This is a genomic window from Desulfurobacterium pacificum (genome assembly GCF_900182835.1).
GTDB classification, from domain to species: domain Bacteria; phylum Aquificota; class Aquificia; order Desulfurobacteriales; family Desulfurobacteriaceae; genus Desulfurobacterium_B; species Desulfurobacterium_B pacificum.
The window spans coordinates 1-110977 of record NZ_FXUB01000003.1; the positions used below are offsets into that span (position 1 = coordinate 1).

Genomic DNA, 110977 nt, shown 5'->3' on the forward strand with positions numbered 1-110977 from the left:
TGTAGCTATAGAAGAAGGGTTAAGATTTGCTATTCGTGAAGGTGGAAGGACGGTAGGTGCTGGAGTAGTTACAGAAATTCTTGATTAATAAGGGGAGACAAAGATGGCTAAGAAAGGACCTCGTGAGATAATACAGCTTGCTTGTACTGAGTGTAAGAGAAGAAACTATTCAACTACAAAGAATAAAAGGAATACACCGGATAGACTTGAGTTAAGAAAGTATTGTCCGTGGTGTAACAAACATACCTTGCATAGAGAGGTGAAATAGTTTATATTTCACCTCGCAGGTAGGCCAGTAGCCCAATTGGCAGGGCACCGGACTCCAAATCCGGCGGTTGGGGGTTCGAGTCCCTCCTGGCCTGCCATTTATTTTTGTTCCTTTTCCTTATAAAATCCCCAAACAATAAATTGATATTTTTGTTATTTGCCCTGTTAAGGGTAAACTGGAGGGAGAATGTCACCTCTGCAATTTTTAAAGGAAGTAAAAGAGGAATTAGACAAGGTCACTTGGCCTTCTAAAGAAGAAGTTGTTGAAGCCACTATAGGTGTTGTCTTTTTCTGTGCAGTAGTAGCTGTTTACTTCTGGATATTGGATTTTATATTTGCTCAGGGGCTTCAACTGATAATCGCTAAATAAGGGAGATAAAGTAATGGGTGATAAGAAGTGGTATTCGCTTCACGTTCAGTCTGGATTTGAACATAGAGTGAAAGCTAACATTATGAAAGCTTTAAAAGAAGAAGGGCTTGACGATAAAGTTGAAGAGATATTCGTACCTGCCGTTGAGAAAGTTGTTTTCAAGGTTAAAGGAAAGGAAAAGGGGGAATTACCGTTAAGGTCTGAAGAGCCTAAGGTTTATGAGTTGGAAGGAGAAGAAGGAAAAAAAGTTGTTTTTAGAATAGAAGGTGGAAAAGTTTGGGTAGAGTCTTGTGAGTGTGAGAAAAAGAAATGCATTCCAGACAAACCCATAGAAAAAGTAGGACAAAAGATAAAATGTCCCGAAAACAAAGTAGAAGCTAAAATAGAGTTAAGAGATAGATTATATCCAGGCTATATCTTCATAAAGGCTGACCTTGATAAAAATCTTCAAAGCGTTATCAGAAGAGTTCCAAGAGTGTTGGGCTTTGTAAGTGCTGCAGGTAAGCCAGTTGTGGTTCCTGAATCAGAAGTGGCAGCAATAAAAGATAGGCTTAAGAAAGGAATTCCTAAGGTCAAGAAGTTTAAGTTTGAAGTCGGTGATAAAGTCAAGATTAAAGAGGGACCGTTTATTGGATTTGAAGGTGCAATTTCTGAGATTGACGCCGAACGCGAAAAGGTTATAGTTTTGGTTAACATTTTTGATAGACAAACTCCAGTTGAATTGGAGTTTGACCAGATTGAAAAAATAAGCTAAAGATACGGCGGAGGATATTATGGCTAAAAAGGTCGTGGCGGAAGTTAAGTTGCAACTTCCTGCTGGTGAAGCAACGCCAGCACCACCTGTTGGTCCTGCTTTAGGTCAGCATGGTGTTAACATTATGGAGTTTGTAAAAGCCTTTAACGCTGCAACAGCAGACAAGAAGGGACTAATTATTCCAGTTATCATTACTATTTATGCTGATAGGTCTTTTACTTTTGTTCTTAAGACCCCACCAGCTTCTGTTCTTATTAAGAAGGCAGCTGGAATTGAGAAAGGTGCTCATCAGCCTAAAAAAGAGTGGGTTGGTCAAATTACGAAGGAACAACTCAGACAGATTGCTGAGCAAAAGATGCAAGACCTGAACTGCTACGATATAGAAGCAGCGATGAGAATTATCGCTGGAACAGCGGAAAACATGGGTGTAAAAGTAGTTGATTAACTTTTATTTTTACCACCTTTTAGGTGGGAGGCAATAAAAAGCCGAAGGAGGAAAAGATGCCGAAGCATGGAAAAAAGTACATGAACGCCCTTGCGTTGGTGGATAGGAACAAGCTCTATCCACTTGATGAAGCCATTTCTCTCGTCAAGAAGATGGCTGATGTAACTAAGAGGAATTTTGACCAGACAGTAGAAATGGCGGTCAGACTGAACGTTGACCCTAAATACCAAGACCAGATGGTTAGGGGAAGCGTTGTTCTACCTCACGGTTTAGGGAAGGAAAGAGTAGTTGCCGTTATTGCTCAAGGAGAGAAGCTGAAGGAAGCTCAAGAAGCTGGTGCAGATTACGTTGGCGGTGACGACCTTATTCAAAAAATTCAGCAGGGCTGGCTTGACTTTGATGTTCTGATTGCTACTCCTGATATGATGAGTAAAGTTGGTAGGTTGGGAAGAATCTTAGGTCCGCGCGGGCTTATGCCTAACCCTAAAACTGGAACAGTTACTTTTGATATAGCGAAAGCTGTAAAAGAAGCAAAAAGTGGTAAGGTTGACTTTAAAGTTGAAAAGGCAGGTATCGTTCACGCTCCTATAGGAAAAGTTTCTTTTGATGAACAAAAACTGCTTGAGAACGCTGTTGCTTTGATGAAAGCGATTTTGGCTGCTAAGCCTTCAGGTGCTAAGGGGCAGTATGTAAAGAGCGTTGCCGTTTCTGCTACTATGGACCCAAGCGTAAAAGTTGATATTTTTGATGCCATTAATAGAGCACAGACTGCTGAGTAAGGTTGACAATTTTTAAATTTTGAATAAGATTAGCGCTGCAGTTTTACGTAAGCGGTCGTAGAGGGTAGGTGCGGAAAGCTTAAATGCCGACAGGCAGCCTACTTGAGACCGGAGAGTCCATCTTTCCGTCCAATCCCTCCCTCTACGTCCCGCCTTAAAACCTTCAGGAGGTAACTCCGTTGAAAACGAGAAAACATAAAGAACAGATAGTTAAGGAATTAAAAGAGAAATTTGAAAAAGCTCCTTTAGTAATCCTTACCAACTTTCAAGGAATGACGGTAGCTGAAAGTAACGCTCTCAGACGCAAACTTAGAGAGGCTGGTGCCGAATATAAGGTTGTAAAGAACACGCTTATGAGGTATGCGTATCCGGGTACTCCTGTTGAACAAATTAAGGATGCCTTTGTAGGTCCTACCGGAATTGTGTTTGCCTTTGAAGACATCGTTGCAGCTGCTAAAGCCTTAAAAGAGTTCATGAGTGGTGATGATTCTAAATTACAGTTTAAAGCTGCCGTTGTAGAGGGTAAAGTTGCTGATTATGAAATGATTAAGCAACTTGCAGAGCTTCCATCAAGAGAAGAGCTTCTTGGTCAACTTGCGTTCACTCTTAAATATCCTGTTAACGCTATTGCTTGGTCTCTTGAGAACCTATTTACAAAACTCGTTACAGTTCTTGAAAACGTTAAGGCTGAGAAAGAAGGAGCTAACGCTTAAAAATTTAGAATTAACCATAGGAGGAGTAAAATGGCTGAAATCACAAAGGAGCAGATTATTGAAGCTATCAAAAACATGACAGTTCTTGAGCTTGTTGACCTCATCAACACAATTAAAGAAGAGTTTGGTGTTTCTGACATGCCTGTTGTAGCTGCTGCTGGTCCTGTAGCTGCTGGTGGTGCCGCTGGAGCTGCTGCTGAGGAGAAAACTGAGTTTGATGTAATCCTTAAAGCTCCAGGTGCTAAGAAAATTAACGTAATTAAGGTAGTTAGAGAAATTACAGGACTTGGACTTAAGGAAGCAAAAGAGCTTGTTGACAATGCTCCAAAGCCTGTTAAGGAAGGAGTTTCAAAAGAGGAAGCTGAGGAAATCAAGAAGAAGCTTGAAGAAGCCGGTGCTGAAGTAGAAATCAAGTAAGCTTGCACTTTACAGCAGACAGGAATATAATTTACCTGCCGGGAGACTGCCTATGGGGGTAGTCTCCCTTCTGCTATTTAGCCCACCAAAAACCTTAAACAAAGACGAGGTCAAGTATGGGAAAAGTTAAAAAAACTGCTCCTTCCAAAGAAAAAATCTCTATAAAATCTTTACCAAGAAAGAGTTTTGCTAAAAGGGAAGAAAAGTTCCCAATTCCTGACTTACTTCAATTCCCTTTTGAATCTTACGAGAGATTCCTGCAACTTAACAAAGCTCCTCATGAAAGGGAAAATGTAGGGTTGGAATCTGCGTTTAGACAGGCATTTCCTATTGTGGATGAGGCGACAGGCGTTGAGATACATTATAAAGGTTATGAAATAGGTGACTGGTACTGTAAGTGTGGAAGATTTCAGGGACTTGGTGGTAAGGGAGTAGTTTGTCCGAAATGTGGAATGGAAGTTGTTTTCCGTCCTAAATATTCTCCCGATGAATGTAAAGAAAGAGGAATAGATTATTCTGCTCCTTTAAGAGTTCTCTTTGAGCTTCACGTATGGCAGAAAGACCCAAAAACCGGTGGGAAGATAGCTCCTATTATTAAAGAAAATAAAATGTACTTTGGTGAGGTTCCCCTTATGACTGAAAGGGGAACTTTTATTATAAATGGTACTGAAAAAGTTGTTGTTAGTCAGCTTCATAGGTCTCCGGGTCTTTTCTTTAAGAATGAAGTTTCTAAAACCACTCAAGTCGCTCGTATTATTGATATTGCGAGTATTATTCCTGCAATGGGTTCATGGCTTGAGTTTGAAATACCCCATAACGAAGTTCTCTACGCCAAGATAGATAGAAAGAGAAGGTTTATTGGAACTTACCTTTTAAGAGCTTTTGGTATCAGAACTGATGAAGAGATTTTAGATATATTCTACGGCGATAAGATAGAAACGTTTAGAGTAGAGAACGGTGAGATAGTAAACGTTGAAACCGGGGAAGTTAAGTCTCAAGAAGAACTTACTGGATATTATTTAGTTTCCGATATTATTGACCCTGAAACGGGAGAAGTTATACAGGAAGCTTATGAAGAACTTTCTACAAGTTCCAGAAAACTTCCGGAAGGAGCAGAGTTTAAGGCTATAAATAAAAAATCCACCCCCTACGGCGCCGTCATTGTCAACACTCTCAGAAAAGAGAAGAGAGACAGAGTTAGAGAGAAGATAGAAGACCCTCTCATTGCTGCCTACGTCGAAATATTTAGAAAGGTAAGACCAGGTGATACGGCAACTGTTGAGGGCGCCAAAAAGCTATTTGAATCCATGTTCTTTAGCACTAAAAACTACGACCTTTCCCGCGTTGGAAGGGCAAAAATCAACGAGAAAGTCTATCCGAAAGAGAAACTTGAAAAAATTACAAAGGAAGACCTCAAAAACATAGATTGGCTACCACCTTTAAGAGTTGCAAAGGATATCTGCAACGAAGAAGGGGATATCGTTGTTCCAGCCGGTACTTTGATAAACGCAGAAACTGCTTTAAAGCTTTCTGCTCTTCCTAACGTAGAAGAAATTCCGGTAGAACCTGACTACGACGATGCCGGAAGGATTCTTCACAAGGCAGATATTGTAGGCGCCATTAAAGCTCTCCTTGAAGTTCACGCAGGTATTAGAGAATACGATGATATAGACCATTTAGGTAACAGAAGGGTTAGAGGCGTTGGCGAACTTGCCGAGATAGCCTTTAAGTCCGGTCTTTTCAAACTTGAAAAGGCTGTTAAGGAAAAGCTTGCCGTTGCAGATATAGATTCTGTAATGCCTCAAGACCTTATCAATCCAAGAACAGCTTTAAATCCGCTAAAAGAATTCTTTACATTAACTTCTCTCTGTCAGTTTATGGACCAAACTAACCCACTGGCAGAAACCACTCATAAAAGACGTCTATCCGCTTTAGGTCCCGGCGGTTTAACGAGGGAAAGGGCTGGATTTGAAGTTCGTGACGTTCACCCGTCCCACTACGGTCGTATCTGTCCTATTGAAACGCCAGAAGGACAGAACATCGGTCTTATCAACTCTTTAACAACTTACGGAAGGATAAACTGGCTCGGATTCCTTGAAACTCCTTACAGGAAAGTTGTTGATGGAAAAGTTACAGATGAAATCGTTTATATGACTGCAGATGAAGAGGAAAACTACGTTATAGCCCAGGCTAACGCGCCTCTTGATGAGAACGGCTACATTGCTGCCGATACAGTAATGGCACGTCATAAGGCAGAGTTTAAACTGGTTCGCAGAGAAGAAGTTCAGTTTATGGACGTTTCACCAAAACAGGTCTTTTCCGTTTCTGCTTCTCTCATTCCGTTCCTTGAACACGACGACGCTAACCGTGCCCTCATGGGTTCAAACATGCAGCGTCAGGCTGTTCCTCTTATAAAGACGGAAGCTCCGTTTATCGGAACGGGAATGGAGGAAGAAGTTGCACTCTACAGCCGTTCTGCAGTTGTAGCTAAAAGGTCTGGCGTTGTTGAAAGCGTAACTGCCGATAAAATCATTGTAAGGGTTGATCCGGAAGAGATAGAAGAAGGCGGAATCTCCGTTGATACAGGGTTTGACGTTTATGAACTTAAGAAATTCCAGAAATCCAACCAGAAAACCTGTATTAACCAGAGACCTATCGTTAGAAAAGGTGATAGAGTTAAGAGAGGACAGATAATTGCTGACGGTCCCTCAATGGATAACGGCGAATTAGCTTTGGGTAAAAACGTTTTAGTTGCCTTTATGCCCTGGAGAGGTTACAACTTTGAGGACGCCATTTTGGTTAGTGAAAGGCTCTTAAAAGACGATGTCTATACTTCTATTCATATACAGGAATTTGAGTGTGAAGCAGTTGAAACTAAGCTTGGTAGGGAAGAGATAACAAGAGACATTCCAAACGTTCCTGAATCTCTTCTCAGAAACCTTGATGAATCTGGAATTGTAAGAATAGGAACGTACGTTAAACCTGGAGACATTTTAGTTGGAAAGGTTACACCGAAAGGAGAACAGGTTCTCACACCTGAAGAGAAACTCCTTCAGGCGATTTTCGGTGAGAAAGCTAAAGGCGTTAAAGATTCCTCCCTTTACGTTCCTCACGGCGTAGAAGGTGTAGTAATTGACGTTAAGATTCTTTCCAGAAAGGGTGAGAAGAAAGACCCAAGAACTCAGCTTATAGAAGCCGAAGAAAAGGCTAAGTTAGAAAGAGAGAAGCAGGAAGAAATCGCTTTAATCAAGAAAGATAGAGACAGAAAGGCTGCAGAAGTCATTTTGGGTAAGAGGGTAAAAGAAGACGTAAGAGATGCTTCCGGTAACCTTCTGATTTCTGCCGGTGAAGAAATCACAGAAGACAACGTTGAACAGCTTGTGTTCTTCGCCCTCAGAAAGCCTTCCATTATAGACGACGACAAAGTTGCAGAAGAACTCAAGAAGATTCGTCTCAAAGCAGTAGATAAGATTGCTTTAATTGAGAACATCTATGAAGAGAAAAAAGCTGCCCTTGAAATGGGACACGACCTTCCTGCCGGCGTTAACAAGAAGGTTAAGGTTTACATAGCTACAAAACGTAAGCTCACTATCGGTGATAAGATGTCCGGTCGTCACGGTAACAAGGGTGTTATCTCTCAGATTAGACCGGTTGAGGATATGCCGTTCCTTGAAGACGGAACACCTGTTGACATAGTTCTTAACCCACTTGGTGTTCCTTCCCGTATGAACGTTGGACAGATTCTTGAAGTTCACCTTGGTCTTGCTGCTAAAGAGCTTGGTAAGAAGATTGAACGTCTTATGAAAGCAGGACTTGACAAGGTAAGAGAGGAGATTAAGGCAATCTACAACGATGAAAGAATCAGTAAGCTTATAGATTCTCTTTCTGATGATGAGTTGAGAGAAGTTGCCAAGAAACTTTCTAAAGGCATTAAGTTTGAGTCTCCAATCTTTAACGGTGCTAAAGAAGAGGAAATTAAAGAGCTCTTGAGAAGAGCTGGACTTCCTGAAACCGGACAGCTTACGGTTTACGACGGTTTAACAGGTGAACCGTTTGACCAGAACGTGACTGTTGGTTACATGTATATGCTTAAACTCATTCACCTTGCTGACGATAAGATTCACGCTCGTTCAACTGGTCCTTACTCTCTCATTACTCAGCAGCCTCTTGGCGGTAAGGCTCAGTTCGGTGGACAGAGATTTGGTGAAATGGAAGTTTGGGCGCTTGAAGCTTACGGTGCTGCTTATACACTTCAGGAAATGCTCACCGTTAAGTCTGACGACGTTGAGGGTCGTTCAAGAGTTTATGAAGCAATCGTTAAAGGTAAATACTCCTTTGAGCCAGGACTTCCGGAGTCGTTCAACGTTCTCGTGAGAGAACTCAAGGCTCTTGCTCTTGACGTAAGGTTCATCAAAGAGATGGAAGAGGAAGAAGGTACTGAAAATTAATTGTAGCGGGTAGGTTTCCTGCCCGCTTTTTAAACCATTATTGATACAGGAGGTTCCTGTGAGCAAAAGAGAAATCGTGTTTTCTGAAGAACCCAAAACCTTTGATTTTGATGCGATTGAAATTGGTCTTGCATCTCCGGAAAAGATTAAGGAATGGTCTTACGGCGAAGTTAAGCTTCCGGAGACGCTTAACTATAGAACTTTAAAGCCTGAAAGGGACGGTCTTTTCTGTGCCAGAATTTTCGGTCCTGTTCGTGACTGGGAGTGTTTGTGCGGTAAGTACAGAGGTTCTAAATATGCCGGCGTTGTTTGTGATAGATGTGGTGTTGAAGTAACGCTTTCTAAAGAGAGACGTAGAAGGTTTGGGCATATAGAGCTTGCTGCTCCGTGTACGCATATCTGGTACGTTAAGTCTGTTCCGAGTAAGATAGGTGCGTTATTAGGACTTTCTGTTAGAGAAGTGGAAAGGGTTGTTTACTTTGAAAGCTATATCGTTTTAGACCCGGGAGATGAAGAAGAAACAGGACTTGAAAGATTCCAGATTCTTACAGAAGAAGAGTACAGGGAAAAAGTAGAAGAGTTGGGCGAAGAAGCTTTTGAAGTAGGTATTGGAGCAGCGGGTATAAAAGAAGCTTTGAAAAGAGTTGACCTTGAGGAGCTTGCAGAAGAGCTCCGCGAAGAAATTAAAATGTACTCCGGTGAGATTTCTTCTATTAACGCTGACCTACAGAAGCGTCTTCCTAACGTTTTTAAGGCTGCTGTAGATACTCTTGCTTATTATACAGGACTTTCTGAAGATACGATTGTTGGAATTGTAAAGAACGTTTTGGTTGTTGTTACTGACCCAGGAGATTCAGGCTTAGATAAAGGACAGATTATTGACTATAACGAATATAAGAAACTCAGAGAAAAGTTCTCAATAGAAGTAGAAAAAGGTGGAAAAGCTTTAGAGTGGTACGTTGACTTCTTGGTTGAGCAGGGCAAGATACAGAGTAAGGAACTTGTAAAGGAAGAAATCAGAAGAGCTACAAGAAAAGATACAACAGAAGCTAAACTTAAAAAACTTGTTAGAAGATTGAAGATTGTTGAAGCTTTCTTGAAATCCAACAACAAACCTGAGTGGATGGTTCTTGAAGTTTTACCCGTTCTTCCACCAGAACTCCGTCCACTTGTTCCACTTGAAGGTGGAAGGTTTGCAACTTCTGACCTTAACGACCTCTATAGGCGCGTAATTAACAGAAACAATAGACTTAAAAGGCTTATAGAGCTTGATGCTCCTGACATTATTATTAGAAACGAAAAGCGTATGCTTCAAGAAGCTGTTGACACTTTGATTGATAACGGAAGAAGAGGAAGACCGGTTAAGTCTTCTAAGGGACATCCTCTAAAGTCCCTTTCTGACGTTTTAAGAGGTAAGCAGGGTAGATTTAGACAGAACTTATTAGGTAAGAGAGTTGACTACTCCGGTCGTGCCGTTATCGTTATTGGTCCTGAACTTCAGATGCACCAGTGCGGTCTTCCAAAGATAATGGCGCTTGAACTCTTCAAGCCGTTTATTTACAGAAGGCTTGAAGAGAAAGGTTACGCCAACACGGTTAAACAAGCCAAGAAAATGGTTGAAAGGCAGGAGCCTGAGGTTTGGGAGTGCCTTGAAGAAGTGATTAAGGAGCATCCAGTTCTTCTCAACCGTGCGCCGACGCTTCACAGGGTTTCCATTCAGGCGTTTGAACCTGTCTTGGTTGAAGGTAAAGCTATTAAGCTTCACCCGCTTGTTTGTACGGCGTTCAACGCAGACTTTGACGGTGACCAGATGGCGGTTCACGTTCCGCTTTCCTTGGAGGCACAGCTTGAAGCCTATACTTTGATGCTTTCTACTCAGAACATTCTCTCACCTGCACACGGTAAGCCGTTAGCTGTTCCATCTCAGGATATGGTTTTAGGTCTCTACTATATGACTCTTGAAAAACCTGGAGCTAAAGGAGAAGGAAAGGTATTCTCTTCTATAGATGAAGTTCTTAAAGCTCTTGATTTGGGCGAAGTTGAGCTTCACGCGCGCATAAAGGTTAAGATACCTGCCGAAAAGAGTGCTTCTGGAAAACCTGAAGTCGTTACTACTACTGTAGGTAGAGTGAAGTTCAATACGTTGCTTCCTGAAAACTATCCTTTCATCAATAAGGTTATGACCAAGAAAGCGGTTGCTGAGCTTATCGCCGACATTCATAAGAAGATGGGTAACGAAGTAACAGTTGATATGCTTGATAGAATCAAAGAAGCTGGATTTATTCAGGCTACTTTAGGTGGACTTTCCATTGGAATAGATGACCTTCACATTCCGCCTTCTAAGAAAGAGCTTATTGAAAGAGCCAAGAAAGAAGTTGCTGAGATTGAGGAAGGATACAGAAAAGGACTTCTTTCTAAAGATGAGCGTTACAACAAGATAGTTGATATATGGACAAGAGTTACTGAACAGCTTACTCGCGATATGATGGATTACATGAAAACCCACGACCTTAACTCCCGTGGAAGATTGCCTAACGACGGTAGGTTTAACCCTGTGTTTATGATGCTTCAGTCTGGTGCTCGTGGTAGCCAGACACAGATTCGTCAGCTTGCCGGTATGAGAGGTCTTATGGCTAAGCCTTCCGGTGAGATTATTGAAACGCCGATTATTTCTAACTTCCGTGAAGGGCTGACAGTTCTTGAGTACTTTATCTCAACTCACGGTGCGAGAAAAGGTCTTGCAGATACTGCTCTTAAAACTGCAGATGCTGGTTACCTTACAAGAAGGTTGGCAGACGTTGCTCAGGATGTAATCGTTACTATGGAAGATTGTGGATGTGATGACGGTATAGAAGTTTCTGCTCTCATGGAAGCTGGTGAAATCGTTATTCCACTTGCCAAGAGGATTGCCGGAAGGTATGCAGCGGAAGATATCGTTGACCCTGTAACTGGCGAAATTTTGGTTAAGAAGGATGAAGAGATTACAGATGAAGTTGCTCAGAGAATAGAGGACTTAGGTATAGATACGGTTAAGATTAGGTCTGTTCTTACCTGCCGTGCTCCGTTTGGTGTTTGTGCTAAATGTTACGGTAGAGACCTTGCGAGAAGAAGACCAGTTCAACTTGGAGAGTCTGTCGGTATTATTGCTGCTCAATCTATCGGTGAACCGGGAACGCAGCTTACGATGCGTACGTTCCACATTGGTGGTATTGCTATGCGCGGTGCTGAAGCATCTGAATACAGAGCCAAGCATGCTGGCGTTGTAAGGATATTTGACGTCAATACAATTACAGATAAAGAAGGCAGAGTAATTGTTATCAACAGAGCAGGTAAGATTGCGGTTGTTGATGAGAAAACAGGTAAACATTTAGAGCGTTATGACCTTCCTTACGCTGCTATTTTGAGAGTTAAAGATGGAGACAAGGTTGAGCCTGGGCAGATTTTAGCTGAGTGGGACCCTCACGCTATTCCTATCTTGGCACTCAGGAAAGGCATTGTTAGATATAAAGACATCATTCCTGGTGTTACTGTTTCTGAAACAGAACCAGTAGTTCTTGAATACAGAACTCTTCCTTACGAACCAACGATAGAACTTGTAGATGAAAATGGTGAAGTAGTTGACTTCTATCCGCTCCCTGTTGGTGCTCGTATAATGGTTAAGGAAGGGCAGAAAGTTGATATCGGTGAACAGCTTGCAAGACTTCCGAGAAAGATTGGCGGAACTAAAGACATTACAGGTGGTCTTCCAAGAGTTGCAGAGCTCTTTGAAGCGAGAAGACCGAAAGATACAGCTATTTTAGCTGAGATTAGCGGTAAGGTTTACATAGAAACGGAAAGAAACAAGAAGATTATTACGATTCTTGACCCTGAAACGGGAGTTAAGAGAGAGTACGAAGTTCCGAAAGGAAAATACATTTACGTTAGAACTGGTGACTACGTTAAGGCTGGAGAACCTCTTACAGACGGGCAACTTAATCCTCACGATATCTTGAACATTTTAGGTGAGCGTGCAGTTGCAAGGTTCTTGCTTGATGAAGTTCAGTCTGTTTACCGCGCTCAGGGTGTTGATATCAACGATAAGCACTTTGAAGTGATTATCAGGAAGATGCTCTCTAAAGTAAGGATTGAGGATACTGGTGATTCCGATTTCTTAGTTGAAGAGGTTGTTGACAGGGAAGAGTTTGAAAGAGTAAGAGAGCAGTTGTTTAAAGAAGGTAAGAGACCGCCTAAGGCGAGACCTGTTCTTACAGGTATTACAAAGGCAGCCCTTTCTACAGATTCCTTTATCTCTGCTGCTTCATTCCAGGAAACTACAAGAGTTCTTTCTGAAGCTGCTATAGCTGGTAAAAGGGATTACTTGAGAGGATTGAAGGAGAACGTAATTATTGGAAGACTTATCCCTGCTGGAACTGGTAGAAAGGAATACAGGAAGGTTACGTGGCAGTACTGTGAAGAAGCTAAAGAGTAGGTTCCTAAAGAATTTGAGTTTTCAAGGGGGAGTTATCTCCCCCTTTTTTTATTGTTATAATGAAATTGTAAAACTGAGTTGGAGGTGGTAGTTGCTTTTTAAAATTTTCGTTCTTTTAGTTGTGGTTGGCGTAATTTTTGGTTGGGATAAAATTATTAACCTTGTAAAAGCTTTCTTTAAAGCCAAGGAGGAGTTTAAGAGAGGTTTGGAAGAGGAAGTGGAGGAGGAGAAAAAGGAAGAGAAACCGGTTATAAAAGTCGTGAAGTAATTACTTTAAAACCTCAAGAGGATTAATGGGATATACCTTGTTCTTATAGACTTTACTTATTTCAAAATATACACCAGGTTTTCCCCAGTCTCCTGAGGTTCCCGCAGTACCTATAACTTCTCCTCTTTTTACAACCTGCTTCGGTTTTACGAAAATCTGGTCAAGGTTGCTGTAGACTGTTCTATAACCTTCCGGGTGCTGAATAATTACGGTTTTTCCGTAGGCTTTAAGGAAATGGTCTTCTTTGCCGGCAAATTTAACTATGCCTGTTTCTGCAGCTCTGACTTTTTGCCCTACTTTTCCAATTATGAATATACCAGGATACCCTTTTTCTCTGACGGTTGGGTCAACCCTTCCATCAAGGGGGAAATGAAACTCTATAGGTCTGTTGAGTTTAATCACGTCTCTGTAGCCTACTAAAATTTTCAATTTTTGTCCCGGTCTGATGATGTAAGGTTTTCTTAGGTGGTTAAGTCTAATAATCATTCTTGGAGATACGCGGAACTTCTTGGCTATTTTAAGGATAGAGTCTCCTCTCCTTACCCGATAATATTTGTAAACTGGAACTTTCATTAAGCCGTTAGGGGAGTACTTTACTTCATTTTTGGATGAAGAAATTTTTTGAGATTTGTAGGTGGGGTGTGGTGTTTTGGTGGGGATTTTTAGTTTTTGCCCTACATAAATGACGTTTTTTTTCAGGTGGTTTATCCTTTTTATTTCGCTTACGGTAGTTCCAAAGCGTTTTGCTAACTTTTTGAGTGAGTCTCCTCTTTTGACCTTGTAGATTATGTATCTCTGTTTGTTTTTTTCACTGCTTGAAGGAATTTTAAGTTTTTGCCCTGGATATATAACGTTGCTTTTCAGGTGATTTATTTTTTTTAACGACGTTACCGTTGTATGGAATCTCTTTGCTATTTTTCCTAACGAGTCGCCTTTTCTGACGGTATAGGTAAGTGCATTAGCAGTTGATACTGTTATTAGAAACGCGCTAATAAAGGATAATAAAGTCCTCATACTGACCTCTTGGTTCTGAAAATGTGTATTCTACGTTCTTAACGTCTGCAAAATAAGGTCCTTCGTAGAGTTTTTCTAAGAGTTCTTTAAGTTTTTCTTCTTCTCCTTCGGCGTAAACTTCAACTCTACTGTCTGGTAGATTCCTTACAAAACCTTTTAAACCTAAGGAACGTGCTACTCTTTTTGTAAAAGCTCTGTATCCAACTCCTTGAACTCTACCTGATACGAATGCGTGTAAAGCTTTTACAGCCATTTTTCAAAACCCTCTATTGCTTTTAGGGTTTTTCTATAGCCTTCGTAGAAAAACTCTTCAACTTTTGAAAAGTCAAACTGTGAGTAATTAAACTTATAAGAAACCATGATATCACAATATCTATGCCTTGATTCTTGATTTTCAAGTATTCCAGCCAAAGACGCTCGCAAAGATACATCTAAAATGGAATTCGGGTTAAATTTTTTGGAAGGAGTGTTAGCGTTGGAACATATGTTCAGAGAGCAACCGTAAGCTTTTGGTGCTTCGGCGGGAAGGCAATTTCTTATACCACCATCAGCGTAAAAATTTTTTCCTATTTTGACAGGAGCAAAGAGAGGGGGAACGCTGCAAGAAGCTACAGTTGGTTTAATGACTTTTCCGTAGTTTATGAATTCAACTTTTAGTGTCTTAAGGTTGATTACTGTAACGGTAAGAGGAATCTTTAGCTCGTTAAAAGTTATGTCACCGATTAGCTCTTTGAGTTTTGCTTCTAATCCGGAAAGCTTGAAAAATCCTCCCCTCAAACACGGCTTTGCTAATTCTCTCCACTTTGTAGTTTTCGCTATTTCAAGAATCTCTTCTGGCGAGAAACCTGCGCAGTACAAAAGACCCACTACTGCACCGGCGCTTGCACCGCTGACTACCGATGGAACAATTCCTTTCTCTTCAAGGGCTTTTAAAAAACCGATGTGGGCGACTCCCTTAACGAAGCCGCCCGATAGAGTAACGCCGATTTTCATTTAAAATTCCAGTTCTTTACCTGGATTGAGGACTAACGATTTAATACCCCTGCTTTCAACTAACTCTTTGAACTTTTCAGGGTCTGCATCAATTATAGGCCAGGTTTTAAAGTGCATTGGAACAGCCACTTCAGGTTTCACCAACTCTGCAGCTATTACTGCATCTCTTATATCCATCGTAAAGTTTCCGCCTATTGGGAGCAAAGCGATAGAAACTTTTTCGTACTTTCCAATAAGTTCCATATCAGCTATAAGACCTGTATCGCCTGCGTGGTAAATGGTTTTTCCTTCCACTTCTATGAGCATTCCGCATGGGCAACCGAGGGTTTTAACTTCTCCGTCCTCTATTACGGAGCTGCCGTGGGCTGCGGGAACTAACTTAACCCTCCCGAACGGAAAAGTATAGCTTCCGCCGATGTGCATTGGGTGAATGTTTTCAACGCCTTTCAGGTTGCAGTACTGACATACTTCAAATATGGAAACTACCGTTGCGCCTGTCCTTTTAGCGATTTCTATCGTATCACCTAAATGGTCTCCGTGGGCGTGGGTAACGAAAATGTAATTTAAGTCGCTGAAATCTTCAGGTTTTGCAATGTTCCAAGGGTTACCGTTTAAAAATGGGTCTATAAGTGCTTTTATACCTTCACCTTCAACATAAAAGGCTGAGTGTCCTAAATACCAGAGCTTTGCCATGGCACCCTCCTTAGTGGTTGGGAAAAAGTTCAGACAAAAGGAACGATTATTGTTCTATAGGACTCAGTGCGTAAAGCATTGCAAAAATTGCGAAGAGAGCTACAATGGTAAATGATGCAAACATCAATATATCCAAGTTCATGTAAGCCTCCTGAATTATACTCCTTCAAGAACCCTCCTACAGCGCTTCAACGATTTCAGGGAGCTTGGAGCGAACCCTGAACCTCACTTTGCCGTAAAGGGCATCCTTTTTAGCTAATACAACTAAGTACGTTTCATTCACCAATTTGTAAGCGAATAAAACGTGATTGGTTGTAAACATAATAAGTTCTTCGAGGTCTTCCTTCTCATCTGAGACGTCCTGAATTAGCTCTATAAGCCTGTTTAGTGGATGAACTAACTGAACGGCTATTTCTTCAGCATCTATGCTGTCGCCCTCTTTTACATAGTTATAAACGATTATGCCCTCTTCATCTATTACTGAGAGGGCGACAATTTCAGGGTTCGCATCCGCAATGTTTTTTAAAAGTTCCTCCATTTTCCCCTCTAAACAAGTCCTTTTTCAACGAGCAGCTCGGCTATTTGAACAGCGTTGAGAGCTGCTCCTTTCCTCAGGTTGTCCCCCACAACCCAGAGGTTGAGTCCGTTTTCTATTGTATCATCTTTCCTTATTCTACCAACTAAAACGTCGTCCTTGCCTGCAACATCTATCGGCGTTGGATACTGCAGGTTTTCAAAGTCATCAATGACTGTTACACCTGGAGCTTTTGAGAGAACCTCTCTTGCTGTTTCAACGGATATCGGAGATTCAAATTCAATATTTATGGCTTCTGAATGACCAATAAATACTGGAACTCTTACACACGTTGGAGAAACTTTTATTTCGTCGTCGTGCATGATTTTCTTCGTTTCGTTTATCATCTTTATCTCTTCTCTCGTGTAGCCGTCAGGGAAGAACTTATCTATATGGGGAACGCAGTTGAACGCTATCTGTTTTGGTATTTTGTTTGGAGGCGGAACGGGTTTTCCTTCAAGAACAGCTCTTGACTGTTCTTTTAATTCTTCAATTGCCTGTGCGCCAGCGCCGGAAACGGCTTGGTAAGTAGCAACAACAACTCTTTTTATTCTTGAAACGTCGTACAGCGGTTTTAAAACTACTACCATTTGGATTGTAGAACAGTTGGGGTTAGCGATTATTCCCTTATGCCACTCAACGTCTTCTGGATTAACTTCAGGAACAACGAGGGGAACGTCAGGCTCCATTCTAAAGGCAGAGCTGTTGTCTATTACTACTGCTCCCCTTTTAACAGCTTCTGGTGCGAACTGCTTGCTCCTGTCACCGCCGGCAGAAAAGAGGGCGATATCTATTCCTTCAAAGCTTTCCGGCTTTAGTTCTTCTACCGTTATTTCTTCTCCTTTAAACTTCAGCTTCTTTCCTGCTGAACGGGCAGACGCTAAAAGCTTTATTTCAGAAACGGGAAAGTTTCTCTGCTCAAGAGTTTTTATCATTTCCTGTCCGACTGCCCCGGTTGCACCGACAACGGCTACTCTGTAACCTTTCATCTTAAACTCCTACATCTTCTTAATTTCTTCAGCTATGAGGTCTCCCATCTCTTCAGTTGATACCAGCTTTGTTCCTTCGGAGTAGATATCTCTTGTTCTGTAGCCTTTTGCTAAAACGTTCTTAACTGCTGTATCTATTGCCTTTTCAACTTCCGGCATGTCAAAGGAATAGGTAAACATCATTCCAACGGAGTTAATTGTGGCTATTGGGTTTGCGATGTTCTGTCCTGCGATGTCTGGCGCTGAACCGTGAATTGGTTCGTAGAGTCCTATCTTGCCGCCGATGGACGCAGAAGGCAGCATTCCTAGCGAACCTGTGAGCATTGCGCAGGCGTCGGAAAGAATGTCGCCGAATATGTTGGTTGTGACGATTACATCAAACTGCTTTGGATATCTGATTATCTGCATTGCTGCGTTGTCAACGTACATGTGCTCAAGTTCAACGTCTTCGTAATCTTTGTGGACTCTTTCAACTACTTCTCTCCAGAGGACTGTTGCCTCTAAAACGTTTGCCTTGTCAACGCTCGTTACTTTTTTGTTTCTCTTTCTTGCAACTTCAAAAGCAACTTTTGCGATTCTTTCAACTTCGTGCTCGTAGTAACGAAGCGTGTTTATTCCAACCTTTTCATCTCCATCGACGAAAATTCCCCTGGGGATGCCGAAGTAAACGCCGCTTGTAAGCTCTCTAACTACCATTATGTCAACGCCTTTTACCACTTCTGGCTTTAGTGTAGAGGCGTCTATCAATTCATCGTAAAGTTTAGCTGGTCTTAGATTAGCAAATGCGTTGAGGAGCTTTCTCATTCCAAGGAGCGCTCTTTCGGGGCGAATCTCAAATGGGAGGTTATCCCACTTCGGTCCTCCTACTGCACCTAAGAGAACGGCGTCGGAAGATAGGATTATCTCTTTTGTTTCTTCGGGAAACGGGATACCTGTTTCATCTATTGCTGCACCGCCGATTAAAGCGTATTCGTATTTGAGCTTTACGCCGAACTTTTCTGAAACGGCGTCCATAACTTTTACTGCCTGCTTGACTATTTCTGGTCCTATCCCATCGCCCGGTAAGACCGCTATTTTGAACTCTTTCAACTTGCCCTCCTTACTTGAGACCTAACTTTTGTTTTGCGTATTCCATAAGTCCGCCTGCTTCCATGATTTTTCTTATGTCCGGCGGAATTGGGTTGGCTTTGAATTCTGTTCCTTTTGTTACGTTTTTGATTACGCCGGTTTCCGGGTTTATTTCAACGATGTCTCCTTCTTCTATTCCTTCTACAGCTTCTGGAGATTCAAATATTGGAAGACCGATGTTGATACAGTTTCTGTAAAAGATTCTTGCAAAGGATTTTGCTATTACTGCAGAAACGCCTGCTGCTTTTATGGCTATTGGAGCGTGCTCTCTTGAAGAACCGCAGCCGAAGTTCTTGCCGGCAACGATGATGTCGCCTTTTTGAACTTTATTGGGAAATTCCGGGTCTGCGTCTTCCATTACGTGTTTTGCTAATTCTTGAGGGTCTGAGGTGTTTAGGTATCTTGCGGGAATGATTTCGTCTGTGTTGATATCGTCACCGAATTTAAATGCTCTTCCTTTTAAGGTTTCGGACATTTGTTCCTCCTGAGATAAACTTGTTAGGGGAATTATAGCTTGTGAAGGAGGGAAGGTAAATGGTGGGGATTTTAGGAGGGGAAAATAAAATGGAGCGGGCGACGGGATTCGAACCCGCGACCCTCAGCTTGGAAGGCTGATGCTCTAGCCAGCTGAGCTACGCCCGCTCATTGGTTGCGGGGGCGGGATTTGAACCCGCGACCTTCGGGTTATGAGCCCGACGAGCTACCGGACTGCTCTACCCCGCGTCAGTGGTGGAGGGGGCAGGATTCGAACCTGCGTAGGCGTAAGCCGGCGGATTTACAGTCCGCTGCCTTTGACCACTCGGCCACCCCTCCACGTATGGTGCCGGCTGAGGGAGTCGAACCCCCGACCTGGTGATTACAAGTCACCCGCTCTAGCCAGCTGAGCTAAGCCGGCACATCGTGGACGCAGAATAATATAGGTTTCAGCTTGTGGCTGTCAAGAGGTCTATTGCCGTTTTTACGGCTAACTGGAAGCTTTCAGGGTTTGCTATGCCTTTGCCTGCTATGTCGTAGGCTGTTCCGTGGTCAACGGAAGTTCTGATTACGGGAAGTCCTAACGTTACGTTTACCGAGTTTCCGAACCCCAAAAGTTTTATTGGAATTAGTCCCTGGTCGTGATACATGCAGAGGACTACGTCAAACTCTCCTTTTACGGCTCTTACAAAGACGGTATCTGAGGAGATGGGTCCTACGGCGTTTATTCCTTCACTTTTTGCCTTTTCTACTGCCGGCGCGATTATTTTTATTTCTTCGTCTCCGAACAGTCCACCTTCGCCTGCGTGGGGGTTGAGAGCTGCAACGGCGATTTTTGGGTTTTTGAGGGTTTTGTGGATGAGGTGGAGGGTGGTGAGGATTTTTTCTTCGGTGATGAGTTTAGGAACGTCTTTTAGAGCTACGTGGGTGGTTACTAAAACGACTTTCAGCTTTTCGTTTGCCAGCATCATTGCAAAGTTTTTTGTGCCAAAGAGGTGAGCTAAAAATTCTGTGTGGCCGGGGAATTTAAATCCGCCCTTTGCTGCGGTTTCTTTGTTTATGGGGAGGGTAACGATTGCGCTTATTTTTCCTTTTTTAGCGTCTTCAACTGCTTTTTTTATGTACTCTATCTGTGCTTTGGCTGCGTCAAAGTCTGGTTTTCCAGGAACTGTTGTTTTAAGCGGATAGGTTTCTATTAAGCTGGCGTTTGGGGGTAGATTGAAAGGAAGATTTAACGCTTTAGCGTAGTATGAAAGGGCGCTTTTAGAGCCGTAGATAAGGAATTTATAGGGAAGGGAGCGAAGGAAGTTTAGAGATTTTAATAGTATTTCGCTCCCTACGCCTGAAGGGTCACCTAACGTTATGCCTATTGCTGTTGGTTGTTGTATTTTTCTACCTCCTGAAGGGTTTCCTCTGCTCTTCTTAAGAATTCAGAAGCTATTTTTTCGCTTAGGTTTTTGAGGTCGTTGCTGAGCTGACGGAGTTTGTATTTTAGCTCTATGTTTTCCTGTTCTAACTCTTCTACTCTGTTTTCAAGGTTTGCGATTTTTTCTTCATACTGCTGGACGAGCCCTGTTACGAAGCTGTTTATGTAGCTGTTAAGTTTTTCAAGTTCGTTTTTAACTTCCTGATTTATGTTTACGTTATCCATTGTTTCCCTCCTTTAGGTTTAATAGGTGTCCTAACTTTTCTTTTTTTGTTTTAAGATAATTTATGTTGTGTTCGCAAATTCCAACTTCTAACGGAACTCTTTCAACGATTTCAAGACCGTAACCTTCAAGCCCGATGAGTTTTTTGGGGTTGTTTGTCATCAGGCGCATCTTTCTGACGCCTAAATCTCTTAATATCTGCGCGCCTATGCCGAAATCTCTCATATCGGCTGGGAAGCCTAACTTTTCATTCGCTTCTACCGTGTCAAAGCCGTGGTCTTGAAGATGGTAAGCTTTGATTTTGTTGACGAGCCCTATGCCCCTGCCTTCCTGCCTTAGGTAAACGATAACGCCTTTGCCTTCTTTTGAAATCATTTCCATTGCCTTGTGAAGCTGGGAGCGGCAGTCGCACTTTAAAGAGCCGAAGACGTCGCCTGTGAGGCATTCAGAGTGGACTCTTACCAAAACGGGTTCGTCCCCTTTTATTTCACCCATTGTAAGGGCTACGTGTTCTTTGCCGTCAACGAGGGAGGTGTAGGCGTGGATTTTCCAGGTGCCGTAAGGTGTTGGGAGGTTCGCTTCAGCTTCTTTCCTTACTAAGCTTTCGCTTTTCATTCTGTATTCTATAAGGTCGGCGATGGAGATGATTTTTAGGTTGTGCTTGCGGGCGTAATCTATCAATTTGGGAAGGCGCATCATAGTGCCGTCTTCATCCATAATTTCGCAGATAACGCCTGCCGGGTAGAGCCCTGCGAGTCTTGCAAGGTCAACGGCTGCTTCTGTATGTCCTGAGCGTTTAAGAACTCCTCCCTTTCTTGCGCGCAAGGGGAAGACGTGACCGGGCTTCACGAAATCTTCTGGTTTGGCGTCTGGAGAAACTGCTCTTTTTATAGTTATTGCTCTATCGTGTGCAGAAATACCGGTAGTAGTTCCAAACTTGGGGTGAGCGTCAACAGAAACACAAAAGGCTGTTTCTTTAGGGTCTGTTGGTTTAGGAGTCATGGGTTCAAAGCCTAATTCGTCACACCTTTCTTCTGGAAGAGCAAGGCAGATTAATCCCCTTCCGAACTTTGCCATAAAGTTTATGGCTTCTGGCGTTACTTTTTCTGCTGCTATTACCAAGTCGCCTTCATTTTCTCTATTAGGGTCATCAACGACTATAACAATATTTCCTTTCCTAATTTCTTCTATTGCTTCTTCCACTCTGTCTAAGGGGAATCTGCCCTTTACCATTTATTCTCCTCTCTTTGTGAGGACTTTGTCTATTATGCCGTATTCTTTTGCTTCTTCAGCGCTCATAAAGAAGTCTCTGTCTGTATCTTTTTCTATTTTTCTCAGGGATTGTCCTGTGTGTTTTGAAAGTATTTCGTTGAGCATTTTCTTAAGTCTTAAGATTTCTTTAGCGTGAATTTCTATGTCTTTTGCCTGTCCTTGAAATCCACCTAATGGCTGGTGAATCATTATGCGGGCGTGAGGCAGAGCAAATCTTTTACCTTTAGCCCCTGCTGCTAAAAGGACTGCACCCATGCTTGCTGCCTGTCCCATGCATATCGTTACAACGTCCGGTTTAATGTATTGCATGGTGTCGTATATGGCGAGTCCTGCAGTTACCACTCCACCGGGGCTGTTTATGTAAAGGTAAATGTCTTTTTCAGGGTCTTCTGCCTCTAAAAAGAGGAGTTGAGCTACTATAAGGTTTGCGATGTGGTCATCTATTGGCGTTCCGAGCATTATGATTCTGTCTTTTAAAAGTCTTGAATAGATATCGTAAGCTCTTTCGCCTCTACCTGTTTGTTCAATAACTATGGGAACGAACTGATTTAAGATTTCTTCCATCTGATTCCTCCAGTGTGCTTTTTGAATTAATAAATCTATGCAAATTTTTAGGTTGTGGTTTCTCTGTAACTTAAAGCTTCTGCTATGTGTTTTAATTCTATCGTGTCGCAGCTATCAAGGTCTGCTATTGTTCGCGATAACTTCAGAATTCTGTTAAAACTTCTTGCAGAAAGTCCGAAGGATTTGACAGCCTGAAGGAGCATATTTTCTGCTTCCTGCGTTAGTTTGCAGAACTGCTTTATCTCTTTTCTTCCCATTTGACTGTTGAATTTGATTTTTGAGTTTTGAAAGCGTTTCTTTTGAATTTCGTGAGCTTTGATTACTCTTTCCCTTATCTTTTCTGATGATTCTCCTTCTCTTTTGTCTTTTAACTCTTCTGGTTTAACTGCTGGAACAGTTATGTGAATGTCTATCCTGTCCATAATAGGACCCGAGATTTTTGACATGTATTTCTTTATTTGATGGGGGGAACAGGTGCATTGGTGGACAGAGTCGGGGAAACCGTAGTATCCGCACGGGCAAGGGTTGGAGGCGCCGACCAGTGAAAAGCGGGCAGGGAAAGTGTAGGTGCCGGAAGCCCTTGAAATTGTGACAAAACCGTCTTCTAACGGTTGTCTTAAGGATTCTAAAGCTGAGCGTTTAAATTCTGCCATTTCGTCTAAAAATAAAACGCCGTTATGTGCAAGGCTCACTTCACCAGGTTTTACAGAGTTACCGCCACCAATCAGAGAAACGTCAGAGCATAGTGCGTGAGGGCTGCGGAAAGGTCTTGAAGCAACGGGGATTTCTGACGTTAACCCTGCCACGCTGTATATTTTACTAGTTTCTACGATTTCTTCTTCTGTCATTGGAGGAAGTATTGTGGGGAGTCTTCTTGCTAACATCGTTTTTCCAGAACCAGGAGGACCCACCATAAATACGTTGTGATGTCCTGCTGCAGCTATTTCCAGAGCCCTTTTAGCCTGATACTGTCCTACAATTTCTGACATATCAACGTTAAAAGAAAAGCGGTTGTATATTTCCTTTTTCTCTGCTGGTGGTATTTGGATGTCGCCGTTTAAGAAGGCAGCAGTTTCTACTAAATTTTTTACGGGGATAATTTCTATTCCTTCAATGAGCAAAGCTTCTTCAACGTTTTCCGGCGGGACGATGAGTCCTTTAAATCCTTCCTTTTTTGCCATTATGGCGGCAGGCAATACGCCTTTGACTCTGTTTACCTCCCCTTTTAAACCCAATTCTCCAGCTATTACGTATTCGTTTAGTTTATCCTGAGAGAGAATGCTGGAGCTGGCAAGAATTGCAAGGGCTATGGGGAGGTCGTACAGCGTTCCTTCTTTCTTTAGGTCTGCCGGTGCGAGGTTAACGACGATTCTTTTTGTGGGGTATGGATAGCCGGAATTTATTATTGCTGCACGGACTCTTTCTCTGCTTTCTTTTACTGCTGAATCTGGTAAGCCCACTACGGTTGTGCCGGGAAGCCCTCTGCTTGCGTCAACTTCAACGGTGACTTTAACGGCTTCAACTCCTAAAGTAGTAAAGCTCCAGGTTTTTGAAACCATTAACGCTCCCTTACGTTGCTCTGGTTGATTTTCCCTTCTTTGATAAATTCCAGCGAGAATGGCGGAGAAAGCTTTATCACGGTGTAGATAACTTCAATGGAATTATCCGGAAACTTTTTTGTGGGAGTAACAATTTGGGAATGCTTTAGTTTTCTTCCCTTATAAACTTTTCCGTCAGGTGTAAAGAAGAAAACTTTAACGTTTTTACTTTTAGTTTTTAGCGTTATGAAAGGGCGGAAGTAGATAATGCCGTTTTTTTGAAATCTTAACCATCCTGTTTCGTTGGCTAATGCGGGCAGTGAGAGTAGTAAAGTTAGTAGAATGAGAAAACTTTTCACATCCCACCTTTGTTTTTATGTTTAAATGGTCGGGGCGACCCGACTTGAACGGGCGACCTCTGGCCCCCCATGCCAGCGCGCTACCAGGCTACGCCACGCCCCGACGCAAGCTATAAATATAGCGTGTTTATATTGTGTTGCAAGTTATTCTATAGTCATTATTGCTTCATCTGGGTTAACGTTGTCACCTACCTGAACGTAGATTGCTTTAACCGTTCCGCTGATTGGAGCGTGAAGTTCGTTCTGCATTTTCATCGCTTCTACAACTGCAACGACGTCACCTTCGTTTACCTTATCTCCTTCTTTTACCTTTATGTCAACTACTTTTGCAGGCATTGGTGATGTTACGTCTCCTTCTTTCGTTGCCCTTGGACGCTTGGAAGAGCTTGTGAGTTCTCCTTTAATTTCAACCTCTTCGCCGGTTGGAACGACTTCAACTAACGGTTCAACCATAACTTCTTCAAGCCTTCCGTCAATCTTAATGAAGTAAGGTTTTTTGCCGTCTTTTCTGTGTCCTACACCTGCAATCTTTACGTGGTAGCTTTCGCCGTGAACGTTGACTATAAACTCTGTTGGAGCAAGCCTTTGAGGACATCTAGATTGTTCTTCTTCTTCCATATCGTGAAGGTCTTCTTCGGAAATTGCCGGGATTTCTCCTTTTTCAACCTTTTCTCTCCATTCAAAGAACTCTTTTGCAACTTTCGGGAACAGGCAGTAGGAAAGAACGTCTTCCTCGCTTCTTGCAAGGTCTTTTATCTCTTCTCTGCACTTATCAAGTTCAGGCTGTAAGAGGTCTGCCGGTCTGCAAGTGATAGGTTCTTCGTCTCCTAACACTTTCTTTATGATTTCTTCTTTTATAGGTGCCGGCGGTCTTCCGTATAAGCCTTTTACGTAGTTTTTGGTTTCTTGAGTAATCATCTTGTAACGTTCGCCTGCTAAGACGTTTAAAACTGCTTGAGTTCCAACTATCTGGCTTGTTGGCGTAACGAGTGGCGGGTATCCTAGGTCTTCTCTTACTCTTGGGACTTCTTCTAAAACTTCTTCTAACTTGTCTAAAGCGCCCTGCTCTTTTAGCTGGTTGACGAGGTTTGAAATCATGCCGCCAGGTATCTGGTGTTCAAGAACGGCTGCATCTATACCTTTAAAGTCTATGTCGTATTTCTTGTATTTCTTGCGGACTTCTTTAAAGTGGGCTGCCATTTTTTTCAGGGCTTCTTTGCTGAGGTCAACGCCGTAGCCGAACTCTTTTAGGACGTAAGCCATAGTTTCTGTTGCTGGATGGGAAGTATCAGAAGCAAGAGGTGAAATGGCAACGTCTATCATATCTGCGCCGGCTTCTATTGCTTTAAGCTGAGCCATTTCTGCCATTCCGCTGGTGCAGTGAGTATGTATGTGAACGGGAAGTCCGACTTCTTTTTTCAGCGCTTTAACCAAAGAGTAAGCCTTTTCGGGTGAAAGAAGTCCTGCCATGTCTTTTATGGCTATGATGTCGGCGCCCATCTCTTTATATTCAAGGGCTAACTCTATGTAAAGGTCTTCGGTGTGGACAGGGCTTATCGTGTAAGAGATTGCACCTTCTACGATTTTGCCCATCTCTTTTGCCGTTTCTACGGCAACTTCTACGTTTCTTAAGTCGTTTAGGGCGTCAAAGATTCTGAAAACGTCTATACCGTTTTCCGCGGCTTTTCTGACGAAAGCTTTTACTACATCATCGGGATAGTGTCTGTAACCAACTAAGTTTTGCCCTCTTAAAAGCATTTGCAGGCGGGAGTTCGGCATGAGTTTTCTTAAAGTTCTCAGCCTTTCCCAGGGGTCTTCTCTTAAAAATCTCAGGCATACATCAAAGGTAGCACCGCCCCAGCATTCAACAGACCAAAAGCCCGCTTTGTCTATTACGGGGGCGATTTCTACCATATCTTTCGTTTTCATTCTCGTTGCAAAGAGCGACTGGTGGGCGTCTCTTAAGGTTACGTCTGTAAATTCTATCTTTCTTCCCATTCTTTCCTCCGTTTAAAGTCCATGGTGGGCAGCGATTGCTGCCGAGATTGCAAGCGCGAGGACTTCTGGGTCTGTTTCTTTGATGAATGTGAAGTCCTTGATTTTTCTATCTATGAATGAAGTGTCAAATTGTCCTTTGACGAATTCTGGGTCATTGAGAATCTTTTTGAAGAACGGTATTGTTGTTGGAACGCCTCTTATTACGAATTCCCCCAATGCTCTGCGGGAACGCCTTATGGTTTCGTCCCAGTTTCTTCCCCAGACTATCAGTTTTGCGACCATTGAGTCGTAGTAGGGGGGAATCTTGTAGCCTTTGTAAACGACGCCGTCTATACGGACGCCGATTCCGCCGGGGGAGTAGTAGGCTGTTATAGTTCCCGGGCATGGGACGAAGTCTCTTGTTGGGTCTTCTGCGTTTATTCTGAACTGCATTGCAAAGCCGTATATGTTAACGTTTTTCTGTGAGAAGGATAGTCCCATTCCGGCGGCGATTCTTATCTGTTCCTGGACGATGTCTATACCTGTTATTTCTTCTGTTATCGTGTGTTCTACCTGAAGTCTTGGGTTTACTTCCATAAAGTAGAAGTTGCCGTATTTGTCCATCAAGAATTCCCACGTTCCTGCGCCGTAGTAACCTATGGCTTTTGCCGCTTCTACGCATATTCTTCCGAGCCTTTCCCTCTGCCTTTTGGTTAGCACGGGAGAAGGTGCTATTTCAAGAACTTTCTGGTGTCTTCTCTGAAGGGAACAATCTCTTTCGCCTAAGTGGACGACGTTTCCGTGCTTGTCGGCTAATATCTGGATTTCGATGTGGCGGGGATTTTCTATGTATTTCTCTATAAATACTTCGCCTTTACCGAAAGCTGCTTCTGCTTCTTTTACGGCTATTGTGAACTGGTTTTCCAACTCCTTTTCGTTTCTTGCAACTCTCAATCCTCTACCGCCGCCGCCGTGCGCAGCTTTTATCATTACCGGGTAGCCTATCTTTTCGGCTATCTTCTTTGCTTCGCTTAAGTTTTCTATCGGCTCTTCGCTTCCTTCTGCAACGGGAACGCCTAATTCTTTCATTAGCTTTTTGGCTTCTATTTTTGAACCAAACATTTCAAGGTGTTTTGCGTCTGGTCCTATAAATTCAACGCCGTGCTTTCTCGCGTAACGGGCAAAGTCTGCCCTTTCTGATAGAAATCCGTATCCGGGGTGGATTGCATCTGCGCCAGCTCTTTTTGCGATATCCACTATTCTGTAATAGTTTAGGTAGGCTTTTATTGGGTCACCGTGAATCAGGTAGGATTCGTCTGCTTTTTTAACGTGGAGAGAGTTTACGTCTGCTTCTGAATAGATTGCTACGGTTTTTATTCCTAATTCCTTGCAGGCTCTTATTATTCTCGTTGCTACTTCGCCTCTGTTGGCTATGAGAACTTTTTTAAACATTAAAGTAGCCCTCCGATTGCTCTTAATATTAGTGCGGCAATAATACCGGCTATTGCGTCGTCTATTGTGATTCCCCATCCGCCTGGGAGTTTTTCAAAGTAGCGGATAGGAGGAGGTTTCATTATATCAATTACTCTGAATAGAATGAGTCCTAAAAAGACGAGTTTAAGGTTGTGGTAGGCGTTAAGCCCTAAAAAGGTTATTTCCATTCCCAAGACTTCGTCTATTACTACTTCGTCCGGGTCTTTGTTGCCTAACTTTTTTGCTAAATAGTCGGAGGAAATTACGCTGAGGATGAACGTTATTGCGATGATTAGAAGTTGTGCTTTCAGGTTTGGAATCCAGAATAAATAAATTAAAATTGCTGCAAATATTGAGCCCCACGTTCCTGGCATTTTGGGAAGTTTGCCTGTAAAGCAGGCAGTTGCAATGAATTCCATTAGCCAGTTCATTAGAACTCCTTTGTGGTAATTAGTTGAAGTATTATACTTTATAGTGTTAGTAAAACATGGAGGGAGGTTTGAAGATGAGGAAACTTTTAACAGTTGCTACATTGTTGGTCTTTTTGGGTTCCTGTGGTGGAGGAGGAAGTAGTGAGAGTTCTGTTAATAGTGCTTCTATAACGGGGGTTGCTGTTGATGGATATTTAGAAAATGCCACAGTTTGTTTTGACTTGAATGATAACAACAAGTGCGATGAGGGCGAGCCTGTAGCGTACACTGATGAAAATGGAAAATTTTTATTAAAGGTTCCAGGTTCAGAAATTGGTAAGCATAGAGTTGTAGTTGAAGCGATAGAAAATGTAACGAAAGACAATGGGACGGCAGTGCTCGGAAATTTTACTTTGCTTTCTTTAACGGGTAACTACACGGTAGTTTCTCCTTTAACTACAGTTGCTGCTTACCTTGAAGAAAATGGAACAGTTTCTGGAGATGTAGCAGGAGAAATACTTCAATCTTTTGCCCCAGGGCTTCTTGGTGATAGTTCTATGGTTGTTGAAGATTACATTAAAACGGGACAAATGCAAGTTGCCGGTCTGGCAAGGAATTTAGCAAGACTTATGATTCAGTTGAGAAAATTGGGGCTTGATGAAAATCAAATTTATGCTTATGCCGTTTTAAAATTTCCGCAGATTGCTGTTTTAAGTGAGAATGATACAGCTTTTGAAAATTGGTTAAATAGCCTTGATAATAAGACGATGATTGAGTCTGAGCTTGAGTTTGCGGAAGAAGCGAAAATGGGGAAAGTTTTTTCTAACGGCACTTTTTATAATTTTGTGGTTGATTGGGATAATAATACCGGTATTAATTTTATTTCTTTAAGGAAGTCTGTTTTTTCAGATTTGAGTAGTGGCAGTGGGGAAGTTGTTTTCTACGGCTCTGATATTGATGGTAATGATACTGAGTATCCTGATATTTTGGTTAATTCAACTTCCGATGTCAGTAACTGGAGCAGAAAATACAGTTTTAGCTTAGAGCTTGATAATGGAAGTTTGGTTTTTGATAACGTAACATCTTTTGATAATGAAGGGCTGGTTTCTGATAACGAAACGTTTAGAGTAGTAGCTGTTTCGAAAATAAACCTTTCCGGGATTACACTGAATTATAAGTATATATTTCCCGACGATAGAGATACAGAGATTTATAGATTAGGGCTTAATGATTTTAAGGTAACTTTTAGTAACGGAACGGCATATTTGCTGTCTCTTGTAAGTGATAGGGGAGTTAAAGATATGTATCTGTTTGATGAGACTGCAGCCAATCAGATTATAAAAGCTTTGAGAAACTGGTATTCGCCTGCTGAGAATCTATATGGAAAAACTTTGTATCATTTTGTTATAGACTGGGATAATTCAACGGGTAATCATTTTGTAAGTCTTAGAAAAGATGTCTTTCAGATTAACATTGACAGTGGTAACGGAACTTACGATGTTTACAGGTTTGATATTGATGACAATGCTACTTCGTATATAGATCTTGTAGTAAATAATGTTGATGATGTGACTAACTATGATTGGTTACCTGACTATGATTTTAACGCCACCATTTACGATGATGGAGAAATCGGGCTTAATGGAACTAACGGGAACTATAAAGTTATAAGCGTGGTTAAACGTAATCTTGAAGGTGAGCAATTGCCTGCTTATGAAATATTTATTGATGAAAAACAAGATTCAGCGGATCTTGAGGATTTAAATCTTCAGAACTGGGGTGCGACGTTTAGCAGAGGGTATGAGTATATTGTATGGATTGATAACGGGACATCTGTGATTCCAAGGTATCTTTTTGACGAGAATGCCACCAATCAGATTATTCAGCAGTTACCTCACCAATAGAATTTTTCTGGGGGGGGTCCCCCTTTCTTTGAGGAATTTTAATGCTTTTGTTTGAAAGGTATTTTCAGGATAAAGAGTTTATCTGGAAGCCTGGGCTGGAGAGGATAAAGCGGGCTGTTAGAGAGATTGGAGGAAAGAGTTATCCATCAATTATCGTTGCGGGGACGAACGGTAAGGGTTCTACCTGTCATTTTATTGCCGAAATCTTGAAAAAGCACGGTTTAAGAGTTGGTTTGTTTACATCGCCTCACCTTTTCAGGTTTAGCGAGAGAATTAAGGTAGATTTAAAGGAAGTTAACGATGAGGCTTTAGATAAAGCTTTTTATGAGGTTAAAGGTGTTGTTGAGAAGCATGAGTTAACTTATTTTGAGGCTTCGCTGATTTTGGCTTTAAGGGTTTTTGAGGAATTTAAGGTTGACTGTGCCGTTTTTGAGGTGGGGCTTGGCGGAAGGCTTGATGCTACTAACGTTTTAGACCATGAAGTTGGAGTTATAACGACTGTGGGATTAGACCATCAAAGTTATTTAGGTGACACTCTTGAGGAGATTTTTGCCGAAAAGCTGGCGGTTTTGAAGCCTGGTATGGTGGGGGTGGTGTCTAGAAACGACTTGGGCGTTTTGAAAAAGTTTTCTGATAGGTTTCCTGAAGAAACTTACTTTTATGGAGCTGATTTCTGGGAAGATGAGGTTTCTGTTTCTCTTTCAGGGACGAGCTTTTATTACATGAGTCAGGTGCCTGTTTCTTTGAAGGTTGTAGGAAAGCATCAGTCTGTTAACGCTGCCTGTGCGCTAAAAGCGTCTCACGTTTTTGTTGAAAGGTTTTTGGAAAGGAAGTTTTTTATACCTCAATCTATTGATGTTACTTTGAATGGAAGGTTTGAGGTTTTGAGGCAAAATCCCCCCCTCCTCTTCGATGTCGCCCACAACGAAGACGCTTTAAAATCCCTCTTTTCTACGCTTAAAGAGCTGAACGTTCGCGCTTCTGTTTTCTACGGCGGGTTAAGGGATAAAAATCAATTAGTCAACTTGCGAGTGGTGAAGGAGTATTTAGACTGGAGCGGCGGAGAGTTTTACGCCGTTTCAATTGACAATGAGAGGGGACTGAAGGCGGAAGAAATCCTTGAAATTGCAAAGAGTTTGGGAATTAAGGGTGAAAAGGTTGAAAGGATTGAGGTGGGGAGGGTGGATTTTCCTGCCGTTGTTACGGGTTCTTTTTACCTTATAGATAAAATTAAGAGTGAACGGGAATTGCAGGAATAGAAAATGAAATACCTTACAGACTTTGAAGCGTTGAACTATCACGGATACGACTGGCACTCTTTTGCTTTTGAAAAAGAGCGGGAATATCCGCAAGAGGTAAGAGAGTGGGCAGGAGACTACGGTATAGAAAAGCGGGGGGAAAGGGAAATAGCATCACCTATCAGAGCCTTCCTTGACCACCTTTTCTATACGATACGGTTTATGAAGTTAGTTCCTACTTACCGAATAGAAGACCTGCTGTTTAGTGATGAAGAAGAGAAAGAGATACTTCAAAAGGTAGAAGAGCTGCTTGAACCGGTCTTGAACGACGAAGAAAGGGAACTTTTGCACAGGTGGAAGAGGTTTAACGCAGGGGGAAATTATGAACCTGTCAATAGATTCCTCTCTCAAAGAGAAGCTTGGAGAAAAAAGTTTAGAAAGAATAGAAGTAATGATGAAGATTTTAGAGAGCGTCTCAGAAAAGCCTTTGGTCTTTAAAGGCGGAAGTGCCTTGATGCTCTTTTATAGACTTGACCGTTTTTCAGAAGACTTGGATTTTGATTCGCCTTACCCTGTAAGTGTAAACAGTCTGGTGAAATTTTTGGAAAAGTTGGGAGAGGTTTCTGTTAAAAAGGATACTTCTACCGTAAAACGCCTGATGTTAAAACCTTTTGGTAAAGATTTTTCTATAAAGGTAGAAGTTTCTTTGAGAGATTACTCTCCTGTAGATAAACCTATAAGAATTGGAAAGGAGCTGTCGGTTTACAGTATTAATGACTTTTTCCTGCAAAAGCTTTCAGCTCTTATTCACAGAAGGAGGGCAAGAGACCTTTACGATTTGGGATTTATCGTGAAAGAATACGGAGAATATTTAAGTCCGCAGAACAAAGAGAAATTCCTGTCTGCCTTTCGGGATAAGATGGAAATTTACGACCTGATACCTTTATTCGTTGAGGAATTTCAAACGGATAGATTTTTATCCGATAGCGACCTTTTGAAATCTGTGGAAAGATTGATGTCTTTTTACGAAAGAGAGCGGGAAAATTTGTGAGCAATTTCTAACAGGGAGAGGGAGACTTGCTGTTTTTGTGGAAAAGAGAAAAACCTGAAGACTTTATAGTAAGAGAGATTTCTGATATACCGCTTGAGGAAAACGGCGGCTTCTACATTTACCTTCTTGCAAAGCGCGGGATTTCAACCAAAGAGCTGGCGAAAGAGCTAAAGTTTTCCTACGCAGGTTTGAAAGATGCCTTTGCCTTAACGTTCCAAAAAGTTTGCTTTGATGCTTATCAGGGGGACTTTGTAAGAAAGGGGCTTGAAGGCGGAAAGTGGTTTATCCTGAAGTTCTTGGGGAAAGCGAAGAGGAAATTGAAAATCGGTCAGCTTAAAGGAAATAAGTTTGCCGTTAACGTTTCAGGCTTTCCTTACGAGCTTAAAACTTCTTTTATCAACTACTACGACGTTCAGAGAATTGCAAACAACCACGATAGAGGGAAAAGGGTAATCCTTGCCGTTTTAGAGGGAAAAAAGAAAAGGCTAAAATGGCTGGAAAACTTTTTAGTTGACGCCTACCTTTCTTACCTGTGGAATAAAAGCCTTGAACTTTGCTTAAAAGAGCTGACTGATGGAATTTATATTGAAGAGAAGGGCGAAAAGTTTTTCATTCCCTCTCAGATTGATGAAGAGAAGCTGCCGAAATTCTGGACAATTTTGGGATACAAGAAGAAATTGCTTCATTCACAACCTTATTACGAGAAAGTTTTGAAAGAAGAAGGTTTTGAGCTGGAAGAGTTTATTTCCATTTTGAGGCTGATGAAAATCAAGGGTGACTATCGGATGACTTACGTCAGGGTGAGAGAGCTTAAAGAGGTGGCGGGGAGGATTTTTTTCTTTCTGCCTAAAGGCGCTTACGGGACGATGTATTTAAAGCACATTCAAGCGGAGATGAGATGAAAGAATTTCTTTCGCCGTGCGTTTTGTGTCCGAGAGAGTGCAGGGCGTTGAGAGATAGAGGGGAAGTTGGTGTTTGCGGGGTTAAAGATAAACCTATGGTTTCTTCTGCCTTCCCTCATTTTGGTGAAGAGCCGGTTTTGGTTGGCTGGGGCGGTTCGGGGACGATTTTCTTTACAGGTTGCAACCTAAAGTGCGTTTTCTGTCAGAACTACGAGATTTCCCACCTTCTTGAAGGTGAATACATAGAGGTTGAAGAGCTTGCTGCGATAATGCTGAAGCTTCAGGAAATGGGATGCCACAATATCAACTTGGTTACGCCTACCCATCAGGTTCCTTCTATATTTGAGGCGGTTGAAATGGCAAAGAGCAGGGGGCTTAAACTACCGATAGTTTATAACTGCGGCGGTTACGAAAGTGTTGAGGTTTTAAAGGAGTTAAGCGGACTGGTTGATATTTACATGCCCGATATAAAGACGTTTAGCGGAGAGTTTGCAACAAAATACCTGAAAGCGCCGGACTATCCAGAAGTTGTCAAAGAAGCCGTTCTTGAAATGTTCAGTCAGGTTGGGCATTTAAAGGTTAACGAATTCGGGCTGGCAGAAAAAGGGTTAATGATAAGACACCTGGTAATGCCCGGCTGGACGGAAGACAGCAAAGAGATTTTGCTCTGGATAAGGGACAATTTGGGCGCTGAAACTTACGTTAACGTTATGGAGCAATACTTTCCAGCCTACAAAGCTTGTGACTATCCGGAAATCTGCAGGCGCGTTACGAAAGAAGAGTTTGAGGAAGTTTACTCTTTTGCCAAGAACCTTGGTTTGAGGTTGGCGGTTTGAAAATAGAGAGAGAAGTTATCCTTGCTCCTATGGCGGGCTACACTCACTCTGCTTTTAGAAGGCTTTGCAGAAGGCTTGGTGCCGACAGGGTTTATTCAGAGCTTATGAACGCAACGGGGATAGTGTTTAAGGGTGAAGAGAAAGAACTTATCTACTTTGTGGATGAGGAAAGACCGATACACCTTCAAATTTACGGCAGGAACGCCGAGGAAATAGCAGAGGCATCTTTCAAGATTGCTGAAAAATATAAGCCGGAAGCGATAGACATTAACTTTGGCTGTTCTGTTAAAAAGGTTTTAAAGGCCAAGGCTGCCGGTTATCTCTTGCAGTTTCCGAAAGTTATGGGGGAAATAGTTAAAGAAACGGTAAAAGCCTTAAAACCTTTAGGTATTCCCGTTACTGCGAAAATCAGGCTGGGCTTTTACGAGGATACGTTAGAGGAGATAGCTGAAGAGCTTTTAAGTGCCGGCGTTTCTGCCATTGCCCTCCATCCAAGGCGTGCCGTTGATGGATTTTCCGGCGTTGCAAACTGGGACAGAGTGAGGGATTTAAAGAGGATTGCCGACAGCGTGCCTGTGATAGGCAGCGGAGATGTAAGGCACTGGCGGGAGATTGACCAGAAGTTTGAAGAAACCGGTTGCAACGGCGTAATGCTTGGCAGGGCTGCCGTTTCTAATCCCTGGATTTTTAAAGAGTATAGAGAGAAAAGGGATTTGGAAGTTGGATTAAAGGAGAGAGTAGAGTTTGTTCTGGAAGAGCTTGAAATGATGTGGGAATACTTTGATAGAGAAAGAGCCTGTAAGGTTATAAAGGCGCAGATAAGCCAGATATTTAAAGGAATAAGAGGAAAGGCGCGCCTTAACGACCTCGTAATGAGGAGCAAAAGCTGTGAGGAGCTTACTTCTCGCCTGAAAGAGATAGCATCTCTTTAATTTTTTCTTTTAACTCGTCAAGCCCTTCCTTCTTTAAAGCAGAGATGCACACAAGCGGTGAATCTTCGGGGATTATTCCTGCCGTCTTTTCTCTTAAAGCTTCTATATCAAAGTTTTTAACCTTGTCTATCTTGTTTGCAACAAAGATTTTGGGCTTGTCCCAGCTATTGAGTTTTTTAAGAACCGCTTTGACGGATTTTAGTTCTTCTTCAATCTTTTCCGATGAGACGTCAAAAACGATTAGAAGGAGGTCTGCTTCTTTTACTTCTGAAAGGGTTGCGTGGAATGAAGCTACAAGTTCGTGGGGCAGGTTTTTTATAAATCCTACCGTGTCTGAGATGAGAACTTTTTCACCGTCTAAAAAGAGTGAGCCGGTTTTAACGTCTAACGTGGCAAAGGGCATGTCTTTTATGAAAACATCTTTGCGGGTGAGGGAGCGGAGGAGGGTGGATTTTCCGGCGTTTGTGTAACCTACGATTGAAACGGTTTTGAACCCTTTACGTTTTCTGCCTTCTCTGACTAGTTCCTGTCTTCTTATCAGGTTGTTTATTTCCTGGCGGAGTTTGTGGATTTTTCTTCTCAGCGCTCTTGCTTCCTTTTCTGTCTGGGTTTCACCGGGTCCTCTCGTTCCAACGCCACCACCGAGTCTTGACATTGCCTTTCCCATTCCTCTTATGTGAGAGAGCTTGTAGTAAGATTTAGCTAACTCTACCTGTAGCTTTGCCTCTTTCGTTTTTGCCCTTCTTGCAAAGATTTCCAGGATAACTTCCGTTCTGTCCATTACAGGAATGCCGGTTATCTCTTCAATGTTCCTTTTTTGCGAATAGGTTAACGGATGGTATGCGACAATTAGCGTGGCGTTCTTATCTACTTCTTCCAATTTTCCTTTGCCTATGTAGGTTGAAGGAGAAAAAGACCTTCTCTTCTGGATGACTGTCTGAATTACTTCTCCGCCTAACGCTTCAATTAAACCTTTCAATTCTTCTGTATCTATTTCTTCACCTTTTCTTTGAACGGCAACTATTGCTACTCTTTCCTTTTCCATTGTATTAACTCCAATTAAAACGTTTAATCATTATTTATAATGGGCTTTTTATAAGAAGCAAGTTGTGATTTATTTACAAATTTTTTACAATTAAGCCAAATCTGACGTTCGGAGGAAAATTTAATGTTTAAAGGTGGAATGGGTAATTTAAACCAATTGATGAAAGTTGCCAAACAACTGCAAGCTCAAGCTGCTAAGATAAAAGAAGAGATTGAGAATAAGGAGTTTGTAGGAACTGCCGGCGGTGGCGCCGTTAAAGTTGTTGCAAAGGGTTCTGGCGATATCGTTTCTGTTGAAATATCTGATGATTTGATAAAGAGCGGTGACAAAGAGATGATTCAAGACCTTATAGTTGTTGCCGCCAATCAGGCTTTGAAGGAAGGTAGAGAAGAGCTTGCAAGAGAGTTAGGCAAAGTAACAGGTGGTCTGGGAATAGATATTGGAGGTCTTTTTTGATATATCCCGAAGCCCTTGAGTATTTGATAAAGTTTTTCTCTGAAGTGCCTGGAATAAGCGAGAGGGCAGCAGAAAGGGCTGTTCTTTACTTGTCTAAGGCTGATGAGGAAAAGAGGAAACTGGTTATAAATGCCTTAAGGGAAGTTGAATCTTTGAGAAGATGTGCTGAGTGTGGTCTTCCAACTACTGACGTTTTATGTGAAGTTTGTAAAGATGAAAGTAGAGATAGAGAAACTGTTTGCGTTGTAGAGCAACCGCGTGATGCAGCTATAATTGAGAAGCAGGTTGGATATAAAGGACTTTATCATGTTTTGGGTGGTGTTATTTCACCTCTTGAAGATATAGGACCAGAAGAACTTAACGTTAATTCTCTGGTCAGGAGGATAAAGGAGAAAGGGATAAAGACGGTAATAATAGCCTTAAATCCAACAGTTGAAGGTGAAGCTACAGCTAAGTTCCTTCTTAATAAGTTGGATGGTCTGGGAGTAAACGTTTACAGGATAGCTTACGGTCTGCCTTATGGTGCAACAATGGATATGGCTGATGAGTTAACCATAAAGAAGGCTTTTGAAGATAGGAAACTATTATGCGGAGGAAAGTAATGATAGAAATCAGATGGCACGCCCGTGGAGGTCAGGGTGCTGTAACTGCTTCTAAGATTCTTGCCAGTGCTGTTATAAGGGAAGGGAAGTATGCTCAGAGTAACCCAGATTACGGAGCTGAGCGTTCAGGTGCTCCTTTGAGAACTTACAACAGAGTTTCTGAAAAGCCAATAACCCTACACTGCATGGTTTTAAATCCTGATATTGTTGTTGTGGTTGACCCAACGTTGCTTAGAAGCGTTCCGATTTTAGAAGGAACCGATGAAAATGCAGTTTTGGTTATAAATACCAACAAATCTCCTTCAGAAATAAGAGAGAAGTTGGGAATTGAGGGAAGGAAAATCTATACGGTTGATGCCACAAAGATTGCTATGGAAGAGCTTAAAAGACCGCTTATGAACATACCTATGCTTGGTGCTCTTGTTAAGGCTTTAAACGGCATTGTTGATATAAAAACGGTTGAGGAAGATATAAAGAAAACTTTCGGAAAGAAGGTTTCAGAAGAAATTCTTAGCGCTAACATCAAAGCACTTTACAGAGCTTATGAGGAGGTAAAGTCAGAATGATTAAAGGATGGAAAGATTTACCTATAGGTGGCGTTCTTCCAGAGCCGGGCACCAGTGAAAAGTACAATACTGGTGAGTGGAGAGCGTGGAGACCGGTTTTTGAAAAAGATAAGTGTGTTAACTGTATGATTTGCTGGGTTTTTTGTCCTGATTCTTGTATTTTAGTGGAAAACGAGCAAATGGTTGGTGTTGATTACGACCACTGTAAAGGATGTGGTATTTGTGCCCATGAATGTCCAACAAAAGCTCTTGAAATGAAACCTGAATATCTCTTCCGTGAGGAGGACTGATTATGAAACCTGAACTTATAAAGGAAGTAACTTATGTTCCATATTCGGGTAACATGGCAGCAGCGGAAGCTATGAGGCAGATAAATCCAGATGTTGTTGCTGCGTATCCTATTACTCCGCAAACCGAACTTATGCAGTTTTTTGCGGATTTTGTAGCTAACGGACTTGTAGATACTGAGTATATACCTGTTGAGAGTGAACACTCGGCTATGTCTGCCTGTGTTGGTGCAGCTGCAGCAGGTAGTAGATCTATGACGGCGACGGCAGGTCCAGGGCTTGCCTACATGTGGGAGATTCTTGGAATAGCTTCTGGTATGAGACTTCCTATTACAATGACTGTTGTTAACAGAGCGCTTTCTGCTCCTATCAACATTCACGGCGACCAGTCTGATATGATGGGAGCAAGAGATCAGGGCTGGATTATGCTTTTCTCTGAAAACGCCGAAGAACAGTATGATAACTTGATTCAGGCAATAAAGATAGCGGAAGACGAAAGGACAAGATTACCGGTTATGGTTGGAATGGATGGTTTCGTTATATCTCACGCTATTGAAAGAGTTAGGCTTTTGCCCGATAAAGCAGTAGAGGAATTTGTGGGTGAACCTAAAGTGATGTATTCCCTTTTGGACGTTGATAATCCTGTAACTCACGGTGCTGTTGCTATGACCGATTCTTATATGGAGTTTAAACGCCAGCAAAGAGATGCTATGGAAAAGGCTTACAAAGTGATAAGAGAAGTTGGAGAAGCTTTTGAAGAAGCGTTTGGAAAGAGGTATGAACATATAGAAACTTACAAGATAGATGATGCCGATTACGTTTTAATTGTTATAGGTTCTGCAGCTGGAACGGCTAAGTTTGTAATAGACAGGATGAGAGAAAAGGGTGATAAGGTGGGGCTTATCAAGATTAGAACCTACCGTCCGTTCCCTTACTATGATGTTATGGATGCAATAGAAAGCTCTAACTGCAAGGCTATTGGCGTTTTTGATAGAGCTGAAACTTTTGGAGCAGTTGGAGGTCCTCTCTTTAGCGATATAGCTGCTGCAATGTACTTGAGAGGAAAGAGCTATCCTATGATTGATTTTATCTACGGTTTAGGTGGAAGGGATACTAACGTTAATCATATAGAGGAAGCTATAGATAAAGTTAAAAAGTTGGCAGCAGGTGAAGAAGTTCCGCTTACTAACTACCTTAACCTAAAAGAGTAATGGAGGAAATAATGGCTCAGGTTAACGCTTCTGAAGTTAAGATACCGCCTTTGAAGAAACTTACAAACTATCCGGAAAAACTTGCTCCGGGTCATAGGCTTTGTGCCGGATGCGGTGCTTCCATAATAATAAGACAGATGTTTATGGTAGCTAACGCTTTAGGCTATGAACTTGTTATAGCTAACGCTACTGGTTGCGTGGAAGTTTGTACAACTATCTATCCTTACACTGCGTGGCGTTCTCCGTGGATACACAACGCTTTTGAGAATGCAGCTTCAACTATTGCGGGAGTTGAGGCTGCCTATAAGGCTTTAAAGAGAAAAGGAAAGCTTCCTACTGATAAGAAAATCAAGTTTGTAGCTTTAGGCGGTGATGGCGGAACGTACGATATCGGTTTCCAGGCTCTTTCCGGAGCTTTAGAGAGAGGGCATGACTTTATCTACGTTTGCTACGACAACGAAGCTTACATGAATACAGGAATTCAGCGTTCTTCAGCTACTCCTAAATACGCCAATACCACGACTCAGCCTGTTGGAAAGTGTAGTTTAGGTAAACCTCAACATAAGAAGTGGATGCCTGAAGTCGCAGCAGCTCACGGCATTCCTTACGTTGCTCAGGTTTCACCTTCTCACTGGAAAGACTTCTTTGAGAAATTTAAGAAAGCTTTGCTGACTGAAGGACCTTCTTACGTTAACGCTTTTTGTGTTTGTCCGAGAGGATGGCGTTCAAAAGAAGAGGAAGGAATGACTATAGCCAAGTTAGCTGTTGAAACTAACTACTGGCCCCTATTTGAAGTTGAGAACGGTAAGTGGAGAATAACTCATAGACCAAGAAATCCAAAACCGGTTGCAGAGTTTTTGAGAAAACAGGGTAGGTTTAAGCACTTGTTCAAGCCGGGAAATGAGGATAGAATAGAGGAAATTCAAAGAGAAGTTGATAAAAGATGGGACTGGCTTAACAAGATGGAAGAACTTACTAATAGGGAAGAGTGATGCTGAGTTTAAAGCCGGAAGAAGATAAAGAATTAAGAGAACTGCTTACGAAGTTGGCGAACGATAGTAAGTCAAAGATAGTGTTTTTTATAGACAAAGCAGGGCAACTTATAAGCCGGAGTGAATCTCCGGCTTTTTCTTCAGATGATATTACGTTTGCATCTTTAACTGCGGGAAACGTTGCTGCTTCGGAAGCGCTTTCTAAGCTTTTGGGTGAAAAGAATTTAAGTCATATGTTTACCGAGACTGAAGATGAAGGTATCTACATGATAGTTGTTAAAGAGAAGTATATTTTAGTTGTTATCTTTGACAAAAACGTCTCCAATTTGGGTATTGTAAGGGTAAAGATTAAGAAATACTATGACAAGATTGCAGAAATTATGGAGAGAGTGGAGCGAAGAATTAAAGAAGAAACTATGGTTTCTGAAACGATAGATGTTGATGACATAGATTTAGATGCTTTATTTGAGTAAGGGGTTAATTAATGCCATTCGTTAATTTTGCCACTAAAGAGATAAACTGCAAAATAGTTTACTACGGTCCTGGTTTGTCCGGAAAGACCACCAATATTAAGTGGATTTACGACCATATAAAGCCTGAAAATAAAGGAGAAATGATTACTCTTGCGACAGAAACGGAAAGAACTCTTTTCTTTGATTTCGTTCCAATAGAAGTTTCTAACGTAAGAGGATTTAAGGTAAGATTTCACCTGTATACTACGCCTGGACAAATTATCTATCAGGCAAGCAGGAAGTTAATTTTAAAGGGCGTTGATGGTATAGTCTTCGTGGCTGATTCTCAGGAAGAAAGGCATGATGCTAATCTTGATACTCTTGACGATATGATAGAAAACTTGAGAGAGTACGATATAGATATAGCTTCAATTCCTTTGGTCTTTCAGTACAATAAGAGAGATTTGCCGAATATACTTCCTGTTGATGTTTTGCGTAGGGATTTGAATAGGTGGGATAGACCCGATTTTGAAGCTATTGCTAACAAGGGTATAGGCGTTTTAGAAACTTTTAAAGAGATAACAAAACAAGTTTTGAAAACCTTGAAGAAGAATACGTAGGTGGAAAGAGATATCATTCTTGACGTTCTAAATGCGTCTAATTTTAGGTTCTGGGAGTTTTTCTTTGCAGCGTTTAATCTTAGAAGGATTTTCTTTAAGGATTTTGTTGAAACGTGTGCCATTCTAAATGCAAAAAGCGGTAGATGTCCTTCTGATTGTAAGTTCTGTGCTCAGTCTGTTAAGTATAACGTTCCTATTAAAACTTATTCTTTACTTTCAAAAGGGGAGCTTGTTGCTCATGCCTTAAAAGTTTTTGAAAAGGGTATAGATAGATTCAGCTTTGTGACGAGTGGTGTTTCTCTGTCGCAAAGAGATATAAAGGTAATTGGTGAAGCGATAGAAGAGATTCTTTCCGTTGTTCCTTCTGCAAAGATATGTGCTTCTTTGGGACAGTTGACAGAGGAGGATTTGAAATTTTTGAAATCGTGTGGTTTGAGACGATACCACCATAATTTAGAAACTTCAAAAGAGTTTTATCCTAAAATTTCTTCCTATCAGAGGTGGGAGGATAGGTTTAGAACTGTTTTGATGGCGAAAGAGGTGGGGCTTGAGGTGTGTTGTGGGGGGATTTTTGGATTGGGAGAGTCTGAAGAAGATGTAGTTTCTTTTGTTAAGAGTTTAAAGGAACTTGAAGTTGATTCTGTACCTGTGAACTTCCTTAAACCTATAAAAGGGACACCTTTGGAAAATGTAAATTTTCTGACGCCTTTGAAGTGTTTAAAAATACTCGTGTCTTTAAGATTGGCGATGCCTTCCACGTCCATCAGAGTTTGCGGTGGAAGGGAATACAACCTTAGAGATTTACAAGCCTTTTCTATTTTAACAGCTGATGCTTTGATGGTGGGCAACTATTTGACAACGAAAGGTAGGAACCTTCAAGATGATGAACTAATGATAAAAGATGTAGGATTGAAAAGCCATTTGAAAGTTTGAGATGGCGGGCCCGGGAGGATTCGAACCTCCGACCTACGGATTAGAAGTCCGTTGCTCTATCCAGCTGAGCTACGGGCCCTTGAGTTGAATGGTCGGGGCAGCCCGATTTGAACGGGCGACCTCGTGCTCCCAAGGCACGCGCTCTAACCAAGCTGAGCTATGCCCCGAATTTGACAGTGCAAAATATAGGAAATTAAAAAAGATTTGGCAAGGGGAATTAGACTTCTAAACTTCTTCCGCTGTTTCTAAATACTTCTACTGGTTTATTGTTTTCATCAACTAAAACAACAGTAGGAGAGAATCCATCTATTTCATCTTCTTCAAGCTCGCAGTAGCTCACAATGATTACTAAATCTCCTTTTTGGACTTTCCGTGCAGCTGCTCCGTTTAAGCATATTTCTCCGCTGTTTGGCGCTCCAGGGATTACGTAAGTGGAGAATCTTTCTCCGTTGTTGATATTGTAAATATCAACCTTTTCATAGGGTAGTATATCTGCTAATTCCAAAAGCTTGCTATCTATTGTTATACTGCCCTCGTAGTTTAAATCTGCGCCTGTTACTGTTGCCCGGTGGATTTTGGATTTGAACATAATTCTTTTCATTCCACCTTCTCCTATCTGGTCTGTTCGCAGCTAAATATATTTCAATGTGTGATTTATGTAAACTGTGGAAGATTATCAATTGGTGCTAAAGGAAGAAAATAGCCTAAATTAAGGAAGTGAAGCTATTAAAAGGGGGAGGATATGGTTAGGTATCCGGCTGTTGCAGGTCAATTTTACCCTGCTGATAGAACGGAACTTGAGCAGTATATGAAAAGTTTCTGTAGGAAGGACGTTCCGAAAGTAAAGGCTAGAGCTATTGTTGTTCCTCATGCTGGTTATATGTACTCGGGAAGGGTCGCCGGTGAGACTTATAGTAGAGTAGAGATACCGCCCGTTAACGTTGTTATGGGACCAAATCATACTGGACTTGGTGCGAGAGTTTCCGTTTATCCTGAAGGTGTTTGGGTGACCCCTTTTGGGGAGGTTCCTGTAAATAGTGGTGTTACTGCTGAGCTTGTAAATTATTACCCTTACACAGCGGATACAGCTGCGCACCTTTATGAGCATTCTCTTGAGGTACAATTGCCTTTCTTGCAATTCTGCTCTGGTTTTAGGGAGGATTTATCCATTGTCCCTATTACTTTTCAGCATATTTCTTATGCAGATTGCGAAAAGGCAGGTGAAGGGTTGGCAAGTGCAGTAAAGGATGAAGATAGTTTGATAGTTATTAGTACAGACTTTTCCCACTACGTATCTCAGGAAGAAGCGAACAAGTTGGATTCCTTTGCTATTGATGCGATATTAAACCTTGACCCTGAAGAGCTTTACAGGAGGGTTGTTACTTATAACATATCTATGTGTGGTTTTGTTCCTGCAACTGTGGGAATTATTGCTGCTAAGTTGTTGGGAGCTACGGAAGCAGAATTGGTTATGTACAGAACGTCCGGTGACGTGACGGGAGATTACTCTTACGTTGTTGGTTATGCTGGAATCATCATATATTAAATATGATAGAATTGCGTAAAAATTCTTTTATAGAATTGGGAGGATAAATTGAGCGATTGTGAAAAGGTGGCGGAGATTTTAAAAGCCTTGGGGCATCCTACGAGAGTGAAAATAATAAAGTATTTAGCCGATGGTGAGAAATGCGTGAAAGAGATATGGCAGGAGCTTGAAATACCTCAGCCTACCGTATCTCAGCATATCAATATTTTGAAAAACGCTGGAATTATCTCTTATAAAAAGGATGGGGTAAAAACTTGTTATAAGATTGAAGATCCAAGAGTTATAGATATTATTAAACTATTATCTGAAGAGGAGGTATAGTTAACATGGCACAGGAAATTAGGACTGTTGAAGAATTTGAAAGAGAAGTTTTGGCTTCCGACATTCCAGTTTTGGTTGATTTTTGGGCTCCTTGGTGTGGACCTTGTAGAATGTTGGCTCCTACAATAGACAAGTTAGCAGAGGAGTATGCAGGTAAAGTGAAGGTTGTTAAGGTGAATACGGATGAACTTCCTATGGTTGCTATGCAGTACGGTATAAGAGGTATTCCAACGGTGATGCTTTTTGTTAATGGAGATGTGGCAGATGTTAAGGTAGGTCTTCAACCAGAGGCTGTATTTAGAGACATGATAGAGAGGGTAATTGGAGAATAGAGATGAAAGTATGGGATACCGTTATAGTTGGTGCCGGTCCTGCGGGGCTGGCAGCTGGTATTTACGCAGGAAGGTCAAGACTTTCTACTTTGATTTTAGACCAGATGATGCCGGGAGGGCAGCTTCTCATAACTGAGCAGATAGAGAACTATCCCGGCTTTTCTGAAGGGATAACGGGTTTTGAACTTTCTGAAAAGATGAGGGTTCATGCTGAAAAGTTTGGAGCAGTTTTTGAAAATGGACAGCCTGTTACTTCTGTTGATTTAGATGGTGATATTTTCGTCATTAGGACTGATTCAGGAGAGATAAAGGGAAGAACGGTTATTTGGGCAGCAGGCTCTGTTCCGAGAAAACTTAACGTTCCTGGAGAAGCTGAATTTGTAGGTAGGGGTGTTTCCTACTGTGCTGTTTGTGATGGTGCGTTTTTCAAGGATAAAGTAGTTGCAGTTGTAGGAGGAGGTGATTCCGCTTTAGAAGAAGCGCTCTACTTGACGAAATTTGCTAAGAAAGTTTATCTGATACACAGGAGAGATGCTTTCAGAGCTGTGAAGATTATTCAGGATAGAGTGTTTAATTGTGAAAAGATAGAACCTCTTTTTGATAGAGTGGTTGAATCTATTAATGGAACGCAATTCGTTGAATCTCTTACTCTAAAGAACGTTAAAACTGGAGAAAAAGAAGAGCTTCCTGTTGATGGTGTGTTTATTTTTATCGGTAATGAACCTAACTCTGCTCCTGTTGCGCACCTTGTAGATACAACGGAACAAGGGTTTATAATTACCGATGAGGAAATGGCGACTAAAACGCCGGGCTTGTTTGCAGCCGGTGATGTTAGACATAAATCTTTAAAACAGGTTGTTACCGCTGCTGCTGATGGTGCTATAGCAGCAATGTCTGCTACCAAATACCTTGAGGAGAAGGAAGGTTAGTATGAAGAGGTTTTTGGCTTTAGCTGTTTTATGTTCTCTTCTTTCTTTTTTTAGCTGTGGAGAAAAGAAAGAAACTCCATCTCATAAGGTAACAGAAAAACAGAAGGAGAACGGTTATAAGGCTTACGACTTTACCTTTACTGATATTAACGGTAAAAAGCATAAACTTTCAGATTTCCGCGGTAAAGTTGTAATTGTTCAGTTTTTTGGAACGTACTGTCCACCGTGTAAAGCAGAGATTCCGGTGCTTGAAAGTATTTATAAGAAGTATGCCGGGAAGGTTGTTGTTATAGGGTTGGCTGTTGATGATGTGGGTGATACGCCTGAAAATCAAAAATTGTTTGTTGAAAAAGCTTTAAAGCCTTTTGTTTCTGAAATGGGGATAACGTATTTAGTTGGTCCTGCTCCTGAAAAAGCTTGGGAGGCTTATGCCTATAAGGTGGTGGGTTTGGATTCTATTCCACAGACTTACATAATAGATAAGCATGGTTATCTCAGGTACTATGAAACTGGATTTATGCCTTCCTATGCTTCCCTTTTTGATGAAGCTGTGAGGAAGCTTCTGCAGGAAAAATGAAGATAAAAAACGTAAAGCTGTATAAAACGGTTTACGTGCCGGAGGACTTACCTCAGACGCCCTACAGAGAAGTTGCTTTTGTGGGGCGTTCTAACGTTGGAAAATCCTCCCTCCTCAACACCTTAGCCAACAACTTCAAATTAGCGAAGGTCAGCTCCGAACCGGGGAAAACCCGCTCCATCAACTTCTTTTTAGTTGACGGCAAGTTCTTTTTGGTTGACCTGCCCGGCTACGGCTTTGCAAAAGTTCCCTTTTCTGAACAAAAGCGCTGGAGAGACCTTATAGAAAGTTATCTAAAGGAGAGGGACACCTTAAAGCGCGTTTTCCTCCTTGTAGATTCAAGGGTCGGTCCTACAGAGAAAGACGTTCAGATGAAAGAATGGCTTGACTTTTACGGCATTCCCTACACGATTGTTGCTACGAAAGTTGATAAACTTAAAAAATCTGAAAGGGTAAAACTGAAGTCAAAAATAGAAAAGGGATTCGGGGATTCTAACGTTACGGTTATTCCCTTTTCTGCAAAGACGAGAGAGGGCAGGCAGGAAGTCCTGAAAGAGATAAAGAAAGCTTTAGAGAGCTGAAATGATAGAGGAACTCCGCCTTGGAAACTTTGCCTCAATAACGGCTGAGCTTGATTTCTCACCGAACTTCAACGTGATAATAGGCGAGACGGGGGCGGGAAAATCCCTCCTTCTAAGCGCTATCTCTTTTTTAAAGGGTGATAAATTATCGTTTCCTGCTGAAGAGTGTTTCGTTGAAGCCGTTTTCTCAACCCCTGAAGGTGAAGTGTTCGCCCGCAGGGAGATAAAGGCAGGACGTTCAAGGTGCTTTTTAGACGGCATGAGAGTTCCCCAAAAGCTACTTGCAGAGAGAGTTTCCCCTTTAATCGTTTTTCAGTCGCAAAGGCAGTCAATAGAGCTTTTAAAACCTTCCGTTCAGCTTGAGATTCTTGACAGGCTTGCGGAAAATGAGGAGTTACCTTCCGTTTACAGAGCCAAGTTTGAGGCGTTCAAAAAAGAAAAAGAAAAGTTGGAAGAGCTTGAAAGAAAAGTTCAGGACAGAGACAGGCAGATAGACATACTTAAGTTTCAGATTGAGGAGATAAGGGAGGCGAATTTAAGGGAAGGGGAGGAAGAGGAGCTTCTTGAACTGAGAAACCTTTTGAGGCAGTCTGAAAAAATCAAGGAAGTTAAAGAGCTTGTGAGGGTTCTTATCTACGAAGGGGAAGGTTCGGCGCTTGAGAGGATTTCCGAAGTTATAAGCAGGCTTGAAAAGATTGAAGGAAGCGAAGAGCTTTTGGAGCGTCTGCGGAACGCCTACTACGAGTTAGAAGATATCTGTTCTGAGATTGAAAGGAAGCTTTACGTTCCCGATGAAGAGGTCTCTTTAGACGAGATAGAGGATAGACTTTACGAGATAGAGAAGCTAAAGAGGAAATACGGTTCTTCTATTGCCGAGATTAACGCGTTTTTGAAGGAAGCGGAAGAGAAACTCTACACTCTTGAAAACCTTGAGTTTGAAATTGAAGAGGAGAGGAAAAGGTTAGAAGCTCTGGAAGCGGAGTTGAAAGAGTTGGCTTCCGAAATATCGGAAAGGAGAAAGAGAGCTGCTGAGGAGTTTGAAGCTTACGTTGTTTCAACGCTGAAAGAGCTTGGAATGCCTGAAGTGAGGTTTAAGGTTGAGTTTAGAGAGAAAGAGCTTTCAGCTACGGGAGTTGATGAGGTTCAGTTTCTCTTTTCCGGTAACCCTTCTCTGCCTCTTTCGCCGCTGTCGGCTTCTATTTCTGGTGGAGAGCTTTCCCGTTTTCTTCTGACTATTCTCTCTAAGGTTTCTGTTCCTGGAGTTACAATGGTTTTTGATGAGATAGATGCGGGTATGAGCGGGAAGACCCTTTCTCTTGTTGCAGCGAAGTTAAAAGAAATTGCTAAGAACCAGCAGGTGATTGCGGTAACTCACTCTCCCCAGGTTGTTGCTGCAGCTGACAGAGTGTTTAAGGTGGAGAAGAAAAACGGAAACGTTGCGGTTAGAGAGGTCAAAAAGGAACAAATTGAGAGAGAAATTGCTATAATGATTTCTGGCGATTTAACGGATAAAAGCCTTGAGGCTGCCCGTGACCTTATAAGAAGATGGGAGGAGTGATGGAGGTCGGAGGATTACTTCACGCGTTTAACGTTCACCTTTCTAAAACGGAATTAGCGGAGCTTTCGGTTCTGCTTTTCGTTGTAACTTACGCGATGATTCTTCTTGAAAAGTTCTTTCACAGAACGATTGCTGCTCTCGTAGGTGCTTCTCTGGCTTTAGTTATAGGCGTTATTACGCCTGAGAGAGCGTGGGAAGCGATAGACCAGAATACGATTCTGCTTCTTTTCGGAATGATGAACATCGTGACGGTGATGGGGAAGAGTGGATTTTTCCACATAGTTGCGGCGAAGGCGGTAAAGCTAACTAAGGGTTCGCCGAGCAGGGTGTTGTGGATTTTCTCCCTTTTAACTGCGTTCTTTTCTGCCTTCCTTGATAACGTTACAACGGTGCTTTTTATGGCGCCTGTTATGATTAACATAGCTGAAAGGCTAAAGCTTAATCCTATTCCTTATCTGATAGCCATCGTTTTGGCTTCAAACACGGGTGGAACGGCTACGCTGATTGGTGACCCGCCGAACATTATCATTGGAAGTATTGCCGGTAAGACGTTTAACGATTTCCTTTATGAAGTTGCGCCTTACGCAATTCTTGCTTTCATTTTAGGACTTATCGTTATGCATCTAATGATGGCTAAGGGTGGATTTCTTGAGGCTAAAGCTTCTCCTGAAGAGTTGAAAGAGATTCTTTCAGGTGAGGTGGATGAGTCTTTGTTAGATAGAAGACTGATGAAGAAGTCTGTTGGCGTCTTTTTGGTCACTATAGTTCTCTTTATCGTTGGACACAACATCGGTCTTGAACCTGGCGTTATTGCTCTAATGATGGCTACAATCTTAGCTTTTATCAGTGGTCTTTCACCTGCGTGGATTTTGGAAAAGGTGGAATGGACAACGCTCATATTCTTTATGGGACTCTTTATGGTTGTTGGTGCTCTTGAAGTAAACGGCGTTTTTGAAGACGCTGCTCACTGGCTCATAAAAGAAATAGGAGACAACATCCATCACGGTATTTTGATTGTAGGTTTCGTTTCCGCCTTGATTTCGGGATTCGTTGACAACATTCCGTTTACCATGTCTATGGCTTACGTATTAAAGGGTATGGAAGCTCAGATGGGAAGCGTAATGGACCCTCTCTGGTGGGCTCTTTCTTTGGGAGCTTGTTTGGGAGGAAACCTGACCCTTATAGGTGCTTCTGCCAACATCGTTACTGCTGATATAGCTGAGAGGAACGGCTATAAGATAGATTTCTTCAGATTTATGAAGTACGGAACTCCCGTTGCTGCGGTTACAGTTATAGTTGCGATACTGCTCTTCTACGTTGAGCATGCAGTTTTCGGAGGTTTCTAATATGAACTTGATTGAGAGAATTTTTGAGTCGTTTCTCTGGCGTTCAAGGCTGATGGTTTTGTTTGCCGTTATCTTTTCTCTTTTGGCTTCTTTAGGTCTTTTTATCGTTGCATCAATTGAAATTTTTGAACCTATAGAAAAGCTTTTTGTTAGCGGTTTTCACATTTCTGCTGAAGACCACGAGAAGCTTGTAGGTTCTATTGTTGGAGCGATAGACCTGTTTCTGATAGCCACAGTTCTCATTATCTTCTCTTTGGGTCTTTACGAACTCTTTATCAGTAAGATAGATGAAGCTGAGAACGATGAAAAATCCTCCCGCATCCTTGCCATCCACAGCCTTGACGACCTGAAAGAGAAGTTGGCAAAAGTTGTTCTCATGGTTCTTATCGTAACTTTCTTTAAATACGCCATTCATATAAAGTACGAAACTCCACTTGAAACCCTCTACTTAGCAGTTGGCGTCTTGATGCTTGCCCTTGCACTTTACTACAGCCACAAAAGTCACTAAAAGCAGGATAGGAAATGGCAGAAGAAAAAAAAGAAAAACACAAGACGGAGCGGATTACAGGCACTCAAAAAGCTGCAATTCTCATACTGACGTTGCCTGAAGATATAGCGGTTAACGTGATAAAAAACCTCAAAGAGCATGAGATAAGCAGGTTAGCTAAAACCATTCTCACTTTAGGAACGATAAAGAGAGATATGGTGAAGTTGGTTCTTCAGGAGGCTCACGACGAACTTGCAGAGATTGCGCCGCTTAAAACGGCTCCAGAAGAGGTAAGGAGACTTTTAGAAAAAGCTCTTCCGCCTGATAAGTTCCAGCAGCTCATAGAAGAAACGATGCTTACAGAGTCAGGTAAAGTGATATTTGAAGAGCTTCAAAAGATGGACCCAAAGTTCATAGCCAAGCTTATAGAGAAGGAACATCCGCAGATTATTGCAATTATTCTCTCTCAACTAAAACCTGCTAAAGCTGCAGAGGTTATTCAGTACCTGCCAAAACGTTTAGGCGTTACCAACGTTCAGGAAGAGGTTATAAAGAGACTCGCCCAGCTTGAAAAAGTTTCTATGAACACGTTAAAACTTGTAACTGATGCTCTGGAAGATGAATTGGCTTCTATCGGTGCAGGTAAGGAGCAAACTCTCAGCGGTATAGATATTGCTGCTGAAATAGTTAACAACCTGCCGAAAGAGGTCGCTCAAGAGCTTCTTGATGAAATCAGGAAGGAAAATCCTTCCCTTGCCGATGCCATTGAAGAAAGGATGTTCAAGTTTGAAGATATCGTTAAGCTTGATAACAGGGCAATTATTGAAATACTCAAGGCAGTTGATAAGAACGACCTGCTTCTTGCCCTCAAAGGTGCGCCTGAAGAGATACTCAACAAGTTCCTTTCCAACATGTCTAAGCGTGCTGCCCAAATGTTCCTTGAAGACCTTGAGGCTCTTGGTCCTGTAAAGAAATCCGATGTAGAAAAGGCAAGAAAGAAGGTTATCGCTGTCATTAAGAAGCTTGCGGAAGAGGGTAAAATAGAACTTGGCGGTTCGGAAGAGTTGATTTAGGGGAGGATTTTCGTTGTCTGAAGAGTTCCTTTCTCAAGAAGAGATAGATGCTCTGTTAGGTGGTGGAGAGTCAAAGGAGGAAGAACCTAAAGAGGAGATAGCTCCTTTTGACTTTTCGCAGGTTGAGCAGATAAAAAAAGGGGGCGTTCCTGGATTAGAGCTCATTTTTGAAAGGTGGGTAAAAAGCTTCAGAGACGAAATAAGAAGGCTCGTTCCCCAGGTGGGAATGGTGACGAAAGAATCCGTTTACATAACGCGCTTTAACAATTTTATGATTAAAATTCCAATGCCTGCCAGCTACAGTATCGTCGCGATGAGACCTTTTAAAGAAAACTTCCTTTTCATACTTGATTCTCGTCTTGTTTTTGTCGTTATAAGCGTTATGTTCGGAGGACCTGCTCAGCCCTTCAAGATAGAGGGGAGAGAATTTACCAAACTGGAAACGAGAATAATAGACGACCTTGTAAAAATCTCTTTGAGGACTTTTGAGAACGTTTGGAAGGACGTTTACCCGGTAGAACTTGAGCTTCGTTCTATAGAGCTTAACCCCTCTCTTGCAAGAATCGTTTCCGGAAATGAGAAGGTAATTGTTGTTGAGTGTATGATGGATATTGACGGATATGAAGCGCCTTTCTTTTTCTGCTTCCCGCAGGGCATGTTTATGCCGATAAAAGAGTTAATCTTTTCCGAATCCCTTTTTGCTGAAAAAGACCCTATCTGGGAGAAGCATTTACACGAAAAGTTACTTAAGACGAATTTAAACGTATCCCTTGAACTTGCGAGGAAGCACTTTACGGTGAGAGATATCCTTTCCTGGTCTGAAGGTGACCGTTTGCAGCTTAACGTTTCTAAAGATGACATACTTAAACTTTACGTTGAAGGAAGTCCGAAATTTTATGCTAAACTTGGAAAGGTCAGGGACAGATACGCTGCCATGATAATTGACTACATTAATGGAGAAGAGGATGGCAGAGGAAGAGAAGAATCAGCAGGAGAATCAGGAAAATCAGGAGAATCAGGAAGAGAAGAGTCAGGAAGAACTGGCGAAGGAGTGGGAGGAAGCGCTTAAACAGCAGCAAGAGTCTTCTTCCGGTGAGGGAGAGTCGGAAGAAGATATCATGAGCGCTTGGGAAGAAGCGCTTAAACAGCAGCAGGGGGAGTCTTCTTCTGAAGCTGAAAGTGAAGAAGAGGTTAGTGAGGAGATTCCAGAAGAACTAAAGGAAGAGCAGGAAAGATTTGAACTTTTAAAGGATATACCTTTAGAGATAACGGTTGAGATTGGTAGTGCGTCTTTGCCTTTAGAAGAGATATTGCGTCTTCATCCTAACAGTATTGTGGAGCTTGATAGGTACGTTAACGAACCTGTTGATATAAAAATCAACGGTAGGTTAGTTGCCAAAGGTAAACTCTACACAGTAAAGGAAAACTTTGGTATAAAGATTACTCAGATAATTACGCCTGAAGAGAGGCTGAAGCTTTTAGAGGAGTGATTTATGTCTGTTGCACTGCAATCTCTCTACGTTCTTGCGTCCGGCGGTGAGAGAGCTTTAGAACAGCTTGACGTTACAGCTAACAATATAGCTAACGTTAATACTCCCGGTTTCAAAAAGATATTTGAAGAGGAGATGTCTCAGCATATACCTAACAATAAAGGTGATGCTTACAACTTGCTTATATTCCCCCGCTTTAAAGCTACTCACGTGATTCTCACACAGGGAGCTTTAAAGAAAACGGGGAATCCGTTAGACCTTGCGTTGAAGGGAGAAGGATTTTTTGCTGTTAAGACAAAAACCGGTGAGGTTTACACGAGGAACGGACATTTTTTCCTTTCACCAGATGGAAGGTTAATAGATGCGAACGGAAATCCTGTTCTTTCAATAGATGACCAGGAAATTATCCTCAATCCTGATAAACCTGTTACTGTTACGAAAGATGGTGTTATCTATCAGGGAAATGAGCGTGTTGCTGTTTTAAAAATTGTTAACTTTCAAAAGATAGCGCCTTTAGGAAGTTCTTATTACAAGGGGCAGGGAACGCCTCAGGCTACTGATGCTGCAGTTTTGCAGGGTTACCTTGAGTCTTCAAACGTTGACCCGGTTAAGGAGATGGTCGCTTTAATAGAAGCGCAGAGGCGTTTTGAAATGTACGGCAATCTTATAAGAGGACTTGATAGGTTAAATGAGAAGAGCAATGAGATTGGTAGAGTTTAAGGGAGGGAGCTATGCTTAGGGCTTTGTGGACTTCAGCTTCCGGTATGGAAGCTCAGCAAACGAATTTAGATGTTATTTCTAACAACATAGCTAACGTGAATACTGTTGGTTTCAAGAAATCAAGGGCAAACTTTGAAGATTTGATATATCAGGACATCAGAGACCCGGGCGTTATGAGTTCAGATGAAAATAGAGTCCCTTCCGGTATTCAGATAGGTCTCGGGGTGAAGGTTTCTGACGTCAGCAAGATATTTACGCAAGGTTCTCTGATGAAAACCGATAAGCCTTTAGACGTGGCTATTCAGGGGAAGGGATTCTTCAGGATAGAACTTCCCGGTGGGGGTTACGCTTATACGAGGGCTGGGGATTTCCAGCTTGACGATGAAGGTTACATCGTTACCCCTGAAGGCTATAGGTTGTCTCCTAACATTCAGATTTCTTCACCGGAAACGGTAGTTAACATTTCTATAAGCCCAAACGGTAAAGTTTACGTGGTTAGGAATACAGGGGGGCAGGAGGTTACAGAAGAGGTTGGTAACATAAAACTTTACAGATTTATCAATCCTGCCGGTTTGAAAGCTATTGGAGGTAATCTGTTAGTTCAAACAGACGCCTCTGGTGAAGCTATAGAAGGTGACCCTAACACTGATGGTTTCGGCAAGTTAGCGCAGGGCTTTTTAGAAGCTTCAAACGTTAACATAGTAGAAGAGATGGTGAATCTAATTGTTGCGCAGAGAGCCTATGAGATAAATTCTAAGGGAATAATAACCGCTGATGAAATGCTTAGGACTGTTGCGTCGCTTAAGTCTTAATTTCCTTTTCCTCTTTGTTTTTTTCTTTGCTGTGTCGGCTTTTGGCGCTGACGTTGTTTTAAAGGACAAAGCTAAAGTCAGTTCCGATTTTGTGTACTTGAAGGACATTGCCGTTATCAAAGGTTCACCGGTTGAAAGACAGGTTCTTTCGGGTATTGTTGTTTCCGATTCTCCCTACCTCTGCCGAACGAAGGTTTTAAACGTTAATGACGTAAAGAACAGAGTTATTGACTTTCTTAAAAAGAACGGAGTTAACGTTAAGGTAAGTTTTAAAGGGTCTCCTATTGTTGAAGTTAAGCGTTTGTGCGCGGAGTTACCTGCTGATAAAATCTCGCAGCGGTTAAAGAGTTTGATAGAAAAGGAATATCCGGGCTATATCTTTGTTTCTGCTTCTGTGCCTCATATCACGTTGCCCTATTCTAACTTTAAGACGGTTATTTCTATTCAGTCTTTGGGAGATTATTACGGGCGTGCCTTATGTCAGGTGGTTGTAAATGGAAGCGTTGTTAAAAGAATCTGGATTCCCTTTAGAGTTGAAAGGAAGGTTAGCGTTGTAGTGGCAAAAAGAGTGATTCCTAAGGGGAAGGTAATAAGTGGTGCCGATGTCGTGGTTAAAGGTATCCCTCAAAGTAAAGCGAGAGACGGAATCGCTTCTCTTTCTGAGGTAGTCGGAAAGGTTGCTAAGAGGGATTTTAGGGCAGGGGAAGTTATAAAGAGGAGAGATTTAGTTCCTAACTTTATCGTTTTTAAGGGTAAGCCTGTAAAAGTTATATACGATAGCGGAGGAATTCATATAGAGCTTTTGGGCGTTCCTATGGAAAATGGGGCTTTAGGGGATATAATAAGAGTTAAAAACATTTCTACTGGAAAACAGCTGATATGCAAGGTTATTGGAAAAAATACCGTTACCTTTGTATCTCACTAACCCTGATTGCTTTGTTTTCTTGCGGTTCTGAAGAGAAGGTGAAGGTTGTTTATTCTCCACCACCTCCGCCGCCGGCTTATTCCCCGAAAGCTGCTTCTCCAGGTTCGCTGTTTAACGGCTATGACAATCTGTTTTCGGATGCTAAGGCTCATAACATTGGTGATATAGTAACTATAAAGGTTTATGAATCACTTTCCGGTTCAGGCAGCGCCTCTACTACTACCGGTAAGCAGACGACTTTTGATATTAACGTTAATAAGCCCACGATTTTAGGTAAGGAAGTTCCTGGAAAAACGAAAAATCCCCTCCTCAACTTCTCCACCTCTCCCAAAACCGACTTCAAGGGTCAAAGTTCAACGAAGAGAGATGCCAAACTCATAGCTACGATAACGGCGAGAGTGGTAAAAGTTTACCCGAACGGTAACCTTTACATAGTTGGAGAGAAGATTATAAAGATTAACGACGACGTTCAGGTGCTTAAAATTTCCGGTATAGTCAGACCTTCCGATATAGAGCCGGATAATTCCGTTTCTTCCTCTAAAATTGCTGATATGTACGTTGAGTATAACGGTAAAGGTTACGTGAACGAAAATCAGCGTCCTGGTTGGCTTGCAAGGTTTCTAATGAAAATCTGGCCCTTTTAAAGGAGCGCTATGTTTGGAAGATTGCTACTGCTTTTCTTTCTGTTGACAGCTACGGCATTCGGAGCGAAGGTAAAGATAGGGACGGAAGTTAACGTTGTTGGCGTTAGACCCAACTACCTGACCGGATACGGTATTGTTGTTGGGCTTGACGGCACCGGTGATGGAACGACCAGCGTTTTTACTTTGCAGAGCATTGCAAACATGCTTCGCAAGATGGGTATTTACGTTGACCCTAAGAGCGTGAAAACGAAAAACGCTGCGGCAGTGATTGTTACTGCTAAGTTGCCTCCTTTCGCAAAGCCTGGTATGACTTTTGACGTTGAAGTGGCTTCTTTAGGAGATGCGAAAAGTCTTGCCAACGGCGTTTTGATAAGGACGCCCCTTTTAGGACCTGACGGCAAAATTTACGCTTTTGCTCAAGGTCCCGTTTCAACAGGAGGAGGTTATACCGAATCAAACAAAGGGGGTAAGGTACAGAAGAACTTTTCCACTACCGGAATTATCCCGAACGGTGGTATTGTTGAAAGGGCGCTTCCTTTTGAACTTAGCGATGAAAAGACGCTGACTCTTACCTTGAAGCATCCCGATTTTTCTTTAGCCAATGAGATAGCAACGGTCATTAACAGGCACTTTGGAAAGAAGTTGGCAGACGCTGTGGATTCAGCTACTGTAAGAGTGAGCTATCCTGAAAACGTTGATAGGGTGAAGTTCATTTCCGAAGTCTTGAACCTGCAGATAGATACGACTCCGGAACCTACCGTTGTTATCTATGAAAGGACGGGAACGGTAATAATGAGTGGAGATATTAAGATAGACCCGCCCGTTTACGTTTCTCACGGCAACATTTACGTTTCGGTTACCAAGACGCCTGTTGTTTCTCAACCGCCGCCGTTTTCAAGCGGTAACACCACCGTTACTGAAAAGGTTACAACAACGGTAAAAGAAGAGAAGGGGAGGATTTTTTCTATCAATTCTCCTTCTTTAAGGGATTTGGTTAAGGCTTTAAACGAGCTTGGCGTTTCACCAGGTGACCTGATAGCAATTATTCAGGCTATAAAAGCAGCCGGTAAATTACACGCTAAAGTTATAATAATGTAGCTTTCAAAGGGGGTGTTTTGTGCTTCCTGAAGTGGAGATGGCAAAAAGCTATTGGGATTTAACTTCTATTGAGCAAGAAAAGAAGCTTAAAGATGTTGCGAAAGAGTTTGAGGCGTACTTTTTCAGAGTTTTTCTAAAAGAAGCGGAAAAGACGATACCGGAAGGTTTGTTCAATAGCTCGTTTGCAGCCAAGTTTTACTTAGATATGTTTTCCATGCAGCTTTCTGAAGTTATCGCTCAAAAAGACCCACTTCATTTTGATTCTTTTTTTGAAAAAGCAATCAAAGCCTACCAGAGTTATGGAAAGGAAGGCTGATGAAAGAGACGCTTTCTCTTTACTACACTAAATTTTACAAATATTCCGATGTTCTTTTTGTCGTTCTTATACTTGCGATTTTGGCTTCAATGATACTCCCTATTCCTCCGTTTGTTCTGGATATTCTTTTAACAGCCAGTATTACATTTTCTCTCATTATCCTTATGGTGACTGTTTACGTTAACCACCCCCTTGAACTTTCTTCTTTTCCTTCTTTGCTTCTTTTAGCTACTCTTTTTAGGTTGTCCCTTAACGTTGCTACTACAAGGAGGATACTCCTTCACGGTAATGAAGGTCCTGACGCTGCAGGTAGCGTTATTAAGGCTTTTGGCGAGTTCGTTGTCGGTGGCAATTACGTTGTCGGTCTTGTAGTGTTTTTCATCTTGGTTGTTATTAACTATATCGTTATAACGAAAGGAACTGAACGTATTTCTGAAGTGGCAGCAAGGTTTACGCTTGATGCGATGCCTGGAAAGCAGATGAGTATAGATGCAGACCTTAACGCAGGATTGATAGATGAGCAGGAGGCAAGGAGGCGGAGAGAGGAAATAGCAAGAGAAGCAGACTTTTACGGCGCTATGGACGGTGCTTCAAAGTTCATTCGTGGTGATGCTATAGCAGGGATAATTATTACCTTTATCAACATTATAGGTGGTCTCATAATAGGTGTTTTTCAACATCACATGAGTTTTGCAGATGCAGCAAAAACGTTTACCCTTCTAACTGTAGGTGATGGTCTTGTTTCTCAAATTCCTTCACTAATTACCTCTACAGCTGCCGGTTTAATGGTAACAAGAGCTGCCGCTGAAACCGATTTAGGTCATGAGATATTTAAGCAGTTAACGAGCTACTATAAACCGCTTTTTATGGCATCTTTGGCTCTTGCTATTATGGCGATAGTTCCCGGCATGCCTACCGTTCCTTTCGCACTTCTTTCTGCACTTATAGCTGCTGTGGCTTACATGATATATCAGTCTGAAAAGCAGAAAGAGATAGAAGAAGCTGAGAAGAAAGCTCGTGAACTTTTAAAACAATCACAGAAAGCGGAAGAGAAACCTGAAGATATTGTTGTTCAACCCGAGCCTCTTGCTTTAGAGATAGGTTATTCGCTTATTCCTTACGTTGATGAGTCGCAGAACGGAGAAATCGTAAAGAAAATAAGAAATTTGCGTAAACAGATAGCCAAGGAGTTGGGGATAATAGTGCCTCTTATTCATTTAAAAGATAACCTTGAACTTAAACCCGGCGAGTATCGGATTCTGTTAAGGGATGTGGAAATAGCCAGAGGTGAGGTTATTCCGGGTAAATATTTAGCTATAGATACTGGAGGAACGAAAGGGAAGATAGAAGGTATTCCTACTAAAGAACCTGCATTCGGTTTAACTGCTTACTGGATAGACGAGAGTCAAAAAGATAGAGCCAAACTTTTGGGTTATACAGTAGTTGACGTTCCTACCGTTATAGTTACTCATCTATCGGAAGTCATAAAGAAACATGCTCATGAAATCGTTAGTAGGATAGAAGTTAAACAGTTAGTTGATAATCTTTCTAAAAAGTATCCTGTGGTAAAAGATATAGTTCCTGAGATTGTTCCTTACGGAATTCTTACAAAAGTTGTTCAAAATTTACTCAGGGAAGGAATTCCAGTGAAAGATTTGCTTACTATTATTGAAGCGGTGTCTGATAATATAGAGAAAACGAGAGACCCGGACGTTTTAACTGAGTTTGCGAGGCAGGCTCTTTCAAGGCTTATTACGAGTCTTTATGCGAAAGATGGAGTTATAACTGCTCTTTCTCTATCTCCGGAAGTTGAAGATTATATTGTGGAGAAGGTTAAGCAGAACAACGGTTATTTGCCTCCTCTTGATCCTGTATTTGTTCAGAATTTGGTAAAAGCTGTAAGCCAGAACGTTGAAAAGTTTATAATTAACCAGATAACGCCGGTGATATTGACCTCTCCGGCTGTTAGGAGATACGTAAGGCGCATATTAGAGCCTTACCTTCCAAGCGTTGCTGTGCTTTCTTATACGGAAGTAGAACCAGGCGTTAAGGTTAACCTAATAGGGACGGTTAAAACAGAATGAACGTGAAGGTTTATGAGGGAAAGGATTTTGAATCTGTGGTAGAAAAAGCGAAAAAAGAGTTGGGAGAAGATGCTTATATTCTTTATTACGAGGTAGAGAAGAGGGGGATTCCACCTTTCAGAAAAAAGTACTTTAGAGTGTTTTTCTCTGTAAACGGTGGGAAGCAGAAAGAGGGAGAGAGCGTTCAAGAGATTCAGAAAGTTGAAAAAGAGATAGAAGAATTAAAACAGTTAGTTTCAGAAATTAAAAATGCTGTAGAGAATCAATCAAGCGTTCCTTTGCCTGTTCCAGAACATATTGACAACGGCGTGTTTTTAGGAAAAGAGATACTTACTGAGTTTACAGGAGACGCTGTTGAACTGATACAGATTTTAGTTAAAAAAGGAGTTAAACCTGAAGTTGCTGCTGAAATTGTTAAAGAGTCCTGTGGACTTGATATAGAAACTGAAAAGCTTGACCTTAATACGTCTTCCTTTAAAGAAGCTCTTTTAAAAGGTATTTCTGCAAAAATTAACTTTACAGGAGATTTTCAGCCTAAAGAAGGAGAGAAGGTTGTTTACGCTTTTGTAGGTCCTACAGGTGTTGGTAAGACGACCAACCTTTTTAAGTTGGCTTCAAAATTTGTTATAGAGGAAGACCTAAAAGTTGGAATAATAACAACTGACACGTTTAAAGTGGCTGCCGTTCAGCAGGTTAGAGAGTATGCTCACGTTCTTAATATTCCCTACTTTGTTGTTTCCGATTCAAAGAAAATGAAAGAGGTTATGGAAAAGATAGAAGACTTGGACGTTATTCTTATTGATACTGTTGGTAGGAGTCATTACGACTACTGGCGATTGGGAGAAATAAAGGTTACTCTGTCTGGATTGAACGTACCTTTAAACGTTGTTTTGCTTGTAAGCTGTAATTACGAAACTTCTGAAGCTGTAGAGGTTGTTAACAGGTATAGGTCTTTCTTTCCAGTGAACGCTCTTTTCTTAACGAAGTTGGATGAAACTTCTAAGCCGGGTAACTTGCTCAACTTACCGTTTATAACTTCTTTGCCTCTTTCTTATATTAGTACCGGGCAAAGGGTTCCTGAAGACTTGAAAGTTCTTTCTCCTGAAGTTATTACAGACATTCTGTTAGGGAAATAGATGAATAGTCAATTGGAGAGTTTAGCTAAAGCTATCAAGAGGAAGAAAAAGAAAAAGAAGCGGTGTAAGGTAATAACTGTATCAAGCGGTAAAGGCGGTGTTGGTAAAACGGGAGTTTCCATTTCTTTAGCCTACGCCTTGTCTTCTATTTTTGGTAAAAAAGTGCTTCTACTTGATTGCGATATTGGGCTTGGGAACGTTCACGTTGTTTTAAATTTAAGACCGGATAAGAGTATTCGTTCTTTGCTTAACGGCGAAAAGATAGAAAATGTGATTCAGAGCGTAAAAGGACTTGATGTTATTTTGGGTTTTTCTGGGATAGAGAGTTTCATTGATTTTGAGTCTTTTGAATCGGCAGATTTTATCTACCAGTTGGAAAAAGTTTTTGAGAATTACGATTACGTGGTTATAGATAACGCAGCTGGTCTAAATAAGCAAACGGTTAGTTTTTCAAGAATTGCCGATTCTACTTATATCGTTACTACACCCGAACCGACTGCTTTAACGGATGCTTACGCTTTTGTTAAGTCTATGTACAAGCTGTACGACTATAGCAGCTTTAAGGTAATCATCAATATGTGTGCTTCCAAGAGAGAGGGCTATAAAACTTATGAAAGGTTGAGAGATTCGGCTAAAACCTTTTTGGGACTTAACTTGCCTCTTGTGGGAATCTTACCGTTTTCAGAAAGGGTAAAGGAATGTTTGTTGAAAAAGAAATTGATTCTTGAATCTTATCCTTCAGACCCTTATTCTTTGGAAATTAAGAGGATTGTTCAGCTTGAGGTAGGTGAGATTATTAAAGAGGATTTAAAGGAGGGATTTATCAGCAGGTTGTTAGGTTTCTTAAAGTGAGAGGGATTGGTTAGATGTACAAAAAGTCAAAAAAGGAAATCGTACTGGAAAACCTACCGTTGGTTAAAAAGGTGGCGAGTAAAATTTACAAAAGGCTTCCTGATAATACTCTTGAGTTTGAGGAGCTGGTAAACGTTGGAGTTATTGGTTTGATAAAAGCTATAGATAAGTATGATGAGAATAAGGCTAAATTTTCTACCTATGCTTATATAAAGATAAGGGGGGAGATTTTAGATTTTTTGAGAAAGTTGGATTTTGTTTCCAGGGGAGTTAGGGAGAAGATAAAGAATGGAGAGATTGAGGATATAAAGGGCGAAGCAGCAGTTTTTCTTAGTATAGAAGAAGCTCTTTTTGGAGATGATAGTACCTTGACTTTGGGCGATACGCTTGCTTCTGCAGATGATTCTCCTGAAGATATAGTTGTTTTAAAGGATTTGAAGGAAGCTTTAGCTAAGGCGATATCGCAGCTTAACGATAATGAAAAACTTGTACTTCAACTTCTTTTCGTTGAAGAATTTGATTTGAAGTCTGCAGCGGAAGTTATGGGAGTTTCAGTTTCCCGAGTTTCTCAGATTAAAAAGGCTGCTCTTTTAAAGTTAAGAGAGTACTTGAAAGATTCTGTATAATAGAAGCAGGTTTTATTTGGGAGAATAGAGATGATTAATCTCCTCTCGTTATTTTTTTTCAACGGTAAAAGTTTAAAGAGTATAAGTAAGGGGAAGGAAACTACTGTTGAATCTGTGGGAAGGGCGGGAGGTTTTGAGCAGTTATTACAGCTGTTTGATTCTAAGGAAGTTAAGGGTATCGGTACTGATAAGCAGAGAAAAGAGATAGCCGACGTATTTTCAAAGTTTTGTAGTGCAGGAAAAAGAGAATTTAAGGTTCTGAATTTGAATAGTGAAAATAAGAAAAAAGTTAAAAGAAAAGAACTGTTAGGAAATGAGTTTAAATTGGTAAGCTTTGAAAAGGAAGGGCAAGAAAAAATTAAAAATAGCGCCATAGGTGGGCTGAAAAATAGAGTGTTCACTTTGAAGCCGAAAGAAGGGGGAGTGGAAAGTAAGGTTAAGGTTAGTGTTAGGGGGCTTAGTGGGAAGGGGGAAGATAAAAAGAATGGTATTGCGGTAAGTGTTAAAGTGAAAAGAGAAGAAAAAGGGCAGAGAGAGAAAGTTAAAAAGGAAGTAAAAATTAAAGCTTCTCATCAAAATTCTCAGCAGGTAGCTCCGGCGATTTTTAAAGGTGAAGAGGTAAAAAAAGGGAAAAGAAAGTCTGTAGTTTTTGATAGGGTTTTGAAGGCTCCGGAAGAGAGGAACGACAGAATTTACGCAGAGATTGTTCCAAACGTTGTTTCAAAGCCTGTTGGTAATTTAAATGTTGATAAAACTCCTCTGCAATTGGAAGTTAGTTTAGAGAAGAAAAGGAAAGTTAATGGTAATTATGTTGAGAATAAAAAGTTAAAACTGAAAGGTGAAAAAATTCTTTTATCGGAAAGGGCGAGAAAGGCGGTTAAGACTTTAGCTGTGAAAGAGAAAAAAGAAAAGAAAGTTGTCCGTTTGCCGTTTGATGTGAGGAATGTTAAGGAATTTGTTCTCAACGTTTCAGAAAGGGAACAGGTATCGCGAATTGTTGATGCTGTCAGGCGGGATTTTTCCTTTACTTCGGTGGTTCAACATAGGAGTGAAAAAAGTGAAGTTCCTGTGATGAATAACTTTACCTCTAACTATCAAAACATTCCACTGCACGATGTGAGTAATCCTTCGTTTTCTAGTTACTCTCAGAGCGGTAATTCTAACGACCAGACTTTTACTCAAGGTAAGGAAAATAATGGCTTGTTTCAGAATTTTTCTCAGTTTGAGATAAACCTTGAGCAGTTTTCAATGAAGGCTACTTATCGTACCGGTTTTATAAATCTGCAGCTTAACTTTTCTAATTTATCAATGGTTGATTCGGCTTTAATAGAAGAGGTTAAAAACGTTATCCGTTCTATGAATATGGGAGGGACCTTTACGTTTAAGGTAAAAGGAAAATCACTTTATTCCGGTAGGGTTGAAAAAGAAAAAGGCTCAGTAGAACTTAGAGTATAAAAGATGAGAGCGCTGCTGTTAGTATTGGTGTTTTTTTCGTTTTTTTTACCGCTGCAAGGATTTGCCAAACTTGAAAAAGGTTCTTCCTTGAATCTTGAAAGAGAAAAGATTCTGTTTCAAAGGGGATTGAGGCAGTTTAAAATAGGCTCTTATTCAACTGCTCTTGAGTATTTTCTCAAAGCTTTAAAGCCTAACTCTCCGTATTACAGGAAAGCTCTTTTAATGCTTGCCAAAACCTACTACGCTATAGGTAGGAAAACGGGGGAGAAAAAATATCTGTGGCAGGCACTTAATTATATTCAGCTTTACTTCATTACTTTTAAAGAAGATGAGCAGCTTCCTTGGGACTACTATTACACTAAAGCGAAGATTTATGAATCTTTGGGTTTCTATGAGCAGGCTTTAGCCCTTTATAGGGTTGCTTTTTTGGCTGCGAAGACCGAGGATGAAAAGATAAAAACAACGGTGGGGATTATAAGAACAGCGGTGTGGATAAGAAGACCCGATATGGCAGATGAGTATTACATACTTATATCCACTTCTAATTTCATAACGCCGCAGGAAGATAAAGAATTGGAGTTTGTACGTGGTTTAATGCTGTTTAGCAAGGGAAGGTATAAAGAAGCTCTGCCGTTTTTCTTTAAAGTTTATAGGCAGTATGAAAATTATTTAATAGATAATCCGGAGTATTACTATTACGTAGCCGAAAACGTTTATAGAACCGGAAATTTAAAGTTAGCAGAGCAGCTTTTTAGAAGGATAGTAAGTCTTACTAAAGACCCTTTGGTTGTGAGGAAGTCTATTTTAAGGTTGGGGGATATTGAACTTAGGAGGGGAAATAGGAAGTTAGCTTTTGTTTACTACTATTCGGTGATTAGAGATTATCCTGAAACGCAGGAAGCTCAGGTTGCTCGTCTGAAGATAATTCCTATGATGAAGTATCCAGAGATTAAGTACAGGACGGAGCTTACGAAAGATAAAGCATTTAAAGACCCTATAAAGTATGTGGCTCAAATTTTAGTAAATTATAGAACTACTTACGTAGGAGTTTACGCTCTTGCAGATTTGGGATATCTGGTTTTCAAAATAGGTTCTCCAGAAAGCGTTTTTAAAAGACTTACATGGGAAGTTTCTCTTATTTTTCCTCAACAGGTAAAGTATGAGCAAGCGGAGTTTTTCCGCTCTTTGTGGTCGCCATATTTGTTGTCTCTTCCTGCTGAAAAGATGTGTGAACTTTATAGGTCTAATCCTGAGTTTTTCCAGAGTATTTTTAGCAGACAGGTTCTTTTGAAAGTAGCTTCAGACCTTAAGATGTGTAATATGAGGAGACTACGAATAAAGCTTTTAGAGTTTATGATTAAAAAGTGGAATACCGATGAGGACATAATATTAATGGCTAAGGCTTTGTATGATAGCAGGGAGTTTGAGGATGCTCTTCGTTTTCTGAGCAAGGTTAAAGATAAGCACAGGTGTGATTATTGGAAGTTGGTTTATGAGATTTCCATTTTTCTTCCTGAAAAGAGACGTAGTAATTTAAAGCCGTTGGAAACAGCTTGCAGAAGTGAGGATTTAACGGTTACTGCAATTAAAATCTACTATTTATCCGCAAATGGAAAACTTGAGAATGCTTTTAATCTTTTAAAAAGTAATGTAGAAACTATAGTAAAAGAGTATAATAAATCAGCGGTTGTTAAGGCAGCAGTTGATAAGTTTTTGGATGTGGCTCTGTTAAGAGGGAATTATGGTTTTTCTTACGCTCTCTCCAAGTGGTTGTTGGAAGGAGGGGAAAAGGATTGCTATACTTATAGTTACTTTACCATCTCTTCTGTGAGGTTGGGTAGGATTAAGGAAGCAAAAAGCGTTTTGCCTGATTTGAAATTATGTAAGGACGACTTTGCGAAGCTTGCAGAGATTGTTTATCAGGATGCTGTGATGCAGGAGGAGTTGAGATGAAAGGGGTGTTTGGGGAGGTGGATTTTTTAGAAAAGTGGTCTTCTTTTTATTTTGATAGGTCTAAGGTTATACAGAGTAATATTGCTAATGTTGATACACCTTTTTATAAACCCAAAGATTTGGTCTTTGAGAGAGAACTTGAGCGTTCTATCCCTCTTAAAAAAACAGACCCGAAACATATTGACCCTTCTGCTGAGGAAAAATTGAAAGAAGTTGAAGTTCAAGATGTTAGCGGTTATGATGGGAATAAAGTTAATTTAGATAAAGAACTGGGAAAGTTGGCTGAGACTGCAATAATGGTAAGGACTTTAAATGAAATTATTCGTAAAGAGATGGGAAAGCTTAAGCTGAGCATTCAAGGGAGGTAGTTGTGATATTTAAAGGGCTTGAGATATCCCTTACAGGTATGATAGCTCAAAGGGTTAGGATGGATATTCATTCCAGTAACCTTGCAAATGCGAATTCCCTTGATGAAAACGGACAGCCGTACAGACGAAAAATACCTATTTTTGAGGCTGTTTTGCAGAAAGAGGGTAATCTATCCTTTTATGAAGTTAGGGTAAAGGAAATAACAGAAGACCCATCTCCGTTCAAAATGAAGTATGACCCTACAAATCCTCTAGCAGATAAGAACGGATACGTTAAGCTTCCTAACGTTGACCCGCTAAAGGAGATGGTTGATATGATGTCTGCAATGAGGAGTTACGAAGCTAACCTTACTGCTTTCAATACTTGCAAGAACGAGATTTTGAATACCGTGGATATACTCAAAGCTTAATTGAGGGAGATTTGTTATGAAAGTTGGTTTTGAAGTGAAGGCTCCTGCTGTTTTGAGTTTGGGTGAGAAGAGAGAGGATAGAGATAAGGGATTTGTTGAGGTTTTTGAGGATTTTCTTAAAGATGTAAACAACGACCAGTTAGAAGCAAGAGCTGTAGAAAAAGAGTTGGCATCGGGGAAAGTGGAGAACTTGCAGCAGGCTATATACACCATTGAGAAAGCTGATATTTCTCTTCGTTTACTTGTTGAAATAAGGAATAAAGCTGTTGAGAGTTATCAAGAAATAATGAGAATGCAGGTTTAAGGTAAGAGGTTAATAGGTGAACCTTGAAGAGATAAAGACAAAAGTAGAGAAATTCTTGAGAGAGAAGGCTACTCCTAAAAATATAGTGATAATTATTTCCCTTTTAGCGATTCTTTCTTTTTCAACAATAGTTTTGGTGAAGAAAGGAGAGGGAGATTATGCTGTTCTTTATACGCATTTAAATCCTGACGATGCTGGTGCTATTCTTTCCGTTCTCCAGCAGGAAAAGATACCGTATAAGGTGGTTGGTGACGGTAGTATTATTTTAGTTCCCAAAGATAAAGTTTATGAAGTCAGATTAAAGTTGGCAGCTAAGGGTTTACCTCACGGTAAAGTTGTAGGTTTTGAGATATTTGATGAACCTAAGTTGGGTATTACGCAGTTTCAAGAACACGTTGAATACTTGCGGGCGTTGGAGGGGGAGCTTGAAAGGACCATAAAGCAGATTGATGCTGTTAAGAATGTTAGAGTGAATATAGCTCTTCCTAAGGATTCCATATTTGTTAGGGAAGAGCAAGAACCAAAAGCTTCAGTTTTGGTTCAGCTGTGGGATGGCATGGATTTAACGCCAGAACAGGTTAAGGCTATTGTTTTTTTGGTTTCTCATGCTGTTCCCGGTTTGAAACCTGAGAACGTAACGGTGGTTGACAATAGGGGAAGGGTCTTAAGCGATATTTTGCAGGAGGAAAAGGACAATTTAGGGACTTCAAAAGAGTTAGAAATTAAGCAGAAGCTTGAAAGGGAGATTCAAAGGAAAGTCCAGTCAATGCTCTCTCAGGTTTTAGGTGGGGGAAGGGTTGTTGTAAGAGCTTCTGTTGAAGTTGAGACTGGAAAGGTGGAAACGCAGAAGGAGATTTACGACCCGGATAAAACGGCTGTTGTAAGTCAGCGGAAGATACAGGAAAAAGAAACGGGAATAGAGAAGAAGCAGCAAGGAGTTCCAGGGACTTCAACGAACGTTCCTCCTGTTGTTAATTTGAATGGAGGGAACCAGGTAACTACTAAAGAAAAGAAGGATGTAACTACGAACTATGACGTTTCTAAAACGATTGAGAAGTCTGTAACTCCTGTGTTTAAGATAAAGAGGATTACTGTTGCTGTTTTGGTTGATGGTAAATATCAGAAAGAGAAAGATAAAAACGGCAACGAGATAATAAAGTTCGTTCCGCGCTCTCCGGAAGAGATAAAAACTTACGAGGATATAGTTAAGAGCGCTATCGGTTACGACCCTAAGAGAGGAGATAGAGTAACGGTAGCGAGCGTTCCGTTTGAAGCGAGGGAGCTGTTTAAATCTACAGAAACAGGGAAGCAGATACCTTGGTACTACTATTTAATAGCTGCTTTAGGAGTTATGGGACTTGCTTCTGTAGTTCTTATAAAAGTTCTAAAAGGTAAGAAAGCTCCGCTGGAAGAAAGTGAAGGTGGAATGGGAGTTCCAGAAGCTGTTTTGGCTGAAATGAAAGCGAGAGCTGAGCATAGAGCGGAGCTTGAAGAGATTAAGATAGAGCAGGACCCTATTTATTTGAAAATAGTGGAAATTGCGCGGGATTATCCGGAGCTCATATCTAATATAGTTAGTAAGTGGATAAAAGAGGAAGGTCTGACTAAATGATAGATATAGAGGATTTTACTCCTCTTGTTTCAGGTCCTGAGGAGAAGGAAGAGGGTGATAAATCGGTAGATGATGTTGTAAGGGAGTACAACGCAAAATTATTAAAAATAAAAAAGGAGTACGAAGAGCTGCTAAAGAAAGAGAAAGAAAACGCTTTCAGGGAGGGTTTCCAAAAAGGATTTGAAAAAGCGAAAGAGCAATTACAGGAAGAGTTTTCTTTAAAACTTTCGCAGGTAGAAAAGGAATATGAAGGAAAGTTGAGGTCGTTAGAATTTGACCTTTCAGCTTTTGAGAGAGAGTTAAAGAACAAAGAGAGAGAAGTAGTGAAAAAGTTAGAGAAATTGTTCCTTTCTGCTGTCTCAGAAATTTTAGAATTTCTTTATATTAGCCCAACCAATGCTGAGTACGTTGTGGATAAGATAAAAGAGGTTGTTGATGAGTTTTCGCGGGAGAATTTGGTTTCTATAGAGGTGGGAAAGGGTTTAGCGCCCTTTATTAAGGGAGATAATGTGACGATTAATGAAGAGTTGGGTAAGGGGGATTTTAGAATTAATTTTGAGCTGTTTTCTATAGAGTCTTCTTTGAAAGAAAAGTTGGAACTTTTGAGGGAAGAGTTTGAAAGAGAGATTAAGAAGTCTTCCTAAGTATAAGGTAATAGGGCGCGTTTCTGGGGTTAAAGGTAACGTTGTTGAGGCAACGCTTCCGAAGGTGCATATTGGGGATTTTTGCACGATAGATTCTTCAATTGAAGCTGAAGTTGTAGGGTTTAAAGATGGAAAGACGTTGCTTATGGCTTATAGTGATACTACGGGAATAAGTCTTGGAAGTAGAATTGAATCCAAAATAGCTGGGTTGAAGATAGGGGTTTCCAAAGATTTGTTGGGTTTGATTCTTGACCCTTTTGGAAATCCTTTGAATGCAGAGAAATTTGTTCCTACCGATTTTGTTCCTTTGAAAGCGGAACCTATCAATCCTTTAAAAAGGGATAGGATAAAGGAACCTTTGGACTTGGGAGTAAGGGCTATTAATGGGCTTTTGACTATAGGGAAGGGGCAGAGGGTGGGGATTTTTTCAGGTGCAGGAGTTGGTAAAAGTACTCTTTTAGGGATGGTTTCAAGGTATACTGATGCTGATGTTAACGTTGTTGCTCTGATAGGTGAGAGAGGAAGGGAGGTAAGGGAGTTTATAGAGGATAATCTAAAAAATGGTTTGGAAAAATCTGTTGTAGTTGTAGCTACTTCTGATATGCCCCCTCTTGCTAAGGTAAGGGCTGCATTCACTGCCTGTGCTATAGCGGAGTATTTCTCTGATATGGGAAAAAATGTGTTGTTGCTTATAGATTCTTTAACAAGGTTTGCTATGGCACAGAGGGAAATTGGACTTGCTGTAGGAGAACCTCCAACTTCAAAAGGTTATACGCCTTCAGTTTTTACTCTGATGGCGAAATTGGTAGAGAGAGCAGGGAATTTTTTGGGCGGTGGAAGTATAACGGGTATTTATACTGTTTTAGTTGAGGGAGATGATATATCCATGGACCCAGTTGCTGATGCGGCGGTGGGCTTTTTGGATGGACATATTGTTCTTTCACGAGAGCTTGCCAATAGAAGGTTATATCCTGCAATAGATATAGTCAGAAGTATAAGCCGTTTGACTCCTCAAATTGTTTCTGAAGAAATACTGGAATTTCAATCAATAGTTATGGATGTTGAGAGTACGTACAAAGAGAATAGCGATGTTATTACTTTGGGCTTGTACAAAAGAGGTACTTCCCCCAAGATAGATTTGGCTATAGATGCTCACGAAAAGATTGAAAATTTTATAAGGCAAAAGGTTGACGAGAAGATTGATTTGTATAGAAGTTTTGAAGATTTGAGAGGTTTGGTAGAATATATAAAAGTTCAGGGAGAACGCTATGGCTATAGATGGGATTAATGAAAATATTTTTTATTCTTCAGACCAAGAACCTAAAGTGGTTGATGCCAACTATGATAATTCCCAAATGTCACAGTCTGATTTCTTAAAGGTTCTTCTTACCGACCTCCAGTGGCAGGACCCCTTACAGGCGGAAGATATCAGTGATTTTATTAACAATACTGTCAAATTGCGCGAAATGGAGGTTCTTGATAAGTTTGAAACATCTGTGGACAGTTTTGTTTCTTCTATCCAGTCGCAAACGCTGTTTTACGCTTCTTCTTTTATAGGAAAGACAGTGGAGTATGAGGGGAACCAAACTTATGTAAAAGATGGAAAGGGATACGCTTCTTTTGTTTTATCCCAACCTGCCGATTTAGTTAAGGTTACTGTTTACGATTCTTCCGGTAACGTTGTGGAAGAGAAAACCTTTAACAACCTTCAGGCTGAACAGGAATATCCGATAGAGATAGACAACCCTGCGCTTCCTGATGGCTACTATACCGTTGATGTAGAAGCTTACAATGGAAATGATAAAGTTGATGTAACGGTTAATAGTTATGCCTATGTAAAAGAAGTGAAAAAGGAAGATGATGGAAAAGTTTATGTTATTACGGATGTCTCATCAATTCCTCTTGATAAAATTGTTGGGGTAGGAGGTTAATCATGTTACAGTCATTTTATACGGCATTTACCGGTTTGACAGCGGATAAGACATGGCTTTCGGTTATTTCGGATAATATAGCAAATGTGAATACTATTGGTTATAAAGCGGAAAGGGCAGTATTTGAAGATTTATTGGCACGGAGTTTAACTACTTTTAAAAACGGTGCACCTGTGAACCAAGAGATAGGTGGTGGAACTTATGTGGCAGCCACTGTAAAAGATTTCAGTCAAGGAACTTTTATGAATACGAACAATCCTCTTGATTTAGCACTTGATGGGGAAGGTTTCTTTATGGTTAAAGATTCTGCAGGCGTTACCTATTATACTCGTAACGGAGAATTTAGGCTTGATGCTAATGGCGACCTTATAAATATGCAGGGAATGAAAGTTCAAGGCTGGATGTTAGATGAAAACGGAAACTTAGCAGGAGCTATAGGAAATATTAATGTTCCTATGGATATGAATCCTAAATCTACCACTTATGTTGCTTTTGATGAACCGAGTAATCTTGATTCCAGAGCAGCTTTTATTGTTGATAATCCTAATACTGCTGATGTTGATGAGTCTATATTTAATCCAGCGAACTCATTGACTTATAATTACGTGAATGCCGTAACTGTTTATGATTCTTTGGGTAATCCTCACGAGCTTGATTACTATTTCATCCATAAACAAGATACTTCTGGTAATGCTTACTGGTTGGTTTACGCAAGTTTAGATGGTAAACCTGTGGAGATTCCTAAGGATGGTAGTAATTATGCGTTTTTAAAGATTTCGTTTAAAACAGATGGTAGTTTAGATACTACTGATATTAAGGGCTTTGGAGCGGTAACTGACCAAGGAACAGAAACACTCACTGAAAGTAGCGATAGTGGAGAGTTTACACTGTCTACCTCACCAGTAGTTCCTGGAAGTCTTGGGGATGTTACTTATACTGTTGGTACTGTTACTCGTACCTTGTACGATGATGGAAAGGGTAATTTAATTGATAAGGATACCGGAGATATAAGGGGGAGTATTGATTATTCAACAGGGAAAATATACATCTCAGAATTGGCGAATAATGGGTCTACTGATAGTATTACAGTTGCTTCTTATCAGACTTATGATTCAACGGAAAGTACTAATGCTCTTGACCCAAAACAGATTGAAACGGCAGCTGTTAGCTTAAATAATGGTGCGGCACCAATGAAATTATCTTTTAACATTTTGAACTTAAAGCAGGTGGCGTCTGACTTCATTTTCTATGCGGAGCAGGATGGTAATAGCAAGGGAGATTTAATAGCGTTAGCGGTTAGCGAAGATGGGGTAATAAAGGCGACTTACTCTAACGGCAAGGTTAAGGATATAGCGAGATTGGCTATAGCCACGTTTAAAGATAAAGAGATGTTGGTTAGAAAGGGGGAAGGTTTGTATCTCCCGAATATGCAAACCTTTACACCTGTTATTATGCCTGGAGGAGTTATTTCTAAAGTTAGGAGTGGTATGCTTGAGATGTCAAACGTTGATATAGCAAATGAATTTATAAATCTTATTACAGCTCAGCGTTCTTATCAGGCAAATGCAAGGGTGATAACAACAGATGACCAGATTTTACAGGAAACAATGAACATCAAGAGATAGTGGGGTAGTTGATGGCTGAAGAAGAAAAGAATCAGGAAGGGCAAGAGCAGAAAGGAGGAGGGAAGAAGAAGTTAATATTCCTACTCTTGCTTGTTGTAATTTTAGGAGTTGCTGGTGGTTTAGCTTATAAGTTCTTGGTACTTGATAAAAAGAAGGCTGCTGAATCGCAGGAAAAGCAGGCACAGAAAATCATAGAGGAGATTAAAGCTACAGAGAACGTTGGAATAATGTTTGATTTGGGAACGTTTGTTGTAAACCTTGCTGATAGGGATATAGATAGGTACTTGAAAGTTTCTATTGTTTTAGAGTTGAAAGACCAGAAAGTTCAGCAGGAGGCTCAAAAGAGACTACCAGAGATAAAGGATGCTATAACTACCTTGCTTCTTACGAAAAAATCCTCCGACATCAGAACCCCCGAAGGAATAGAGTTTTTAAAGGAAGAAATAGCTAAAAGAGTAAACGCTATTTTGCCTTTAGGTGGTGTTAAGAACGTTTACTTTACAGACTTTATTATCCAAACGGGATAGTGTAGTAACTATGGCTGAAAACAGGGAAAAGTTAAATATTGAACGTTTTAAAGATGTGAAATTGAGAGTTTCTTTCGTCATAAGCGGTAAGGAGATGCCGTTTTCTAAGGTGATGAAATTGAAGGAGGGAGATTTAATAGAGTTTGAAGATAAAAAAGTTGAAGACTACTTGGACGTTTTACTTAACGGGCAAAAGTTTGGTATAGGAGAGCTTGTTGTAGTTAACGATAAAATAAGCTTGAGGCTCGTTGACCTTGTTTGAAGGGCAGGTTGTTAAGTTTCTTTTAACTTCCTTTTTTGCCATTTTTCTCTTGATTGCTGTTTACTATCTGATTAACAAATTTAACTTTTACTTACCGAGAGCGGGGAAAAGCCGCTATATCAAACTTCTTGAAGTTTTACCTGTCGGGAAGGATTTCTATTTAGCTCTTGTTGAAGTAGGCGAAGATAGACTTCTGTTAGCTTTTACCAATTCATCGGTAAAATTGATAAAGGAATTCAAGGTGAAAGATGGCGATAGCGACAGTTAACGATATCGTTTCTCAGTTTGGACAGGTTGATATAACGCTGAAAATTCTTTTTCTTATAACCATTCTCTCTCTTGCACCTGCCATTTTGATAACCGTTACCTCTTTTACAAGGATAGTAATTATTCTTTCGCTTTTAAGGCACGCTTTGGGAACACCCCAAACACCTCCAAATCAGGTGATTATTGCTCTTTCTCTGTTCTTAACCGTTTTTACTATGGCTCCGACTTTTGAGAAAATCAATCAGGTTGCGTTGCAGCCTTATTTAAAGGGGCAGATTTCAGACGTTGAAGCGGTGAAGCGGTCTGTTGAACCTTTAAAGGAATTTATGTTACGAAACACCAGGAAGGAAGATTTAAAGCTGTTTTTGGATATAAGGGGAGAAAAACCTAAGACGCCTGAGGATGTCTCACTGGTTACTTTGATACCGGCGTTTATGGTGAGTGAGATTAAAACCGCTTTGGAAGTAGTTTTTGTAATATTCTTACCGTTTATAGTTATAGACTTGTTGGTTGCCAGTATTTTGATGTCTATGGGTATGATGATGATTCCGCCTATGATGCTTTCTCTACCGTTTAAATTGATTCTATTTGTTGTTTCTGGTGGCTGGGAACTGCTAATAAAATCTATTATTTTGAGTTACCGATGACGGTAGACCAGGTGATAACTTTGGGAAGGAATATGCTTGAAGTGGCGCTGCTTGTAGGTGCGCCTGTTTTAATTATTACGTTCGTTGTTGGTATTCTGGTCAGTATTTTTCAGGCTGCAACGCAAATTCACGAAATGACGCTTACGTTTATTCCTAAGATACTTGCTGCACTAATTGCCGTTTTTATTTTCGGCGGATGGATGTTTATGAAACTGATGGACTTTATGAGGGAAAACTTTCAGTTTATCGTTAATAACTTCAGGTAGCGATAATGGAATTCTTTGACTATCACCGCTTTTCTGTTTTTCTTTTGGTTCTTTTGCGTATGGCAGGTTTCTTTATGGCTTTTCCGTTTTTCTCAACGGTTTTTATACCTGTGAACGTTAGGATACTTCTGGTAGTTGCCTTTTCCTTTTACGTTTCTGCTTTTGTTAACTCTGTTCCTTCCAACTTTACTTTTGATAACGTTTCTTTGGTAGCTTTTTTGCTGCTTGTTGTTAAGGAAGTTCTCTTGGGGGCTTTTCTATCTTTGGTGGCTATGATTTTTTACGGCGTTGTGATTTATGCTGCTGAGTTGATAAGCTATTTGATGGGCTTGACGGTTGTTAACATGTTTGACCCCACGTTTGGAATGGTTTCTGTTATCGGTAGGTTTTTTATATTTTTGTTCTACGTTGTGTTTTTCGTTTCTGGGGCGTATAAGGTGTTTATTGCAGCGCTTGTTGAGAGTTTTAGGGTTGTGCCGGTGGGGGGATTTTCGTTGGGAGAACCAGTTTTTGAATTTTTCCTGAAGAAAACGGTGCTGATTTTCTCTATGGGATTTCAGCTTGCTTTTCCGTTTCTTATAACGCTTTTTCTTACAAACCTAATTCTTGCGCTTATTAACAGGCTTATTCCTCAAATAAACGTGTTCATAGTGGGTTTGCCGTTTCAGATTTTTGTAGGTTTATTTGCGCTTTTTTTGGGCTTTTTTGTCGTTGTTTATTATTTTGTTAACCTGTCTGAATATATGAATGCAGCGTTGATGGAGATTTTGAAAATCTGGAGTAGATAACTGTGGCTAAAGACCCTTCCAAAACCGAAAAGGCGACGCCGCGGCGGCGGCAGAAAGCGAGGGAAGAGGGACAGGTATTAAAGAGTCAAGACGTTCCTATAGCTTTTTCGCTGGTTGTTATATCGGCATTTCTCTATTTCTACGTTCCTTACGCCTATAAGAAACTTTTACAAGTATTTTCTTACTCTTTTAATTTTTCTGTAGGTGAGAACGTTCATTACCTGATTTATACCCTTTCCTTTGTGTTTATTCTGTTAGTTGCGCCTGTTTTTATCGTTCTTTTGTTTTCTGGAGTTGCCGGTAACGTTGTTCAGTTTGGTTTTCTGGTTAGCTTTAAGCCTTTAGTTCCTAAGCTTGATAACGTTAATCCTATAAAAGGTTTGCAGCGGCTTTTTTCTTTGAAAACGGTGTTTGAAACATTTAGGAATACCCTTAAGTTGTTGGTGGCGCTTGCTATCGGTTATCTGCTTGCAAAACATATACTTGCAGGGTTTTCATCTTTCGGTTTTCTTACTCTTGAGCAGCAGGCGCTATTAATGGTGAAGTTTTCCATTATCGCTTTTTTAGTTTTCGGTTTGCTTTCTGTTCCTATTGCAGCGATTGATTTCTTTTATAGAAGGTGGGAGTATGAAGAAAATCTGAAAATGTCTAAAGAAGAAGTTAAGGAAGAGAGGAAGCAGTATGAAGGACATCCGATAATTAAATCTGCCATCAGGAAGAAACAGAGGGAAATAGCTTTTAAGAGAATGATGGCTAAAGTTCCTGAAGCTGATGTTGTCATTACAAACCCGACTCATTACGCTGTTGCTTTGAAGTATGAAAGGGGTAAGATGAACGCTCCGCAGGTTATAGCTAAGGGAGTGGATAACGTGGCTTTAAAGATTAGGGAGATTGCAGAGGAGCATGGAATTCCGATTGAGGAAAACCCTGAATTAGCAAGGGCTTTGTATGAGAGTTGTGAGGTGGGGGATTTTATACCGGAAGAGTTCTACAGGGCTGTTGCTAAAGTCTTAGCAAAGATTTACAGGCGTAAGAAATTATTGTGAGTTTGCAGTGCTGTTTGAAGAAGGTATCTTAATTTGTGTGAGTATCTGAACTATCTTGTTTGCCATTTCCGGGTCAACGTAGTTCATTACCTGTCCAGCTAAGCGAGTTTTCATGTTGTAAATTATTAACGCTGCTTCTTTGGGGTTGGTCATTTTGGAAATTTTCTGACCTGCTAATTCTGGGTCCATCTTCTCAAATATTTGTGCTAATTTTTTGTACCTTTCGGCTTCTGCCTCTTTGAGTTCTTTCTCCAGCGCTTCCTTTTCAGCTTTCAGTTTTGCTCTTTCCTGTTTTATCTGTTTTAGTAACTCTTCTTTTTTCTGTATGAGTTTTTGCAGTTCGGAGCGTAGTTTAATTAGTTTCTGCATTTCTCTCTGTATTTCCGCTTTTTGGGCTTCCTGTGCTTGAGTTTTATATGGAGTGAAGATGCTACAGAGCAGAACGATTATTATGACCGAGTACTTCATTTATAAACCTCTCCAAAAGCTGGTCTTCCCTCTTCTCAGCTTTTATTTTAATGTTTTTCTCGGTTTTTTCTAATAGTTTTAACCTGCTTTTAGTAAAAGCTATCTTTTCTTTAAGAGAGTTTTCTTTTGTAATGAGTTGTTGGAGTTGTTGATTCAATTTTTCTAAAAGCGTTTTTAGGTGTTTGATGTAGTTATCTTTGATTATCATTTCAAGAGAGTTTTTAGGAAGAAACTTTTTTTTCTTTTCTAATTCCTTATAGGTTTCACTGATTTGTAGTTCAACGGTTCGTATCTCTTCTTGAAGTTTTGACAGCTGGGCGGTTAATGTGTCTAATTCTCTTTTTAAAAGTCTTTTGTAAATTTTCAGGAATTTCATTAGCCCCTGTTTTTAATCATTAGTTGAGCGAGTCTTTGTTGTTCTTTCTTAACGAAGTCGTGAATGAATTTTTGAACGTCAGGCTTTATGTCTTCAAACTTTATGCCGTAACAGTTTGTGCTTCTCCTTGGATAAAAGTTAACTATAGTTCCTTTTAGTGTTAGTCTCCTGTTGTTGAGTGTAAAGTTGATAAGCACTTCTGTCATTTGAGGGATTTCTTTGTTGAGAGTTGATAGTGGTACGCACACTTTGACTCCACCGGCACTGATGTCAACAATTTCTGCTTGAATCCATACGATTTTGTCTTCCCGTTTATCGTATATACCTAAACTTGCCGGTATTTCTACCTCAACTCTGGCGTATTCTCTGCGTTGATATCTTGAAAGTTCAAAGGTGTGGGGGATTTTAAGAACGGTTTTAGTGTTTTCGCGGATAACGTCAACAACTTTTCCTTCTAACGTATAGATACCGTCTCCTTTCCTGATGAATTGTATTTTAACGGTTTCTCCTATTATTGTTGGCGGTACGGGAACGTCATCAAGGATAGCCCAATACATGAACTTTTCATCTTTATCAAATAGGGCTGCATCAACTTTTCTATCGCCGGGCAGAAACAGTTTTGCAGGTTGGAACAACTCTATATCCTTGCTACAGGTGAGAGGAACGAAGTAGGGAACGTAGTCAAATCCTAATTTTTTGCGCATTTCCGTTACTAATTCTTCTTTGGCTTCGGGGTCGATTCTGAGGTATAGGTCCACGACTTTCTCAAAGGGAGCTTTGAATTCAAGGGTTAGGAAGGGGTCTCTACCTAATTTCCTTGAGTAAGTCCATAAAATTTCAGCTTCCTCTTCTGTTAAACCTCTTTCCAGAGCCTCTCTTATAAAGGAGTTTTTAAGTTTTTTCTCTTGAAGGTAGCTTTTAATCAGTCCGGCTAAGATGATGAAGAGTAGGAAGGATACAATAAGGAGGATGAATATTAACAGAGTTGTTGAACCTGCAGAAGGAAACTTGAGAAACGTCAGCCGTCCCATCCTACTTTTTTATCTCCTAATTAACGGATATTGCCTATTATTTTAACATACAGGAAGTTTTTAAATTGCAAATTTTGCAGTCGGGCGTTTTTCTGCAGATTTCTTTGCAGTGTTTTACGATGAGAGCGTGGAACTCTTTATAGTCTTCTATGGAAGCGTTGTGGCGGTTGAATTCTGTTTCTACCAGAGTGCGCAGGTTTTCGTAAGGTTCGTTTTCTTTTTGGGTTATTCCGAGGCGGTAAAAGAGTCTTTTGGCGTAGGCGTCAATTACGAAGATTTTTTTATTAAGGGCGTATAGGAGTATTGAATCGGCGGTTTCCCTGCCGATGCCTTTTACTTTTAGGAGTTTTTTCCTGATGGTTTGAAGGTTTTCTTTTTTCAAAGTTTCAAGTCCACCGTTTTCTACGATAAATAGGCTTAGGTTTTTGAGGTAGTTGGCTTTTTGTTTGTAGAAACCTGCAGGTTTGATGAGTGATTGGAGGAGAGGGAGGGGGGTGGAGAGGATTTTTTCTGGAAAGAGAAGGTTATGGCTTTTCAAGTTTTCTATTGCTTTTTCTACGTTCTGCCAATTTGTATTTTGAGTGAGTACTGCACCCACGCAGACTTCAAAGGGCGTTTCTGCGGGCCACCAGTTTTGTTTTCCGTAAGTTGACAGTAGTTTCTGGTAAACTTTCCATACCATTGCGGTGAAATTCTATAACAGGAGAAATTGAGATGATAGATTTGCATACACACACCGTTTTTAGCGATGGAGTTTTAATTCCCAGTGAGCTTGTTAGGAGAGCTGAGAATATAGGTTACAGGGCTGTTGCCATAACAGACCACGTTGATTTTTCAAACTACGAGTTTGTCCTGGAAAACTTATGGAAAACGGTTGAAATATTGAACGAGGAAACTTCTTTGTTTGTTATACCTGGAGTGGAAATTACTCACGTTCCGCCTAAAAAAATTCCTGAGCTGATTTTAAAGTGTAAAGATATGGGAGCGGCTATTGTTGTTGTTCACGGTGAAACGGTAGTTGAACCTGTAGCACCGGGAACTAACAGGGCTGCTATAGAGGGAGGTGCAGATATTCTTGCACATCCTGGTTTAATAACAGAAGAGGATGTAAGGTTGGCTGTGGAGAACGGCGTTTATTTGGAAATTACCGCGAGGAAGGGACATAACGTAACCAACGGTCACGTTGTGAGGGTTGGTAGGGAACTTGGTGCCAAGTTTGTGATAAATACCGATGCTCACGCACCTGGGGATTTAATTTCAAGGGATTTTGCGGCAGTTGTAGGTAGAGGTGCAGGGTTAACGGTGGAGGAAGTGGAAGAATGCTTCATTAATAGCGAATGTCTTGTAAAACTTGCGAAAGAAAGAATGATGTTCTAAATTTTCTTCTGTCTTTTGGAGGCGGACGGGGGCTGGTGTCCCTCCCGGACTTCAAATCCGGTGGTCCCGCTAAGAGCGGGATGGTGGGTTCGATTCCCATCCGCCTCCGCCACTTATTGTTCTACTTTAACGTTTTCCGGTTTTATCCTGGCAAAACGTCTCTTTCCTACCTGGAGGATTAATTCTTCTTTGAGGACGTCAATTTTTACTGTATCGTCCGTTACTTTCTCACCGTTTACTCTTACGCCTCCACCCTTTATCTGTCTTCTGCCTTCTGAAGTTGACTTGACAAGTCCAGCTTCTTTTAGGAGTCTTGGAAGCCATATCGGGTTTTCCGGTATCGTTATTGCTGGTTCTGGAACGTTTTCTGGAATTTCTCTTTTGGAAAATACTTTTTCAAAGTGTTCTCTTGCTTTTTTCGCAGCTTCTTCTCCGTGGAACGTTTTTACTATCGTTTCGGCAAGGCGCTTCTTTGCTTCCATCGGATGAAGTGTGCCATCTTCCACTGCTTTTTTCATCTTTTCTATCTCTTCCTCGGGCACTCTCGTAACTAACTTGTAGTAGCGCCACATAAGTTCGTCTGAGATTCTCATCACTTTGCCGAACTGTTCTTCGGGTGGTTCTAAAATGCCTATGTAATTACCTAAAGATTTACTCATCTTCTGAACGCCGTCCAATCCTTCAAGAATCGGCATCATTATGCAGGTTTGTTCTTCCTGCCCGTGCTCTCTCTGGAGGTGCCTTCCTATGAGTAGGTTGAACTTCTGGTCTGTTCCGCCCAGCTCCACATCTGCTTTTAGAACTACCGAGTCGTATCCCTGAAGTAGTGGGTAGATAAATTCGTGGATGTGTATGGGACGCTGTTCTTTGAACCTTTTGGCAAAGTCGTCTCTTTCAAGCATTCTCGCAACGGTGTATTTGGAAGCTAACTTTATGAGGTCAGCTGCAGACATTTCTCCTAACCACTCGCTGTTAAAAACGACAACGGTTTTTTCCGGGTCAAGTATTTTAAATACCTGCTTGGCGTATGTTTCGGCGTTTTTGAGGACTTCTTCTCTTGTTAGAGGTGGTCTTGTTTCGGATTTTCCTGTAGGGTCTCCTATCATCGCTGTGAAATCGCCTATAAGGAAGTAAACTTCGTGTCCTAATTCCTGAAAGTCTCTGAGTTTCCAGAGAAGAACTGTATGTCCTAAGTGGAGGTCTGGAGCTGTTGGGTCAAAGCCTGCTTTTACTATCAATTTTTTTCCTTTTTTGAGTTTTTCTAAGAGCTGTTCTTCGCCTATTATCTCTGCTGTTCCTCTCTTAATGATTTCAAGCTGTTTTTCCGGTGTCATTTCCTTCTCCTGATAGCGTTATTTCCATTGCGGTTTCATCACAGTTGGGGAATTTTACACAGTTTATGCAGTCGCGCCATATTTTGTGGGGGAGGGAATTTTTGTCTATTTCTTTAAAACCTAACTTCTTGAAGAATTCAACCTGATATGTGAGCGTGAAAACGCGTTCTATTCCTAATTCCTTTGCTTCCTCAAGAGATTTTTTTACCAGCAGCGTTCCGATGCCTTTCCTGACGTGTTCTGGTGCGACGGCTAACGAGCGTATTTCTGCGAGGTCGCTCCAGAATATCGTTAGAGCACACGTTCCAACAACTTCGCCGTTTTCTTCGCAGACCCAGAAATCCCTTATGTTTTCGTAGATACTGTTGATTGAGCGGGGGAGCATCAATCCCTGTTTGGCGTATTCGTTAATGAGATACTGGATTTTTTCTGCATCGGATATGAGGGCTTTTCTTACGTTTCTCAATTTGCTGCCTCTCTGTTAAATTTCCAGTCCTTCAATATATCCTTTTTCAAACGCTTTGTCTGTAGCCAAATCTAAAACGGTCGCTTTTTCTTTGATTTTTTCTGCTTCTTCTAAGTTTCCTGTTAGTAAGAGTGAGGCGCCTTTAAGTGCAAGGTTACCTTTTGGGATTGGGACGGGTAGGTTTTCAGGTATAACCTTTAGACCTTTGATGCTTCTTGAGTCAAGATGACTTCCAAAATCACCGCTGAAGAAAAGGTAATCCGGTATTTTTCTACCGTTTGTCAGGGCGTAAAGCCCTCCATAAATAGCTCCTTTTGCTAAAAGGAATTTTCTTACATCTGATTGGGTTAAAGCAATTAACGAATCTTCATCTTTGTAAAGAACAAAGGCTTTTTCACCTTCTATGGTTTCAATATAGTTGTTTATCAGCGGAGGTAGGTTATCTGTAAAAGTTCCTTCTCTGTTGAGAACTTTAAAGCTTTTTAGCAGGTGTATAAGGTCAAAGTAAGCGCTTGCACATAAACCTGCAGGTTTTTTGTTTCCTATGGTCAGAAACCTAAAGCTTCTGCCATCAAAGAAAACTTTGTAGATTGCTCCTTCAACTGCTCTCATTCCGGAAAAAAGTCCTACTCCTTCAAAGGCTGGTCCTGCGGGGACAGAGGAAGCTAAGAAGGTATCTTCTGTTATGAGTCCCATCTCTGCGTTCGTTCCTAAGTCTGCTATGAGGAAAGAGTCTATTCCTTCTTTCTTTATGGCTAAAACGTTTGATAGGAAGTCTGAGCCGACGAATCCGCCTATTAGAGGAGGAAATATGAACGTTGTGTTTTCAAAACCTTCTACGCCTAATTCTTTTCCTGTCTTAATTACTGTATCTGAGACTATAGGAGAAAAGGGATGCGCTTCAAAGCTTTTTACCGGCAGGTTCAAAAGAAAGTGATGGATTACCGGGTTTGATACGGCGATAACTTTGGAAATTTTAGTGTTGAATTCTTTGAGAATCAGTTTGATAGATTTGAGAAGGAGTTCTCTCTCTTTACTGTAGAAACCTTTGGCTCCCTGTTCTACTCTGGTTACGATGTCTGCACCGAAGACAGATTGCAGGTTGAGAGTTTTAAGTCTTTTTATGAACTTTCCTGTGTTTAAATCAAAAGCAGCGGTTTCTATTCCTGTTGTTCCTACGTCAAGGGCAACGCCTATGCCTGTTTCTGACGATGGAAGGATGTCTGGTAGAGGTTCACCAGTGTATATGAGGTTTTCTTCGGCTATTTCTACTTCACCTTCAAAAGGTCCCCAGAACAGGCAGGAGATGACGTCTTTGCCGCTTATTTTTACAGTGCATTTGCCGCAGATTCCCCTTCCGCCGCAGTAGGCGGATTTTATCAGTCCTTTTTCTCTCAGGACGCGGTAGAGGGTTTTGTCGGGGGGGATGGAGACGTGGATTTTCATTTTATTTCCAGTCCTCTTGCTTTGAGGAAATCTTTGAATTTATCAAGTGTTCTTACCAGCTCTTCTGATTTTTTGAGAGCAATTTTGACTGTGTCTATGATTATTTCGGTTTCCCAGGGGTAAGTATGGGTTAGAATGTTCCTCAGTTCTCTTAATTCTTTCCACTTTTGTGCTGATTCAATGAGTTCAAGCCTTTCAAGTCTGTTTAAAATGTCTATAAACGGTTTGTTTCTGACTTCTTCGCCTAAAAATTCAAGCGTTAGTGGGAAGAGTTTTTCTCCCATAGAGTCCTGCAGTTTGGAGAATCGGAAGATAAATGAGTCTATCGTTTCTACTTTTTCGGGATTCTGGAGAATTTTTTCGTCTATTCTGTTCCAGCTTTCTATTTTCTTCTTGGAGTAAACGAGACGTTCTCTATGTTTTTCCAGTTCATTGAAAACTACTTTAAGGTCTTTCAAATTTTTACTCCTTTACTCTTTGCTTCTCTGCATATGAATTCCTGGCAGTCTTTCCTTTTAATTACTACATCTATCTTCTGGTCTCCGATGGCATCTTTTAGTTTTACTAAAAACTTTATTTTCTTTTCAACAACGTTTTGATAGTTATCGGTTTCTACATAAATGTCTATATCTCCGCCTTTCTTTGAATCGTCAACGCGAGAACCAAAAATCCACACCTCCACCCCCTCCCCAAACACTTCCACCGCTGTTTCCTTTATAGCTTTAATCTCTTCCTTGCTAAGCCTCATTTTTAGTAAACCGGCGTTAGCCAGTGTGAATACTTTTCGTTTTCCCCTTTAACGATGGAGAAGTAAGTTTCCTGCAGTTGTTTCGTTACTTTTCCGATTTCGCCGTTTCCTATAGTTACGTGGTCAACCTGAACAATTGGTGCCACCTGAGCAGCAGTTCCTGTGAAGAACGCTTCATCTGCTACGTAGATTTCGCTTCTTAGAATCGGGCGCTCTTCAACTTCTATGCCTAATTCCTCTTTTGCGATTTCTATTACAGCGTTTCTTGTAATACCTTCAAGTATGTTGCTTGACGGCGGGGGCGTTATGAGTTTGCCGTTTTTTACTATAAATAGGTTTTCCCCGCTTCCTTCTGCTACCGTTCCATCCGGGTTTAGCATTATCGCTTCATCGTATCCGTTCATAAGCGCTTCTGTTTTTGCAAAGGCGCTGTTAACGTAAGCGCCGGCTACCTTGCAGCGTGCCGGTATCATAGTGTCGTTTATTCTGTGCCAGGAGGACGTTTTAGCCTTTAAACCTTTTGAAAGGTCAAGGTAATCACCTAAGGGCAGGGTATATATTGCAACTTCCGTTCTGTATCCTACTAACTTCGGGGAAATTTTGAGGTCGGCAAAGTAGGCTATGGGTCTTATGTAGGTGTCTTCTCTGTGCTGGCACTTCCTTAAGAGTTCAACGGTTATTTCTGTTAACTCTTCTGCTGATAGCGTGACGTTGAGGTTGAGGATTTTGCAGTTTCTCAGCATTCTTTCGTAGTGTTCTTTTAGAAAAAGTCCGAAAAGTTGCTGTTTTTCTTCGTTCCAGTATGCCCTTATACCTTCAAATACTGCTGTTCCGTAGTGGAAGGAATTTGTCTGAATGTTTATGTTTGCTTCTTCAATTGGAACGAACTTTCCTTCAAAGTAAGCGTATCTCTTATCCATTTAATGCCTCCGCGTTTTTTCTCCTGTAAATAACAATTGCTATTCCTACTGCAACCATTATTATACTTATCACCTGATTGTTGCTGAAAGTGCCTAAAATGTCTTTTGGCGTTGCTCTCCAGAACTCAATGAGGAAGCGGAAAATGCCGTAAAGGATAAGGTAAAAGCCGAAAATTTCGCCTGTAGCCTTTCTCCTTTTGTAGAGCAGGTAGAGAATTCCGGCTATGAGGAAGTTTGCCAGCGAAGATATGGGCTGAGTTGGATAGAGGGGGACGTTTAAGGGTGCAGCAGAATGGGGATTGTGGAATACAATTGCAAACGGAGCGTGACAGACTTTACCGTAGCAGCATCCTGCCATCGTGCAGCCGATTCTTCCAAACCCCAAACCTATGGAAAGGGCAATTGAAGTAATGTCTGCGAATTTCCATACGGGGATTTTCCTCTTCCTTATAAAATATATCGCCGTTATTGCGCCGAATATTACGCCGCCGTACCAGACAAGTCCTCCCTGCCAGAAGAAAAAGATTCTATACCAAGGGTTTAAATATTCTGGATTGTAGAGGAAAAAGAAGAGCCTCGCGCCAATCATTCCGGCTATTACACTCCAGAAAGCCGTATCGGCTATGTCTTTTGTGTTTAGTCCTTCCTTTTCGGCTAACTTCATCAAAGCCAAAGAACCGAAAAAGATACCTAAAGCAACCATTACGCCGTAGGTGTAAATCGTGATAGGACCTATCTTGAACAGGATTGGATGCATCTATTCCTCCGAAATGAGAGATATTACTCTGTCTTTTGTAAGGAGAAGAATAGCAAAATAAAGAGAAGCAGAGATAGTAATTACTGCCGTTACTGTTAATACGTGAGCCAAAAAGCTGTTGAGCTTGAAGTAAAGCTGGTTTCCTACAAGTGATGTAATCACTATCGGTAAGGAGAGGACTGTGTATTTTATCGGGAGTTTCCAGAAATCTTTCCTTTCGTCGTAGTGGTTGAACTTAGAAAGGAGCGCAAAGACGTTGAGCGCAGAAGTCAGTGAGGTTCCTATCGCCAATCCCATTACGCCTAAGTGGAATCCGAAGCATAGAATCAGGTTTATAAACAGGTTGAACAGAAGGGTGTAGGCTGAGATTTTAACGGGGAGTTTGTATTCGTCTAAGGAGTAGAAGGCGTTGGTGAGGATTTTTTCGGCAGAAAAGAAAAACAAACCTAAAGAATAGCCTATAAGAACTTTATAGGTTTCGTTGAGCGCTTCTTCCGAGAACGCGCCGTGGTTGAAAATCAGGTCTATTATGGCTTTCCCGAAAAAGATTAGTCCTACGGAAGCGGGAACAACGATTGCCGAACAGAAGGTGAGTCCTGCCTTTAAGTCTCTATTAAATCCTTTCTCTCCTACTTTTTTGGAAAGTCTTGGCAGAAGAACCTGAGAGAGCCCTATAGCGAACATTCCTAAGGGTAGCTGAACGAACCTGTTGGCGTAGTAAAGGTAGGAGATTGCTCCAGCCTTTAAAAACGACGCCAAAACGGTATCTATGAGCATGGAAACCTGTCTTACGGCAAAGCCGAAAATGCCGGGTATCACGTTTTTTAGTGTCTTTTTCACGTCTTCAGACAGTGAAAGTATGGGGCGCGGTATCGCTTTTAGTCTTTTTAAGAATATTAGCTGGAGAATTAGTTGTAGGATTCCCCCTGCCACCACACCGATAGCGAGTGCTTCTACTCCCAATTTTTCTGAGAGTAGAAGAGTAGAAAGGATTATTGCTAAGTTAAACAGAACTGTTGAGAATGCAGGCGCAAAAAAATGTTCAAATCCGTTCAGGATTCCGCCGTAGAAGGCAACCAGACTGACCATCAAAATGTAAGGAAACATCTCTCTCAGCAGTTTTATTGCCTCTGAATAGCTTGTTCCTTTTAATCCTGGAGCAACTACCTTTATCACGTAGGGAGCTGCCAATTCTCCTATCAAAACAGTTAAACTCAGAGAAACGAGCAGAACCGTTAAAAACTCTCCTGCAAACTTCAGTGCTTCCTCTTTTGAAACTTTCAGCTTTTTGGCAAAAGCCGGAGTGAACGCTGAACTGAAAGCGCCTTCTGCAAATATTCTCCTTAATAGGTTGGGAATCCTAAACGCAACGAAAAACGCATCTGTTGTAGAGGAAGCACCGAACGATGAGGCGATGATTACGTCCCTTAAGAGACCGAACACTCTACTTGCGAATATGGAAACAGAAACTACGAGGGAGGAGCGAAAAATCCCCTTTGACATCCAAGTTCTCCATTTTTACCTTTGTCTCTCAAAAGAGTTAAAATCTACCAAAATTTTTTGAGGTGGTAAATGAAAGTTTGCATAATCGGTGCCGGCGTGGTGGGAAGCTACCTGGCGAAGAAGCTTTCCAAAGAGAACCACGAAATTGCTATTGTTGACGTTGATTCTTCCAAGCTTGAGCAGATTTCCTACAACTACGACGTTTTAGCTGTGAACTGTAATGCTTTGAACGTTAACTGTTTGAAGGAAGTGGAAGATTTTGACCTTTTTGTTGTGGTGACAGAGAGCGATGAGAAGAATATAGCGATAGCCACGCTGCTGAGGGCTTTGTTCAAAAAAGACAAAATAATAGTAAGAGTTAGCAATAAAGCCTTTTCTTCTCCGCCTGTAAGGGAACTTTTGGGTTGCGATACTGTCAATATACTGTCTGAAACTGTTCAAAACGTTATATACCAGATTAAATTTCCTTTCGCCAAAAGCGTTGTGAAGTTGGAAAAAGAAGGAATTGTTATAGTTGCCTACAGCGTGAAAGTAGAGGACAGCATATGCGGTAAACAGATAGCAGAGTTAAGAGATGTTAGAGAGAAGATAGACTTCACGATTGTTGCTATAGAGAGAGAGGGGAAAACTATAATTCCCAAAGGGGATAACTATATATACCCTGGAGATAAAATTTACGTTGCAGTTAAAGAGGAAGACGTAGAAAAGTTGTTCACTAATTTAGGAATATCCTACGAACCTGTTAAGCTGGTGTTCGTTTTCGGTTTTTCCAGGTTTACGGAAGAGCTTCTCTCAAAACTTTCAGATTTCAGCAGTTTGCGCGTTAAGTTTATATCTCCCGACAGAGAGGTGTGTGAGAGAATTTCGGGCGAGTTTCCGAACATTTCCGTTTTCCACGGGGAGCTTACCGATATGGAACTTTTAAAGCAGGAAAATATTGGAGATGCCGACCTCTGCGTTGCGATGACGGAAGATGAGGAGACCAACATCCTTACCTGTATTCTTTCTAAAAGGCTTGGATGCAAAAAAGCATCTTCCCTTATAATGCACCCTGAGTATGAAAAGCTTATTGAATCTATTGGAATTGACGTTCCTCTTGCCCCTAGAAAACTTTTAGCTTCCAAGGTTTATAGCCGGTTGAGTTCTAAAAGTATCTTAGAACTTCTTGAGATTTCTGAAGACCTTGACGTTATAGAAACCATCGTTCCTGAGGAAATTGACGGGAAAAGGGTTTCTGAAGTAGGAAAAGACTTGTGCGGTTTAGTTGTAGCTGTGAAAAGGGGGAATGAAGCGGAGATTGTGAAAGGTAATACCGTCTTGCACAGCGGGGATACAATAATCTGCGTGGAGAAAAGAGGATGAATTTTAAGGTGATATTTAGGAACGTGTCTTTCCTTCTATTTTTGCTTTCCCTTTCCTTTCTGTTGCCAGCTTTTTATTCTCTGTGGGAAAGAGATGGATTATTCATGGATTACCTCTATCCGATTATTCTTTCCTTTTCTATCTTTTTGGTGGGAATTCAGTTTGAAAATGAAGAGCCTGATATAAAAGAAGCTATTCTTACGGTAGTTCTTGTATGGTTCCTTTTCCCGGCTTTGTCCGCATTTTTTTACGTGAAAACAGGTGCTATACCTAACCCTTTTGATGCCTACTTTGAGTCGGTTTCAGGGTTTACAACTACGGGGGCTTCAATCCTTACTAACGTTGAAGCGTTGCCCAAAAGCGTTTTGTTGTGGCGTTCTACAACGCACTGGATAGGTGGAATCGGTTTTGTCGTCTTTTCCCTTTCTCTCCTTCCTGCGATTGGGGCAGGTGGTGCGCAGCTTATGAGGTTTGAGGCTTCTAAAGCTATGGAAGAGAAAGTTCTGCCGAGAGTTAAGGAAGTTGCAAGGGCAATTTTGGTCGTTTATTTAGCGTTGACGTTGAGTGAAATAGCACTACTAAAGCTTGCAGGGATGTCTTTGTATGAGGCGGTGAACCATACGTTTGCGACGGTGGCGACGGGGGGATTTTCTACTAAGAATGCAAGCGTTGGAGCTTTTCATTCCTTTGCTGTTGAGATGATAATAGCTGTTTTTATGCTTTTAGGGGCTACAAACCTTTCTCTCTATTATAGAGCGTTCAGGAAGAGGAGTTTTAAAGAATTTTTTGGTTATTACGAAGTCAAATCACTGCTGACGATAACTGTGTTCGCTACTATTTTCTCAACGGTAATTCTTTTGCTTGACCACGTTTACCACAATCCTGTCACAGCTTTTAGGTATGCCTTTTTCCAGATAGCAACAGCTGTTTCCACAACAGGTTTCTCTTCTACAGATTACACCAACTGGCCCCCGGCAATTTTAGCTTTGATAATGATTCTTTCTCTTATAGGTGCTTGTGCAGGTTCAACTGCAGGAGGTATAAAGCAGTTCAGGTTTTTGGTTATGTTAAAAACTATTTATCAGGAATTGAAGAAGACGGCACATCCGCGGCTTGTATATAAGATTACGTTGGGAGACAAAAGTCTTGATTTTACGATAATAAACACCATATGGGCGTTTATTTCCATTTACTTTATGTTAACTGTTATGTTTGGCTTTATTATCACTCTGTCCGGCTACGACTTGGTTACTTCCTTTTCTGCTTCTATTGCATGTATAACAAGTTTAGGTCCTGGGCTTGCAAAAGTTGGTCCTGCCGGCAATTTTAGTTTCTTCCCGTGGTTTGATAAGTTTCTACTATCTGTAGAAATGATATTGGGAAGACTGGAAGTTCTTACCGTTATGACGATTTTCCTGCCGTTTTTCTGGGAAAAGTAACTAATACCTTTTGTTAAGTTCCCAGTTCCAGGCGGTGCGAACTATGTAATTAAGGTCATCGTATTTAGGCTTCCAGTTTAGAGTTTTCTTTATCTTTTCTGCATCTGCCACTAATATAGGAGGGTCGCCAGGGCGTCTCTCCGTTTCTTCAACCTTAAAGTCAATACCGGTAACTTTCTTACATGCATCTATTACCTCTTTTACCGAGTATCCGTGACCATATCCGCAGTTAAAAACGTTGCTTTCGGCGCCATCCATCAAGTATTGCAGTGAAAGGTAATGAGCTTCTGCTAAATCTGTAACGTGAATGTAGTCTCTTATGCACGTTCCGTCTGGCGTTGGATAATCGGTTCCAAATATCTTTATAGACTCTCTTTCTCCTTTTGCCGTTTTTAAGATGAGCGGGATGAGGTGTGTTTCCGGATTGTGGCTTTCTCCTATAAGTCCCGATTCGTCGGCGCCGGCTGCGTTGAAGTAGCGGAGTGAAACGTATTTTAAGCCGTAGGCTTGACTGAACTCTTTTAACATTCTTTCAACTACCGCTTTTGAAGAACCGTACGGATTTATCGGATTAATAGGTTCCGATTCTTTTATTGGAATATTTTCTGGTATTCCGTAAACTGCTGCTGTTGAGGAGAAAATAAATCTGTTCACATTTGTTTCTATCATAGTTTTGAGGAGGTTGAGAGTTGAAACGGTGTTGTTGAGGTAGTATTTGAGGGGATTTTTAACGGATTCCCCAACTTCTATAAAGGCAGCAAAATGCATGACTGCATCGGGCTTGAACGAATTTAAAACGCTTTTCATAAACTCTGTATCTCCAACGTCTCCTACTACTAATTGGGTATCTAAAACTGCTTCCTTGTGTCCTTTGGACAAGTTATCTACAACTAAGACTTCAATATTTTTCTCTTTTAGAAGTTTAACTACGTGGCTACCTATATATCCTGCTCCACCCGTTATTAAAACTTTCAAAATTGCCTCCTACTAAGGAAAAATTTCGTTGCCATGTATCCTGCAACACCACCAGTACAGTCTGCTACTATGTCAAATAAGTCGCAACTCCGGTAAGGTAAGAAAAATTGAACAAACTCAATAAATCCTCCAAACAAGAGAATTGCTAAGAAGGTCTTTATAAAGTCTTTGCTGTAGCCTACAAAAAAGAGGGATGAGTAAACCGAAAAAGCCAGAAAATGACTTAGTTTGTCTGAATTTGCAATTTCTACGCTTTTTGGAGTAAAGGAAAGGTAGAGAATTATAATACAGTAGATGATAAAGGTTATTTTTGAAAGTTTTTCATATTCCTTTAAGGAAAGAAACAAGTTCTTCCTCCCAGGTGGGAATTTCTACGTTTAACAATTTTGATAGTTTTTCATTACTCATTGCAGAGAATTCTGGTCTTTTTGCAGGAAGGGAAAAGATACTTGAGGAAACTGGCCGGATGAATTTTTTTATGCCTTTTATTTCGAAGATTTTTTTTGCCCACTCGTAGCGGGAGGCACATCCCGAATTTGTAAGGTGGTAGAGTCCTTTTAATCCACTTTTAAAAGCTTTAAGTGTGTAATTTACAATGGTATTTGTTGAGGTCGGGACGGAAATTTCGTCATAAGATACTTTTAGGTACTCATTAGTTTTAGCCCAAGATAGAAGCTTATATATAAAGTTTTGCTTTCCGTTTCCGTAAACCCAGCTTACGCGAAAAATCAGGAAGTTTTCAGTTTCTTCTTTCAAAAAAATTTCTCCTGTTAATTTGCTCCTACCGTATTCGCTTAAAGGAAAGGGTGAGTCTTCTTCTACGTAAAGACCGTTTTCCTTTTTTCCGTCAAATACATAGTCTGTACTGAAATGGATAAGAAATGATTTAAATTTTCGGCAAGCATAAGCCAAGTTTTTTACTCCGGAAGCATTTACCTTAAAAGCAGTTACGTAATCTTCTTCTGCTTTATCAACGGCGTTGTAGGCTGCACAATTTATTACAACGTCCGGCTTGTATTCTTCAAAAACCTTTTTTACCTGGTCAAAGTCGGATATGTCGCACTCTTCCCTTTTTAACCCCCAAACGCTATTTCTTTTGCTCTCTTCCGATTTCAATCTTTTCAGGAACTCCTGTCCTAACTGTCCTCCAGCCCCGAAAATAAGGTATTTCATCTCTTATAAACCTTCTCCCAGTATTCTTTTAACGATTTAACTTTCCTATTTACCCAGTCCATATTATCAAGATACCACTTTACAGTTTTTTCTATTCCCTCTTCAAACTTTATTTTTGCTTTCCAGCCTATTTCTTTTTCTATCTTTTCTGTATTCAATGAGTATCTAAAATCGTGTCCCGGTCTGTCCTCTACAAAGGTTATTAAACTTTCTGATTTGTTAAACAAAGAGAGTATCGCTTTTACTACGTCTATATTTCTTTTTTCTTCTCCGCTTCCGACGTTGTATATCTCTCCCGGTTTCCCTTTCTCCATTGTTTCAAACACTGCTTCTGCGCAGTCGGAGACAAAAAGCCACTCTCTAACGTTCTTTCCTGTCCCGTAAACGGGGATAGGCTCGTCGTTTAAAGCTTTTAGTATGACTACCGGGATGAGCTTTTCTGGATACTGCCAGTAACCGTAGTTGTTTGAAGGTCTTACCGTTATAACAGGAAGTCCATAAGTTCTGAAGTAAGCCCTGCCTAACATATCTGCTGCAGCTTTACTGACAGAGTAGGGGGAATTTGGATTTAAAGGCGTATCCTCAAAAAACTGCCCTTCTTCCCCTAATTCCCCATAAACTTCGTCTGTGGCTATGTTAATAAAAAGAGAAACTCCGCTGTTTTTGGCAGCGTCTAAAAGAATCTGCGTACCTTTAACGTTTGTTTCTATGAAAGGAGAGGCATCTAAAATGCTTCTGTCAACATGGCTTTCAGCTGCCCAGTGGACAACTACGTCGGGCTTTTCTTTCGCAAAAATCCACTCTACAAACTCTCTATTCCCTATATCTGCCTTGTAAAAGGTTATCTTCTTTTCAACTTCCTTTAACCTTTCTAAATCTCCAGCGTAGGTCAGCTTATCTACAACTACTGTCTCTAATCCTCTTTCAACTGATTGTCTTACAAATTCGCTTCCTATAAATCCGGCTCCGCCCGTTACCAGTATTTTCATCGTTTCTCCTTGTAGGTGAAATTAATTTCTACGTCCTTAAGTAAAGGAGCGTTCCTGTCTTTTTCGGAGAGAATGGGTTCTGTTTGTAGGGGTCAGTTTATATCTATTTCTGGGTCATTCCACCTTACATTTCTATCATGTTCGGGGGAGTACTCGTTTCCAGAGACCTTATAAATTATTTCTGCTTCTTCAGAAAGGGTTAAAAAGCTGTGAGCAAACCCAGGGGGTATCCATAGCATCAGTTTATTTTCTTCAGAAAGCTCTATGCCGAACCATTTTTTGAATGTCGGGCTTCCTTTCCTTAAATCTACTGCTACATCAAAGATTTTTCCTTTTATGCACTTTACTAATTTACCCTGAGCAGCTGGTTCGTCTTGAAAATGAAGTCCTCTTAAAACGCCTTTTTTTGACCTTGAATGGTTATCCTGAACGAAATCTGCGTCTATTCCTGCTTTCAGAAAATCTGAACGTTTATAAAATTCAAGAAAAAACCCTCTTTCATCTCCGAATACTATAGGTTCAATAATTAAAAGGTCCGGAATCCCTGTTGCTCTGAACTTTAGCGGCATTTTATCCTTCTTTTGCAATTTCTAATAGATACTTGCCGTAATTAGTTTTTGCGAGTGGTTTTGCAAGTTTAATCAATTCTTCTCTACTTATCCATCCATTTCTATAAGCTATCTCTTCTATACATCCAATCATAAGTCCTGTTTTCTTCTCTATCGTTGCCACGAATTCCCCAGCTTCCAAAAAACTATCGTGAGTTCCGGCGTCAAACCAGGCGAATCCTCTGCCTAATAACTTAACTTTTAGTTTACCTTCCTTAAGGTATTCTTCGTTAACAGAAGTAATCTCAAGCTCTCCTCTATTAGAAGGTTCAACTCCTTTCGCTATTTCAACGGCTTTGCTGTCGTAGAAGTATATTCCTACAACGGCAAAGTTTGACTTCGGGTTTTTCGGTTTTTCCTCTATTGACTTGACGTTACCCTCTTCGTCAAACTCTACTATACCGAACCTTTCAGGGTCTTTTACGTAGTATCCGAAAACGTATGCACCGCCGTTATTTTCAATTTCTGTTTTTGCTTCAGCCATTATTTTAATCAGATTGTGCCCAAAGAACACGTTGTCACCTAACATGTAGCAGACGGTATCTCCGTTTAGAAACTCTTCTGCTAAGATGAGTCCTTTTGCAAGCCCCCTTGGTTTTTCTTGAATTTGGTAGCTAATAGACATTCCAAGGTGTGAACCATCACCGAAGAGTTTTTGAAAGTTTTCTAAATCCTGCGGATTAACTATAAATAGCACTTCACGTATTTTTAGGAGCATAACGAGCGAAAGTGGATAGTAAATCATTGGTTTGTTGTAAATGGGGAGAAAATGTTTGTTGACGGCTATAGTAACGGGGTAGAGCCTCGTTCCGCTCCCCCCCGCCATAATAACGGCTTTCATTGTTCCCCCTTACTTTAAGTATTCTGCCGCCTCTTGTGCCGTTTTTCCTTCGTGAACGATTGCGGCAATGGCTCTTACTATCTTTTCTGGATTATCATGCTGGAACGCGTTCCTTCCGATGGATACTCCCTTTGCGCCGGCCTTCATTGCACCTTCTACCATTTCTAAAATTTCTATATCGTTGCTCATTTTTGGTCCACCGGCAATAACCACAGGGATTGGACATCCTTCTGTAACTTTTCTAAACGATTCTGGGTCGCCGGTGTATGCAACTTTGACGATATCAGCGCCCAATTCTGCTGCTACTCTTGCACAATGAGCAACAACTTCAGGGTCATACTGATTCTTGATATGTTCTCCTCTTGCGTACATCATAGCTATTAGAGGCATACCCCACTCAAGGCACTTCTCAGAGATTTTACCGAAATCTTCAAGCATTTTGTCTTCGTTTATGTCTCCCAAGTTAACGTGGATAGAAACGCCGTCAGCACCTATTTTTATTGCTTCTTCAACAGAACAAACAATCACTTTTGTGTTTGGCTTTGGAGAAAGAGAGGTACTTGCAGAAAGATGAACGATAAGTCCTACATCTTTACCTTTTCTTCTGTGACCGTGTTTTACAAGCCCTTTATGGATGATTACTGCGTTTGCGCCACCGTTTGCTACTCTATCTATGGATTCTCTGATGTTAATTATTCCCGGGATTGGTCCCATTGAAACGCCGTGGTCCATCGGTATTATTACTGTATTTCCCGTTTCTCTGTTTATGATTCTTTCCATCCTGATTTCTTTTCCTATTTTCATGGCTATAACCTCCAAAAAGTTATTTTTTACACTTATTTAACGTGATTTGAAAGGGGATTTTAGCAGGGAATTTTAAGATATGGAAATAGATTATTGACGCGCTCCCTCCCCGAAGGGAGGGAAGTAGTTGTTATAGGAAAAGATAAATTTTTCAATAAAATCACAAAGAACGTGCCCTAAAGTTATGTGAACTTCCTGAATTCTTGGCGTTGAAAAGCTTTTTACTATGAAAGAATGGTCGCAGATTTCAGCTAATTTTCCCCCGTCTTTTCCTAAAAAGCCGATGGTGAGGAGACCTTTTTCTTTGGCTTTTTCAACGGCATTTATTACATTTTTTGAGTTACCGCTTGTGCTTATGCCTATTAGCACGTCTCCTTCCTCACCTAAAGCTTCTACCTGCCTTTCAAATATTTTATCAAATGAGTAATCGTTGCCAATGGCGGTTAAAATGGAGGTATCTGTAGTTAATGCGATGGCAGGTAGGGCTTTTCTTTCCATTAAGAATCTGCCTACCAATTCTGCTGCTATGTGCTGAGAGTCTGCAGCCGAGCCGCCGTTGCCGCAGAGGAGGATTTTGTGTCCCTCTTTTACGCGTTTTGCTATTTCTAAAAAAACCGAATAAATCCTTTCCTTATTTTCCTCTATAAACGCTTTCTTTAGGTCGGCGCTTTCAACAAACGTATAGTAAATTAGCTCTTTCATGCGTTCATCGCCTTTAAGAAGTCTTCGTTTGTTTTGTATTTTCTCAGTTTTTCAAGCAGGAATTCCATAGCTTCGACTGGGGACATGGAAGTTAGGAGTCTTCTTAAAATCCAAACTCTGTTGAGTTCCCATTCAGAGAGTAATAGCTCCTCTTTTCTCGTTCCAGATTTCTGGATGTTGATAGCAGGGAATATACGTCTTTCCACAAGTTGTCTGTCTAAAACTATTTCCATATTTCCTGTTCCTTTAAACTCTTCAAAAATAACATCATCCATTCTACTGCCCGTTTCAACCAACGCTGTTGCAATTATTGTTAAGCTTCCGCCTTCCTCTATGTTTCTTGCGGCTCCGAAAAACCTTTTAGGTTTATGGAAAGCGTGAGCATCTATACCACCAGACAGTATTTTACCACTTGGTGGAGTGAGTGTATTGTAGGCTCTTGCAAGCCTTGTTAGGGAGTCCAGCAGTATGACTACGTCCTTTTTATGTTCAACCAACCTTTTGGCTTTTTCTATTACTATCTCTGCAACTTGCGCATGGCGCTCTGGCGGTTCATCAAAAGTGGAACTAATCACTTCGTCAGCTAAAGTATTCCTTTTCATATCTGTAACTTCTTCCGGTCTTTCGTCTATTAACAGGATTATTAGATAGGTATCTGGGTAGTTTGTTTTTATCGCATTAGCCATTTTTTGGAGAAGTACCGTTTTACCTGCTCTCGGTGGAGCAACTACCAGCCCTCTCTGTCCTTTTCCTACTGGTGTGATAAGGTCAACGACTCTTGTGGCTAATTCTGAAGGGTCGTGTTCAAGCCTGAAACGTTCTGTGGGGTGTAGGGGAGTTAGCTGGTCAAAAAGGGGTCTTTCTTTAGCTTTTTCTGGAGATTCCCAGTTTATAGCGTGAACTTTTACTAAGGCGTAGTACTTTTCATTTTCTTTGGGTGGTCTTACTTCTCCGGCAATTGTATCGCCTGTTCGTAGTCCTAATTTTCTTATCTGGGCTGGAGAAACGTAAATGTCTGTAGAGCTTGGTAGGTAGTTGTTTTCCGGTGAACGTAAGAATCCAAAACCGTCAGGTAAAACTTCAAGAACACCGACACGGAATATCGCACCCCTTCTTTCTGCATCTTTTTCTAAGATTTTTCTTATTAGGTCCTGTTTTTTGGCCGATTTTACGTCTATCCCCAGCCCTTTGGCTATCTTCCTCAAGTCAAATATGCTCATCTTTTGAAGTTCTTCAATTGTAAAACCTTCAAGTGTATTTTCTGCCATGCAGAATTCCCTCCGATTGGTTTAAAGTGAGATTTTATGGATAAAGAGTTATTGCTCCCTCTTCCCAGTCACTTTTGCTACCCATATACTTAACTCATAAAGTGCAAGTAAAGGTAGTGCCATCATTATTTGTGAGAAAACGTCTGGAGGTGTAAGGATAGCAGCAACTATGAAAATAATCAGTACGGCGAACTTTCTGTTTTTTTCAAGCATCCTGTAATTTATTACTCCCAGTTTGGAAAGCAACCATACAATTACAGGCAAAAGGAAGACAAGACCGAAAGCCAGTATCATCTGAATTACGAATGATATGTAGCTGCCTACAGTAATTTGAGGAGTCAGTAAGTCTCCCATGAATCCTAATAGGAATCTTAGCCCGAAGGGTAGAATGACGAAGTAGGCAAAGGCTGCTCCTGCGAAGAAGAACATAACCGAGAAGAACATAAAAGGAAGGATAAATTTCTTTTCATGTTCGTATAACCCAGGTTCAATAAATTTCCATAATTGATATAAAACGTAAGGCATTGCTATTAATATTCCAGCAAAAAAAGAAACTTTTAAAGCTGTAAAGAACGCTTCTGGAGGAGACAGGAATATTAGTTTCCCGTGGAGGTTTTCTGGTAAAGGTCTTTCTAAGAACAAAAGCAGTTTCTTTTTAAAGGGCCATGCTATTAGAAACCCAATAATTATTGCTGCTACAGCTCTAAAAAGCCTATACCTAAGCTCTTCTATGTGTTCAGTTACGGGAAGTTCGTCTTGTGGCGTTAAAACTTTCTTTTCTGGCATAGTTCCGCTTTTATTCTTTAACCTTTATTTTTTCTACATTTTCTTCCTTATCTTTTTGGGTAGCGACAGCTACAACTTCTTTTTCCTTTTCCTCAGATTCTTTCTTCTTTTCTTTTGTTTCCTTTTCATCTTCATCAAGTATACCAGCAGAGGCTTTTCTAAACTCATTTATTGCTTTGCCTGTTGAGCGAGCAAGCTCAGGTAATTTCTTTGGACCAAAAATAAGCAAGGCGATTACCAAGATTATTATCAGTTCTTGGGTTCCTATTCCGAACATGATTCCTCCAGACTTAAGTTAGGATTTTGTGGCTATCTTGAGAGATTTTAGCAAGTTTTCTAAACCTTTCATATCGTTGTTCTCAATTTTTCTGACCACGGCACTTCCTACAACAAAACCATCGGGAGTATTATACATCTCTTTGATATGCTCGGGCTTTGAAATTCCGAATCCCACTACGGTTCTTTTACCTGTTATAGCTTTTACTCTTGAGATATCTTTCTCTATTTCTTTGTAGGCTAATTTGTCTCTTATTCCTGTTATCCCTGTTACGGAAACGTAGTATATAAAGCTTCCACTAACTTCTCCTATCTTCTTGACCCTTTCATCCGTACTCGTGGGGGCTGCTAAAAAGATTGGTGACAGTTTTAGCGATTTTACTTTGCGTGAAAACTCCGCTCCTTCCTCTGGAGGTAGGTCAGGCACTATAAATCCGTCAACGCCAGCTTCTTTGGCGTCCCTTATAAACTTATCTTCTCCGTAGACAAATATGGGGTTGTAGTAGCCCATAAGGATTATGGGTTTTTCTTTAAATTCAGCTCTTAACTTATCTATTAATTCCAGCACTTTTCCTGTGTTGGCACCTGCTGATAATGCTCTTTCGTGGGCTTTCTGAATTGTTGGTCCGTCTGCCAGTGGGTCTGAAAAGGGCATTCCTACTTCAACCATGTCGGCGTATTCAAGAATTAGTCTAAAGATGTCTAACGATTTTTGGCAATCAGGGTCACATGCAGTAGCGTAGACAATGAGTGGTTTTTCTCCTTTCTGGGAAAGGGCTTCAAAACAGTTTTCTATTCTTTCCATACTTTCTCCAGAATAAATAAATTGCCATACATGCAAGAGATAAGGGTATTGCTACAAACTTGTGGGTAATAATAAGAGAAAAAACTTCTTTAATCAAGTTGCCAAGGAAAAGATAGGAAAGTGCCCATAAAAAAGCGCCTATGAGGTTGTATAGAGAAAATTTTGCAAAGTTTGGCTTGAAGCTTCCTATAACGACAGGTAATGTTGCCCTGACTACAGGGAGGAACCTTCCAAATATTAGAGAGATTTCTCCCCTCTTTTCTATGAATTCTTGCGTTTTCCTTATACCCTCTTCCGACACTCCAAGTTTTTTAAGCGTTTTGTAAAGAAGAGCCTTACCTAAGAACGTTCCCATAAAGTACGAGACGGTGTATCCTAAAAATGTTCCTGTTGTAATGCACGTTAGGAAAGATATGGGTGAAATGATGCCTTCAGAGACCAAAACGCTGCTGATGATAAGAACTTTTTCTGCTGGTAGTAATAGTCCTAAAAGAAGTGCTGTTTCTAAGAAGGACCAAGTAAAAAGTATGATACACGAAAGGTGCGGGTGAAGTTTTAAATATTCTGCTGTAGTTTCTATGAGCCTTGTTATTTCCACTATATCTCCTTAATTTAACCTTGACACTTTTTGCTCTCTTAAATAAACTTTCCGTTCGCGAAGAAACAAATTAGGAGGTTGATTATAATGAAAAAAGGTATCCATCCGGAATACAAAGAGACGAGAGTTGTATGTGCGTGTGGTAATACGTGGGTTACAAGGTCTACAAAGTTTCCTGAAATTAAAGTGGAAGTTTGCAACGCTTGCCATCCGTTCTATACAGGAAGCCAGAAGCAGAAGGTTGTAAGAGGTAGGGTAGAGAAGTTCCTTTCTAAATATGAAGGGAAGTATTAATGGGGATTTCTTTAGTTGCTCAAACAGAAGATATGCTGAGAGTTGTTGCCACGGCAGCCAGGGTTTGCTACTCCGGGCTGCCTGTGGATGAACTCCTTTCAAGGTTTTCAGATGAAGATAACGAGAAATTGATTAAAAAAGTTGTCGGAATGGGTCACCTTTCTGTTGTTGAACACGGCGTTATGACGTTTTCTGTTCCTTCTTCTTTTAAAGAAGAACTGTTTAAAGTGATGATGGAAAAACCTTTTTTAAAGATTACAGAAAAAGAGGATGGTTTTTTTGTTACGCTTAACTTGAGGACAATAGTTGAACTGATTAACGAAATGCCGGAGTTAGGATTTTCTAAAGAGTTAAGAAAGTTCGTTCCCGATTTTTTGAAGGATGTTATCAAATAGAGCGGTTTATAGTTATACCCTTTTCGCCTTTTAAAAATTCTCTTTTTTGCTCCTCACCTTTTGAAAAGTTTCCTGCAAAGCGCATGTAGAGTAGATTAAATCCTTCTTTTTTAAGTTCTTCACGTATTTCTTCTTCAATTTTTAGTAACTTTTCCTTCAAGATTTCAGAGTCGGTAAAAAAGTCTATTGAAAAATCCCCCCCACTCCCCACTTTCACCAGCAGTCCTACCTTTCCCTCTTCTGCTTCTATCTCTAAAAACACGCTTTTTATCTCATCCTGCTCTTTAGGCAGATAAATTGTTCCTTTAAAGCCTTCATCAAACAGGAATGGGATAATTATTAGCGAAGTAACGGCAAAAAATCCAAAACTTGAAAGTAGAGACTGAACAGCAGACTTTATCATTTCTCTGGTTACTTCCGGGCGTTTTTCTTTAACCTTTTCAAAGTTCTCGTCTTCTAAAAGCGCAAGCAGAGAAAGAATAAGGTGAGACTGCCTTTTGGGAATTCCGTTCTGGGCTAAAAACTTAAGGGACTTTTCTACTTCTTTTTTTATTTCAGGGGACTGTTTTGCCAGATAAGAAACGATTAACTGAACCACAAAAGGGTCTTTTAAAAGCTCCAGACCTTTGAGGGCTTCCTGCGGTGCAAAGTTTGAAAGCAGGTTTTTCAGCACGTTAAGGGTGCTTTGAACTTCGCCTTCTACCAGAGAAAGCTCTATCTTCGGGAATATAGACTTTAACCTGAACAGCAGCTCTTCGCCGATTTTGAACTCTCTGTCAACGTTTACGTCTGCTATGAGCATTAATTTTCCAGAGCGCAGTTTTGCCTTTCCTTCCGGCGTGTAACCTTCAAACGTTGCCTTGATTAAAAGCGTTTCAAATTCTTCTTTCATGTCCTTTTTAGTAGAGCCGGAAGAAATCGTAGAAAGTAACCTTTTCATGTCTTGGAATGAGAAATTTTCAAGCTTTATCGGCAGGTCGCGCGATACCCCTTCTATGGGGAGTATCCCCTCTACCCTCCTGATTTCCATCCCTTCTCCGCCAAATCATTCAAAAAGGTCTGTGCTTAAATACCTTTCTCCTGTATCCGGTAAAACGGTTACAGCCGTTTTCTTTCCTGTTTCTTTAGCAACTTTTATAGCCGCTGCAACGTTTGCGCCGGAGGAGATTCCCGGTAGAACGCCGTAATTCCTTGCCAGCAGTTTTGCGTAGCGTTTTGCCTCTTCGTAAGTAACGGTTTCTACTCTATCGCAGAGGCTTTTATCAAAGTTTGCCGGAACGAAACCTGCGCCTATTCCCTGAATTTTATGAATTCCCGGTTTACCGCCGGAAATAACTGAACTCTCAGCAGGCTCAACGGCAACGCAGAGGCACTCTGGGTTTACTTCTTTAAATCTTTTTGCGATGCCTGTAAACGTTCCTCCTGTTCCGACGCCTGCTACGAAAAGTTCCGGCAGTTTTCCGATTTGTTCCAGTATTTCCACGGAAGTTTTTTCGTAGTGTACGCGGGGGTTTGCCGGGTTTTCAAACTGCCTTGCGGGGAAGTAGAGGTGAGGATTTTTAGATATCAGCTCTTCAACCTTTTTAACTGCACCGGGAATTCCTTCCTCTTTCGGCGTTAGTATCAATTCAGCGCCGTAGGCTCTGAGTATCTTCTTCCTTTCTTCGCTCATGTTTTCAGGCATAACTATCGTGCATTTATAACCTTTAGCAGCGCATACTAAAGCTAATCCTATGCCGGTGTTACCGCTCGTTGCTTCTATTACTGTTTTTTCCGGCGTCAGCTCACCGCTTCTTTCCCCTTCCTCTATTATCGCCAGCGCGACTCTATCCTTTATTGAACCGCCCGGATTGAACATCTCAAGCTTTAAAAACAGCTTTATCCCTTCAATTTCAATTTCTAACAGCGGCGTATTGCCTATCTCTTCAAGGATAGACCTTGACAACATCTTCATCGCCAATCTCCTCTACCACAAAAACTTCTTTACCTCTTTTTTTTGTTTTACCTTTAACTTTATCAAATAAGGAATTTTTAAACACGAAAAATCCCCCCACATGCCCCGCTGCCTTCCTGAACAAAAAGTCAGATATTCCAAACTCTTCCTGCCACTTTTTCCACTTTTCTTCCGGAATTCCCCTTAAAAGACCGGTGCTGTTGTAAAATTTAACAACCTCTTTCTGAAGGGTTTTCCTGAGCCAGCGTAGCTTTGAATCTCTCGTCAGATTTTCCCTTACAACTTCTTCAAGGCTTTTGTTTTCCGTTAAATACTGACACACTATCTTTGTTATTTCGTTTATCCTGTCAGGAACAATCTCAACTTGCCCTTTGTAGGTTATCTTTCTGTGCTTAACTTCAGGCAGGATTTCAGCCGTTGAACCTTTTAACCTTTCGCTGCTGTCAACGATACCGCCAATCAGTATAAGAGTGCTTTCGTCCACTTCTTCGTGGGTAAATTCTTTTTCGGCGTTTGGGTCTAAAACGATAACGTTTTTAAAGCTGTTTATCTCAACCGTTTTGAAGGGAACTTTCGGCCTGAAAAATTCCTGCAGAAAGGACCTTCCTTCCTCGTCTAAAGACGTAACTGCGAAATTTTCAGGCGTAAAGTAGTCTTTTACAATTCCAAAAGCTATTTCAATCTGAACGGCAAGGCTTTTTTTCTCCGATGGTAGCAACTTTTCAAAAAGAGAAAAATCCACCCCCACCGTCGGATACCTGAACTCTACGTTAGAAAAGTCTATTTCCCCTCTGCCTTTAACGATAACAGCATCAGCCTTTTCTTCACCCCTTAGTCCCAAAAACTTTACGCCTTCTACTTCCCCTAAAACCTTTCCCGGCTTTATCTCCTTGCCAAAATTTTTAGCTTTTATAACGCCAAACCTTCCCCTTGCAATTTCCCACGCAGCCCTGTTTAAAAAGTTGCCCCTTCCCGGAAACAGCAGAAACTTCGGACGGAAAATCCCTTCTTTTTTTAGCTTTTCTGCTATTAACTGGCAGGGTTTCCTAAACTTCATTGGAAAGCGTCCTCTACGTGTTCTATTTCATACTTTCCGTTTTCTTCCGTAATTCCTATAACATCAAACCTTATCGCTTCGTAGTCAACAAAGCGCTTTTGCAAGAAGTAGAGTGCAGTCTTCTTTATCTTTTCTATTTTCTTTCTGCCAATAGATTCCAGTGGATTAACAAGGTTTTTTTTCTTTCTCAGCTTAACTTCAACGAAAACAACCGTTTTAGAACTGCTTTCGTAGGCTATCAGGTCAATCTCTCCCCAGTAGCTCCTGAAGTTTTTCCCTATAATATCGTAGCCTTTCTTCAACAGGTAGCGGGAAGCTATCCTTTCCCCTTCTAACCCTTTTTCCCTTGACCCTTCCAAAACTGCCTCTGTGTATCGGCGTTATTCCCATTTTATCAATGGCAGCGATGTGTTTTTTCGTCGGATACCCTTTATTGCTTGAAAAGTCGTATCCCGGAAAGATTTCTTCAAACGATTTCATTATGTAATCCCTTGTTACTTTTGCCAGGACGCTTGCACAGGCGCAGGAAAAGCTCCTCTCATCACCTTTGACTAAAACCAAAGAGTTTTCCTCGTATCCTTCAACTTTCAGGTAGTCTGTTATAAGAAAGTCCGGCTTTTCTTTTAAACCTTTCAGCGCCCTGTGAACAGCGAGCAGAGTGGCTTTGTAGATGTTAAGAGAGTCTATTTCCAGAGAATCGGCAAATCCGACGGAAAAATCAAGGCACGAATTGACTATCTCGTAAAAAAGGTTTTCTCTTTCACTTTCTTTGAGTTTTTTTGAGTCTTTAAAAAGAAAAGGATTGACGTTAGGCGGGAACACAACAACCGCTGCTACTACTGGTCCTGCCAAAGGACCTCTTCCCGCTTCGTCAATCCCTGCTATTCTTTTGTAACCTTTATTCCAGAGTTCTCTTTCAAACTTTAAGATTACTTGCTGGTCATCCACTCTTTTTTCTCTTTAATTCTTGCAGCCTTACCTTTACGCTCTCTGAGGTAGTAGAGTCTTGCTCTTCTTACGATACCTCTCTTGAGAACTTCTACCTTTTCAATTACGGGAGCGTGCATAGGGAACGTTCTTTCAATACCAATTCCGTAAGATACCTTTCTTACTGTGAAGGTTGCGTCCGTTCCGCCGCCTCTCTTTCTGATTACAACGCCTTCAAAAGCCTGAATTCTTTCCTTATCTCCTTCCTTTACCTTTACGTAAACTCTTACAGTATCTCCAGGTCTAAATTCAGGTATATCATTTCTCATATATTTTTCCTGAACAGTCTTCATTAAAGCATCAAGTCCGCCTAACATGGTAAACCTCCCTGAAAAGTTAAAAGTGCGGGCAAATTTTATGGAAAAAATCCTCTTTGTCAAGCCCTAAAAATAAAAATGGTGCGCCCGGCAGGGATCGAACCTGCGACCTCGAGATTAGGAATCTCGCGCTCTATCCTACTGAGCTACGGGCGCACGTTTTGAAGATAGTTAGAAAAATAAACCTCTACTTTTGTATGTCAACTTCTGCTTTCCAGCCACTCTTTTAGTATGAGCGCTGCTGCTATGTCGTCTAAGAATTCCCTTTTTCTGTTGAGGCTGTTCATCAACTCTTCAGCTTCAGCGGTAGAAAAAGATTCGTCTGTGAAAACGATTTTAACGTCGTTCTTACCATGTTCTTTCAGAAATTCTTTCAACTTTGAGGCAAACTTTTCAATCTTTTCGGCAATTTTGGTTTTTTCTCCTTTACTGTTTAAAGGTAGTCCGATTACTACCGTTCCAACGTTTTTCTCTTCTATCGTTTTTAGCAGTTTTTCAAAGGTTTCTCTGTTGCTTTTTCTGAAAATTACTTCGTGAGGCTGTGCCGTTAGCTTTAAAGGGTCAGACAGCGCTACGCCTATTCTTTTAAAGCCTACATCTAAAGCCATTACTCTTTTCAAGCTTTACCCCTTTGACGTTGCAATTACGATTTTTACCCTGTCTCCCGGCTTTATCCTTTCATCGTCGCATAGTAGCTTGCCGTCTTTTAAAACTACGGCAGTTTCGGGGTAGATGTTCAGCGATTCTAAGAGTTCGTCCACTCTTATAGATTTCTTTTCTATTGTAACTTCTTCTGTTTTTCCGTCTATTTCTACCGCAATTGTGTTCATGTTTTCTCCTATCTTTGCTTAGGGTGTTAATATATTATTGCTTAAATTTTGGAGAAAGAGCCGTGCTTAGAAAAGTGAAAATAGAGACTATAGAGGATTTGAAAAGATTTTTGATTGAGTTTTTTGAAGGTGAGGAGGTGGGGATTTTTCTTTTCGGTTCAAGGGCAAGAGGTGATAACTCATCCTTTTCCGATGTTGATATTGCCTTTCTTTCGTCTAAAGACATTTCTGATAAATTGACTCTTTTGAGGGAATTTATTGAAGAGAGCAATTTTCCCTATAAAGTTGACCTTGTGGATTTGTCTCGCGCTAATAAGTTAAAGGACATAGTTTTGAGAGAGAGTATTAGATGGCTTTGAAAGAACAGCTTGAATCTCTCAAATCTGCATTCAGCAGGCTTAAAGGGGCTCAAGAAAAAGCAAAGAGCTCTTCGCTGGAAGATTATCCTTTTTTTTAGAAATAGCGCCATTCAAAGGTTTGAATTTACCGTTGAAATACTGTGGAAAACGGTTAAAACTTTCTTAAAAGAGATTGAGGGTATTGAATGCAGGAGTCCTAAATCCTGTATAAGGGGCTTCTTTTCTGTCGGCTATCTGTCTGAAGACGAAGTTTTGCTGCTTTTGAGAATGATAGATGATAGAAACTTAACTTCTCATGCTTACATTGAAGAAGTTGCAGAAGAAATTTTTCGCAGAATAGTTGAATATGAGCCTTTGATAGAAAAAATAATTAATATTTTGGAGGAGCGTGTTTATAATGAAAATCTACCTTGATGACTGGAGGCAGCCGCCGCCGGGATACCTGTGGGTGAAAACCGTTAACGACCTGAAGAAAATAGTTAAGGAGAGAGGTAGAGAAATAGAAGTTCTTGACCTTGACAATTATTTAGAAGAATATTCTGTTTTTGGTGGTAACGGTATTGATTTTATAAATTGGCTTGAAGAAGTTGTTTATACTGGTGAAGTTGAGTTGAATCCTGATGTTAAAATTATTTCTCACTCTTCTGACCCAATTATGAGAGCAAAAATAGAGGAAATTGGTGAAAACATAAAAGCCTTTTTAAGGAGTAGAAAATGAAGTTAAGTAAAGAAGAAGTCAAGCACATAGCCATGCTTTCAAGGCTTACCCTTTCTGAAGAGGAGGTGGAAAAGTTTCAGGAGCAGCTCTCAAGAATTCTTGACTTTGTTGAAAAGTTAAATGAACTTGATACTGAAGGTATAGACCCCAAATTCCAAATTATTCCTCCTCAAAACGTTTTAAGAGAAGACGTGCCTGGCGTGAGCCTGCCAAGAGAAAAAGCTCTTATGAATGCACCGGAAACGGACGGTGAGTACTTTATAGTACCTAAAGTTGTGAGAAAGTAATTAAAACACTGGAGGTAAGCTGTGGAGCTTTTAAATAAAACCTTAAGAGAACTTAACGATTTAATAAAAAGAAAGGAGCTTAAGCCTTCTGAATTAACACAGGAACTTTTAGGCCGCATAGAAGAAACAGAACCCAAGCTAAACGCTTACATAACAGTTGAAGCAGAAAAGGCGTTAGAAAAGGCAAAGATTGCTGACAAGGAACTTGAGAAACTTTCTGAAGACGAAATGCCGGAACTTTTTGGCATCCCACTTTCTATTAAGGACAACATAAACGTAGAAGGTATGAGAATGACCTGTGCTTCAAAAATATTGGAAAACTTCATTTCACCTTTTGATGCTACCGTTATAAAGCGTTTAAGGGAAAGAGGGGCGATTTTTGTCGGTAAGAACAACCTTGATGAATTTGCCATGGGTTCATCTACCGAAACTTCTTACTTTGGCGTAACAAAAAATCCGTGGGATTTGGAAAGAGTGCCAGGCGGTTCTTCCGGCGGTTCGGCTGCTGCCGTTTCTGCAAGGTCGGCGTTGGCTTCTCTTGGTTCTGATACCGGCGGTTCTATCAGACAACCAGCATCTTTCTGCGGAGTGGTTGGACTTAAGCCGACTTACGGCAGAGTTTCCCGTTACGGCTTAACTGCATTTGCTTCGTCTTTAGACCAGATAGGACCTATAACGAAAACGGTTGAAGACGCCGCTTATCTTATGAATATTATTTCTGGTCAGGACGCTAAAGATGCTACAAGTGCTCGTATTCCGGTGCCCGATTTTTTAGAAAATCTTGATAATGACATTAAAGGATTAAAAGCCGGTTTACCAAAAGAGTACTTTGTGGAAGGTATTGAACCAGAAGTGAAGAAAAAGGTTTTAGAAGCTGTAAAGGTTTTGGAAAGTTTGGGCGTTGAAGTTGTAGAGATTTCTCTTCCTAACACTAAGTATGCTGTTGAAACTTACTACATCATTGCGCCGGCTGAAGCTTCTTCAAACTTGGGAAGGTTTGACGGCGTTAGATATACATACAGAGCGAAAGATTACGAAGGTTTGGTTGATATGTACTGCAAAACGAGGGCAGAAGGCTTTGGTGATGAAGTAAAAAGAAGGATAATGATTGGGACTTACACTTTAAGTGCCGGATATTACGATGCTTACTACTTAAAGGCACAGAAGGTTAGAACGCTCATTTATCAGGGTTTTGAGAATGCGTTTAAAGATGTTGACTTTATCGTTACTCCAGTTTCTCCAACTACTGCCTTCAAAATAGGAGAGAAAACCGACGACCCGATAAAGATGTATCTGTCCGATATTTTCACCATTGCTGTTAACCTTGCCGGATTGCCTGCAATTTCTTTACCCTGCGGTTTTGACAGTAAGAATTTGCCTGTTGGAGTTCAACTGATAGGAAAAGCCTTTGATGAGCCTACAATCTTGAACGTTGCAAACGTTTTAGAAAAAGAGCTTAAGCTTAATCTAATGCCTCCTGTTTAAGGGTATATATTGAAAGTGGTAAAGGTTATTGGAGGAAAATAGTGGGGACCTCTTTGGTTAAAAAGGAAAAAAGGAAAGGAAGGGGTATTCCTAAAGAGCTCATTTATGAGATGAGATATGGGAAGCCGATTTATTACAGGGATTGCGACAAAGTTCTTTCTGGCGAGAAAACCCTGGAGGAGGTGATGGGGAGTAGTAAACTGCAGTGGTGGATTATCAACAGTTTACTTCGTTTTCTTTATTAGAAGTTAGACGTTGGTAAATATGTAATTGCTACTAATGAGGCAGGTTTCCAATGGGCACCAAAGACTTGGAGGAATTTAGACATAGCCATTTTTGATAAGGAAAAGATTTTAAAAGAGGGTATTGATGAGAAGTATGTAAAAACTCCTCCAGAGGTTGTTATAGAGATAGACACGAAGGCAGATTTGCGTAAATACGGCGATTTTATGAACTATAGCAAGAGAAAAAACTCAGGATTTGCTTGATTCTGAAGTTAAGAGAGTAATCTGGTATACGACTTTTGATAAAAAAGTAATGGTGGCAGAGAAAGGAAAAAAGTGGTTTATATCGGAATGAAAAGAGGAAGTGGAGATTATTAAAAGTATAATATTTAACTTTGAAAAAGAGTTAAAACAAGAAGGTATTTGAAAGTTTTTTGGATAAGTTAAAGTGTATTAACGATTTTAGGAGAGGTTATTCTAAATATGTAAGTGACGGAGGAATGGATGAGTTTGCAATTAGAGAAAAAAAATAAAATTTGTATTGTTGGACTGGGGTATGTAGGACTACCATTAGCAGTTCTTCTAGATACCAAATTCAATATCATTGGATATGATATAAACTCTGAAAGAGTTAAAGAATTGAAGAAAAGTTTTGATAGAACCGGAGAAATTGATTCTGAAAAGTTAAAAAATTGCTCAGTGGAATTTACTGATAATCCAGAAAAAATTTCGGAAGCTAAAGTAATCATTATAACGGTTCCAACACCGATAGATGAACATAAAATTCCTGATTTAAGACCTGTTAAAGCTGCTACAAGTACAGTAGGAAAGTATATGCAAAAGGGCAGTATTGTTGTCTATGAGTCTACTGTTTATCCTGGAGTTACAGAGGAAGAATGTGTGCCTATTCTTGAGAAAGAGAGTGGTTTAAAGTGGAAAAAAGACTTTCATGTAGGATATTCTCCTGAAAGGGTTAACCCTGGTGATAAGGAGCACACAATAGATAAAATCGTAAAAGTTGTAGCAGGTGACACTCCTAAAATAACAGAGTTTCTGGCACAGCTCTACGGTTCGGTGATAACGGCCGGAGTTCATAAAGCCCCCGATATTAAGACTGCTGAGGCTGCAAAGGTTATAGAAAATACACAGAGGGATTTGAATATTGCTTTGATGAATGAACTATCAATAATCTTTAATAAAATGGGAATAGACACGAAAGCAGTTCTTGAAGCTGCTGGAACAAAGTGGAACTTCTTAAAGTTTGAGCCAGGACTTGTAGGAGGACATTGTATAGGTGTTGATCCATACTATTTAACATTTAAAGCACAAGCAATAGGATATCATCCTGAGGTTATCTTAGCGGGAAGAAGAATAAATGATTATATGGGTAAGTTTGTTGCTGAAAATACTGTTAAAAAGCTTATAAAAGCTGGGAAAGCTGTAAAGGGAAGTAAAGTCCTTATTCTTGGAATTACCTTTAAGGAGAATATTTCGGATATAAGGAATTCGAAAGTGATAGATATTTATAATGAGTTACGGGAATATGGGGTAGAAGTTTATGTTTATGATCCTCATGCGTATCCTGAGGAAGTGAAGGAAGAATACGGTATAGGACTTGTAGAGGATGTGAATAAATATAAACCATATGATGCTGTAATTGTAGCAGTGAAGCATAAGCAGTTTATAGAGAGATTTGACTTAGAAGAATATAAAAGTTTGATGGAAAATGGAGATCGTCCTGTACTAATAGATGTTAAAGGGGTGTATGATAGAGAGGAAGCTATAACAAAAGATTTTCTATACTGGAGGTTATAGATGAAAAGATTCGCTTTAATAGGAGCAGCTGGTTACGTAGCTCCGAGACATATGAAAGCTATTAAAGAGACAGGGAACCTTTTAGTTGCTGCTATGGATAGATGTGACAGCGTAGGAATTATTGACACCTATTTTCCTGATGCAGCTTTCTTTACAGAATTTGAGCGTTTTGATAGGCATATAGATAAATTGAGAAGAAAAGGAGAAGGAATAGATTACGTTTCTATATGCTCTCCTAATTACCTTCACGATGCGCATATAAGGTTTGCCCTAAGGAATGATGCGGATGCGATTTGTGAAAAGCCCCTTGTCTTAAACCCATGGAATCTGGATGCCCTTAAAGAGATAGAGGAAGAAACTGGGAGGAAAGTTTATAACATCCTTCAGTTAAGAGTTCATCCAGCAATAGTTTCTCTTAAAAAACGAGTGGAAGAAGAATCTAAAGAGAAACAAGAGAAGTACAAGATTGATCTAACCTACATAACGTCCCGAGGCAAATGGTATTTTATTTCTTGGAAAGGAAACATTAACAAGTCTGGAGGAGTTGCAACCAATATTGGTATTCACTTTTTCGACATGCTTATGTGGATATTTGGAGAAGTGAAACATTATGAAGTTCATTATTCCGAACCTTTAAAAAAAATGGCTGGATATATAGAACTTGAAAAGGCAGAAGTCAGGTGGTTTCTATCTGTTGACTCTAAGGATTTACCTGAAGTAGCTGTAAAAAAAGGAAAAAGAACTTATAGATCCATTACCGTTGATGGTAATGAAGTTGAATTTTCGGGAGGATTTACCGACCTTCATACTGTAGTATATCAGGAGATTCTTAATGGTAAAGGATTCGGTATAGAAGATGCCAGACCTTCCATAGAGCTCGTTTATAGACTCAGAAACATTAAACCTATCGGTTTCAACGATAGAGTTCATCCCTTGGCAGAGGTGAAGTTAAATGGAAAGTAAAAATTTCTTCGTCCATGAGTCCGCTTACATTGATGATAATGTAAAAATAGGGAAGGGAACAAAAATCTGGCATTTTTCCCATATACTTTCTAATACACGAATTGGGGAGAATTGCATAATAGGACAAAATTGTATGATAGGTCCCGATGTTAAGGTAGGAAACCGCTGTAAGATTCAGAATAACGTTTCTATCTATAAAGGGGTTACACTGGAAGATGAAGTTTTCTGCGGTCCTTCCTGTGTTTTTACAAATGTTTTAACTCCAAGAGCTTTTATTGAGAGGAAAGCTGAATTTCTTCCAACGCTTGTGAAAAAGGGAGCAACCATAGGAGCAAATGCTACAGTTGTCTGCGGTCATACTATTGGTAGGTATGCCTTAATTGGTGCTGGAGCAGTTGTAACTTCTGATGTACCTGATTATGCTTTGTATTTAGGAGTACCGGCTAAACACAGCGGTTGGGTTTGCAAGTGCGGAGTGGTGCTTACCAGAAAAACAAGTAGTGATGGAGAATTACATCTTACCTGTTCCTACTGTAGAAGCAGATATATGTTAAAAGGTAAAGAGTTTACCGTTATAGAGGAGAAGATATAATGCTTATGCTGGATATCTTGCCGATTG

132 protein-coding genes, 10 tRNA genes and 1 pseudogene (1 of these 143 cut by a window edge) are annotated in these 110977 nt (G+C 40.7%); 83 read left to right on the plus strand and 60 right to left on the minus strand.

Translation table 11 applies throughout. The annotated features are described in order from the left end of the window. The 12 genes from QOL23_RS05285 to QOL23_RS05340 all read left to right on the plus strand — a co-directional run. On the plus strand, positions 1-88 hold an 88-nt coding region (locus tag QOL23_RS05285), incomplete at its 5' end, for an EF-Tu C-terminal domain-related protein (protein ID WP_283400239.1). A 15-nt stretch (positions 89-103) separates the two neighbouring features. Then, a complete protein-coding gene (gene rpmG / locus QOL23_RS05290) occupies positions 104-268 on the plus strand; it encodes a 50S ribosomal protein L33 (RefSeq protein ID WP_013538330.1) in 165 nt (54 codons plus the stop codon). Positions 269-289: 21 nt separating this feature from the next. Then, positions 290-365, plus strand: a tRNA-Trp gene (locus QOL23_RS05295). 89 nt (positions 366-454) lie between these two features. Beyond that, a complete protein-coding gene (gene secE, locus QOL23_RS05300; RefSeq protein ID WP_283400548.1) occupies positions 455-637 on the plus strand; it encodes a preprotein translocase subunit SecE in 183 nt (60 codons plus the stop codon). 13 nt (positions 638-650) lie between these two features. Beyond that, complete coding sequence (nusG, locus tag QOL23_RS05305) at positions 651-1391, plus strand: transcription termination/antitermination protein NusG (protein ID WP_283400549.1); 741 nt, start codon at positions 651-653, stop codon at positions 1389-1391. A 19-nt stretch (positions 1392-1410) separates the two neighbouring features. Then, positions 1411-1836 carry a 50S ribosomal protein L11 gene (rplK, locus tag QOL23_RS05310; protein WP_283400550.1) on the plus strand — a complete coding sequence of 142 codons (426 nt, stop codon included), beginning with the start codon at positions 1411-1413 and terminating at the stop codon, positions 1834-1836. A 56-nt stretch (positions 1837-1892) separates the two neighbouring features. Beyond that, positions 1893-2615, plus strand: coding sequence for a 50S ribosomal protein L1 (gene rplA, locus QOL23_RS05315; RefSeq protein WP_283400551.1), 723 nt, complete (start codon positions 1893-1895; stop codon positions 2613-2615). A gap of 179 nt (positions 2616-2794) precedes the next feature. Further along, a complete protein-coding gene (rplJ, locus tag QOL23_RS05320; protein ID WP_283400552.1) occupies positions 2795-3328 on the plus strand; it encodes a 50S ribosomal protein L10 in 534 nt (177 codons plus the stop codon). 39 nt (positions 3329-3367) lie between these two features. Further along, a complete protein-coding gene (gene rplL / locus QOL23_RS05325; RefSeq protein WP_345782581.1) occupies positions 3368-3745 on the plus strand; it encodes a 50S ribosomal protein L7/L12 in 378 nt (125 codons plus the stop codon). Positions 3746-3861: 116 nt separating this feature from the next. After that, positions 3862-8193 (plus strand): DNA-directed RNA polymerase subunit beta, encoded by a 4332-nt coding sequence (rpoB, locus tag QOL23_RS05330; RefSeq protein WP_283400554.1) that lies wholly within the window; start codon positions 3862-3864, stop codon positions 8191-8193. Positions 8194-8251: 58 nt separating this feature from the next. Beyond that, positions 8252-12661 carry a DNA-directed RNA polymerase subunit beta' gene (rpoC, locus tag QOL23_RS05335; RefSeq protein WP_283400555.1) on the plus strand — a complete coding sequence of 1470 codons (4410 nt, stop codon included), beginning with the start codon at positions 8252-8254 and terminating at the stop codon, positions 12659-12661. Positions 12662-12752: 91 nt separating this feature from the next. Beyond that, entirely contained in the window at positions 12753-12929 is a 177-nt protein-coding gene (locus QOL23_RS05340) for a twin-arginine translocase TatA/TatE family subunit (protein WP_283400556.1), read from the plus strand. Here the strand turns inward: QOL23_RS05340 and QOL23_RS05345 are convergent, their stop codons facing one another. The 22 genes from QOL23_RS05345 to QOL23_RS05450 form a co-directional block, all read right to left on the minus strand. Continuing rightward, positions 12930-13943 (minus strand): LysM peptidoglycan-binding domain-containing protein, encoded by a 1014-nt coding sequence (locus QOL23_RS05345; RefSeq protein ID WP_283400557.1) that lies wholly within the window; start codon positions 13941-13943, stop codon positions 12930-12932. Then, the gene (locus tag QOL23_RS05350) at positions 13918-14196 is read right to left on the minus strand and encodes an acylphosphatase (RefSeq protein WP_283400558.1); all 279 of its coding nucleotides are present in this window, start codon (positions 14194-14196) and stop codon (positions 13918-13920) included. Before QOL23_RS05350 ends, QOL23_RS05345 begins: the two co-directional genes overlap by 26 nt. After that, complete coding sequence (locus QOL23_RS05355; RefSeq protein ID WP_283400559.1) at positions 14187-14936, minus strand: patatin-like phospholipase family protein; 750 nt, start codon at positions 14934-14936, stop codon at positions 14187-14189. The genes QOL23_RS05350 and QOL23_RS05355 overlap by 10 nt, the downstream gene beginning before the upstream one ends. Next, entirely contained in the window at positions 14937-15629 is a 693-nt protein-coding gene (locus QOL23_RS05360; protein ID WP_283400560.1) for a metal-dependent hydrolase, read from the minus strand. 178 nt (positions 15630-15807) lie between these two features. Continuing rightward, entirely contained in the window at positions 15808-16167 is a 360-nt protein-coding gene (locus QOL23_RS05365) for a roadblock/LC7 domain-containing protein (RefSeq protein WP_283400561.1), read from the minus strand. An 8-nt stretch (positions 16168-16175) separates the two neighbouring features. Next, positions 16176-17192 (minus strand): aspartate-semialdehyde dehydrogenase, encoded by a 1017-nt coding sequence (locus tag QOL23_RS05370; RefSeq protein WP_283400562.1) that lies wholly within the window; start codon positions 17190-17192, stop codon positions 16176-16178. A 9-nt stretch (positions 17193-17201) separates the two neighbouring features. Beyond that, on the minus strand, positions 17202-18281 hold the full coding sequence (gene leuB / locus QOL23_RS05375; protein WP_283400563.1) for a 3-isopropylmalate dehydrogenase: 1080 nt from the start codon (positions 18279-18281) through the stop codon (positions 17202-17204). Between the two features lie 10 nt (positions 18282-18291). Further along, a complete protein-coding gene (gene leuD, locus QOL23_RS05380) occupies positions 18292-18795 on the minus strand; it encodes a 3-isopropylmalate dehydratase small subunit (protein WP_283400564.1) in 504 nt (167 codons plus the stop codon). 90 nt (positions 18796-18885) lie between these two features. Next, positions 18886-18962, minus strand: a tRNA-Gly gene (locus tag QOL23_RS05385). Positions 18963-18966: 4 nt separating this feature from the next. Further along, positions 18967-19043, minus strand: a tRNA-Met gene (locus tag QOL23_RS05390). Positions 19044-19047: 4 nt separating this feature from the next. Beyond that, positions 19048-19133, minus strand: a tRNA-Tyr gene (locus tag QOL23_RS05395). Positions 19134-19138: 5 nt separating this feature from the next. Then, a tRNA-Thr gene (locus tag QOL23_RS05400) sits at positions 19139-19215 on the minus strand. A 28-nt stretch (positions 19216-19243) separates the two neighbouring features. Continuing rightward, on the minus strand, positions 19244-20224 hold the full coding sequence (gene pdxA / locus QOL23_RS05405; RefSeq protein ID WP_345782582.1) for a 4-hydroxythreonine-4-phosphate dehydrogenase PdxA: 981 nt from the start codon (positions 20222-20224) through the stop codon (positions 19244-19246). Next, a complete protein-coding gene (locus QOL23_RS05410; RefSeq protein WP_283400565.1) occupies positions 20161-20445 on the minus strand; it encodes a hypothetical protein in 285 nt (94 codons plus the stop codon). Before QOL23_RS05410 ends, pdxA begins: the two co-directional genes overlap by 64 nt. Next, the gene (locus QOL23_RS05415; protein ID WP_283400566.1) at positions 20438-21676 is read right to left on the minus strand and encodes a bifunctional 3,4-dihydroxy-2-butanone-4-phosphate synthase/GTP cyclohydrolase II; all 1239 of its coding nucleotides are present in this window, start codon (positions 21674-21676) and stop codon (positions 20438-20440) included. The genes QOL23_RS05410 and QOL23_RS05415 overlap by 8 nt, the downstream gene beginning before the upstream one ends. Next, the gene (gene clpP, locus QOL23_RS05420; RefSeq protein WP_283400567.1) at positions 21677-22279 is read right to left on the minus strand and encodes an ATP-dependent Clp endopeptidase proteolytic subunit ClpP; all 603 of its coding nucleotides are present in this window, start codon (positions 22277-22279) and stop codon (positions 21677-21679) included. A 47-nt stretch (positions 22280-22326) separates the two neighbouring features. Then, positions 22327-23838 carry a YifB family Mg chelatase-like AAA ATPase gene (locus QOL23_RS05425; RefSeq protein WP_283400568.1) on the minus strand — a complete coding sequence of 504 codons (1512 nt, stop codon included), beginning with the start codon at positions 23836-23838 and terminating at the stop codon, positions 22327-22329. Then, positions 23838-24176, minus strand: coding sequence for a hypothetical protein (locus tag QOL23_RS05430; RefSeq protein ID WP_283400569.1), 339 nt, complete (start codon positions 24174-24176; stop codon positions 23838-23840). Before QOL23_RS05430 ends, QOL23_RS05425 begins: the two co-directional genes overlap by 1 nt. A 26-nt stretch (positions 24177-24202) precedes the next feature. After that, positions 24203-24279 (minus strand) — tRNA-Pro (locus tag QOL23_RS05435). 41 nt (positions 24280-24320) lie between these two features. Further along, positions 24321-26174 (minus strand): sodium-extruding oxaloacetate decarboxylase subunit alpha, encoded by a 1854-nt coding sequence (gene oadA / locus QOL23_RS05440; RefSeq protein ID WP_283400570.1) that lies wholly within the window; start codon positions 26172-26174, stop codon positions 24321-24323. A 12-nt stretch (positions 26175-26186) separates the two neighbouring features. After that, positions 26187-27605: an acetyl-CoA carboxylase biotin carboxylase subunit gene (gene accC / locus QOL23_RS05445; RefSeq protein WP_283400571.1), complete on the minus strand. Its 1419-nt coding sequence runs from the start codon at positions 27603-27605 to the stop codon at positions 26187-26189. Then, entirely contained in the window at positions 27605-28057 is a 453-nt protein-coding gene (locus tag QOL23_RS05450; protein ID WP_283400572.1) for a phosphatidylglycerophosphatase A family protein, read from the minus strand. The genes accC and QOL23_RS05450 overlap by 1 nt, the downstream gene beginning before the upstream one ends. Before the next feature lie 74 nt (positions 28058-28131). Between QOL23_RS05450 and QOL23_RS05455 the strand changes: the two genes are divergently transcribed. From QOL23_RS05455 to QOL23_RS05485, 7 genes are read left to right on the plus strand one after another with little or no spacing between them, the layout of a single operon-like run. Beyond that, positions 28132-29940 (plus strand): hypothetical protein, encoded by a 1809-nt coding sequence (locus QOL23_RS05455; protein WP_283400573.1) that lies wholly within the window; start codon positions 28132-28134, stop codon positions 29938-29940. Positions 29941-29981: 41 nt separating this feature from the next. After that, positions 29982-31199 carry a bifunctional folylpolyglutamate synthase/dihydrofolate synthase gene (locus QOL23_RS05460; protein ID WP_283400574.1) on the plus strand — a complete coding sequence of 406 codons (1218 nt, stop codon included), beginning with the start codon at positions 29982-29984 and terminating at the stop codon, positions 31197-31199. Between the two features lie 3 nt (positions 31200-31202). Further along, positions 31203-31676: a hypothetical protein gene (locus tag QOL23_RS05465; RefSeq protein ID WP_283400575.1), complete on the plus strand. Its 474-nt coding sequence runs from the start codon at positions 31203-31205 to the stop codon at positions 31674-31676. Next, positions 31561-32229 carry a nucleotidyl transferase AbiEii/AbiGii toxin family protein gene (locus QOL23_RS05470; RefSeq protein ID WP_283400576.1) on the plus strand — a complete coding sequence of 223 codons (669 nt, stop codon included), beginning with the start codon at positions 31561-31563 and terminating at the stop codon, positions 32227-32229. The genes QOL23_RS05465 and QOL23_RS05470 overlap by 116 nt, the downstream gene beginning before the upstream one ends. Positions 32230-32255: 26 nt before the next feature. Next, positions 32256-33131 carry a tRNA pseudouridine(13) synthase TruD gene (truD, locus tag QOL23_RS05475; protein WP_283400577.1) on the plus strand — a complete coding sequence of 292 codons (876 nt, stop codon included), beginning with the start codon at positions 32256-32258 and terminating at the stop codon, positions 33129-33131. Beyond that, the gene (locus QOL23_RS05480; RefSeq protein WP_283400578.1) at positions 33128-33967 is read left to right on the plus strand and encodes a radical SAM protein; all 840 of its coding nucleotides are present in this window, start codon (positions 33128-33130) and stop codon (positions 33965-33967) included. The genes truD and QOL23_RS05480 overlap by 4 nt, the downstream gene beginning before the upstream one ends. After that, positions 33964-34899: a tRNA dihydrouridine synthase gene (locus QOL23_RS05485; RefSeq protein ID WP_283400579.1), complete on the plus strand. Its 936-nt coding sequence runs from the start codon at positions 33964-33966 to the stop codon at positions 34897-34899. Before QOL23_RS05480 ends, QOL23_RS05485 begins: the two co-directional genes overlap by 4 nt. On the opposite strand, the gene hflX is transcribed toward QOL23_RS05485, so the two are convergent. Continuing rightward, positions 34865-35944 (minus strand): GTPase HflX, encoded by a 1080-nt coding sequence (hflX, locus tag QOL23_RS05490; protein WP_283400580.1) that lies wholly within the window; start codon positions 35942-35944, stop codon positions 34865-34867. The genes QOL23_RS05485 and hflX overlap by 35 nt on opposite strands. Before the next feature lie 123 nt (positions 35945-36067). On the opposite strand from hflX, the gene QOL23_RS05495 reads away from it, so the two are divergent. From QOL23_RS05495 to bioB, 9 genes are read left to right on the plus strand one after another with little or no spacing between them, the layout of a single operon-like run. Beyond that, a complete protein-coding gene (locus QOL23_RS05495) occupies positions 36068-36400 on the plus strand; it encodes a YbaB/EbfC family nucleoid-associated protein (protein WP_283400581.1) in 333 nt (110 codons plus the stop codon). Beyond that, entirely contained in the window at positions 36397-37002 is a 606-nt protein-coding gene (recR, locus tag QOL23_RS05500; protein ID WP_283400582.1) for a recombination mediator RecR, read from the plus strand. The genes QOL23_RS05495 and recR overlap by 4 nt, the downstream gene beginning before the upstream one ends. Then, on the plus strand, positions 37002-37568 hold the full coding sequence (locus QOL23_RS05505; protein ID WP_283400583.1) for a 2-oxoacid:acceptor oxidoreductase subunit gamma family protein: 567 nt from the start codon (positions 37002-37004) through the stop codon (positions 37566-37568). The genes recR and QOL23_RS05505 overlap by 1 nt, the downstream gene beginning before the upstream one ends. Continuing rightward, positions 37565-37858 carry a pyruvate synthase subunit PorD gene (porD, locus tag QOL23_RS05510; RefSeq protein ID WP_283400584.1) on the plus strand — a complete coding sequence of 98 codons (294 nt, stop codon included), beginning with the start codon at positions 37565-37567 and terminating at the stop codon, positions 37856-37858. The genes QOL23_RS05505 and porD overlap by 4 nt, the downstream gene beginning before the upstream one ends. A 2-nt stretch (positions 37859-37860) precedes the next feature. After that, a complete protein-coding gene (porA, locus tag QOL23_RS05515; protein ID WP_283400585.1) occupies positions 37861-39066 on the plus strand; it encodes a pyruvate ferredoxin oxidoreductase in 1206 nt (401 codons plus the stop codon). Positions 39067-39077: 11 nt separating this feature from the next. Beyond that, entirely contained in the window at positions 39078-40058 is a 981-nt protein-coding gene (locus QOL23_RS05520; RefSeq protein WP_283400586.1) for a thiamine pyrophosphate-dependent enzyme, read from the plus strand. Then, positions 40058-40531: a roadblock/LC7 domain-containing protein gene (locus tag QOL23_RS05525; protein ID WP_283400587.1), complete on the plus strand. Its 474-nt coding sequence runs from the start codon at positions 40058-40060 to the stop codon at positions 40529-40531. The genes QOL23_RS05520 and QOL23_RS05525 overlap by 1 nt, the downstream gene beginning before the upstream one ends. Positions 40532-40542: 11 nt before the next feature. After that, complete coding sequence (locus QOL23_RS05530; RefSeq protein ID WP_283400588.1) at positions 40543-41130, plus strand: GTP-binding protein; 588 nt, start codon at positions 40543-40545, stop codon at positions 41128-41130. Further along, positions 41131-42063, plus strand: a complete 933-nt coding sequence (bioB, locus tag QOL23_RS05535; RefSeq protein WP_283400589.1) for a biotin synthase BioB — start codon at positions 41131-41133, stop codon at positions 42061-42063. 2 nt (positions 42064-42065) lie between these two features. Here the strand turns inward: bioB and QOL23_RS05540 are convergent. From QOL23_RS05540 to panD, 3 genes are all read right to left on the minus strand, one after another. Further along, positions 42066-42142, minus strand: a tRNA-Arg gene (locus QOL23_RS05540). 10 nt (positions 42143-42152) lie between these two features. Next, positions 42153-42230, minus strand: a tRNA-Pro gene (locus QOL23_RS05545). A 50-nt stretch (positions 42231-42280) separates the two neighbouring features. Then, a complete protein-coding gene (gene panD, locus QOL23_RS05550; RefSeq protein WP_283400590.1) occupies positions 42281-42664 on the minus strand; it encodes an aspartate 1-decarboxylase in 384 nt (127 codons plus the stop codon). A gap of 141 nt (positions 42665-42805) precedes the next feature. Between panD and amrB the strand changes: the two genes are divergently transcribed. Genes amrB through flhB form a run of 39 tightly spaced genes read left to right on the plus strand, consistent with a single transcriptional unit; the run spans position 42806 to position 75621 of the window. Next, a complete protein-coding gene (amrB, locus tag QOL23_RS05555; RefSeq protein WP_283400591.1) occupies positions 42806-43609 on the plus strand; it encodes an AmmeMemoRadiSam system protein B in 804 nt (267 codons plus the stop codon). Positions 43610-43657: 48 nt separating this feature from the next. Next, positions 43658-43930, plus strand: a complete 273-nt coding sequence (locus QOL23_RS05560) for an ArsR/SmtB family transcription factor (RefSeq protein WP_283400592.1) — start codon at positions 43658-43660, stop codon at positions 43928-43930. Between the two features lie 5 nt (positions 43931-43935). Continuing rightward, entirely contained in the window at positions 43936-44262 is a 327-nt protein-coding gene (gene trxA / locus QOL23_RS05565; RefSeq protein WP_283400593.1) for a thioredoxin, read from the plus strand. Positions 44263-44264: 2 nt separating this feature from the next. Beyond that, entirely contained in the window at positions 44265-45191 is a 927-nt protein-coding gene (gene trxB / locus QOL23_RS05570; protein WP_283400594.1) for a thioredoxin-disulfide reductase, read from the plus strand. Between the two features lies 1 nt (position 45192). Next, entirely contained in the window at positions 45193-45768 is a 576-nt protein-coding gene (locus tag QOL23_RS05575; RefSeq protein ID WP_283400595.1) for a TlpA family protein disulfide reductase, read from the plus strand. Continuing rightward, complete coding sequence (yihA, locus tag QOL23_RS05580; RefSeq protein WP_283400596.1) at positions 45765-46349, plus strand: ribosome biogenesis GTP-binding protein YihA/YsxC; 585 nt, start codon at positions 45765-45767, stop codon at positions 46347-46349. The genes QOL23_RS05575 and yihA overlap by 4 nt, the downstream gene beginning before the upstream one ends. Position 46350: 1 nt before the next feature. After that, a complete protein-coding gene (locus tag QOL23_RS05585; RefSeq protein WP_283400597.1) occupies positions 46351-47907 on the plus strand; it encodes a DNA repair protein RecN in 1557 nt (518 codons plus the stop codon). Beyond that, positions 47907-49253, plus strand: a complete 1347-nt coding sequence (locus QOL23_RS05590; RefSeq protein WP_283400598.1) for an ArsB/NhaD family transporter — start codon at positions 47907-47909, stop codon at positions 49251-49253. Before QOL23_RS05585 ends, QOL23_RS05590 begins: the two co-directional genes overlap by 1 nt. 1 nt (position 49254) lies before the next feature. Continuing rightward, positions 49255-49761, plus strand: a complete 507-nt coding sequence (locus QOL23_RS05595) for a YqhA family protein (RefSeq protein WP_283400599.1) — start codon at positions 49255-49257, stop codon at positions 49759-49761. 14 nt (positions 49762-49775) lie between these two features. Next, the gene (fliG, locus tag QOL23_RS05600) at positions 49776-50813 is read left to right on the plus strand and encodes a flagellar motor switch protein FliG (RefSeq protein WP_283400600.1); all 1038 of its coding nucleotides are present in this window, start codon (positions 49776-49778) and stop codon (positions 50811-50813) included. A 13-nt stretch (positions 50814-50826) separates the two neighbouring features. Beyond that, the gene (gene fliM / locus QOL23_RS05605; RefSeq protein ID WP_283400601.1) at positions 50827-51882 is read left to right on the plus strand and encodes a flagellar motor switch protein FliM; all 1056 of its coding nucleotides are present in this window, start codon (positions 50827-50829) and stop codon (positions 51880-51882) included. Further along, complete coding sequence (gene fliN, locus QOL23_RS05610; protein ID WP_283400602.1) at positions 51779-52303, plus strand: flagellar motor switch protein FliN; 525 nt, start codon at positions 51779-51781, stop codon at positions 52301-52303. The genes fliM and fliN overlap by 104 nt, the downstream gene beginning before the upstream one ends. A 3-nt stretch (positions 52304-52306) precedes the next feature. Further along, entirely contained in the window at positions 52307-53023 is a 717-nt protein-coding gene (gene flgF, locus QOL23_RS05615) for a flagellar basal-body rod protein FlgF (RefSeq protein ID WP_283400603.1), read from the plus strand. A gap of 11 nt (positions 53024-53034) precedes the next feature. After that, positions 53035-53835 (plus strand): flagellar basal-body rod protein FlgG, encoded by an 801-nt coding sequence (flgG, locus tag QOL23_RS05620; RefSeq protein WP_283400604.1) that lies wholly within the window; start codon positions 53035-53037, stop codon positions 53833-53835. Beyond that, the gene (gene flgA / locus QOL23_RS05625; RefSeq protein ID WP_283400605.1) at positions 53798-54760 is read left to right on the plus strand and encodes a flagellar basal body P-ring formation chaperone FlgA; all 963 of its coding nucleotides are present in this window, start codon (positions 53798-53800) and stop codon (positions 54758-54760) included. Before flgG ends, flgA begins: the two co-directional genes overlap by 38 nt. A gap of 38 nt (positions 54761-54798) precedes the next feature. After that, positions 54799-55404, plus strand: a complete 606-nt coding sequence (locus tag QOL23_RS05630; protein WP_283400606.1) for a flagellar basal body L-ring protein FlgH — start codon at positions 54799-54801, stop codon at positions 55402-55404. Between the two features lie 9 nt (positions 55405-55413). Next, the gene (locus QOL23_RS05635; RefSeq protein WP_283400607.1) at positions 55414-56502 is read left to right on the plus strand and encodes a flagellar basal body P-ring protein FlgI; all 1089 of its coding nucleotides are present in this window, start codon (positions 55414-55416) and stop codon (positions 56500-56502) included. A 19-nt stretch (positions 56503-56521) separates the two neighbouring features. Continuing rightward, complete coding sequence (locus QOL23_RS05640; protein ID WP_283400608.1) at positions 56522-56818, plus strand: flagellar biosynthesis protein FlgJ; 297 nt, start codon at positions 56522-56524, stop codon at positions 56816-56818. After that, positions 56818-58902, plus strand: a complete 2085-nt coding sequence (gene flhA / locus QOL23_RS05645) for a flagellar biosynthesis protein FlhA (protein WP_283400609.1) — start codon at positions 56818-56820, stop codon at positions 58900-58902. Before QOL23_RS05640 ends, flhA begins: the two co-directional genes overlap by 1 nt. After that, positions 58899-60038, plus strand: a complete 1140-nt coding sequence (locus QOL23_RS05650) for a flagellar biosynthesis protein FlhF (protein WP_283400610.1) — start codon at positions 58899-58901, stop codon at positions 60036-60038. Before flhA ends, QOL23_RS05650 begins: the two co-directional genes overlap by 4 nt. Continuing rightward, on the plus strand, positions 60039-60890 hold the full coding sequence (locus tag QOL23_RS05655) for a MinD/ParA family ATP-binding protein (protein ID WP_283400611.1): 852 nt from the start codon (positions 60039-60041) through the stop codon (positions 60888-60890). A gap of 14 nt (positions 60891-60904) precedes the next feature. Further along, positions 60905-61516 (plus strand): sigma-70 family RNA polymerase sigma factor, encoded by a 612-nt coding sequence (locus tag QOL23_RS05660; RefSeq protein ID WP_283400612.1) that lies wholly within the window; start codon positions 60905-60907, stop codon positions 61514-61516. Positions 61517-61546: 30 nt separating this feature from the next. Further along, positions 61547-62971, plus strand: a complete 1425-nt coding sequence (locus tag QOL23_RS05665) for a hypothetical protein (protein WP_283400613.1) — start codon at positions 61547-61549, stop codon at positions 62969-62971. A gap of 3 nt (positions 62972-62974) precedes the next feature. After that, positions 62975-64924, plus strand: coding sequence for a tetratricopeptide repeat protein (locus QOL23_RS05670; protein ID WP_283400614.1), 1950 nt, complete (start codon positions 62975-62977; stop codon positions 64922-64924). Then, positions 64921-65292 carry a flagellar basal body rod protein FlgB gene (flgB, locus tag QOL23_RS05675; protein ID WP_283400615.1) on the plus strand — a complete coding sequence of 124 codons (372 nt, stop codon included), beginning with the start codon at positions 64921-64923 and terminating at the stop codon, positions 65290-65292. Before QOL23_RS05670 ends, flgB begins: the two co-directional genes overlap by 4 nt. Before the next feature lie 2 nt (positions 65293-65294). Beyond that, positions 65295-65702, plus strand: a complete 408-nt coding sequence (flgC, locus tag QOL23_RS05680) for a flagellar basal body rod protein FlgC (protein WP_283400616.1) — start codon at positions 65295-65297, stop codon at positions 65700-65702. 16 nt (positions 65703-65718) lie between these two features. Further along, positions 65719-66006: a flagellar hook-basal body complex protein FliE gene (gene fliE / locus QOL23_RS05685; protein ID WP_283400617.1), complete on the plus strand. Its 288-nt coding sequence runs from the start codon at positions 65719-65721 to the stop codon at positions 66004-66006. 16 nt (positions 66007-66022) lie between these two features. Further along, positions 66023-67618: a flagellar basal-body MS-ring/collar protein FliF gene (gene fliF / locus QOL23_RS05690; protein WP_283400618.1), complete on the plus strand. Its 1596-nt coding sequence runs from the start codon at positions 66023-66025 to the stop codon at positions 67616-67618. After that, complete coding sequence (locus tag QOL23_RS05695; RefSeq protein WP_283400619.1) at positions 67615-68262, plus strand: FliH/SctL family protein; 648 nt, start codon at positions 67615-67617, stop codon at positions 68260-68262. The genes fliF and QOL23_RS05695 overlap by 4 nt, the downstream gene beginning before the upstream one ends. Beyond that, positions 68234-69550, plus strand: coding sequence for a FliI/YscN family ATPase (locus tag QOL23_RS05700; RefSeq protein ID WP_283400620.1), 1317 nt, complete (start codon positions 68234-68236; stop codon positions 69548-69550). The genes QOL23_RS05695 and QOL23_RS05700 overlap by 29 nt, the downstream gene beginning before the upstream one ends. Then, on the plus strand, positions 69531-70193 hold the full coding sequence (locus tag QOL23_RS05705; protein ID WP_283400621.1) for a flagellar hook assembly protein FlgD: 663 nt from the start codon (positions 69531-69533) through the stop codon (positions 70191-70193). Before QOL23_RS05700 ends, QOL23_RS05705 begins: the two co-directional genes overlap by 20 nt. Before the next feature lie 2 nt (positions 70194-70195). Next, positions 70196-71818, plus strand: coding sequence for a flagellar hook protein FlgE (locus QOL23_RS05710; RefSeq protein ID WP_283400622.1), 1623 nt, complete (start codon positions 70196-70198; stop codon positions 71816-71818). 11 nt (positions 71819-71829) lie between these two features. Next, positions 71830-72345 carry a flagellar basal body-associated FliL family protein gene (locus QOL23_RS05715; RefSeq protein WP_283400623.1) on the plus strand — a complete coding sequence of 172 codons (516 nt, stop codon included), beginning with the start codon at positions 71830-71832 and terminating at the stop codon, positions 72343-72345. 10 nt (positions 72346-72355) lie between these two features. Continuing rightward, positions 72356-72607, plus strand: coding sequence for a FliM/FliN family flagellar motor switch protein (locus QOL23_RS05720; protein ID WP_283400624.1), 252 nt, complete (start codon positions 72356-72358; stop codon positions 72605-72607). Next, on the plus strand, positions 72594-72875 hold the full coding sequence (gene fliO, locus QOL23_RS05725; protein ID WP_283400625.1) for a flagellar biosynthetic protein FliO: 282 nt from the start codon (positions 72594-72596) through the stop codon (positions 72873-72875). Before QOL23_RS05720 ends, fliO begins: the two co-directional genes overlap by 14 nt. Further along, positions 72856-73521, plus strand: a complete 666-nt coding sequence (fliP, locus tag QOL23_RS05730; protein ID WP_283400626.1) for a flagellar type III secretion system pore protein FliP — start codon at positions 72856-72858, stop codon at positions 73519-73521. Before fliO ends, fliP begins: the two co-directional genes overlap by 20 nt. Next, on the plus strand, positions 73518-73787 hold the full coding sequence (gene fliQ / locus QOL23_RS05735; protein WP_283400627.1) for a flagellar biosynthesis protein FliQ: 270 nt from the start codon (positions 73518-73520) through the stop codon (positions 73785-73787). The genes fliP and fliQ overlap by 4 nt, the downstream gene beginning before the upstream one ends. A 5-nt stretch (positions 73788-73792) precedes the next feature. Further along, the gene (locus tag QOL23_RS05740; RefSeq protein WP_283400628.1) at positions 73793-74575 is read left to right on the plus strand and encodes a flagellar biosynthetic protein FliR; all 783 of its coding nucleotides are present in this window, start codon (positions 73793-73795) and stop codon (positions 74573-74575) included. A gap of 2 nt (positions 74576-74577) precedes the next feature. Continuing rightward, positions 74578-75621: a flagellar biosynthesis protein FlhB gene (gene flhB / locus QOL23_RS05745; protein ID WP_283400629.1), complete on the plus strand. Its 1044-nt coding sequence runs from the start codon at positions 74578-74580 to the stop codon at positions 75619-75621. On the opposite strand, the gene QOL23_RS05750 is transcribed toward flhB, so the two are convergent. Genes QOL23_RS05750 through QOL23_RS05765 form a run of 4 tightly spaced genes read right to left on the minus strand, consistent with a single transcriptional unit; the run spans position 75613 to position 78178 of the window. After that, the gene (locus QOL23_RS05750; RefSeq protein WP_283400630.1) at positions 75613-76089 is read right to left on the minus strand and encodes a MotE family protein; all 477 of its coding nucleotides are present in this window, start codon (positions 76087-76089) and stop codon (positions 75613-75615) included. The two genes, flhB and QOL23_RS05750, sit on opposite strands and share 9 nt — an antisense overlap. Beyond that, on the minus strand, positions 76052-76465 hold the full coding sequence (locus QOL23_RS05755) for a hypothetical protein (RefSeq protein ID WP_283400631.1): 414 nt from the start codon (positions 76463-76465) through the stop codon (positions 76052-76054). Before QOL23_RS05755 ends, QOL23_RS05750 begins: the two co-directional genes overlap by 38 nt. Next, positions 76465-77496, minus strand: a complete 1032-nt coding sequence (locus QOL23_RS05760; protein WP_283400632.1) for a flagellar brake protein — start codon at positions 77494-77496, stop codon at positions 76465-76467. Before QOL23_RS05760 ends, QOL23_RS05755 begins: the two co-directional genes overlap by 1 nt. 37 nt (positions 77497-77533) lie before the next feature. Further along, positions 77534-78178 carry an endonuclease III domain-containing protein gene (locus tag QOL23_RS05765; protein ID WP_283400633.1) on the minus strand — a complete coding sequence of 215 codons (645 nt, stop codon included), beginning with the start codon at positions 78176-78178 and terminating at the stop codon, positions 77534-77536. Between the two features lie 32 nt (positions 78179-78210). On the opposite strand from QOL23_RS05765, the gene QOL23_RS05770 reads away from it, so the two are divergent. Together QOL23_RS05770 and QOL23_RS05775 are read left to right on the plus strand one after the other, a co-directional pair. After that, positions 78211-78873, plus strand: coding sequence for a histidinol phosphate phosphatase domain-containing protein (locus tag QOL23_RS05770; protein WP_283400634.1), 663 nt, complete (start codon positions 78211-78213; stop codon positions 78871-78873). A 17-nt stretch (positions 78874-78890) separates the two neighbouring features. Beyond that, positions 78891-78985, plus strand: a tRNA-Sec gene (locus QOL23_RS05775). Between the two features lies 1 nt (position 78986). Here the strand turns inward: QOL23_RS05775 and tyrS are convergent. From tyrS to murJ, 8 genes are read right to left on the minus strand one after another with little or no spacing between them, the layout of a single operon-like run. Then, positions 78987-80207: a tyrosine--tRNA ligase gene (gene tyrS / locus QOL23_RS05780; protein ID WP_283400635.1), complete on the minus strand. Its 1221-nt coding sequence runs from the start codon at positions 80205-80207 to the stop codon at positions 78987-78989. Further along, a complete protein-coding gene (locus QOL23_RS05785) occupies positions 80185-80673 on the minus strand; it encodes an N-acetyltransferase (protein ID WP_283400636.1) in 489 nt (162 codons plus the stop codon). Before QOL23_RS05785 ends, tyrS begins: the two co-directional genes overlap by 23 nt. Positions 80674-80688: 15 nt before the next feature. After that, positions 80689-82119 carry an ASKHA domain-containing protein gene (locus QOL23_RS05790; protein WP_283400637.1) on the minus strand — a complete coding sequence of 477 codons (1431 nt, stop codon included), beginning with the start codon at positions 82117-82119 and terminating at the stop codon, positions 80689-80691. Then, on the minus strand, positions 82116-82577 hold the full coding sequence (locus QOL23_RS05795; protein ID WP_283400638.1) for a HepT-like ribonuclease domain-containing protein: 462 nt from the start codon (positions 82575-82577) through the stop codon (positions 82116-82118). Before QOL23_RS05795 ends, QOL23_RS05790 begins: the two co-directional genes overlap by 4 nt. After that, positions 82574-82867 (minus strand): nucleotidyltransferase domain-containing protein, encoded by a 294-nt coding sequence (locus tag QOL23_RS05800; protein WP_283400639.1) that lies wholly within the window; start codon positions 82865-82867, stop codon positions 82574-82576. Before QOL23_RS05800 ends, QOL23_RS05795 begins: the two co-directional genes overlap by 4 nt. A 2-nt stretch (positions 82868-82869) precedes the next feature. Then, complete coding sequence (locus QOL23_RS05805) at positions 82870-83787, minus strand: branched-chain amino acid transaminase (protein WP_283400640.1); 918 nt, start codon at positions 83785-83787, stop codon at positions 82870-82872. Then, on the minus strand, positions 83780-84544 hold the full coding sequence (lgt, locus tag QOL23_RS05810) for a prolipoprotein diacylglyceryl transferase (protein WP_283400641.1): 765 nt from the start codon (positions 84542-84544) through the stop codon (positions 83780-83782). The genes QOL23_RS05805 and lgt overlap by 8 nt, the downstream gene beginning before the upstream one ends. Next, complete coding sequence (gene murJ / locus QOL23_RS05815) at positions 84545-86047, minus strand: murein biosynthesis integral membrane protein MurJ (protein ID WP_283400642.1); 1503 nt, start codon at positions 86045-86047, stop codon at positions 84545-84547. It abuts the gene before it with no gap. 69 nt (positions 86048-86116) lie between these two features. Between murJ and trkA the strand changes: the two genes are divergently transcribed. After that, the gene (gene trkA / locus QOL23_RS05820) at positions 86117-87409 is read left to right on the plus strand and encodes a Trk system potassium transporter TrkA (protein ID WP_283400643.1); all 1293 of its coding nucleotides are present in this window, start codon (positions 86117-86119) and stop codon (positions 87407-87409) included. Next, a complete protein-coding gene (locus tag QOL23_RS05825; protein WP_283400644.1) occupies positions 87406-88848 on the plus strand; it encodes a TrkH family potassium uptake protein in 1443 nt (480 codons plus the stop codon). The genes trkA and QOL23_RS05825 overlap by 4 nt, the downstream gene beginning before the upstream one ends. Here the strand turns inward: QOL23_RS05825 and galE are convergent, their stop codons facing one another. The 13 genes and pseudogenes from galE to QOL23_RS05890 all read right to left on the minus strand — a co-directional run bounded on the left by galE (position 88849) and on the right by QOL23_RS05890 (position 98673). Continuing rightward, entirely contained in the window at positions 88849-89823 is a 975-nt protein-coding gene (galE, locus tag QOL23_RS05830) for a UDP-glucose 4-epimerase GalE (RefSeq protein ID WP_283400645.1), read from the minus strand. After that, positions 89820-90170: a VanZ family protein gene (locus QOL23_RS05835; RefSeq protein ID WP_283400646.1), complete on the minus strand. Its 351-nt coding sequence runs from the start codon at positions 90168-90170 to the stop codon at positions 89820-89822. Before QOL23_RS05835 ends, galE begins: the two co-directional genes overlap by 4 nt. Continuing rightward, positions 90145-90996: a dTDP-4-dehydrorhamnose reductase gene (gene rfbD / locus QOL23_RS05840; protein WP_283400647.1), complete on the minus strand. Its 852-nt coding sequence runs from the start codon at positions 90994-90996 to the stop codon at positions 90145-90147. The genes QOL23_RS05835 and rfbD overlap by 26 nt, the downstream gene beginning before the upstream one ends. Then, the gene (gene rfbB / locus QOL23_RS05845) at positions 90993-91985 is read right to left on the minus strand and encodes a dTDP-glucose 4,6-dehydratase (RefSeq protein ID WP_283400648.1); all 993 of its coding nucleotides are present in this window, start codon (positions 91983-91985) and stop codon (positions 90993-90995) included. The genes rfbD and rfbB overlap by 4 nt, the downstream gene beginning before the upstream one ends. Beyond that, a pseudogene (gene rfbC, locus QOL23_RS05850) lies at positions 91982-92554 on the minus strand (dTDP-4-dehydrorhamnose 3,5-epimerase). Before rfbC ends, rfbB begins: the two are co-directional and overlap by 4 nt. A gap of 1 nt (position 92555) precedes the next feature. Continuing rightward, a complete protein-coding gene (gene rfbA, locus QOL23_RS05855; protein WP_283400650.1) occupies positions 92556-93434 on the minus strand; it encodes a glucose-1-phosphate thymidylyltransferase RfbA in 879 nt (292 codons plus the stop codon). Between the two features lie 9 nt (positions 93435-93443). Beyond that, complete coding sequence (locus QOL23_RS05860) at positions 93444-94238, minus strand: 2-amino-3,7-dideoxy-D-threo-hept-6-ulosonate synthase (protein WP_283400651.1); 795 nt, start codon at positions 94236-94238, stop codon at positions 93444-93446. Between the two features lie 90 nt (positions 94239-94328). Further along, positions 94329-94940: a D-sedoheptulose 7-phosphate isomerase gene (gene gmhA, locus QOL23_RS05865; protein WP_283400652.1), complete on the minus strand. Its 612-nt coding sequence runs from the start codon at positions 94938-94940 to the stop codon at positions 94329-94331. After that, entirely contained in the window at positions 94937-96208 is a 1272-nt protein-coding gene (rho, locus tag QOL23_RS05870) for a transcription termination factor Rho (protein ID WP_283400653.1), read from the minus strand. The genes gmhA and rho overlap by 4 nt, the downstream gene beginning before the upstream one ends. A 48-nt stretch (positions 96209-96256) precedes the next feature. Further along, a complete protein-coding gene (gene tatC / locus QOL23_RS05875) occupies positions 96257-96994 on the minus strand; it encodes a twin-arginine translocase subunit TatC (RefSeq protein ID WP_283400654.1) in 738 nt (245 codons plus the stop codon). Positions 96995-97004: 10 nt separating this feature from the next. Then, positions 97005-97271 (minus strand): twin-arginine translocase TatA/TatE family subunit, encoded by a 267-nt coding sequence (gene tatA / locus QOL23_RS05880; protein WP_283400655.1) that lies wholly within the window; start codon positions 97269-97271, stop codon positions 97005-97007. Between the two features lie 18 nt (positions 97272-97289). Continuing rightward, on the minus strand, positions 97290-98075 hold the full coding sequence (trpA, locus tag QOL23_RS05885; RefSeq protein ID WP_283400656.1) for a tryptophan synthase subunit alpha: 786 nt from the start codon (positions 98073-98075) through the stop codon (positions 97290-97292). Then, a complete protein-coding gene (locus QOL23_RS05890) occupies positions 98050-98673 on the minus strand; it encodes a DedA family protein (RefSeq protein WP_283400657.1) in 624 nt (207 codons plus the stop codon). Before QOL23_RS05890 ends, trpA begins: the two co-directional genes overlap by 26 nt. 87 nt (positions 98674-98760) lie before the next feature. Here QOL23_RS05890 and rpmE point away from each other — a divergent pair, with 87 nt between their 5' ends. Both rpmE and QOL23_RS05900 read left to right on the plus strand, forming a co-directional pair. After that, complete coding sequence (rpmE, locus tag QOL23_RS05895) at positions 98761-98967, plus strand: 50S ribosomal protein L31 (RefSeq protein WP_283400658.1); 207 nt, start codon at positions 98761-98763, stop codon at positions 98965-98967. Then, positions 98967-99362, plus strand: coding sequence for an FAD-dependent thymidylate synthase (locus tag QOL23_RS05900; RefSeq protein WP_283400659.1), 396 nt, complete (start codon positions 98967-98969; stop codon positions 99360-99362). The genes rpmE and QOL23_RS05900 overlap by 1 nt, the downstream gene beginning before the upstream one ends. Here the strand turns inward: QOL23_RS05900 and QOL23_RS05905 are convergent. From QOL23_RS05905 to QOL23_RS05945, 9 genes are all read right to left on the minus strand, one after another. Then, a complete protein-coding gene (locus QOL23_RS05905) occupies positions 99355-100392 on the minus strand; it encodes a hypothetical protein (RefSeq protein WP_283400660.1) in 1038 nt (345 codons plus the stop codon). The genes QOL23_RS05900 and QOL23_RS05905 overlap by 8 nt on opposite strands. A 15-nt stretch (positions 100393-100407) precedes the next feature. Then, on the minus strand, positions 100408-101316 hold the full coding sequence (cysK, locus tag QOL23_RS05910) for a cysteine synthase A (RefSeq protein WP_283400661.1): 909 nt from the start codon (positions 101314-101316) through the stop codon (positions 100408-100410). Continuing rightward, a complete protein-coding gene (locus tag QOL23_RS05915; protein WP_283400662.1) occupies positions 101288-102373 on the minus strand; it encodes an RNA methyltransferase in 1086 nt (361 codons plus the stop codon). The genes cysK and QOL23_RS05915 overlap by 29 nt, the downstream gene beginning before the upstream one ends. Beyond that, positions 102370-102675, minus strand: coding sequence for a YraN family protein (locus QOL23_RS05920; protein WP_283400663.1), 306 nt, complete (start codon positions 102673-102675; stop codon positions 102370-102372). Before QOL23_RS05920 ends, QOL23_RS05915 begins: the two co-directional genes overlap by 4 nt. After that, entirely contained in the window at positions 102617-103321 is a 705-nt protein-coding gene (locus QOL23_RS05925; RefSeq protein ID WP_283400664.1) for a ribonuclease HII, read from the minus strand. Before QOL23_RS05925 ends, QOL23_RS05920 begins: the two co-directional genes overlap by 59 nt. Next, positions 103303-103677 carry a 50S ribosomal protein L19 gene (gene rplS / locus QOL23_RS05930; RefSeq protein WP_283400665.1) on the minus strand — a complete coding sequence of 125 codons (375 nt, stop codon included), beginning with the start codon at positions 103675-103677 and terminating at the stop codon, positions 103303-103305. The genes QOL23_RS05925 and rplS overlap by 19 nt, the downstream gene beginning before the upstream one ends. A 79-nt stretch (positions 103678-103756) precedes the next feature. Further along, positions 103757-103833, minus strand: a tRNA-Arg gene (locus tag QOL23_RS05935). Between the two features lie 44 nt (positions 103834-103877). Further along, complete coding sequence (gene ruvX, locus QOL23_RS05940; protein ID WP_283400666.1) at positions 103878-104297, minus strand: Holliday junction resolvase RuvX; 420 nt, start codon at positions 104295-104297, stop codon at positions 103878-103880. Positions 104298-104300: 3 nt separating this feature from the next. Beyond that, positions 104301-104507, minus strand: a complete 207-nt coding sequence (locus tag QOL23_RS05945; RefSeq protein ID WP_283400667.1) for a MoaD/ThiS family protein — start codon at positions 104505-104507, stop codon at positions 104301-104303. A gap of 62 nt (positions 104508-104569) precedes the next feature. Here QOL23_RS05945 and QOL23_RS05950 point away from each other — a divergent pair, with 62 nt between their 5' ends. The 10 genes from QOL23_RS05950 to QOL23_RS05995 all read left to right on the plus strand — a co-directional run. Beyond that, positions 104570-104866 carry a nucleotidyltransferase family protein gene (locus QOL23_RS05950; RefSeq protein WP_283400668.1) on the plus strand — a complete coding sequence of 99 codons (297 nt, stop codon included), beginning with the start codon at positions 104570-104572 and terminating at the stop codon, positions 104864-104866. Between the two features lie 9 nt (positions 104867-104875). Beyond that, the gene (locus QOL23_RS05955; protein ID WP_283400669.1) at positions 104876-105280 is read left to right on the plus strand and encodes an HI0074 family nucleotidyltransferase substrate-binding subunit; all 405 of its coding nucleotides are present in this window, start codon (positions 104876-104878) and stop codon (positions 105278-105280) included. Next, the gene (locus QOL23_RS05960; protein WP_283400670.1) at positions 105264-105584 is read left to right on the plus strand and encodes a cyclic-phosphate processing receiver domain-containing protein; all 321 of its coding nucleotides are present in this window, start codon (positions 105264-105266) and stop codon (positions 105582-105584) included. Before QOL23_RS05955 ends, QOL23_RS05960 begins: the two co-directional genes overlap by 17 nt. Further along, on the plus strand, positions 105581-105871 hold the full coding sequence (gene gatC, locus QOL23_RS05965) for an Asp-tRNA(Asn)/Glu-tRNA(Gln) amidotransferase subunit GatC (protein WP_283400671.1): 291 nt from the start codon (positions 105581-105583) through the stop codon (positions 105869-105871). The genes QOL23_RS05960 and gatC overlap by 4 nt, the downstream gene beginning before the upstream one ends. Positions 105872-105892: 21 nt before the next feature. Continuing rightward, positions 105893-107356 (plus strand): Asp-tRNA(Asn)/Glu-tRNA(Gln) amidotransferase subunit GatA, encoded by a 1464-nt coding sequence (gene gatA, locus QOL23_RS05970; RefSeq protein WP_283400672.1) that lies wholly within the window; start codon positions 105893-105895, stop codon positions 107354-107356. Positions 107357-107397: 41 nt separating this feature from the next. Then, positions 107398-107601, plus strand: a complete 204-nt coding sequence (locus QOL23_RS05975; protein ID WP_283400673.1) for a hypothetical protein — start codon at positions 107398-107400, stop codon at positions 107599-107601. A gap of 483 nt (positions 107602-108084) precedes the next feature. After that, positions 108085-109395 carry a nucleotide sugar dehydrogenase gene (locus QOL23_RS05980; RefSeq protein ID WP_283400674.1) on the plus strand — a complete coding sequence of 437 codons (1311 nt, stop codon included), beginning with the start codon at positions 108085-108087 and terminating at the stop codon, positions 109393-109395. After that, on the plus strand, positions 109396-110358 hold the full coding sequence (locus tag QOL23_RS05985) for a Gfo/Idh/MocA family oxidoreductase (protein ID WP_283400675.1): 963 nt from the start codon (positions 109396-109398) through the stop codon (positions 110356-110358). Next, complete coding sequence (locus tag QOL23_RS05990; RefSeq protein WP_283400676.1) at positions 110348-110950, plus strand: acyltransferase; 603 nt, start codon at positions 110348-110350, stop codon at positions 110948-110950. The genes QOL23_RS05985 and QOL23_RS05990 overlap by 11 nt, the downstream gene beginning before the upstream one ends. Then, positions 110950-110977 carry the start of a hypothetical protein gene (locus tag QOL23_RS05995; protein ID WP_283400677.1) on the plus strand. The gene runs 461 nt beyond the window's last position, so 28 of the gene's 489 nt are visible here — the first part of the coding sequence; the start codon lies at positions 110950-110952; its stop codon lies beyond the right edge, outside the window. Before QOL23_RS05990 ends, QOL23_RS05995 begins: the two co-directional genes overlap by 1 nt.

Coding starts and splice junctions, on each gene's coding strand:
- rpmG (WP_013538330.1), top strand. CDS start 104: ATGGCTAAGAAAGGACCTCGTGAGATAATACAGCTTGCTTGTACTGAG.
- secE (WP_283400548.1), top strand. CDS start 455: ATGTCACCTCTGCAATTTTTAAAGGAAGTAAAAGAGGAATTAGACAAG.
- nusG (WP_283400549.1), top strand. CDS start 651: ATGGGTGATAAGAAGTGGTATTCGCTTCACGTTCAGTCTGGATTTGAA.
- rplK (WP_283400550.1), top strand. CDS start 1,411: ATGGCTAAAAAGGTCGTGGCGGAAGTTAAGTTGCAACTTCCTGCTGGT.
- rplA (WP_283400551.1), top strand. CDS start 1,893: ATGCCGAAGCATGGAAAAAAGTACATGAACGCCCTTGCGTTGGTGGAT.
- rpoB (WP_283400554.1), top strand. CDS start 3,862: ATGGGAAAAGTTAAAAAAACTGCTCCTTCCAAAGAAAAAATCTCTATA.
- QOL23_RS05345 (WP_283400557.1), bottom strand. CDS start 13,943: ATGAGGACTTTATTATCCTTTATTAGCGCGTTTCTAATAACAGTATCA.
- QOL23_RS05350 (WP_283400558.1), bottom strand. CDS start 14,196: ATGGCTGTAAAAGCTTTACACGCATTCGTATCAGGTAGAGTTCAAGGA.
- QOL23_RS05355 (WP_283400559.1), bottom strand. CDS start 14,936: ATGAAAATCGGCGTTACTCTATCGGGCGGCTTCGTTAAGGGAGTCGCC.
- QOL23_RS05360 (WP_283400560.1), bottom strand. CDS start 15,629: ATGGCAAAGCTCTGGTATTTAGGACACTCAGCCTTTTATGTTGAAGGT.
- QOL23_RS05365 (WP_283400561.1), bottom strand. CDS start 16,167: ATGGAGGAACTTTTAAAAAACATTGCGGATGCGAACCCTGAAATTGTC.
- QOL23_RS05370 (WP_283400562.1), bottom strand. CDS start 17,192: ATGAAAGGTTACAGAGTAGCCGTTGTCGGTGCAACCGGGGCAGTCGGA.
- leuD (WP_283400564.1), bottom strand. CDS start 18,795: ATGTCCGAAACCTTAAAAGGAAGAGCATTTAAATTCGGTGACGATATC.
- QOL23_RS05410 (WP_283400565.1), bottom strand. CDS start 20,445: ATGGATAACGTAAACATAAATCAGGAAGTTAAAAACGAACTTGAAAAA.
- QOL23_RS05415 (WP_283400566.1), bottom strand. CDS start 21,676: ATGGTAAAGGGCAGATTCCCCTTAGACAGAGTGGAAGAAGCAATAGAA.
- clpP (WP_283400567.1), bottom strand. CDS start 22,279: ATGGAAGAAATCTTAAATCAGTTCGTTCCCATAGTTATTGAACAAACA.
- QOL23_RS05425 (WP_283400568.1), bottom strand. CDS start 23,838: ATGGTTTCAAAAACCTGGAGCTTTACTACTTTAGGAGTTGAAGCCGTT.
- oadA (WP_283400570.1), bottom strand. CDS start 26,174: ATGGGAAGAAAGATAGAATTTACAGACGTAACCTTAAGAGACGCCCAC.
- accC (WP_283400571.1), bottom strand. CDS start 27,605: ATGTTTAAAAAAGTTCTCATAGCCAACAGAGGCGAAGTAGCAACGAGA.
- QOL23_RS05450 (WP_283400572.1), bottom strand. CDS start 28,057: ATGAACTGGCTAATGGAATTCATTGCAACTGCCTGCTTTACAGGCAAA.
- QOL23_RS05455 (WP_283400573.1), top strand. CDS start 28,132: ATGAGGAAACTTTTAACAGTTGCTACATTGTTGGTCTTTTTGGGTTCC.
- QOL23_RS05460 (WP_283400574.1), top strand. CDS start 29,982: ATGCTTTTGTTTGAAAGGTATTTTCAGGATAAAGAGTTTATCTGGAAG.
- QOL23_RS05465 (WP_283400575.1), top strand. CDS start 31,203: ATGAAATACCTTACAGACTTTGAAGCGTTGAACTATCACGGATACGAC.
- QOL23_RS05470 (WP_283400576.1), top strand. CDS start 31,561: ATGAACCTGTCAATAGATTCCTCTCTCAAAGAGAAGCTTGGAGAAAAA.
- QOL23_RS05480 (WP_283400578.1), top strand. CDS start 33,128: ATGAAAGAATTTCTTTCGCCGTGCGTTTTGTGTCCGAGAGAGTGCAGG.
- hflX (WP_283400580.1), bottom strand. CDS start 35,944: ATGGAAAAGGAAAGAGTAGCAATAGTTGCCGTTCAAAGAAAAGGTGAA.
- QOL23_RS05495 (WP_283400581.1), top strand. CDS start 36,068: ATGTTTAAAGGTGGAATGGGTAATTTAAACCAATTGATGAAAGTTGCC.
- QOL23_RS05505 (WP_283400583.1), top strand. CDS start 37,002: ATGATAGAAATCAGATGGCACGCCCGTGGAGGTCAGGGTGCTGTAACT.
- porD (WP_283400584.1), top strand. CDS start 37,565: ATGATTAAAGGATGGAAAGATTTACCTATAGGTGGCGTTCTTCCAGAG.
- porA (WP_283400585.1), top strand. CDS start 37,861: ATGAAACCTGAACTTATAAAGGAAGTAACTTATGTTCCATATTCGGGT.
- QOL23_RS05520 (WP_283400586.1), top strand. CDS start 39,078: ATGGCTCAGGTTAACGCTTCTGAAGTTAAGATACCGCCTTTGAAGAAA.
- QOL23_RS05525 (WP_283400587.1), top strand. CDS start 40,058: ATGCTGAGTTTAAAGCCGGAAGAAGATAAAGAATTAAGAGAACTGCTT.
- QOL23_RS05530 (WP_283400588.1), top strand. CDS start 40,543: ATGCCATTCGTTAATTTTGCCACTAAAGAGATAAACTGCAAAATAGTT.
- panD (WP_283400590.1), bottom strand. CDS start 42,664: ATGAAAAGAATTATGTTCAAATCCAAAATCCACCGGGCAACAGTAACA.
- amrB (WP_283400591.1), top strand. CDS start 42,806: ATGGTTAGGTATCCGGCTGTTGCAGGTCAATTTTACCCTGCTGATAGA.
- trxA (WP_283400593.1), top strand. CDS start 43,936: ATGGCACAGGAAATTAGGACTGTTGAAGAATTTGAAAGAGAAGTTTTG.
- trxB (WP_283400594.1), top strand. CDS start 44,265: ATGAAAGTATGGGATACCGTTATAGTTGGTGCCGGTCCTGCGGGGCTG.
- QOL23_RS05575 (WP_283400595.1), top strand. CDS start 45,193: ATGAAGAGGTTTTTGGCTTTAGCTGTTTTATGTTCTCTTCTTTCTTTT.
- yihA (WP_283400596.1), top strand. CDS start 45,765: ATGAAGATAAAAAACGTAAAGCTGTATAAAACGGTTTACGTGCCGGAG.
- QOL23_RS05585 (WP_283400597.1), top strand. CDS start 46,351: ATGATAGAGGAACTCCGCCTTGGAAACTTTGCCTCAATAACGGCTGAG.
- QOL23_RS05590 (WP_283400598.1), top strand. CDS start 47,907: ATGGAGGTCGGAGGATTACTTCACGCGTTTAACGTTCACCTTTCTAAA.
- QOL23_RS05595 (WP_283400599.1), top strand. CDS start 49,255: ATGAACTTGATTGAGAGAATTTTTGAGTCGTTTCTCTGGCGTTCAAGG.
- fliG (WP_283400600.1), top strand. CDS start 49,776: ATGGCAGAAGAAAAAAAAGAAAAACACAAGACGGAGCGGATTACAGGC.
- fliN (WP_283400602.1), top strand. CDS start 51,779: ATGGCAGAGGAAGAGAAGAATCAGCAGGAGAATCAGGAAAATCAGGAG.
- flgF (WP_283400603.1), top strand. CDS start 52,307: ATGTCTGTTGCACTGCAATCTCTCTACGTTCTTGCGTCCGGCGGTGAG.
- flgG (WP_283400604.1), top strand. CDS start 53,035: ATGCTTAGGGCTTTGTGGACTTCAGCTTCCGGTATGGAAGCTCAGCAA.
- flgA (WP_283400605.1), top strand. CDS start 53,798: ATGAAATGCTTAGGACTGTTGCGTCGCTTAAGTCTTAATTTCCTTTTC.
- QOL23_RS05635 (WP_283400607.1), top strand. CDS start 55,414: ATGTTTGGAAGATTGCTACTGCTTTTCTTTCTGTTGACAGCTACGGCA.
- flhA (WP_283400609.1), top strand. CDS start 56,818: ATGAAAGAGACGCTTTCTCTTTACTACACTAAATTTTACAAATATTCC.
- QOL23_RS05650 (WP_283400610.1), top strand. CDS start 58,899: ATGAACGTGAAGGTTTATGAGGGAAAGGATTTTGAATCTGTGGTAGAA.
- QOL23_RS05655 (WP_283400611.1), top strand. CDS start 60,039: ATGAATAGTCAATTGGAGAGTTTAGCTAAAGCTATCAAGAGGAAGAAA.
- QOL23_RS05660 (WP_283400612.1), top strand. CDS start 60,905: ATGTACAAAAAGTCAAAAAAGGAAATCGTACTGGAAAACCTACCGTTG.
- QOL23_RS05665 (WP_283400613.1), top strand. CDS start 61,547: ATGATTAATCTCCTCTCGTTATTTTTTTTCAACGGTAAAAGTTTAAAG.
- QOL23_RS05670 (WP_283400614.1), top strand. CDS start 62,975: ATGAGAGCGCTGCTGTTAGTATTGGTGTTTTTTTCGTTTTTTTTACCG.
- flgB (WP_283400615.1), top strand. CDS start 64,921: ATGAAAGGGGTGTTTGGGGAGGTGGATTTTTTAGAAAAGTGGTCTTCT.
- fliE (WP_283400617.1), top strand. CDS start 65,719: ATGAAAGTTGGTTTTGAAGTGAAGGCTCCTGCTGTTTTGAGTTTGGGT.
- QOL23_RS05695 (WP_283400619.1), top strand. CDS start 67,615: ATGATAGATATAGAGGATTTTACTCCTCTTGTTTCAGGTCCTGAGGAG.
- QOL23_RS05705 (WP_283400621.1), top strand. CDS start 69,531: ATGGCTATAGATGGGATTAATGAAAATATTTTTTATTCTTCAGACCAA.
- QOL23_RS05710 (WP_283400622.1), top strand. CDS start 70,196: ATGTTACAGTCATTTTATACGGCATTTACCGGTTTGACAGCGGATAAG.
- QOL23_RS05715 (WP_283400623.1), top strand. CDS start 71,830: ATGGCTGAAGAAGAAAAGAATCAGGAAGGGCAAGAGCAGAAAGGAGGA.
- QOL23_RS05720 (WP_283400624.1), top strand. CDS start 72,356: ATGGCTGAAAACAGGGAAAAGTTAAATATTGAACGTTTTAAAGATGTG.
- fliP (WP_283400626.1), top strand. CDS start 72,856: ATGGCGATAGCGACAGTTAACGATATCGTTTCTCAGTTTGGACAGGTT.
- fliQ (WP_283400627.1), top strand. CDS start 73,518: ATGACGGTAGACCAGGTGATAACTTTGGGAAGGAATATGCTTGAAGTG.
- QOL23_RS05740 (WP_283400628.1), top strand. CDS start 73,793: ATGGAATTCTTTGACTATCACCGCTTTTCTGTTTTTCTTTTGGTTCTT.
- QOL23_RS05750 (WP_283400630.1), bottom strand. CDS start 76,089: ATGAAGTACTCGGTCATAATAATCGTTCTGCTCTGTAGCATCTTCACT.
- QOL23_RS05755 (WP_283400631.1), bottom strand. CDS start 76,465: ATGAAATTCCTGAAAATTTACAAAAGACTTTTAAAAAGAGAATTAGAC.
- QOL23_RS05760 (WP_283400632.1), bottom strand. CDS start 77,496: ATGGGACGGCTGACGTTTCTCAAGTTTCCTTCTGCAGGTTCAACAACT.
- QOL23_RS05765 (WP_283400633.1), bottom strand. CDS start 78,178: ATGGTATGGAAAGTTTACCAGAAACTACTGTCAACTTACGGAAAACAA.
- QOL23_RS05770 (WP_283400634.1), top strand. CDS start 78,211: ATGATAGATTTGCATACACACACCGTTTTTAGCGATGGAGTTTTAATT.
- tyrS (WP_283400635.1), bottom strand. CDS start 80,207: ATGACACCGGAAAAACAGCTTGAAATCATTAAGAGAGGAACAGCAGAG.
- QOL23_RS05790 (WP_283400637.1), bottom strand. CDS start 82,119: ATGAAAATCCACGTCTCCATCCCCCCCGACAAAACCCTCTACCGCGTC.
- QOL23_RS05800 (WP_283400639.1), bottom strand. CDS start 82,867: ATGAGGCTTAGCAAGGAAGAGATTAAAGCTATAAAGGAAACAGCGGTG.
- QOL23_RS05805 (WP_283400640.1), bottom strand. CDS start 83,787: ATGGATAAGAGATACGCTTACTTTGAAGGAAAGTTCGTTCCAATTGAA.
- lgt (WP_283400641.1), bottom strand. CDS start 84,544: ATGCATCCAATCCTGTTCAAGATAGGTCCTATCACGATTTACACCTAC.
- murJ (WP_283400642.1), bottom strand. CDS start 86,047: ATGTCAAAGGGGATTTTTCGCTCCTCCCTCGTAGTTTCTGTTTCCATA.
- trkA (WP_283400643.1), top strand. CDS start 86,117: ATGAAAGTTTGCATAATCGGTGCCGGCGTGGTGGGAAGCTACCTGGCG.
- QOL23_RS05825 (WP_283400644.1), top strand. CDS start 87,406: ATGAATTTTAAGGTGATATTTAGGAACGTGTCTTTCCTTCTATTTTTG.
- rfbD (WP_283400647.1), bottom strand. CDS start 90,996: ATGAAATACCTTATTTTCGGGGCTGGAGGACAGTTAGGACAGGAGTTC.
- rfbB (WP_283400648.1), bottom strand. CDS start 91,985: ATGAAAATACTGGTAACGGGCGGAGCCGGATTTATAGGAAGCGAATTT.
- rfbA (WP_283400650.1), bottom strand. CDS start 93,434: ATGAAAGCCGTTATTATGGCGGGGGGGAGCGGAACGAGGCTCTACCCC.
- QOL23_RS05860 (WP_283400651.1), bottom strand. CDS start 94,238: ATGAAAATAGGAAAAGAAATCAGGATGGAAAGAATCATAAACAGAGAA.
- gmhA (WP_283400652.1), bottom strand. CDS start 94,940: ATGAAAGAGCTAATTTACTATACGTTTGTTGAAAGCGCCGACCTAAAG.
- rho (WP_283400653.1), bottom strand. CDS start 96,208: ATGGCAGAAAATACACTTGAAGGTTTTACAATTGAAGAACTTCAAAAG.
- tatC (WP_283400654.1), bottom strand. CDS start 96,994: ATGCCAGAAAAGAAAGTTTTAACGCCACAAGACGAACTTCCCGTAACT.
- tatA (WP_283400655.1), bottom strand. CDS start 97,271: ATGTTCGGAATAGGAACCCAAGAACTGATAATAATCTTGGTAATCGCC.
- trpA (WP_283400656.1), bottom strand. CDS start 98,075: ATGGAAAGAATAGAAAACTGTTTTGAAGCCCTTTCCCAGAAAGGAGAA.
- rpmE (WP_283400658.1), top strand. CDS start 98,761: ATGAAAAAAGGTATCCATCCGGAATACAAAGAGACGAGAGTTGTATGT.
- QOL23_RS05900 (WP_283400659.1), top strand. CDS start 98,967: ATGGGGATTTCTTTAGTTGCTCAAACAGAAGATATGCTGAGAGTTGTT.
- QOL23_RS05905 (WP_283400660.1), bottom strand. CDS start 100,392: ATGGAAATCAGGAGGGTAGAGGGGATACTCCCCATAGAAGGGGTATCG.
- cysK (WP_283400661.1), bottom strand. CDS start 101,316: ATGAAGATGTTGTCAAGGTCTATCCTTGAAGAGATAGGCAATACGCCG.
- QOL23_RS05915 (WP_283400662.1), bottom strand. CDS start 102,373: ATGAAGTTTAGGAAACCCTGCCAGTTAATAGCAGAAAAGCTAAAAAAA.
- rplS (WP_283400665.1), bottom strand. CDS start 103,677: ATGTTAGGCGGACTTGATGCTTTAATGAAGACTGTTCAGGAAAAATAT.
- QOL23_RS05945 (WP_283400667.1), bottom strand. CDS start 104,507: ATGAACACAATTGCGGTAGAAATAGACGGAAAAACAGAAGAAGTTACA.
- QOL23_RS05960 (WP_283400670.1), top strand. CDS start 105,264: ATGAAAATCTACCTTGATGACTGGAGGCAGCCGCCGCCGGGATACCTG.
- gatC (WP_283400671.1), top strand. CDS start 105,581: ATGAAGTTAAGTAAAGAAGAAGTCAAGCACATAGCCATGCTTTCAAGG.
- QOL23_RS05980 (WP_283400674.1), top strand. CDS start 108,085: ATGAGTTTGCAATTAGAGAAAAAAAATAAAATTTGTATTGTTGGACTG.
- QOL23_RS05985 (WP_283400675.1), top strand. CDS start 109,396: ATGAAAAGATTCGCTTTAATAGGAGCAGCTGGTTACGTAGCTCCGAGA.
- QOL23_RS05990 (WP_283400676.1), top strand. CDS start 110,348: ATGGAAAGTAAAAATTTCTTCGTCCATGAGTCCGCTTACATTGATGAT.